At 45.2% G+C, this 96,195-nt stretch carries 80 protein-coding genes, 1 riboswitch and 1 other annotated feature; of the genes, 15 read left to right on the top strand and 65 right to left on the bottom strand.

All coding sequences use genetic code 11. The annotated features are described in order from the left end of the window. Both G5B06_RS09970 and G5B06_RS09965 read right to left on the bottom strand, forming a co-directional pair. Nucleotides 1-1,424, bottom strand: a 1,424-nt coding sequence (locus G5B06_RS09970; RefSeq protein WP_173771924.1) for a polysaccharide deacetylase family protein, incomplete at its 3' end; no start/stop codon positions are given. Nucleotides 1,425-1,474: 50 nt separating this feature from the next. After that, the gene (locus tag G5B06_RS09965) at nucleotides 1,475-2,995 is read right to left on the bottom strand and encodes a polysaccharide deacetylase family protein (RefSeq protein WP_330606711.1); all 1,521 of its coding nucleotides are present in this window, start codon (nucleotides 2,993-2,995) and stop codon (nucleotides 1,475-1,477) included. Between the two features lie 253 nt (nucleotides 2,996-3,248). On the opposite strand from G5B06_RS09965, the gene G5B06_RS09960 reads away from it, so the two are divergent. Next, complete coding sequence (locus G5B06_RS09960) at nucleotides 3,249-3,689, top strand: hypothetical protein (RefSeq protein ID WP_148446241.1); 441 nt, start codon at nucleotides 3,249-3,251, stop codon at nucleotides 3,687-3,689. Between the two features lie 75 nt (nucleotides 3,690-3,764). On the opposite strand, the gene G5B06_RS09955 is transcribed toward G5B06_RS09960, so the two are convergent. The 9 genes from G5B06_RS09955 to G5B06_RS09915 all read right to left on the bottom strand — a co-directional run bounded on the left by G5B06_RS09955 (nucleotide 3,765) and on the right by G5B06_RS09915 (nucleotide 12,370). Next, nucleotides 3,765-4,211, bottom strand: coding sequence for a DUF1934 domain-containing protein (locus G5B06_RS09955; protein ID WP_148446243.1), 447 nt, complete (start codon nucleotides 4,209-4,211; stop codon nucleotides 3,765-3,767). A gap of 9 nt (nucleotides 4,212-4,220) precedes the next feature. Further along, a complete protein-coding gene (murI, locus tag G5B06_RS09950) occupies nucleotides 4,221-5,042 on the bottom strand; it encodes a glutamate racemase (protein ID WP_147603129.1) in 822 nt (273 codons plus the stop codon). 59 nt (nucleotides 5,043-5,101) lie between these two features. Continuing rightward, nucleotides 5,102-5,341 carry a hypothetical protein gene (locus G5B06_RS09945; RefSeq protein ID WP_148446245.1) on the bottom strand — a complete coding sequence of 80 codons (240 nt, stop codon included), beginning with the start codon at nucleotides 5,339-5,341 and terminating at the stop codon, nucleotides 5,102-5,104. Between the two features lie 61 nt (nucleotides 5,342-5,402). Then, nucleotides 5,403-7,088, bottom strand: a complete 1,686-nt coding sequence (locus G5B06_RS09940) for a GerAB/ArcD/ProY family transporter (protein WP_173771920.1) — start codon at nucleotides 7,086-7,088, stop codon at nucleotides 5,403-5,405. Further along, the gene (locus G5B06_RS09935) at nucleotides 7,085-8,635 is read right to left on the bottom strand and encodes a spore germination protein (RefSeq protein WP_148446249.1); all 1,551 of its coding nucleotides are present in this window, start codon (nucleotides 8,633-8,635) and stop codon (nucleotides 7,085-7,087) included. Before G5B06_RS09935 ends, G5B06_RS09940 begins: the two co-directional genes overlap by 4 nt. Nucleotides 8,636-8,664: 29 nt before the next feature. Continuing rightward, nucleotides 8,665-9,366, bottom strand: a complete 702-nt coding sequence (locus tag G5B06_RS09930) for a GntR family transcriptional regulator (protein WP_021976976.1) — start codon at nucleotides 9,364-9,366, stop codon at nucleotides 8,665-8,667. Further along, nucleotides 9,356-10,237 (bottom strand): 4-(cytidine 5'-diphospho)-2-C-methyl-D-erythritol kinase, encoded by an 882-nt coding sequence (gene ispE, locus G5B06_RS09925; RefSeq protein WP_147603125.1) that lies wholly within the window; start codon nucleotides 10,235-10,237, stop codon nucleotides 9,356-9,358. The genes G5B06_RS09930 and ispE overlap by 11 nt, the downstream gene beginning before the upstream one ends. Nucleotides 10,238-10,351: 114 nt before the next feature. Beyond that, nucleotides 10,352-11,920: a DUF3794 and LysM peptidoglycan-binding domain-containing protein gene (locus G5B06_RS09920; RefSeq protein WP_295273158.1), complete on the bottom strand. Its 1,569-nt coding sequence runs from the start codon at nucleotides 11,918-11,920 to the stop codon at nucleotides 10,352-10,354. Nucleotides 11,921-11,923: 3 nt separating this feature from the next. Beyond that, on the bottom strand, nucleotides 11,924-12,370 hold the full coding sequence (locus G5B06_RS09915) for a protease complex subunit PrcB family protein (protein WP_173762218.1): 447 nt from the start codon (nucleotides 12,368-12,370) through the stop codon (nucleotides 11,924-11,926). A 142-nt stretch (nucleotides 12,371-12,512) separates the two neighbouring features. On the opposite strand from G5B06_RS09915, the gene G5B06_RS09910 reads away from it, so the two are divergent. Beyond that, nucleotides 12,513-13,253, top strand: coding sequence for a lysophospholipid acyltransferase family protein (locus tag G5B06_RS09910; RefSeq protein ID WP_173762217.1), 741 nt, complete (start codon nucleotides 12,513-12,515; stop codon nucleotides 13,251-13,253). Nucleotides 13,254-13,280: 27 nt separating this feature from the next. Here G5B06_RS09910 and G5B06_RS09905 read toward each other — a convergent pair whose 3' ends face one another. The 3 genes from G5B06_RS09905 to pflB form a co-directional block, all read right to left on the bottom strand. Then, the gene (locus G5B06_RS09905; RefSeq protein WP_173771919.1) at nucleotides 13,281-15,395 is read right to left on the bottom strand and encodes a diguanylate cyclase; all 2,115 of its coding nucleotides are present in this window, start codon (nucleotides 15,393-15,395) and stop codon (nucleotides 13,281-13,283) included. Nucleotides 15,396-15,549: 154 nt separating this feature from the next. Continuing rightward, on the bottom strand, nucleotides 15,550-16,299 hold the full coding sequence (pflA, locus tag G5B06_RS09900; RefSeq protein ID WP_147603121.1) for a pyruvate formate-lyase-activating protein: 750 nt from the start codon (nucleotides 16,297-16,299) through the stop codon (nucleotides 15,550-15,552). Between the two features lie 8 nt (nucleotides 16,300-16,307). Beyond that, nucleotides 16,308-18,569, bottom strand: a complete 2,262-nt coding sequence (pflB, locus tag G5B06_RS09895) for a formate C-acetyltransferase (RefSeq protein WP_244094548.1) — start codon at nucleotides 18,567-18,569, stop codon at nucleotides 16,308-16,310. A gap of 626 nt (nucleotides 18,570-19,195) precedes the next feature. Here pflB and G5B06_RS09890 point away from each other — a divergent pair. After that, nucleotides 19,196-19,384 carry a hypothetical protein gene (locus G5B06_RS09890; RefSeq protein WP_110103587.1) on the top strand — a complete coding sequence of 63 codons (189 nt, stop codon included), beginning with the start codon at nucleotides 19,196-19,198 and terminating at the stop codon, nucleotides 19,382-19,384. Between the two features lie 109 nt (nucleotides 19,385-19,493). Here G5B06_RS09890 and G5B06_RS09885 read toward each other — a convergent pair whose 3' ends face one another. From G5B06_RS09885 to G5B06_RS09860, 6 genes are all read right to left on the bottom strand, one after another. Then, on the bottom strand, nucleotides 19,494-19,898 hold the full coding sequence (locus G5B06_RS09885; protein WP_117849435.1) for a hypothetical protein: 405 nt from the start codon (nucleotides 19,896-19,898) through the stop codon (nucleotides 19,494-19,496). An 87-nt stretch (nucleotides 19,899-19,985) separates the two neighbouring features. Then, nucleotides 19,986-20,885 (bottom strand): hypothetical protein, encoded by a 900-nt coding sequence (locus tag G5B06_RS09880; protein WP_173771909.1) that lies wholly within the window; start codon nucleotides 20,883-20,885, stop codon nucleotides 19,986-19,988. 298 nt (nucleotides 20,886-21,183) lie between these two features. Further along, the gene (locus G5B06_RS09875) at nucleotides 21,184-21,906 is read right to left on the bottom strand and encodes an amino acid ABC transporter ATP-binding protein (RefSeq protein ID WP_173771907.1); all 723 of its coding nucleotides are present in this window, start codon (nucleotides 21,904-21,906) and stop codon (nucleotides 21,184-21,186) included. After that, nucleotides 21,899-23,401, bottom strand: coding sequence for an ABC transporter permease subunit (locus G5B06_RS09870; RefSeq protein WP_173771905.1), 1,503 nt, complete (start codon nucleotides 23,399-23,401; stop codon nucleotides 21,899-21,901). The genes G5B06_RS09875 and G5B06_RS09870 overlap by 8 nt, the downstream gene beginning before the upstream one ends. Before the next feature lie 15 nt (nucleotides 23,402-23,416). Further along, nucleotides 23,417-24,274 (bottom strand): PfkB family carbohydrate kinase, encoded by an 858-nt coding sequence (locus G5B06_RS09865; protein ID WP_173762212.1) that lies wholly within the window; start codon nucleotides 24,272-24,274, stop codon nucleotides 23,417-23,419. A 37-nt stretch (nucleotides 24,275-24,311) separates the two neighbouring features. After that, entirely contained in the window at nucleotides 24,312-25,280 is a 969-nt protein-coding gene (locus G5B06_RS09860) for an SIS domain-containing protein (RefSeq protein ID WP_173762211.1), read from the bottom strand. Between the two features lie 314 nt (nucleotides 25,281-25,594). Between G5B06_RS09860 and G5B06_RS09855 the strand changes: the two genes are divergently transcribed. Further along, nucleotides 25,595-26,317, top strand: a complete 723-nt coding sequence (locus G5B06_RS09855) for a GntR family transcriptional regulator (protein WP_173762210.1) — start codon at nucleotides 25,595-25,597, stop codon at nucleotides 26,315-26,317. 377 nt (nucleotides 26,318-26,694) lie between these two features. Here the strand turns inward: G5B06_RS09855 and G5B06_RS09850 are convergent, their stop codons facing one another. The 17 genes from G5B06_RS09850 to G5B06_RS09770 all read right to left on the bottom strand — a co-directional run bounded on the left by G5B06_RS09850 (nucleotide 26,695) and on the right by G5B06_RS09770 (nucleotide 45,170). After that, nucleotides 26,695-28,143, bottom strand: coding sequence for a uracil-xanthine permease family protein (locus tag G5B06_RS09850; protein WP_173771903.1), 1,449 nt, complete (start codon nucleotides 28,141-28,143; stop codon nucleotides 26,695-26,697). 206 nt (nucleotides 28,144-28,349) lie between these two features. Next, entirely contained in the window at nucleotides 28,350-29,726 is a 1,377-nt protein-coding gene (locus G5B06_RS09845; protein ID WP_173771901.1) for a radical SAM protein, read from the bottom strand. Between the two features lie 56 nt (nucleotides 29,727-29,782). Then, nucleotides 29,783-30,337 carry an HdeD family acid-resistance protein gene (locus G5B06_RS09840; protein WP_021977012.1) on the bottom strand — a complete coding sequence of 185 codons (555 nt, stop codon included), beginning with the start codon at nucleotides 30,335-30,337 and terminating at the stop codon, nucleotides 29,783-29,785. Nucleotides 30,338-30,538: 201 nt separating this feature from the next. Continuing rightward, entirely contained in the window at nucleotides 30,539-31,099 is a 561-nt protein-coding gene (locus G5B06_RS09835; protein WP_015526280.1) for a TetR/AcrR family transcriptional regulator C-terminal domain-containing protein, read from the bottom strand. 155 nt (nucleotides 31,100-31,254) lie between these two features. After that, on the bottom strand, nucleotides 31,255-32,583 hold the full coding sequence (locus G5B06_RS09830) for a hemolysin family protein (protein ID WP_244094547.1): 1,329 nt from the start codon (nucleotides 32,581-32,583) through the stop codon (nucleotides 31,255-31,257). Between the two features lie 185 nt (nucleotides 32,584-32,768). Continuing rightward, on the bottom strand, nucleotides 32,769-34,454 hold the full coding sequence (locus tag G5B06_RS09825) for a sensor histidine kinase (protein ID WP_330606710.1): 1,686 nt from the start codon (nucleotides 34,452-34,454) through the stop codon (nucleotides 32,769-32,771). A 5-nt stretch (nucleotides 34,455-34,459) separates the two neighbouring features. Next, entirely contained in the window at nucleotides 34,460-35,143 is a 684-nt protein-coding gene (phoU, locus tag G5B06_RS09820; protein ID WP_021977009.1) for a phosphate signaling complex protein PhoU, read from the bottom strand. A gap of 4 nt (nucleotides 35,144-35,147) precedes the next feature. After that, nucleotides 35,148-35,906, bottom strand: coding sequence for a phosphate ABC transporter ATP-binding protein PstB (gene pstB / locus G5B06_RS09815; protein ID WP_015526284.1), 759 nt, complete (start codon nucleotides 35,904-35,906; stop codon nucleotides 35,148-35,150). 9 nt (nucleotides 35,907-35,915) lie between these two features. Next, nucleotides 35,916-36,830, bottom strand: coding sequence for a phosphate ABC transporter permease PstA (pstA, locus tag G5B06_RS09810; RefSeq protein ID WP_173771899.1), 915 nt, complete (start codon nucleotides 36,828-36,830; stop codon nucleotides 35,916-35,918). Continuing rightward, nucleotides 36,820-37,677, bottom strand: coding sequence for a phosphate ABC transporter permease subunit PstC (gene pstC / locus G5B06_RS09805; RefSeq protein WP_021652474.1), 858 nt, complete (start codon nucleotides 37,675-37,677; stop codon nucleotides 36,820-36,822). The genes pstA and pstC overlap by 11 nt, the downstream gene beginning before the upstream one ends. Before the next feature lie 123 nt (nucleotides 37,678-37,800). After that, nucleotides 37,801-38,664, bottom strand: coding sequence for a substrate-binding domain-containing protein (locus G5B06_RS09800; RefSeq protein ID WP_021652475.1), 864 nt, complete (start codon nucleotides 38,662-38,664; stop codon nucleotides 37,801-37,803). 155 nt (nucleotides 38,665-38,819) lie between these two features. Continuing rightward, nucleotides 38,820-39,254 (bottom strand): RrF2 family transcriptional regulator, encoded by a 435-nt coding sequence (locus tag G5B06_RS09795; RefSeq protein ID WP_114001811.1) that lies wholly within the window; start codon nucleotides 39,252-39,254, stop codon nucleotides 38,820-38,822. Nucleotides 39,255-39,776: 522 nt separating this feature from the next. Beyond that, a complete protein-coding gene (cysK, locus tag G5B06_RS09790) occupies nucleotides 39,777-40,709 on the bottom strand; it encodes a cysteine synthase A (RefSeq protein ID WP_118070883.1) in 933 nt (310 codons plus the stop codon). A gap of 171 nt (nucleotides 40,710-40,880) precedes the next feature. Continuing rightward, on the bottom strand, nucleotides 40,881-42,944 hold the full coding sequence (locus G5B06_RS09785) for an ATP-binding protein (RefSeq protein WP_173771897.1): 2,064 nt from the start codon (nucleotides 42,942-42,944) through the stop codon (nucleotides 40,881-40,883). Nucleotides 42,945-43,157: 213 nt separating this feature from the next. After that, on the bottom strand, nucleotides 43,158-44,168 hold the full coding sequence (locus G5B06_RS09780; protein ID WP_118061755.1) for a DUF4097 family beta strand repeat-containing protein: 1,011 nt from the start codon (nucleotides 44,166-44,168) through the stop codon (nucleotides 43,158-43,160). Continuing rightward, nucleotides 44,161-44,853: a DUF1700 domain-containing protein gene (locus G5B06_RS09775; RefSeq protein ID WP_173771894.1), complete on the bottom strand. Its 693-nt coding sequence runs from the start codon at nucleotides 44,851-44,853 to the stop codon at nucleotides 44,161-44,163. The genes G5B06_RS09780 and G5B06_RS09775 overlap by 8 nt, the downstream gene beginning before the upstream one ends. Continuing rightward, the gene (locus tag G5B06_RS09770; protein WP_118061753.1) at nucleotides 44,850-45,170 is read right to left on the bottom strand and encodes a PadR family transcriptional regulator; all 321 of its coding nucleotides are present in this window, start codon (nucleotides 45,168-45,170) and stop codon (nucleotides 44,850-44,852) included. The genes G5B06_RS09775 and G5B06_RS09770 overlap by 4 nt, the downstream gene beginning before the upstream one ends. Before the next feature lie 177 nt (nucleotides 45,171-45,347). On the opposite strand from G5B06_RS09770, the gene G5B06_RS09765 reads away from it, so the two are divergent. Beyond that, nucleotides 45,348-46,373: an N-acetylmuramoyl-L-alanine amidase family protein gene (locus G5B06_RS09765; RefSeq protein WP_244094546.1), complete on the top strand. Its 1,026-nt coding sequence runs from the start codon at nucleotides 45,348-45,350 to the stop codon at nucleotides 46,371-46,373. Between the two features lie 15 nt (nucleotides 46,374-46,388). Further along, nucleotides 46,389-47,510: a serine hydrolase gene (locus G5B06_RS09760; RefSeq protein WP_173771892.1), complete on the top strand. Its 1,122-nt coding sequence runs from the start codon at nucleotides 46,389-46,391 to the stop codon at nucleotides 47,508-47,510. A 48-nt stretch (nucleotides 47,511-47,558) separates the two neighbouring features. Here the strand turns inward: G5B06_RS09760 and G5B06_RS09755 are convergent, their stop codons facing one another. The 10 genes from G5B06_RS09755 to G5B06_RS09710 all read right to left on the bottom strand — a co-directional run bounded on the left by G5B06_RS09755 (nucleotide 47,559) and on the right by G5B06_RS09710 (nucleotide 65,089). After that, nucleotides 47,559-48,785 carry a hypothetical protein gene (locus G5B06_RS09755; protein ID WP_173771891.1) on the bottom strand — a complete coding sequence of 409 codons (1,227 nt, stop codon included), beginning with the start codon at nucleotides 48,783-48,785 and terminating at the stop codon, nucleotides 47,559-47,561. Nucleotides 48,786-48,866: 81 nt separating this feature from the next. Beyond that, entirely contained in the window at nucleotides 48,867-49,682 is an 816-nt protein-coding gene (locus tag G5B06_RS09750; RefSeq protein WP_173771889.1) for a PP2C family protein-serine/threonine phosphatase, read from the bottom strand. Nucleotides 49,683-49,713: 31 nt separating this feature from the next. Continuing rightward, nucleotides 49,714-51,579, bottom strand: coding sequence for a serine/threonine protein kinase (locus tag G5B06_RS09745; protein ID WP_173771886.1), 1,866 nt, complete (start codon nucleotides 51,577-51,579; stop codon nucleotides 49,714-49,716). Between the two features lie 98 nt (nucleotides 51,580-51,677). Continuing rightward, on the bottom strand, nucleotides 51,678-55,376 hold the full coding sequence (gene rpoC, locus G5B06_RS09740; protein ID WP_173771884.1) for a DNA-directed RNA polymerase subunit beta': 3,699 nt from the start codon (nucleotides 55,374-55,376) through the stop codon (nucleotides 51,678-51,680). Nucleotides 55,377-55,393: 17 nt separating this feature from the next. Next, on the bottom strand, nucleotides 55,394-59,251 hold the full coding sequence (locus G5B06_RS09735; RefSeq protein WP_148446295.1) for a DNA-directed RNA polymerase subunit beta: 3,858 nt from the start codon (nucleotides 59,249-59,251) through the stop codon (nucleotides 55,394-55,396). Between the two features lie 206 nt (nucleotides 59,252-59,457). Then, nucleotides 59,458-62,049 carry a right-handed parallel beta-helix repeat-containing protein gene (locus G5B06_RS09730; RefSeq protein WP_173771881.1) on the bottom strand — a complete coding sequence of 864 codons (2,592 nt, stop codon included), beginning with the start codon at nucleotides 62,047-62,049 and terminating at the stop codon, nucleotides 59,458-59,460. Between the two features lie 175 nt (nucleotides 62,050-62,224). Then, nucleotides 62,225-62,599, bottom strand: a complete 375-nt coding sequence (rplL, locus tag G5B06_RS09725; RefSeq protein ID WP_015526302.1) for a 50S ribosomal protein L7/L12 — start codon at nucleotides 62,597-62,599, stop codon at nucleotides 62,225-62,227. A 75-nt stretch (nucleotides 62,600-62,674) separates the two neighbouring features. Next, entirely contained in the window at nucleotides 62,675-63,184 is a 510-nt protein-coding gene (gene rplJ / locus G5B06_RS09720) for a 50S ribosomal protein L10 (RefSeq protein ID WP_021652200.1), read from the bottom strand. A 52-nt stretch (nucleotides 63,185-63,236) separates the two neighbouring features. Next, nucleotides 63,237-63,373: a sequence feature (ribosomal protein L10 leader region), on the bottom strand. Between the two features lie 50 nt (nucleotides 63,374-63,423). Continuing rightward, on the bottom strand, nucleotides 63,424-64,053 hold the full coding sequence (gene upp, locus G5B06_RS09715; RefSeq protein ID WP_044961929.1) for a uracil phosphoribosyltransferase: 630 nt from the start codon (nucleotides 64,051-64,053) through the stop codon (nucleotides 63,424-63,426). Nucleotides 64,054-64,210: 157 nt separating this feature from the next. Continuing rightward, complete coding sequence (locus tag G5B06_RS09710; RefSeq protein ID WP_092069709.1) at nucleotides 64,211-65,089, bottom strand: Cof-type HAD-IIB family hydrolase; 879 nt, start codon at nucleotides 65,087-65,089, stop codon at nucleotides 64,211-64,213. A 322-nt stretch (nucleotides 65,090-65,411) separates the two neighbouring features. Between G5B06_RS09710 and G5B06_RS09705 the strand changes: the two genes are divergently transcribed. Beyond that, the gene (locus G5B06_RS09705; protein ID WP_173762957.1) at nucleotides 65,412-66,548 is read left to right on the top strand and encodes an FAD:protein FMN transferase; all 1,137 of its coding nucleotides are present in this window, start codon (nucleotides 65,412-65,414) and stop codon (nucleotides 66,546-66,548) included. A 124-nt stretch (nucleotides 66,549-66,672) separates the two neighbouring features. Here the strand turns inward: G5B06_RS09705 and G5B06_RS19800 are convergent, their stop codons facing one another. Then, nucleotides 66,673-66,852, bottom strand: a complete 180-nt coding sequence (locus G5B06_RS19800; RefSeq protein WP_370816593.1) for an MGH1-like glycoside hydrolase domain-containing protein — start codon at nucleotides 66,850-66,852, stop codon at nucleotides 66,673-66,675. Here G5B06_RS19800 and G5B06_RS19795 point away from each other — a divergent pair. The 3 genes from G5B06_RS19795 to G5B06_RS19615 are packed head-to-tail and all read left to right on the top strand — an operon-like array spanning nucleotide 66,843 to nucleotide 67,521. Further along, nucleotides 66,843-66,971, top strand: coding sequence for a response regulator (locus G5B06_RS19795; RefSeq protein ID WP_084449174.1), 129 nt, complete (start codon nucleotides 66,843-66,845; stop codon nucleotides 66,969-66,971). The genes G5B06_RS19800 and G5B06_RS19795 overlap by 10 nt on opposite strands. Nucleotides 66,972-67,010: 39 nt before the next feature. Further along, entirely contained in the window at nucleotides 67,011-67,298 is a 288-nt protein-coding gene (locus G5B06_RS09695) for a hypothetical protein (protein ID WP_173762956.1), read from the top strand. Between the two features lie 19 nt (nucleotides 67,299-67,317). Continuing rightward, a complete protein-coding gene (locus G5B06_RS19615) occupies nucleotides 67,318-67,521 on the top strand; it encodes a helix-turn-helix domain-containing protein (protein ID WP_227945655.1) in 204 nt (67 codons plus the stop codon). 87 nt (nucleotides 67,522-67,608) lie between these two features. Here the strand turns inward: G5B06_RS19615 and G5B06_RS09685 are convergent, their stop codons facing one another. The 5 genes from G5B06_RS09685 to G5B06_RS09665 form a co-directional block, all read right to left on the bottom strand. Beyond that, nucleotides 67,609-67,860 carry a hypothetical protein gene (locus G5B06_RS09685; protein WP_044961921.1) on the bottom strand — a complete coding sequence of 84 codons (252 nt, stop codon included), beginning with the start codon at nucleotides 67,858-67,860 and terminating at the stop codon, nucleotides 67,609-67,611. 108 nt (nucleotides 67,861-67,968) lie between these two features. Continuing rightward, nucleotides 67,969-70,137, bottom strand: coding sequence for a glycoside hydrolase family 2 protein (locus tag G5B06_RS09680; protein ID WP_173762955.1), 2,169 nt, complete (start codon nucleotides 70,135-70,137; stop codon nucleotides 67,969-67,971). A gap of 9 nt (nucleotides 70,138-70,146) precedes the next feature. Then, a complete protein-coding gene (locus G5B06_RS09675; protein WP_021976595.1) occupies nucleotides 70,147-70,989 on the bottom strand; it encodes a carbohydrate ABC transporter permease in 843 nt (280 codons plus the stop codon). Continuing rightward, nucleotides 70,986-71,858, bottom strand: a complete 873-nt coding sequence (locus tag G5B06_RS09670; RefSeq protein ID WP_015526310.1) for a carbohydrate ABC transporter permease — start codon at nucleotides 71,856-71,858, stop codon at nucleotides 70,986-70,988. The genes G5B06_RS09675 and G5B06_RS09670 overlap by 4 nt, the downstream gene beginning before the upstream one ends. Before the next feature lie 59 nt (nucleotides 71,859-71,917). Beyond that, on the bottom strand, nucleotides 71,918-73,225 hold the full coding sequence (locus G5B06_RS09665) for an ABC transporter substrate-binding protein (protein WP_138276969.1): 1,308 nt from the start codon (nucleotides 73,223-73,225) through the stop codon (nucleotides 71,918-71,920). A gap of 212 nt (nucleotides 73,226-73,437) precedes the next feature. On the opposite strand from G5B06_RS09665, the gene G5B06_RS09660 reads away from it, so the two are divergent. The 3 genes from G5B06_RS09660 (at nucleotide 73,438) to G5B06_RS09650 (ending at nucleotide 78,396) form a co-directional block, all read left to right on the top strand. Beyond that, entirely contained in the window at nucleotides 73,438-75,228 is a 1,791-nt protein-coding gene (locus G5B06_RS09660; protein ID WP_021976597.1) for a sensor histidine kinase, read from the top strand. 18 nt (nucleotides 75,229-75,246) lie between these two features. Next, nucleotides 75,247-76,794 (top strand): response regulator transcription factor, encoded by a 1,548-nt coding sequence (locus tag G5B06_RS09655; RefSeq protein WP_173771879.1) that lies wholly within the window; start codon nucleotides 75,247-75,249, stop codon nucleotides 76,792-76,794. 228 nt (nucleotides 76,795-77,022) lie between these two features. Further along, complete coding sequence (locus G5B06_RS09650) at nucleotides 77,023-78,396, top strand: sodium-dependent transporter (RefSeq protein WP_021652213.1); 1,374 nt, start codon at nucleotides 77,023-77,025, stop codon at nucleotides 78,394-78,396. Nucleotides 78,397-78,587: 191 nt separating this feature from the next. On the opposite strand, the gene G5B06_RS09645 is transcribed toward G5B06_RS09650, so the two are convergent. After that, nucleotides 78,588-81,980, bottom strand: a complete 3,393-nt coding sequence (locus tag G5B06_RS09645; protein ID WP_173762954.1) for a DEAD/DEAH box helicase — start codon at nucleotides 81,978-81,980, stop codon at nucleotides 78,588-78,590. 202 nt (nucleotides 81,981-82,182) lie between these two features. Then, entirely contained in the window at nucleotides 82,183-83,613 is a 1,431-nt protein-coding gene (locus G5B06_RS09640) for an aspartate ammonia-lyase (RefSeq protein WP_173762953.1), read from the bottom strand. A 399-nt stretch (nucleotides 83,614-84,012) separates the two neighbouring features. Between G5B06_RS09640 and G5B06_RS09635 the strand changes: the two genes are divergently transcribed. Then, nucleotides 84,013-84,459, top strand: a complete 447-nt coding sequence (locus tag G5B06_RS09635) for an Lrp/AsnC family transcriptional regulator (protein ID WP_021652217.1) — start codon at nucleotides 84,013-84,015, stop codon at nucleotides 84,457-84,459. Between the two features lie 314 nt (nucleotides 84,460-84,773). Here G5B06_RS09635 and thiE read toward each other — a convergent pair whose 3' ends face one another. From thiE to G5B06_RS09610, 5 genes are all read right to left on the bottom strand, one after another. Next, complete coding sequence (gene thiE / locus G5B06_RS09630; RefSeq protein WP_015526321.1) at nucleotides 84,774-85,415, bottom strand: thiamine phosphate synthase; 642 nt, start codon at nucleotides 85,413-85,415, stop codon at nucleotides 84,774-84,776. A 16-nt stretch (nucleotides 85,416-85,431) separates the two neighbouring features. After that, nucleotides 85,432-86,334 carry a hydroxyethylthiazole kinase gene (locus G5B06_RS09625; protein ID WP_118368592.1) on the bottom strand — a complete coding sequence of 301 codons (903 nt, stop codon included), beginning with the start codon at nucleotides 86,332-86,334 and terminating at the stop codon, nucleotides 85,432-85,434. After that, nucleotides 86,297-86,851 (bottom strand): energy coupling factor transporter S component ThiW, encoded by a 555-nt coding sequence (gene thiW, locus G5B06_RS09620; RefSeq protein WP_015526323.1) that lies wholly within the window; start codon nucleotides 86,849-86,851, stop codon nucleotides 86,297-86,299. Before thiW ends, G5B06_RS09625 begins: the two co-directional genes overlap by 38 nt. 337 nt (nucleotides 86,852-87,188) lie before the next feature. Further along, nucleotides 87,189-87,291, bottom strand: a riboswitch (TPP riboswitch). A gap of 322 nt (nucleotides 87,292-87,613) precedes the next feature. Beyond that, complete coding sequence (locus G5B06_RS09615; RefSeq protein ID WP_059086650.1) at nucleotides 87,614-88,603, bottom strand: aldo/keto reductase; 990 nt, start codon at nucleotides 88,601-88,603, stop codon at nucleotides 87,614-87,616. A gap of 67 nt (nucleotides 88,604-88,670) precedes the next feature. Then, nucleotides 88,671-90,176, bottom strand: a complete 1,506-nt coding sequence (locus G5B06_RS09610) for an alpha-N-arabinofuranosidase (protein ID WP_173771876.1) — start codon at nucleotides 90,174-90,176, stop codon at nucleotides 88,671-88,673. Nucleotides 90,177-90,517: 341 nt separating this feature from the next. Between G5B06_RS09610 and G5B06_RS09605 the strand changes: the two genes are divergently transcribed. Further along, nucleotides 90,518-91,294, top strand: coding sequence for a helix-turn-helix domain-containing protein (locus G5B06_RS09605; RefSeq protein WP_173771874.1), 777 nt, complete (start codon nucleotides 90,518-90,520; stop codon nucleotides 91,292-91,294). 54 nt (nucleotides 91,295-91,348) lie between these two features. On the opposite strand, the gene G5B06_RS09600 is transcribed toward G5B06_RS09605, so the two are convergent. From G5B06_RS09600 to G5B06_RS09580, 5 genes are all read right to left on the bottom strand, one after another. Continuing rightward, a complete protein-coding gene (locus G5B06_RS09600; RefSeq protein ID WP_173771872.1) occupies nucleotides 91,349-93,046 on the bottom strand; it encodes an acyl-CoA dehydratase activase in 1,698 nt (565 codons plus the stop codon). Further along, complete coding sequence (locus G5B06_RS09595; protein ID WP_110103610.1) at nucleotides 93,043-94,323, bottom strand: 2-hydroxyacyl-CoA dehydratase subunit D; 1,281 nt, start codon at nucleotides 94,321-94,323, stop codon at nucleotides 93,043-93,045. Before G5B06_RS09595 ends, G5B06_RS09600 begins: the two co-directional genes overlap by 4 nt. Before the next feature lie 316 nt (nucleotides 94,324-94,639). Continuing rightward, complete coding sequence (locus tag G5B06_RS09590; RefSeq protein ID WP_015526328.1) at nucleotides 94,640-94,819, bottom strand: DUF6472 family protein; 180 nt, start codon at nucleotides 94,817-94,819, stop codon at nucleotides 94,640-94,642. Nucleotides 94,820-94,927: 108 nt separating this feature from the next. Further along, on the bottom strand, nucleotides 94,928-95,386 hold the full coding sequence (locus G5B06_RS09585; protein ID WP_044961927.1) for a ferritin-like domain-containing protein: 459 nt from the start codon (nucleotides 95,384-95,386) through the stop codon (nucleotides 94,928-94,930). Nucleotides 95,387-95,450: 64 nt separating this feature from the next. After that, nucleotides 95,451-96,113 carry a DUF5110 domain-containing protein gene (locus G5B06_RS09580; RefSeq protein WP_118368595.1) on the bottom strand — a complete coding sequence of 221 codons (663 nt, stop codon included), beginning with the start codon at nucleotides 96,111-96,113 and terminating at the stop codon, nucleotides 95,451-95,453. Nucleotides 96,114-96,195 lie beyond the last annotated feature (82 nt).

The raw sequence follows: 96,195 nt of genomic DNA, 5'->3' as shown, positions 1-96,195 counted from the left end.
TCCGGATTATAATACATACGATATCCATCCAGATTTCTTCTTCCCTGTCGGAAATATTCACTTGTAATCTGTACAAAATACTGGCTGGAATCCACGTTACAGAAATAACGGTAGCCACGGCTCTTGTAATATTCATACTTGGCGTTATCCGAAGTATATCCTTCCCAGTCACCGATATCTGCACCAAAGGCAAAAATAATCATGTCCGTTTTTCCCAGAATCGGAGCCACATATTTTTCCCATTTCTTATTATCGGTTTTCAGTTCAGCCGCAGTGGAAGACGTTGCATTTCTGTGTCCCCAGGTATGGCTTGCAAATTCCCAGCCGTCTTTTTTCATGGCTTTTGCCACTTTCTTGGCCTGCTTTACCTCTTTATCATAATCAAAATCCGGATTGGCTTTAAGAAAAGCCTTCTGGTCATCCTGAAGATTTTTCTTGGTTTTATAGGCACCGTCGGTACGGTATCCCAGAACTCCGTTGTAACCTGTCATCGCCAGAATTCCTTTTCTTCCATGATAGGAAAAATCCGGATGCTGTTTTATGAAGGAGTCCAGAATAGGCACCACATCGTAATCGCCGGTTACAACTGTTCCGTCTGCCTTTTTATATTCACACTTGATGTCTCCGTTGTCATCAATTACCAGCTTTGTGGCAAAACCGTCATCATCCATGTAATGGTAATAGCTGACATCATCTTCGGAAAGCACAAACGGAATCTTGCCTTCCGGAAGCATGATCTTTCCTCTGCTCATAGTTCCGTCATCATTAACAACCGCCATGTCATGAGGACTTACCAGTACGTATCCCTTCTCATACATACTCTGAATCATCTTTTTAAACTCGCTGACTGTTGTCATCATCTGATTGTATCCCGCTTCATCGGAATCTCCGTCAAAAGCTCTGGATGTGTCTACAATCAGTGAATGAAAGAACACATGGGTAATATTTTCCAGCGGATATTCCACACAGGCATCTCTTTTCTTTCTGTACTCTGATACTGCCTTCTGCATCTTATCACTGGTTGCAAACTTCCAGTTATTCTGAAGAACAGAAATCGCCCCTGTGTAGTCATACTGCTGTGCCAGTTTCTGCGCCTTCTTGAGAAGTGTTTTTTCGTCTGAGGAAGTACTTGTGGAACTGTCTTCGGATTCTTCCCGTTTCTGGGTTTCCTTCTCTGCTTTTTTTTCTTCTTTTGGTGTCTCGGTAGCTGCCGGCTGATCCTCCGGATCTGCTGCTACTTTGGCCACTTCTTCTGCTTCTTCAGACTGTGTATCCTCCTCTTCTGCCTCATCTGACTGTGTTTCTTCACTGTCCTGTGACTGGGCAATCATATTGTCCTTCTCAACGGTAACGGAAGAATTTCCGCCCACAAGAAGTGACGCTGCAAGTACTGTTGTCAGTACACCTGCAATTTTTTTCTTCATAAATAATAAGCCCCTTTCTTTTAAGTCCCCTCGTATCTTTTATCTGCGGATCATCCCATCGGCGGTACCGGTGTCGGTCTTGCAGAATCAAAAACTTCTTTTGCGTTAAAAAGATCTTCCAGAAGCTCCGGATTATAATACATACGATATCCATCCAGATTTCTTCTTCCCTGTCGGAAATAGCGGTCACGGATCTGTACAAAATATTGACTGGAATCTACATTACAGTAATAATTATAGCCCTGTCCCTTCAGATATTCGAATTTATCACCGGAATAATCTGCTGCATTTGTAAGATCTGTTCCAAAAGCAAAAATAATGATATCCGTTCCCCCAATCAGCGGATCCACATTTTTTTTGAATTTTTCGGTATCGGACTGCAGTTTCTCCAGGGAAATCTGTCCTACATTCTGATGTCCCCAGGTATGGCTCGCAAATTCCCAGCCTTCTGCCTTCATAGCATCAGCAACTTTTTTTGCGGCTGCCCGTTCTTCCTCCAGACTGAAATCCGGATGTTCGTCCAGCCACTGTACTTTATTTGCATCCAGATCTGCAGGACGTGTTTCATAACTTTCGTCTGTACGGTATCCCAAAATTCCATTGTACCCGGTAAGTGCCACGATTCCCTTGGCTCCCCGGTAGGAAAAATCCGGATGCTGCTCCACAAAACGGTCAATCAATGGTACCATATCATAATCTCCTACTGATACGCTGCCATCATCTTCCACATATTCGTTGCGGATTTTCCCCTCTTCATCCACAATCAGTTTTGTGGCAAAACCATCTCCATCCATATAATGATAATAACATACATCATCCTGCGAAAGGACAAACGGTGTTTTCCCCGGTGGGAGAAGAATTTCTCCTTCTGTGATATTGCCGTTTTCATCCACCTTTGCCATGTCTTTAATGCTTACCATGACATAGCCCTTATCGTACATGGTCTGCGTAATCTTATTAAACTCATCAATGGTAGTCATAACCTGATTATAATCTGCTTCTTTATAATCTCCGTCAAAAGCTTTGGATGTATCTTTTATCAGAATATGATAAAAGACATGCGTCACTTCTTCAAGTGGCCATGCCGTACATGTTGCTTTTGTTTCTTCATATTTTTTTACCGCATTCTGCATCTTCTGGCTGGAGCCGTAACCCGGATCTTTTTTCAGAAGATCTATTGCCTTGTCATAATTATACTGCTGTGCAAGAATATCTGCCTTTGCAAGAGTATCACCGGATAGGGTTTCTTCTAATGCGGCAGCTTCTGTAGGAACGTTCTGCTTGGAACTTTCATCCTGCGAATTTTTCTGATTTTCTGTTTCGTTTGATTCCTTTGTAGCAGATGCGCTTTTTTTCTGCTGAGAGACTGCTGTATTTTTTTCTTTAAAAGCTGTCACACCGGCGGATATGCCTCCGGCGACAAGCAAAACTGCTGCTCCTATGGCGATCAGACGATTTCTGCGTTCCCGCTGCAGACGCTTCCTGCGGCGTTCCAGCATACATTTCCGCCATTCTTCATACTCCGGAGTTCCCATTTCTGGTCTGGATCTCCGGGGCCTGTTCTCTTCCATACCAATTTCCTCCATCTCTGGTCTTCTTTCGTTTCTTACGTATAAACAAAGATCACCCTGTTTCTGCAATCCATCTGGTATATATTGTGGACCACAGCACAATCATTATACCTTGTAAACGCTGAAATTTCCACCATTCCTCCTGTCTTTTTCACTTTTCTTTTATCTTGCCTTTTTGGGAAAACAATGCTAAAATGTTTTGTACGTAATGTAACCGATTGCGAAACAAATATACATACAGGGGGATTCTCAAATGAGTACAGTTACCATTGTTCTTCTGGTCATCCTCGTTATTCTGATCGCAGCATTAGTCGCACTCTACTTCTTCGGAAAGAAGGCTCAGAAAAAACAGGACGAACAGCAGGCTCAGATCCAGGCCAACAAGCAGACAGTTTCCATGCTGATCATCGATAAAAAGCGGATGCCACTGAAAGATTCCGGACTTCCACAGATGGTCATTGACCAGACACCGAAGCTTATGCGTCGTTCCAAACTTCCGATCGTAAAAGCTAAAGTTGGTCCGAAGATCAGCATCCTCATTGCAGATGAGAAAGTCTTTGATCTGATCCCGGTTAAGAAAGAGATCAAAGCTGAAGTCAGCGGTCTTTACATCGTTGGCGTAAAAGGAATCCGTGGTTCTCTTGAAACACCACAGAAGAAGAAAAAAGGCTTCCTCGCAAGATTCCGTAAATAATCCGAATACAAAACAACCGCCGTGATCTCAGGAATTTTCCTGATGTACGGCGGTTATTTTTTGTGATTCCGATATTTATAAAACAAAATCCTTACAGTCTCTTGGCTGTACCTGGATCGCCAGGTAACAGTCTGCCACATGTTCCTCATTCATATCCAGCGCATAATCTGCCTTCATCTGAAGATTCTCTTCGCTTTCTTTAAGCTCCAGGCTTGTAGCTGCAATTCCCATCTGAAGTGTTCCATACGGCGTAGTATAATAAGTCATATTTTTCTTTCCCTGTTCAAATACCATATGGACATTTACCAGGCCTTTTTTGCTTACTTCCAGGCCTTTTTCTGACATTTTTATGTAATTGATTGTAGGTTCGGCAGTTTCATCCAGAAGTTCCTCATATCTGAGATAATGGGAACCGTTGCGGAAATAATACTGTCCCGGTACAACGATCTCGATCGGCTCCTGGTCTCCCTGTGAGTCCATCATCTGAAGCCCTCTTACATGGATCAAAACTTCTTTTTGCATTTTTTTCTCCTAATATTTCTCAATATCGATCTTCTGCGTCTTTTCTACATTATATGGAAGAATGGAATTGGCAAAATCCTTGAATTTCTCGGCAAGGTCGCTTACATAAAAGCGGTATGGAAATTCCTCCTGTGCAGCTTCATCACTGGCAAGATCCATCCCGGCCAGAAGCTTCTTCAGTTCCAGCGCCGTTTCATATGCCGGGTTTACAAGGCGGACCTCCTCACCCATAATCTTCCGGATCGTAGATCGCAGAAGCGGATAATGGGTACAGCCAAGGATCAGCGTATCGATCTCCTGATCCTGCAGCTCCTTTAAGTATCTTCTGGCTACTTCCTCTGTAACCGGATCGTGATACCATCCTTCTTCCACCAGCGGTACAAATAAGGGGCACGCCTTTCCGATAACTGTAATCTCCGGATCCAGTTCTTTCAGATAAGAAGCATGGATGCCGCTTCCTACGGTACCTACCGTACCGATGATACCAACACGCTTGTTTCTGGTTTCCTGGGCTGCCACTCTGGCACCGGCCTCGATCACTCCCAGAATAGGAATATCCAGCTCATCTTTCACCTCATCCAGAGCAAAAGCACTGGCTGTATTACAGGCTACAACAATGGCCTTCACCTTCTGTTCCTGCAGAAAATGAATGATCTGACGGGAGTAACGGATAACCGTTTCTTTGGATTTGCTTCCGTATGGAACCCGGGCTGTGTCTCCGAAATATACGATTTTTTCCGAGGGAAGATTCCGCATGATTTCCCGGGCTACGGTCAGTCCTCCGATACCGGAATCAAACACACCAACCGGTGCGTTTCTGTCTATATTCATTGATCTTATTCTCCTGAAATAATTAATCGAGCGCTATAATTACTCGTTGGAATATTGTATCACCAATCCAGCGCTTTCGCAAGCCAGAAGGAGATCTTCACCGGCTTATTTTCCCCATTATCCTCCACTTTCTCAAAGCAGAATTCCGGGTAGATGGTTCCCCACCAGGCATAAACTCCAGGGTTCTCAAAACCCGTAATCCTTTTCTCCCAGGTACCGCCTGCAAGGATTATGGCAGCCAGAAGAAAAATCCCCCATGTTCTTTTTAATATATGCTTTCCTGTTGTTATCGCATTCATAATCAAACCCTCCTGATATCTTTTTGATGGATATCAGAATTATTAACAGCCGGAACTTTATTTATTCACCGTTCCCGTAATCCACCTCCAGAAGCTCCCCGTTTACCCATACAGACGGAATCCACGGCAGTGTTCCGTCCTGGTAAAACTGATGATACACCTCTCTTAAAGTCACTCCTTTTTTCTGCTGACCGGTAGTACGGTTCTCCTGGATCCCCTGAAGATACTCACCCACAGAACTTTCTTCTGCCCCTTTCCAGCGAAAAACCTCTCCCAGCATTCCTGTTCGGAACATATACACATCCTCTCCCACATGTTCTTCCTGCTTCAGATACTCAAGAAATACTTTTCTGTTTTCTTCTGTCAGCATGCTTTCATCCAGAATTACCACCTGAAGGTGTCCCAAATCCAGAAATTTTTCCTGAGACCGGTTATAAACTTCCTCGATCTCCTGAAAATTTTCACCTGCAAGAGTCAGTACGGAAACCGGATCTTCCTCCGGCTTTTCCTGCCCGGTGGTCACATTCATATCCGGCATGGCATATTTCAGCACAAAACCTTCTTCTGAAACACCGGCGCCCAGTGCCAGCGGATACATTCGTTTTTCCGGTTCCACAGCTGCGCATCCGGTTCCCATAAGACTTATAAAGAAAAACAGGCTCGCAGACACCACTTTTTTCTTCCACCGGCCTTTATTTTCCACGCTGAAAAAAATCTGGATCACAAGAAGCAGCGGCACAAAAATATATGCCAGATACCAGCCATAATACGTTTCTATCCCGGCACCGTTTTTTTCGTAAAACGAAAGGATCCACCCTGCTGCCGGAATCCAGTACCGTCCACTTCCAAGCTTTGTTTTTTCCGCAATCTGATTCCCGTAATGAAAAAGACTTCCCAGAGAAAAAAGAAGCCCGAACACCAGAAATCCCATCCAGATCACATCAAATCTTGCCAGCACATTTCCCGGAAGATCTGCCCCGTCCAGAAGAGGCAGCACCGGATATGTTTCCGCCAGAAGCCTGTTTTTTCCAAATACAGCAGGAAGCAGAACCTGCATACCAAGGACAATTCCACACACGGTAAGAAAGGCCAGGATCACCGGCTTTCTGGCACTTCCCTGTTTTTCTACTTTTTCAAGCCCAAAAGGCAGAAGCCCCACTCCGGAAAAAACACAGAGAAATGCATACACATCCCGGATCATCCATTTCCCGGAAAACCTGCTACCGGTACCCTCCACGGTTTCCAGAAAATATTCCGCTTTTCCCTGTCCTGCACTCAAAATCATAAGAAGGAGAATCCCTGCCAGAAAAATCCCTCCGGAAATTTCCGCAATCCTTCCTCTTCTCTGCATTCCCCGGTGCGTTCCCAGACTGCATGCTGCCACAGCAAGCAGAGACAGCCATTTCCCGGAAATCCCGCTGATCAGACTCTGTGGAATTACTTTTGCAAGAAGATCCGCCAGAAAAGCCGTACTTAAGATTACATATAAAAGAAAGAACAGTCCAATAAACCGTACAGTAATATTTCCTGTCATTCTGGAAAGTTCTCCATAAGCAGGAGCAAGACGGATCAGCCAGATCACATAAAATGAAAGAAGCACCGCCGCCAGGATCGTCCCTGCCATAGCATTCACTCCCAGCATTTCTCCGTTTTTAAAAAGGCACAGAAGAAAAGGCGCCGGAAACACAAGTATGATCTGCCGGAAAAGCTGTCTGTGGGAAATCCTGTTGTTTTCTGCAAATCTCATAATCCTTTTCCTTTCTGCCTCCACGGCTTTGTCCGCAGTCTGCGCTTCTGGTCATCTCTTGCATACAACGGCCGGAATTTCCGTTTCCGGAATGGCTGGCGCAAAATTCTTCCTCCTGTTTCCGCCTGGCCGTTTTTTTCTACAAAGGGTACCAGATATGGGACACCAAAACTTAAAAGTCCTGCCAGATGTGCCGCTGTCAGATACAGTCCCAGCACAATTCCGAAGATGCCAAGATATCCTCCCAGAAAAAGAAATCCATACTTCAGAAGCCGGAACGCAGACGCAAATTCCTCATTGGGGATCGCCAGAGATCCAAGCGCCGTTAATGCCACAATAATTACCACCACGGGGCTTACCAGATTAGCCTCCACAGCTGCCTGTCCAATAATCAGGCCTCCAACAATCCCGATGGCATTTCCAAGAGCTCCGGGAATCCGCACGCCCGCCTCCCGGATCAGCTCAAAAGACAGCTCCAGGAACACCAGCTCCACCACGCTGGAAAACGGTACGCCTTCCCTTGCCTGTGCAAAAGAAAGAATCAGATTGGCCGGAAGAATCTGAGTGTGGAACCGTATCACAGCCAGATAAAGTCCCGGAAGCAACGTTGCCACAGCCATAGCCAGATACCGCAGCACACGCAGGAATGAAGTCATTTCAAAACGGTTGTACCAGTCCTCACTGCTTTCCATAAAACTGTTAAATGCACCTGGAATCACCAGTGCCACCGGTGAGTTGTCGCAGAGCAGAACGGCTTTTCCATTGAGAAGTTCCTGTGCCGCCCGGTCCGGACGTTCGGTTGTCTGAAACTGAGGGAACGGCGAATACCATGCTTCTTCGGTCAGCTGTTCCAGCATTCCGCTATCCAGAATTCCGTCCACAGTAAAAGATTCCAGCCGTTCTTTCACTGCGGTCAGAAGTTCTTCGTGCACCAGATCTTCCACGTACAGAAGCTGCACCACTGTATTGGAACGCACCCCGATGCTTTGCTGCTCTACTTTAAGACGGGTATCCCGGATCCGCTTCCGCACAAGGGCCGCATTGGTTTTTACGCTGTCGCAGAAGCCTTCTTTGGAACCCCGCAGCACTTTTTCCGTTTCCGCTTCTGATACATCCAGCCCCGGATAGCCTTTGCTGGATATCTTCATGGCCCTATCATAACCATCCATAAAGAAAACCGCATTTCCGGAAAGAACAGCCCCGAAGACTTCTTCCATGGAAAAAAGTTCTTCCACATCCGCAATTCCGAGACTGTTTCTCCTGATAAATTCCCGAATCTTTTCTTCCGGGATTTCCCAGAAATGATTGATCATCTTTCCAATGGCAGAATCGTCCAGCATCATGTTGGAAACTGCCACTTCAATATAAACCATCAGACAGTCCACTTTATGACCCTCTCCCAGGCGCATGGGCCGTATCAGAATATCATCGCAGTTTTCGCAGCGCTTCCGGATATAAGATTCATTTTCATGGAGAGATACTGAAATCTTTTTTTCTTCCACAGTTTCACCGTCCTTTTCCAATAAAAAAAGAGATGCCAGTGGCATCTCTCTTAATATCCCCGGATATCCGGTTCTTATTCTTTTTTCTCGGATTCTCTGGCTGCATTCTCCGCGCGGATGGTACGGATAATTGCCATTCTCTGATTCTCCAGATGGTGAAAAGAAATATCCTGTGCTTTCTGCACATCACCCTCCCGAATCGCTTTTACCAGTTCTTCGTGTTCGCTGACAAGAAGATTTCTGGTCTGCTCTTCCTTCAGATATTCCACGCGGTAACGGTACATCTGTTCCCGGAGATTATTCAGTACCTGGTTCAGGCGCTTGTTATCGGAGGCCTGGTAAATGATCTCATGGAACGCCACATCCGCTTCCGCAAGACGAACAAGATTTCCCTCTGCTTTTGTTTTTTCGAATTCTTTGGCTGCCACCCAGAGCCGTCCAAGCTCCTCCTCTGTAATCAGCTTGCATGCCTTTTCTATAGCTACGTTCTCAAGTGCAATACGCACCTCAAGAACATCATTCAGATCTTTTTCAGTAATGCTTGCAACCTGGGCTCCCCGGCGCGGAATCATTACCACAAGACCTTCCTGCTCCAGCTTACGCATTGCCTCACGCACCGGTGTTCTGCTGACCCCCAGACGCTCTGCAAGAGCGATCTCCAGAAGTCTTTCCCCCGGTTTCAGTTCTCCTTTCAGAATTGCCTGCCTCAAGGTGTTAAAAACAACATCCCGAAGCGGCAGATATTCATTCATATCCACAGAAAAATCACTTGTCATTTGTAACTCCTCCATCCCTGTTGTAAATATCCGTGGCAAATACTGTTTTTGCCAGTCCGCTCTTTCTGAGACTTCTGGCTGCCGCCGCCATCTTATCTCTGTTATCAAAAATACCAAATACCGTTGGACCGCTTCCGCTCATCATCGCTTTCAGCGCTCCCTTTTCTTCCATGAGTTCTTTGATATTTCCAATTACAGGGTACTGGCGGATAATTCCAGGCTCAAATACATTCTCCATTTTTGATGCCATGGCATAAAGATCACCGCACTCAATATCCCTGATAAGGCCATCAATATCCGGATGTTTCCCGATTCCCGCCAGATTCAGATTTTCGTAGGCAGTTTTTGTGGAAACATTGATTCCCGGTTTTCCTACCAGCACATAGCATTCCGGAACTTTCGGAAGTCGCTTCAGCTTCTCACCGATTCCCTCCGCAAGGGCTGTTCCACGCATAATGCAGTACGGAACATCTGCTCCTACCTTCACTGCGCGCTCCATCAGCTGCTCTTCCGTCAGGCCCAGATGAAACATCCGGTTCACACCTACAAATGCGGCCGCAGCATCAGAGCTTCCGCCTGCCATACCTGCTGCTACCGGAATAAACTTGCGAAGTTTAATGGAAAGTCCCTCTTCAATTCCAAATTCGTCCATCAGCATCTGTGCTGCTTTATATACAAGATTCCGGCTGTCTGTGGGAATAAACGGAAGATTGGTGGTCAGCACGATTCCCGGCCGTTTCGTCTTTCTGATATCCAGGATATCATACATACGGATGGTCTGCATGATCATGCGTACCTCATGATAGCCGTCCTCTCTCTTCCCCAGAACATCAAGTCCGAGATTGATCTTTGCCATTGCTTTTAAACGCATAAGCCCCTCCATTTGTACTTTGTATACAGTATTTATATGTATATTTTATATGATTTTCACAGTCTTTTCAACAGCAAAATTTTCCAGCTTTTTTCATTTTCTGCTGTTTTTTTCTCATTTAATCTGTCCTTCTACTTTTTTCACCACAAGAAGCGGTGTTCCCGGAGATGGCTCCTGGTTTTCCTTAAGCCCGTTCAGAGTGCAGATTTCTTCAATGGATGTATGATATTTTCTTGCAATATCCCACAGCGCATCTCCCGGTTTCACCATATAAATCAGTATTCCCGGCATGGCCTGGATTTTTTTCATATCCAGAGGTTTTTCTTCCACTTTATCAATAATAAATACCGGTTCCCGGATCACCGCAAGAAGATTCAGGCCCACTGACGCCCGGATCTCGATTTCGTTGCCGTCTGCCATGGATGCAGAAAGCTGTTCCAGTTCCGCCTTTAACCGGTAGCTGCTGTCCGGTCGGATACCTCTTGCTTCCACCACATGAGAAAACGGGATCATAGCCTCCATGGAATAAAAAGGCATCCTGTCATTTCCGATAATATACAGAATCTTCAGCATGACCACTCCATCTGCCTGCACTCCGTTCTCCACAATCCTGGTCTTATCGATTTTTACTTTTCCCTGGCTGTGACAAAGCTGAAGAATTTTTCCCTGGGTTTCTTTTACCTGAATACGGTCACTGATCCGGCATCTGGAAAAATTCCGCACCAGCAGTCTTTCCAGGACTTCATTTTTTCCTTCCGGAATGCATTCCCGAAGAGGTGTATACACATCTGTAACCATTGAACATTCTTCCTCCCGGAAAAACTTCATATCCAGTTCCAGCACTACATCAGATACAAAAATTCTTTCTTCTCCATCTGCATCCGGCTTTACTTCCAGGCTCTGGTGCATTACAGACACTTCAATATCCGGAATCAGTTCCTCCGTACAGTCCGGGCATTCCACTTCCCCGGAAAAGGGCAGGGCGTATTCCAGCCATTGCACCGGTGCTTCTGTATCTTCCGATTCATACAGCACAAAAACTGACAGCTCACCTCTTGCTTTTACGATATTTTCTTCCGGTTTCAGCTCCAGCCCCCGTACATCCATGGTATACCAGATCAGTCCGGAAATATCCGGGCGGTTGGAAGCAATGGTATATTCATCTTTGATCCGGAAGGTGTCTTTTTTATGTACAGTAAGTCCCAGGAAACGTACCTGCTTCTTTCTCACAGAAATGTCCGTAACATCCAGCGCTACCGGAAGCCGGATCTGCTCCGTCTCATCCACAGCTGCATAAAAAGTTACCAGGGCTTTGATATTCAGCTTTCTGGAATGGATCAGCCGGAGCGTAAGATCCTCTATTTCCCACTTCAGGCACATTTTATCCCCATTTACAATATCTTTCAGGTTTAATGTTTCCTCAAAAGGCAATTTTGCTGTAAGACTGCTGATAATTCCGCTTTCTTCCCCCACATAAAGAACATCTACCTGCAGATCTCCACGCAGAATCCCTTTTCCATCTGCAAGGCGTACATCCTCCATAATGATCCGTCCCTTATGCTGGATCAGTCTTCCCACATCCGGTTTTGCATCCGGTACATTAAAATCCTCATCAAAAGTAACCTGGCTTTTCGCCCTGCTTTTTTCTCTGAGTATCTGCATACTTTCCTTTTTTAATTCCACAGTCTAATCCCCTTTCTCAGATACTTTTTCTGATTTCCTGCTGCCTTCCCGGAAAGTTACCGGCTTTTTCTGGCGCCGGGTTTTTATTACAATGGAAGGATATGAGGGAACTCCGGCTTCGCTCAGATCCTTTGGTCCCAGAAGTCTCGTAATAAAAAAAAGACCGTTTCCGGATTCTCCAAGTTCTTCTACCTGAATACTGTACCCGCCGCTCATCTGACGGCCATATCCCTTTACCAGGTACAGATCCTCCCCTGTTTCGTAGCTTAGCTGAAATTCTTTTTCCTTTTTTTCTTCCATGATCCTGGAAAGTTCTTCCGGGATATCCGAATGTTCCACTACCGTATAGGAAACCGGTTTTCGATCTTCTTCCTCAATCCGCACAAACCGGCAGCCGGAAAGCAGAAAAGCTGTTACTACAGCAATCAGCAGAAAAACTGATTTTTTCATAATTCCCTCTTTTATCAGCAGCCTGCATTACTCAGTATTTATTCTATGTAATCCGGTAAAGATTTATTGCAACTATCGGAAATTCTTCGTATAATGGTATCAGGATGCGAAGCTGCATCAAAATATAGAAAGGACAAAAGACATGATTCGATTTATACTTGTCTGTATCGTTGTCATCGCTTATCTGGTGCTGACGATCCCGGTTCTTCTGGTGGAATGGATCATCGGCAAGTTCTCTCCAATGACCAAGGATATCAGTTCCCTGCGCATGGTACAGGCCATATTTAAATTTATCCTGTGGATCACTGGTGCCAAAGTCACCGTCATCGGTGAAGAAAATGTTCCGAAAGATCAGGCCGTTCTCTATGTGGCAAACCACAGAAGTTATTTTGACATTCTGCTGACCTACAGCCGCTGCCCGATCCGTACCGGTTATGTTGCCAAAAAAGAAATGGAACGTTATCCGCTGCTTTCCAACTGGATGCGTAATCTCTACTGCCTCTTCCTTGACAGAGAAGACATCAAACAGGGGCTGAAAACCATCCTTCAGGCGGCAGACTATGTAAAATCCGGCATTTCCGTGTGCATCTTCCCGGAAGGAACCAGAAACAAAAATGCTGACGAAACCGATATGCTGCCATTTCATGACGGAAGCTTCAAGATTGCAACCAGAGCCAAAAGCCCGATTATTCCTATTGCAATCAGCAATTCCGCCAATATCTGGGAGGCCAATTTTCCAAAAATGTCTCCTACCCACGTGGTAATTGAATATGGCAAACCGATCATTCCATCTGAGCTTGACCGGGATACTCAGCGTCACCTGGGTGCGTATACTCAGAGCATTATTAAAGAAATGCTTATCAAAAACAAAGAGCTGGTGTGAGCAATGTTTCACACCAGCTTTTCTGATCTATACAGATTCTTTTTTATTTTTCAGGAACGTCTGTTCCCCCCCCATTGTCGGGACGTTATCCATGTATTCTTTTTTTATGTCTTCAGACACGGATTTAAAGAACTGTTCTTTTGTTTTTTCGTAGCCGTCAAATTCTGAGGTAGCACTTCCCTTATCTTCAGTCTCCGTACGCTCTTCTGCCATTGAGATCATTTCTTCTTTCAGACGGCTCTGAATATCTTTCAGGCATTCCAGAAGAAGCGGATTGAAGGTACCGCACTCTCCATTCAGGATCATCTCAACAGCTTTCTCATGAGAATAAGCTTTCTTATATACACGTTCGCTGATCAGCGCATCGTATACATCAGCCAGTGCAACTACCTGGGCAGAAATCGGGATTTCTTCTCCCTTCAGGCCATCCGGATAGCCTTTTCCATCATAACGTTCGTGATGCCATCTGCAGATATCATGGGCAATCCGGACCAGCGGTTCGTTTTTATAATATTCCAGGCTCTCCAGCATGGAAGCACCAATAGCACTGTGTGTCTTAATCACCTCAAATTCTTCTTTGGTCAGTCTGCCCGGCTTATTCAGAATCTTATCATCAATACCGATCTTTCCGATATCATGAAGCGCAGACGCTGTAACAATCATTCTTCTTACAGAGCTGGACAGATCATACTGATCCGTTTTCTGTATCAGTCTCTCCAGAATCAGTTCTGTAATAATATTGATATGCAGAACATGGGCACCACTTTCACCATTTCTGAATTCTACAATCTGGCTTAAGATGCTGATCATCATACGGTTGTTCTTTTCTTTTTCATAAATCTGATCTGTAACAAGAACCAGCAGTCTTCTCTGTTTTGCATATAATGTAATGGTGTTGTAAACACGTTTGTATACAATCTGGGCATCAAATGGCTTTTTGATATAATCCGCAACTCCCAGATCAAAGGCACGTCTCACGTAGGAAACGGAATCTTCACCGGAAATCATGATAACCGGAATATCCTCAAGCCAGTTTCTTTCATTCATATAGCTCAGTACTCCAAATCCGTCCAGCACCGGCATAACAAGATCAAGAAGTACCAGAGAAATTCCTGTTTCATACTGTCTCAGGAGTTTAATGGCTTCCTCTCCGTTAGTCGCTTCCAGAATGTCATAATCTGCTCCAAGCATTTCCGACAAAATGCAGCGGTTCATCTCGGAATCATCTACGATCAGGATCGTCAGCCTTGTTTTATCCTGCAGAAGGATCTCCTGTGCGCTGTTTCTTCCTGCAATCTCATTTTCACTGATCACGACCATATTTTTGCGCTGTTTCGCACGATACATAAACTTATCCGCACGAAGTACTGCTTCTCCCAGTTTTTCTCCGGTAGAAAGTACTCCGCCAATACTTACTGACAACTTCAGCTGAGAATATCCAGGAACTCTGGCTGCATGAACTTCTTCCTGGATTTCCTTCAGTTTCTTGGTAAAATTATCCACATTGATGTCCGGTATCAGCAGAAGAAATTCATCTCCTCCGAAACGAACAACCTTGTCTGTCTTACGTACATGTCGACGGATAACCTCCACAACTACCTTTAATGCTTTATCACCTGCATCATGTCCATAGGTATCGTTATAAAGTTTAAAATCATCCAGATCCACCATAGCCACGCCGGCAGAACTCTCCAGATTTCTGACCTTATCCTCATAATATCTTCGATTAAAAACACCTGTAAGAGCGTCTTTATACAATTTATCCGCATATCCACTGAGTTCTGCGAGAAGATTCTCTCTGTCTTCTGAATCAATGATATCGTCATCTTCCAGATTATTGATCATTTCCATGATATATGGTTTGCCATCAATATTCAGATATTTGGAAATTACCTGATAAACTTTAGAGTCTACTATTTCTATTTTTGTTTTCTGGCGTTTTTCTTTCAGTGCTTTTCTGGAAATACAGTTAGTACATCTTTCGTCCTTACCCCATATGGAATAGCACTGACATGGGGGCTCTATTCCCTCTCCTGTTTCCAGTGTTTCTCCATCCAGCAGACGTACAATAGAAAAAACCTGCTCCAGCTGCTGCTTCATCTCCTGTACTTCCTGCATTGTCATGATATCCTTTAGCTCCATTTTTTTTCCTTCACTTTATACGTTACCTTGATAATCTTTTTTCTTCTTCTTATTATTACATAATGATATCACTATTTATTTTCAAAGTATAGTAAGAAATGACAAAAAAAACCATATCCATGTCTATTTTTCGACATGTGATATGGTTTTTACATTAATGTGCTCCTGCACCCAAAATCTTCTCTGCATTTTCAATCCGCTCTTTTGTTGGCGGATTAATCCCTTTCAGTGGATAATCAAGATGAAGGTTTTCCCACTTGAAGATTCCAAGTGTATGATATGGAAGAACTTCCACTCTATCAACAGTTTTCAGGGTTGCGATGAAATCAGCCAGGCGATGGAGATAATCGTCACGATCATTACGCTCCGGTACCAGCACGTGACGAATCCACATGGATACACCCATATCCGAAAGTTTCTGCGCCATGGCAAGGATGTTTTTGTTGGTACATCCTGTGAGAATCTTATGCTGTTCCTCATCAATATGTTTGATATCCAGCATGACAAGATCTGTATATTTCATCAGCTCTTCCCATTTTTCATGCCATGGGCCCTCTTCTGTGTAAGGATTGCCGCTGGTATCAAGAGTTGTGTGGATTCCCTGTTTTTTGGCTTTCTTAAAAAGTTCAGTGAGGAAATCGATCTGTAACAGTGGCTCGCCTCCACTCACAGTAATACCGCCCTTACTTCCCCAGTAAGAGCGGTATCGACAGGCTTTTTCAAGCAGCTCATCTGCTGTGTACTCCGTTCCTGTTTTCATTTGCCAGGTGTCCGGATTGTGGCAGAACTGGCAGCGCATGGCACAGCCGCTCAAAAAAATCACATACCGGACTCCTGGTCCGTCAACAGAGCCGAAGCTCTCCAGTGAGTGGACGTAGCCAGTGATTTTTTTCTGGTCGTCCATATTTTTTATTACATCCTTTCGTGGCAGGTTCTTGCGATAACGTCAAGCTGCTGCTCTCTTGTAAGGTCGATGAACTTAACAGCATATCCGGAAACACGGATGGTGAAGTTTGCATACTCCTCTTTTTCCGGATGCTCCATAGCATCGATAAGTTTCTCTTTACCGAATACGTTTACATTGAGGTGATGTGCACCACGGTCAAAGTATCCGTCCAGTACGTTTACAAGGTTCTCTGTACGCTCTTCCTCAGAATGTCCAAGGGCATCCGGGTTGATTGTCTGAGTATTGGAGATTCCGTCAAGGGCATCCTCATAGTCAAGTTTTGCAACAGAGTTCAGGGAAGCAAGAAGTCCGTTCTGCTCTGCACCGTAAGACGGGTTAGCTCCCGGTGCCAGTGGCTCGCCGGCTTTTCTTCCGTCCGGAAGAGATCCTGTAGCTTTACCATAAACAACGTTGGATGTGATGGTAAGGATGGATGTGGTCGGCTTGGAATCACGATAGGTATGGATGTGTTTCAGTTTCTCAAGGAATGTTGAAAGCAGTGTTGTTGCGATCTCATCTGCTCTGTCATCATCATTACCATAACGTGGGAAGTCACCCTCAACCTGGAAGTCTGTTGTGATTCCGTCCTCATCACGGATTGCTTTAACTTTTGCATATTTGATAGCGGAAAGGGAGTCTACTACATGTGAGAATCCAGCGATACCAGTTGCGAAAGAACGGTCAACCTTTGTATCGATGAGTGCCATCTCAGCTGCCTCATAGTAGTATTTATCATGCATGTAGTGGATCATGTTCAATGTTCCAACATACAGATGTGCAAGCCAGTCCATCATCTGATCGTATTTTGCGATTACTTCATCATAGTCAAGGTACTCGGAAGTGATCGGCTGGTACTGCGGTCCTACCTGCTGTTTTGTCTTCTCATCAACACCGCCGTTGATCGCGTAAAGAAGGCATTTTGCAAGGTTTGCACGAGCGCCGAAGAACTGCATCTCTTTACCTGTCTCTGTAGCAGATACACAGCAGCAGATGCTGTAGTCATCGCCCCATACCGGACGCATAACATCATCGTTCTCATACTGGATGGAACTTGTTGTAACAGAGATGTCTGCTGCATATTTCTTGAAGTTCTCAGGCAGTCTTGAAGAGTAGAGAACTGTAAGGTTCGGCTCCGGAGCCGGTCCCATATCCTCAAGTGTATGAAGGAAACGATAGTCGTTCTTTGTTACCATGGAACGTCCGTCCTGTCCCATACCTGCTACTTCCAGAGTTGCCCATACCGGGTCACCGGAGAAGAGCTGGTTGTAAGACGGGATACGAGCGAATTTAACCATACGGAATTTCATTACGATATGGTCAACAAGCTCCTGTGCCTCTTTCTCTGTAAGAGTTCCGTTCTCAAGGTCTCTCTCAATATAGATATCAAGGAATGTGGAGATACGTCCAACACTCATTGCAGCTCCATTCTGAGTCTTGATCGCTGCAAGATATCCGAAGTACAGCCACTGGAATGCTTCCTTTGCATTCTTAGCCGGCTGGGAAATATCAAAGCCATAGATCTGAGCCATTTCTTTCATCTTCTTCAGAGCACGGATCTGATCTGCGATCTCCTCACGAAGCTGGAAGTCATAACGTCTCATACCCTGACGGTCGCATGCTGCGAAATCTTTCTCTTTACCGGCGATCAGGAAGTCGATTCCGTAAAGAGCTACTCGTCTGTAGTCACCTACGATACGTCCACGTCCGTAAGTATCCGGAAGTCCTGTAAGGATCTTGTTGTGACGTGCTCTCTTCATCTCTGGTGTGTAGATATCGAATACACCCTGATTATGTGTTTTGAACTCATAGTTGTTGAAAACATCTTTGATTTTGTCACTTACGTGGTATCCGTAAGTCTCGCATGCCTGCTCTGCCATCTTGATTCCGCCGTATGGCATGAAAGCACGTTTCAGAGGTTTGTCTGTCTGAAGACCTACAACCTGCTCAAGGTCTTTCAGCTCCTCATCGATGTATCCAGGACCGTATGCTGTGATTCCTGTTACTACCTCTGTCTCCATATCAAGAACGCCGCCCTTGGCACGCTCCTCTTTCTGAAGCTCCTGAAGTTTGCCCCAGAGTTTATCAGTTGCCTCTGTCGGCTCTTCCAGGAAAGAAGCGTCTCCGTCATATGGTGTGTAGTTCATGCTGATGAAGTTACGAACGTCGATTTTCTCTTTCCAACGATCGCCTTTGAATCCGTTCCACTGCTCGAAATTAACTTTTGCCAATTTGTTGCACATCCTTTCTCTGTTCTGTTTCGATGATTATTCGTTCACTGCCCGCACAGTTAGTAATATATAACATTTCTCATGACGACCATAAGATACCAGATTCAGATTTTAAAGTCAACAGATTGGAAGTATGTTTTTTATAATATACAAGGGATGGTATTATTGATAAAATTAATGATAAAATTGTACTAGATATTGTACATTGTCGGGCGTCTGACGTACGCACTTTCGCAGTGGGCGGAGTTCCCTTTCCGGGTGGGACGCTTTGGCTGCGGGCGTTTTTGCGAGGAGGGGAAGCATTCATAGTTGCGAAGGCCATTTCCCCTCCTCGCGCTCCTCCCCTCCGGCCACGCAGTTGTTCTGCGTTGTGGGAATGTGATTCTTTACTGACAAGAAGATGGATTCTGCTGTATTGGATATGAAACACTATGCCGATTTTAGCGAAGATGTGGACGGGAATGTGGCACTTACGTTCCTGTTCCCTGGGTGTGGAATGGGTGAATAGATGTGTAGGGTTTAATCTATGACTGACTTTTAAAGTATATCTTTTATATTTTCTGATTATTTATATTGAAACACTTTTTTGATGGAGCTATAATGTAGAAAAAAGGAGCGTGATTTTTATGAGTACGGAAACTACGAAGGATACTCTTCCTTTTACCTGCACACCGGCTTATAACCGGGATGCCTGTAAGGGGTGTGTCTGTTCTACCTGTTATGAACAGGAATTTTGTGACCGGTGCAGCTCCTGTGTGGAGCAGGGACATCGGAAGGAGCGATGTAATGCTTATGAGGGGGCTTATAACTACTGAGCGTCTGAAGTAATTCTAACATTTCAGTCATTTATACACAACAGGTACAAAAAGGGAGATGCGAAAAAACTCAATCGAGTTTTTTCACATCCCCTTTTTAATATCTGTTTTATTCCTTTGTTTTTCCCTCCATAGTCTGCTGTTCATGATTATAAATCCAGCTGGGCGTCATACTTTCGCTTCCATCTCCGTATACAGAAACAGCAATGTACTTTCCGTCTTTCACATAATATCCAATTTCCAGTTTCAGATTCGCTGCCAGTGGTCCGCCTTGTTTCCGGCTTTCTCCTATCTGAATATCGGCATTGCTGATATCAAAGGTAGTCTGTGTAAAATTGCCTTCCGAACCATATTCCATCGTTACGCTGTCCTCATCAGATTCTGTAAGGACTCCGTTTATATATATGATTTCCGATTCTGGTTCGTCGGCAGCACTGCTCTCAGAAGAGGAGGTCTCTTTATTATTCGGGGACTGTCCACATCCCGGAAGACCTGCCAGCAATATCCCAAGCATTATGAATCATGCTGTCATTCTTTTGTATCTCATTTTTCTCTTTCCCCTGTTGTAAATGATGATTTTCCTTTGATTCTGCCCTCCCTGTTAATAATCCTCAGAAGTTTCCTCTTCCTCGTCTATATAATCTGCATCCCCGGATTCTTCATACTCCTGCGTATCCTCTTCTGCCTGGGTATTTCTCTGTTCCATATTATACAGCTGACTGGGTGAAAAATATTCTGTCCCATCGCTGTATACATAAGTAGCAATGTTCACTCCATCTTTCACATAATAATTTACATCTACATTAAGGCTTGTTCTAAGACCACTGACTCCGATCACTTCATCTACCTGAATATCCAGCTCTGCACTGCTGATGTCAAAAGTCATTTCATAGAAATCTCCATCAGAGCCTGTCTCTATTGTCATGGTAGAGTCATCGTTATATCTTACATTTCCGCTGACGGACTTCATTTCATAATTATAAACCCAGCTTGGGGTCATACTTTCACTTCCGTCTCCATATACAGAAACAGCAATGTAATCTCCATTCTCCACATAATATCCAATTTTAAGATTCAGATTTGCCGCTAAAGGTCCCCCCTGTTTCTTGTTTTCGCCTATCTGAATATCCGCATTACTGATATCAAAAGTTGTCTGATTAAAATCCCCGTCAGATCCATACTCGATTGTTACACTGTCCTCATCGGAATCTGTTAAAACTCCGTTTATATATGTAATTTCTTTTTCCGCTTCTGAAGATGTGTTTCCTGTATTGCCGGACTGAGACCCTGAGCCTGTCTGCGCAGCTGCTTTCGTAGGTTTTGGTGCTGCTGTGGCTTTTGGAGTTGGCGTAGCTGTATCCTTCGGTGCTGCTGTGGCCGCCGCCTTGGTCGGTTCCGAAGCAGATGTTACTCCATTCCCCTCTGTCAGTCCGCATCCGGAAAAACACGTTGCTGCTATTCCCAATGCCATAAATACTGCTGTCAATTTCTTGTAGTTCATTTTCTCTTCCTCCTGACATAATATTTTTCTTTCATTATACGCCTTTAACTTATCCATTTTGCAGAAACTGTCAAAATCACGTCTCTTATTGGAATAATTTCCTTTTTTTCTTTTTTATTTATTTTTATTTTATACCTGCAAATTCATATTTTGTAAAACTTACCTTCCTGATATTCTGCTTTTATAAGCTTGTCCGATATGATAAAATATTGATAAGATAAAAAAAGTACCAGGATCGGTTTTCCCGAAACTGGTACTTTTTTCAGAGAAAGGATTCTCCGCATCATATTTTTTTAAATTACAATACTTTGGAAAGAAACTCCTTTGTACGTTCCTCCCCTGGATTGCCAAAGAGTTCTTTCGGCTTTCTGTCTTCAAGAATCACTCCGTCGTCCATAAAAAGCACTCTGTCGCTGACTTCTCTTGCAAATCCCATCTCATGGGTAACAACCAGCATGGTCATGCCTTCTTTTGCAAGCTCTTTCATAACCTCAAGAACCTCCCCGACCATTTCCGGGTCAAGGGCTGATGTTGGTTCATCGAACAGCAGCACCTGCGGATTCATTGCCAGGGCTCTCGCGATGGCAACCCTCTGCTTCTGTCCGCCGGAAAGCTTCCCGGGATAGACATCTGCTTTTTCTTCAAGGCCGACTCTTTTCAGAAGAGCCCTTGCTTTCTGGTCCGCCTCTGCCGCATTCCATTTGCCAAGGCGTACCGGTGCAAGAGTGATATTTTTCATTACTGTCATATTTGGAAACAGGTTAAAATGCTGAAAAACCATTCCCACATTTTCCCTGAATTTATCTACATCCAGCTTTGGATCCAGAATCTGCTGTCCGTTTACGGTGATCTCGCCTTCCTCCGGTTTTTCCAGAAGATTCAGGCAGCGCAGAAACGTAGATTTTCCGGAGCCGGACGGACCGATGATACAGATACACTCACCTTTATTTACATGAGTTGTGATTCCTTTTAATACATGTACATCCCCGAAGGACTTTTTCAGATTTTTAACATCAATCACTTTCTCTCAGTCTCCTTTCAAATCTCTTCAGAAGAATGCTCAGGCACTTCACGATCAGGTAATACATGATACCTGCAACGATCAGCGGAATGAACATCTGGTAGGTACGGGAAGAAACATAGCTTGCCGCTTTTGTCAGATCCATGATCCCCACATAACCAAGAATAGACGTCTCTTTGATCAGCTGGATAAACTCATTACCCATTGCCGGAAGGATTGTTTTTACTGCCTGCGGAATGATAATAAAACGCATAGTATCTTTATATCCCAGGCCAAGAGAACGGCCTGCTTCGCTCTGACCTTTATCTACAGATAAAATACCTCCGCGGATAACCTCGGAAACATATGCACCACTGTTGATACCGAAGCTGACCACTGCTGCCACATATCCCAGGCGGCTGTGGAATACTGCAAAATAAATGATCATCAGCTGAAGAACGGACGGTGTTCCCCGGATCACGTCAACATAAATATCCGCGATCGTAGAAAGAATGGTTCTTCTGCCTTTTTTCGCAGCTCCAAGACGTACCAGAGCCACCACAAGACCGATCAGAATACCTACGATCACAGACAGAAGGGAAACGATCAGTGTAATTCCAAGACCGTTGATATAAAATTTCCAGCGATTATCCTGAAGGAAAATAAAGCTTAAAAGTCCCAGGAAGCCATCGGTTGCAGCTACATCAGTCACATCCTCACTGCTTTCTACCGTATCTACGAAATACTGCTGGTAAAGATCATCATAAACACCGGACTTTTTAACCTTTGCAAGTCCGTCATTGATGATCTGAACAAGCTCTGTGTTTCCTTTTTCAATACAGAAAACAGTGTCCTCTGCTGTACTTGGCACAGATTCATACTGCAGATCCGAATTCTGTTTGCAGTAGATCTCAGCCATGATATTATCGATCAGGACTGCATCTGCACCGCCGTTTTTCAGCTCCATTACTGCACTGGAGGCGTTTTTAAATCGTTTCACTTTTGCATCTTTTACTTCGCCATAATCCGTTGTCTCACCGGATGCGATCATATCGCTATGGGCACCTTCCAGAACTGCAACAGTTTTTCCGGACATCTCCTCAAAATCTTTGATCGGATTATCCTTACGGCTGATGATGCACTGGGTACCGGTGTAATAAACATCGGAAAAATCCACACTCTTTTTTCGATCCTCTGTAGGTCCTATTCCGGCAGCGATCACCTGCACATCTCCGGCTTCCATGGAACCCATCAGTGAATCAAAAGGCATGTCTTTCCATACCAGCTTTACATTTTCTTCTTTGGCGATGGCCTCCAGAAGATCGTAGTCAAATCCTGTGATATTTCCATCATCATCCAGGTATTCAAACGGTGAATACTCTGCATTTGTTCCCACAATGATGGTCTGCTGCTCTGCTGCTTTTACTGCCACCGCACTGCTGAAATATACCGGCAGAGCCATGATCATGCACATTACAAAACAGATAAACGCTCTGCTTTTTCCATAGCGTCTCATTGTTTTCCCCTCCTGTTATTCATATTTTTTTCCGTATCCGAAAGCACCTTCCATACCGCAGATCCCTGCCGCAAAAGCAGCTGCTTCCGCAAGGCTTTCGCGGATTGCTGTTTCCCTGTCCACGCCGGCTTTGGTTTTTCCGATATATCCGGTAAGAAAAGAAGCAATAAGGGAATCTCCTGCACCGAGAGTGTCTTTTACTTCTGCAAGCGGAGCTGCCGCCTGGGCAAAAAACTTCTCACCATCATAAAGGATACATCCTTTTGCACCTCTGGAAGCCATGGCAAGTTCCGGACCCATGGAGATGATTTTTTTCAGATGGGCTTCTGCTTCCTCATCGGTTCCATCAAAAGAACAGAACGCATAGGTAACATCCGGTGCTGTTTTTTCATAATACTCTTCTGTGGAATCATCCGAAAAATCGAAGGAAACCGGGATTCCGGCCTCTTTGATCTTGTGGAGTTCATTCTCTGTAAAAGAATAATTTCCACTGTGTACCACGTCAAAGCCTTTCATGTATTCCAGGTCAAACCGATCCAGAACATATGGTGTTTTTCCGCGGATGCCGCCTTCATTAAAATCCAGGAACTGACGGTCTCCGTCTTTTAACGTGATCCTGGAATAGCCATTCTCGCCGTGCAGCTGTTTACACTTTACCGTTTCCACGCCGATTTTTCCCAGTGTATCCATGATCAGCTCTGCTCTGTCATCATCTCCGAAATATCCCATATATGCTGTTTTTTCACAACCGGCCATTTTTCCGTAGACACTGACATTTACACAGTTTCCACCTGGATACATGGTTTTCAGATGATCATAGATATCCACAACATTGTCTCCAAAACCAAGGAGTTTTGCACTGTATCTGCTCATTTTTCCCCTTTCTCTGTGCCGAGGCACAGCAACATTCTTAATATTCCACAACTCCCATATATCTTCTCATATCCAGCGGATGGCGGCGTTTATCCTGCAGCGCAGTACGGTAAACCGTTGTCATGGTGTAGAAGAGCATTGGTGTAAAATATTCCACGCAGCTGTCATCGATCGCTGCCATGCCAAGTTTATCTGCATCGATCACTTCATATTTTCTTCCATATTTCTCAAGAAAAGTCAGAACTCGCTCATCCATCATACGATTTCTTCCGCGACTCATCATCAGAATGTACAGATGATCCTCGTCTGTCACCTCAAAGGGTCCGTGGAAATATTCTGCGCTGTTCAGATATCCGCAGTCCATCCACTGCATTTCCTGAAGAGAGCAGATGGCAAAACCGTATGCCTGAGAATAGGATGCTCCGGATGCCATGATATAAAGATTCGGTTCCTCAGAGTATTTTTCTGCAAAAAGCCATGCTGCATTCTGCTGATCTTTAACTGCTTCTGCAATGATCTCATCGATCTTCCCAAAACCTTCCGCAATCTTGTCATAGAGCCCATAACCCGGCTCCTGTATCTTCATAAGTTCATTAAGAAGACGGAGAACGATTCCCTGTGGCTTCTCTGCCTCTTTTACTCCCGGTGCCCAGTCGTATACAATGGAAATCCACTCATCGGTATCGCAGGCAGATCCCGGTGCATGTGTCATGGTCACAACGGCTGCGCCTGCTTCCATTCCCGCTTTTGCGGCTTCCAGACATTCCTTTGTTTTTCCGCTGTGTGAGCAGATGACCAGAAGGCTGTCTTTTCCAAGCTTCCTGGGCGGTGTCAGGGCAAACTCCCTTGCCGGGATCCACTGTGCATCCATCACTGCTGATTCCGCACGCAGGAAATAATATCCCGGATATAAATCTACCAGAGAGCCTCCGCATGCAAGAAAATACACGTTTTTGATCGTTCCATGCTCTTTGCTGATCTTATTTGCAATTTTTACTGCGTCCATTTTTTATCCTCCTGTTTTGAGATGTTCCATCTGAAAATCCTAAAAATCCTTTGAAAATTCAGGATCTGAAAGATTTTCTAACTTTGTTTTTTCCTCTTTTGCTTTTACAGTTTACCTTTTCAAAGAATATAACATATTATAACGTTATAGTAAAGAGTATATTCATTATTTATGAGTAATTATTCATCTATATACATTGTTACTGTTCACTCTGTGACCGGCAGCATACCCCGCTATGCTCTTCATCCTGCTGGACAAACCCAGTTATACTATAGTAAAATACTGGTTATGAATACATCAGAAAGGACATTTTCATGTTAAATAAAAATTCAATCCAGCCGCTTTACAAGCAGCTTATGGATATTATTACCGGCCAGTTAAAAAATGGCACATATAAGCCTGGAGAGAAAATCCCCACAGAGCCGGAACTGGCTGAGCTTTACCAGGTCAGCAGAATCACAGTGCGGCGTACTGTAGAGGAACTTTGTACCCAGGGATATCTTGTCAAGCATCAGGGAAAAGGAACTTTCGTAAAATCCCCTATGATCTTCCGGAAATTTGAATCTCAGAAAAATATGAGTTTTTCTGAATCCTGCCGTCAAAGCGGTCGTGTTCCCGGTTCCCATGTACTGGCTTTCTGCAGGAAGTCTTCAGACAGTCTGACCTCTGATTTCCTCCAGCTCGCTCCTGATGAAGAAGTTTTCTTCCTGGAAAGGCTTCTCCTGGCTGACGGGATTCCCATTATCAATGTGCACACATGGCTGCCAGTCCGGCTCTTTCCGGATTTTGATCCCAAGGCTGTGGAAAACGGATCTTTTTTTGAATATCTGAAATCTGCTTACAGCTATTCCATCGCTGATTCCAGCAGAAGCACCGTTTCAGTCACTACCGCATCCGCAGACATGGCCCAGACTTTAAGCCTTGCACCGGGGGACCCTGTGATGATCCTGGATTCCTATATGCAAAGTCCGGACGGAGCTCCCCTATACATCAGCCGGGAATACATTGCCGGCTCACGCTATACAATATCTTTCTGACAAAATGAGCAGCACAACCTGGCCCCACCATCAACACATTTCGCCCACCACTCTCAGGGAACAGGCCCGCAAGTGGGCCTCCTTCCCGTCCACAACCACCAATAGACACAACCTCCCATCCCCAACACCCCCGAATCCCACATCCCGTCAGTGCATTTACGCCCACCACAACGCTGAACAACTGCGTGGCCAGGAGGGGAAGAGCGCGAGAAGGGGAGACGGCCTTCGCTAACTCCGAGTGCTTCCCCTTCTCGCAAATTACCGCCTTCCAAAAGGCAGAACCTTTATCAAAAAAATCATAAAAAACAAATTCCCACATAAAAAGAGACCATCGAACGTCAATACGTCCAACAGTCTCTAAAAAAGAAAAATCCCTTTTATTTATTTTTAACTTTTTCAAGCATCTCCTCAGCTCTCTCAACATCCGTCTTCTCATCCTTAGGAAGAACGATGTTCAAGATAATCGCAAACACCGCCGCCGGAACAATACCGGAACCGCCAAAGATCAGGCTGATAGCCTGTGGCAGATGCACAAGGATCGCCGTATTGGAACCAAGTCCATAACCAAGACCAAGTGCAACAGAAACGATCGTAACATTTCTCGGTCCAACCGGCCACTTGGTGATCAGCTGGATACCACTGACAACAATAGATGAGAACATCATAACAGCAGCACCGCCCAGAACACTCTGCGGCATGATAGAGATCAGCGCAGCAAGTTTCGGGAATAATCCGCAGGCGATCAGGAAGATTCCTCCTGTAGCGATACAGAAACGGTTTACAACCTTATTCATGGCAACCAGACCAACGTTCTGGCTGAATGAAGTATTCGGCAGTACACCGAACAGTGCCGCAAAGGAAGAACCAAGACCGTCACACATAACACCACCGGAAAGCTCTTTATCGGTAGCCTCTCTTCCAAGACCACCCTCTGTGATTCCGGAAATATCACCGACAGTTTCCACTGCAGTTACAATAAACATAATGAGGATCGGCACGATCGCACGTGCGTCAAATACCCATTTCACAGGCATAAGTGCCGGTACTGCAAACCATTTCGCCTGAGCAACTTTATCCCAGTTCAGGACCCAGGCCTTTGTAGCCTCCACAGTAGCACCTGTGTCATCTACATATGTAAATGTTGTGGGAAGTACCACAGCCATGATACTTACCAGAATATATCCCACAATAATACCGATGAGGATTGAAGAAAAGCTTGTAAATCCTTTTGTACCATGTTTCAGCGCAATGATCACGATCAGGACCACAAAACCTACGAAAAGGTTTTCCAGAGAACCGTAATCTTTTGCGGAACTTCCGCCTCCAAAAGAACTGATTCCCACGCCGATCAGTGAAAGACCGATAGAAAGTACAACCGTACCTGTTACAACAGACGGGAAAAATTTTCTCAAAGGTTTCAGAAAGCTTCCCAGTACAGTCTCAAAAAGACCGCCGATAAAACATGCTGCCATGATCGAGCCATAAGCAACGATACCATTTCCCATGACTCCGGCAACGCTCTGACATACGCCGATGAAGCCTGAACTTGTTCCCATAACGATAGGAAGCTTGCCACCGACCGGTCCGATCGTAAAGACCTGTACAAGTGTAACAATTCCTGCGATCAGCATTGCATTCTGAAGTAATGCAACCTGAAGATCCCCTCCTGCTTCAATTCCGCAGGCTGCCGTGATGATAAGAAGCGGGGTAAGGTTACCCACAAACATGGCAAGCACGTGCTGCAGTCCAAGGGGAATTGCCACCTTAAGAGGTGGGCGTCCGTCCAGCTCATAAGGGCTGGCTGTGTTTTTCTCCTGTTTTTCCATAATGAATCCATCCTTTCTTTCCCTATGTCCTGACGATAACATAAAAAAGAAGGCAGTTATACCCACTGCTGAATATAACCGCCCTGTTATCTGTCAGTACACGTATCGTGTCTCTTCTGTTTCGACACTCTTATCTGAACTGTTATTTCAGACTCCTGAAAAACGGGTTCATTATACAGTATCCCAACATCTATATCAAGTATTAATTAACAAGTTGTTGATTTTTTTGCAGCTTTTTTCGCCTGGCTCTCATCCCAGAGCTCATCTGCCTGTTTTTTCCATACTTCTGCATAGTGGTCACATTTTGCACAGAGATGCTCCGCTGTTTCCGGAGACTGAAGATCTGTAGATTTCGCTCCTGCACGTTCAACCATCTTGCGGAGAAGTTCAGGATTTTCAAGCATCGGACATGGACGAAGCATGTTTTTGTTGAACGGCTGACCCTTGTGATACTCCATAAAGATCGGGCTCTTCAGCGCCTCAAGGAGTGTACATTCTTTAATGTTCGCATTGGAGAAATGAATGAATACGCAAGGATCCACGTCTCCGTTTGCATTGATATGGAGGTAACGGCGGCCACCTGCGATACATCCGCCTACATACTCTGCATCGTTCTGGAAATCCATAGTGAAAAGAGATTTTGTGGCACGGAATCTGCGGACGCTGTCGTACATTTTGATTCTCTGCTCCGGTGTGGGAAGAAGATCTGCTGCCGCATCATTTCCAACCGGCATATAGTGGAAGAACCATGCAAAATAAGCTCCGCACTCGATCAGATGATCGAAGTACTCCTCGCTGCTTACTGCATCTACGTTTGCAGATGTGTAGCATGTAGAAACACCGAACGGAAGTCCATGACTCTTAAGAAGCTCCATGGCATGCATAACCTTCTGATAAACGCCATCTCCACGACGTCCGTCTGTAGTTGCTTCTGTTCCCTCAAGGCTGATGGCCGGAACGAAGTTTTTCACACGGAGCATTTCCTGGCAGAATTCCTCGTCGATCAGAGTTCCGTTTGTGAAGGAAAGGAACTCACAGTCCGGATGCATCTCACAGATCTTAATAAGGTCTTTTTTGCGGACAAGAGGCTCACCGCCTGTGTAGATGTACATATAAGTTCCCAGCTCTTTACCCTGTTTAACAATAGAATCGATGGTCTCAAGATCCAGGTTCAGCTTGTGGCCATACTCCGCTGCCCAGCATCCTGTGCAATGAAGGTTACATGCGCTGGTAGGATCAAGAAGAATTGCCCACGGTACATTGCAGTCATTCTCTTCTGATACCTTTTCCTGCGTTGCGCTTCCCTTAAGACTGGCATTTACAATAAAGTTGCGGAAAAATGTCTGGCGTACGCCGGCATCCAGCTGATACATACGAAGGATCAGCTGATACCAGTTGTCCTTTGCCTCGATGGAGTGACGGATCGCATTTCTCTGTCCTGCATACCAGCCATCCGGTGTTACTTTATCAACCATTTCCATGATCTTCGGTATGTTTGTCTCCGGATCCTTCTCAAGATAATCCAGTGCTTTTGTTACGGTAGCTGCGATCGCTGCCTGTTTTGCTTTGTCTACGATTCCCATACTCTATTTCCTCCTATGTTATTATCTAAAGTGATTGGTTATTTTTATGTTTATGTTTAAAGCCGACTCTTGATGATCTTGATCGTCAGGATCCCGACCCATAGATTGAGGATCCCTTCCAGTAAAATGGAAAATCCTACCAGTGCCATCATCGTAGCTGCTGCTTCACATGGTCTGATAAAAACCAGAACTCCGATCACTCCGGTGACCAGTGCGACCAGCAGAATCTGCCACCACAGCGCCAGACCGAATCTCTTCGCATCTACAGACATCTGGATCTTAAACAGGGCATCTGCCAGGATCAGGATTCCGAACACGGAAAAAATAAGATCCACTGCGAAATTTTTTCTGGCTATCAGGATCACTCCCACTGCCATCAGCAAGATCCCGAAAGCCAGATCAAACTGAAATGCCAGACAGAAAGCATCTCTCGTGAAATATCCGCTGATCTTAATAGCCCCGTACAGGATCAGCATGATTCCCATAAGCACGCACAGCATTTTTACAGAGCTTTTGGGCCTTGCCATCAGAAAAATACCCAGCACACAGAACAGTAATGACATGACGATGTAGATGTTTTTTACAAGCTTCAGCTGTTTCAGGTCATCCATACGTTCCCTCCTTGATAATTTTTTCTCATTTATTGTACTGAATTATACATCCCTGTGTCGTTTAAAAAAACAGACAAAAAAGAGCCAGTGCCTAAATTTTAGACACCAGCTCAAAATTAACCGTTTCTATACCTTAATAAAATTCGAGGACATTCCTGTTCTACAGCTAAATGGATATTTTTAATCTTCATTTAGTTGAAATCATAGCTTTTCTTTCAGATTTTTGTACTGACTCTCAAGGCTCTTCTCGTAAATATACTCCAGCTTATGCATATCTGACAGGATATCATAATCCATATCATGCCGCAGCCAGTCCAGGATCACTCCCACAAATACGCATTTATAATACCGGCTTATAAGATGCCTATCTTCCTGATCCATTTCAAAGTCTCCGACCGCCCTGTTGATCAGCTCCTCCACCACACGCTCTGCGGCATGATCCAGATAATCGGCAAATACATCCCTCTGGATCGAGCGGTACAGATGTATCATGGCTTTTTTGTTCTTCTGAACTGCGTTGACAAGGATTTCCATACAGTCGCTGACTGATTCCGGTACTTTCTGATCCTTCAGAATGTCATTCAGCTCTTCCTTTACCATTGCTTCCACTGCATCCGGAATATCCCTGAAATGGTAGTAAAATGTATTCCTGTTTACTCCACAGCGTTCCACGATGTCCTTTACCGTGATCTTGGACAATGGTTTTTCGTTCATAAGTTCCGTCAGTGTATGCAGTATGATCTGTCTTGTAAAACCTGGCATTTTTTCTCCCCCATCACAAGCTTTCCTCGGGTTATTTCCTTATTATGTCATAAAAATAACATACTTTCAAGCAACAACATGTTCGAAAATGTCCATAAATCCCCGGAGATCTTTCTCCCGATAACTGTCCCATGACCTGGCTGAACAAGGTTTTGTCAGATCTCTTCTTTCTGTTCCTGCACTTTTTTCTCTGGCTGAACATGAACGATTCCCTCCACAACGGTATGGTTTCTGACCTGATTTACCACAATATCCAGGTTTTTCCAGCTGCATCGGAACTGTTCTCCGTCCTCCGGTACACGTTCCAGAACTCCGCAGACAAAGCCGCTGAAAGTATCATATTTTTCTACAGGAAGCTCCACATTTATGACCTCTGCCACATCATCCAGGATCGCTCCTCCCTGTATTTTCCAGATATGTTCTCCTGTCTTCTCAATATCATCCGGCTTCGGCAGATCTGTCCTGTCGTCAATATCTCCTACCAGCGTCTCCACAAGATCATGCAGAGTGACAATTCCCACAAAGCAGCCGTATTCATCCAGCACTACTGCAAAATAATCCCGTTTTTCCCTCATTTCCCGGAAGATCAGGTTGGCACGCATGGATTCCGGTACAAAAAACGGTGAATAACAGGCATGCTGCAGAACAGCTTCTCTGGATCTGTCATCCAGGCGGAAATAATCTCTGGTGTCCAGAATATGGATAATATCATCCTGATCTTCCCCGCATACCGGATAAAAGGTGTGACGATTCTCTCTGATAATCTCTTCCCATTTTTCATCGGAATCTTCCATGTAGAGAACAACCACATCTCTTCTGTGAGTACAGATTTCATCTGCGGTAGTGTCATCCAGATCAAAAACATTGCGGATCATCTCGCTCTCTTCCTGCTGGATACTGCCCTGTTCATTTCCCTCACTGAGAAGCATACGGATCTCATCTTCCGTGGCCTGATCCTCTTTTTCTTCCGGCCTGATTCCCATAAGGTGCAGCACTCCGTTGGCGGTAACTGTCAGAAGTGCCGTAGCCGGCCACACCGCAAGAAGCGCAATCTTAAGAAGTCCTGCAAGTCTCAGAGAAAGCTCATCCGGATTTTTCATCCCCAGACGTCTTGGAACCAGCTCTCCAAACAGAAGACTTACATAAGAAAGCAGTATTGTTACAATGATCATACATACGATTTTCAGAATGTTCTGTGGTACATCTGCTCCTGCCTTTATCAGTGCCGCGGTCATAGGCTGTGCAAAATATTCTGCCGCAAAAGCGCTCTGCAGAAATCCTGCCGTAGTTACCGTTACACGGATCGCTGTCATAAAATGTGCCGGCTGTTCTGTAAGCTTTATCAAAATCTGCGCCCGGTGATCTCCCTCTTCTGCCAGCTCCTTCATCTTCGCTTCATTCATGGACAGAACCGCCATTTCCGCACCTGCGAAAACAGAGTTCAGAAAGATCAGGAACACCAGTAAAATAATTGCCTGTATCATCTTTTTATTCCCCTCAGTATAGTCGTCCGGAAGTATTCCGAACCGGTTATAATACAGAAAGCGGACTACTAATCCGCTTTCCCGTCTTGTATTTCGAATTATTACTACTTAAGATAGCATAAGCCATCCGGTCTGTCAAACTGGGAAGCCGGTTCTCCAGCCTGATACAAAAAGAAGCAGCATTTTTACTCTGCTGCCTCTTTATTTTCCATATGATGTTTCGGAAATTCCATAATGATCTCGGTTCCCTGTCCCGGCTCACTGTTCAGCCACAGCCTGCCGTTCAGAGTTTTTACCCCGTGCTTCACAATGGAAAGGCCAAGACCGGTTCCTCCGATTTCCTTGGAGTGACTTTTATCCACCCGGTAAAAACGCTCAAAGATGCGTTCCTGATCTTCTTTCGGAATACCGATTCCCGTATCCCGCACATTTACACGAACTACGTCTCCTTCATCCTTCAGCCGTACAAAAACTTCTCCACTCTGATGGTTATATTTGATAGCATTATCACAGACATTGTAGAGAACTTCTTCCATAATCGTCGGCACGGTTTCCAGCACGGTACTTCCACCTTCCATATACATATGCACTTCCTGCTTCCCGGCAGCTTCATGTAAGGTGGAAAAAATATCGTGAACCATACTGTAAAGATCCAGTTCTTCCCACTGATAGGGAAGGCCGCCTTCATCCAGACGGGAGATCCGGATCACATCTCCAACCAGACGGATCAGTCTCTGCGCCTCTTTATAGATACGCCCTGCAAAAACTTTCACATCTTCATCCTTCACAAATCCGTCCTGCATGATCTCTGCAAAGCCGGAAATAGAAGTCAGCGGTGTTTTCAGCTCGTGGGAAACATTGGCGGAAAATTCTCTGCGCAGCTGTTCCCGTTCTACTTTTTCAGTTACGTCCACCAGAAGAATTACCGCACCTTCTGTCTTGTTTTCTCTTGTGACAGGGTTGGCGATCACCTGGATATCACTGCCATCCAGACGAAGAATTTTGTCCTCATGATTTCCTTCAAGAACCTGCTCCACAACGCCCCGGAATTCTTCGGAACGGTTCAGCAGATACACACTTTCTCCTGTTCGGACTTCGTTTACCTTAAGAAGTTTTCCCACACTGGAGTTAACGGAAAGCACCATGGTGTAACGGTCGATCACAAGAAGACCTTCCTGCATGTTCTCCGTAATAATGGAAAACTCTTTCTGCTGCCTTCTGGCTGCCTCAAGCTGCAGACGGATCTGACGGTTCTGGCGGTAGATTTTGCTGATAAGAGGTTCCACCTCTTCATACACATTGATCTCCTCCGGATGTTCCAGATCCAGGTTGTTGAGAGGTTCCACCACCCTGCCGGAAAGTCTGGAGGCAAATACCGCAGAAAGAACAAGAATCAGAAACAATACGCCCAAAAGCGGCGGTACCAGCTGCCACACAAGCGCAAAAGCTGATTTCTGGGTGCTGGAGACACGAAGAACATTGCCATTGTCCAGGCGCAGCGCATAGTACATGGTCTTTTCGGAAAGCGTGGAAGACATTCTCTCATCTTCTCCTTCTCCGTTAAGCTCTGCCTCACGGATCTCTTTTCTGTGACCGTGATTCTCCATATTTTCCACATCTGCTTCATTATCATAGAGGACTTTTCCACTTTCATCCACATAGGTAATCCTGGAATCTGTGTTACTCAGCTGATCCAGATAATCTGTCCCTGCTGCTTCTACTCCTCTGGAAATGAAAACAGCTTCTTTTTTCAGCTCATTCATCAGCTGACGCTGGAATGAATGAGAAAGGATTCCAATGACAAATGCCAGTCCCAGCACAGTAACCATGGTTGAGACCAGCATAATATACTTAAATATTTTTTTACTCAAAATGATCATTCTCCGGTAAGATAATTGTCGGTGTGACTGGCACTGTTTCTGTGGACTCCCGTGATGGAGTATTCTACCCACTCCGCAATGTTTACAGCATGATCACCGATACGTTCAAAATACTTCGCAGCCATAAGAATGTCAAGCCCCAATCTTGCATCCGGGTTTCCGCTGCTTAAGATCTCAACCAGTTTTTCCTTGATCTCATTAAACGCATTATCTACCTTGTCATCATCATCGATCACCTGTCTGCAGAGTTCCAGGTCACCTTTTACAAAGGCATCGATGCTTTCTGTAACCATCCGGACAGTATCCTCTGCCATCTTCCGGATATTAATGATATCTCCGGTAACTGCTTTGTCCTCGATATGCTTGGAAAGATCCGCAATATCTGCTGCCTGATCACCGATACGCTCCATGTCGGAGATCATCTTCAGTGCAGCGGAGATGGCTCGCAGGTCACCGGCTACCGGATGCTCATGAAGAAGAAGTTTCATACAGAGATTTTCGATCTCTCTTTCCTGAGAATCGATCTCTTTTTCTGTCTCAAAGATCTTGCCAATGAGAGTCATCCCGCCTTCACCCTGAATAGCTTTGGCAGAAAGTGAAATTGCTTTTTCGCAGAGACTTCCCATGGTGATCAGTTCCACGTGAAGCTCTTCCAGCTGTCTTACAAAACGTTCTGACATAATATCAACCAAACCTTCCTGTAATATAATCCTCTGTACGCTTATCCGCCGGCATGGAGAACAGCTTGTCTGTATCCGCAAATTCCACAACCTCACCAAGAAGGAAAAATGCTGTCTTGTCGGAGATACGGGTTGCCTGCTGCATGTTATGTGTGACCATGACAATGGTGTAATCCTTTTTAAGCTCTACTGCCAGATCCTCGATCTTGGAAGTGGAGATAGGGTCCAGGGCAGATGTGGGCTCATCCATAAGAAGCACCTCCGGCTGTACTGCCAGGGCACGGGCAATGCAGAGACGCTGCTGCTGTCCGCCTGACATTCCAAGAGCACTTTTTTTCAAACGGTCCTTGACCTCATCCCAGATGGCCGCATCACGGAGAGATTTTTCCACGATCTCGTCCAGCTTCGCCTTGGAACGGATACCGTGTGTTCTCGGGCCGTATGCAATATTATCATAGATGCTCATTGGGAACGGATTGGGCTTCTGGAATACCATACCCACACGTTTACGCAGAAGATTCACGTCCATATCTCCGTAAATATCTTCCCCGTCAAGCTCTACCTTTCCTGTGATGGTACAGCCTTCCACAAGGTCATTCATACGGTTTAAAGATTTCAGAAGTGTGGATTTACCGCAGCCGCTTGGTCCGATAAATGCTGTGATCTCCTTTTCCGGGATCTCCATATTGATTCCCTTCAGGGCATGAAAGCTTCCGTAATGAAGATTCATATTGTCAATTGAAATTTTTGTATTTTCACTCATGATCGATCATTATCCTTTCGCAATTTTTCTGGCTACCAGACCGGACAGTCCGTTGATAACAAGTACAAATGCCAGAATGACTACTGCTGTTGCAGATGCCTGGTTTACATGAAGTCCCTCACTGGAAAGCACATACATGTGAAGTGCCAGGGTACGTCCGGAACCCATCAGGCTGTTTGGAACTGCCGCAACAGTACCGGAGGTATAAAGAAGTGCTGCAGTCTCACCTACCACACGTCCGATGGCCAGGATCACACCTGCCAGGATTCCAGGAACTGCGGAGGGAAGTACAATCGTAAAAATAGTACGGAGCTTGCCTGCTCCAAGTCCGAAGCTTGCCTCACGGTAAGAATCCGGAACAGATTTCAGTGCTTCCTCAGCGGTACGCATGATCAGGGGAAGTACCATGATCACCATGGTCAGGGCACCGGAAAGAAGAGACATGCCCCAGTGCAATGCAGTTACAAAGAACAGCATACCGAACAGACCATATACGATGGATGGAATACCGGAAAGTGTCTCTGCGGTAATACGGATCAGCTTTACAAAACGGCTGCCTTTTTTTGCATATTCCACAAGGAAGATCGCTGCAAAGATTCCTACCGGAGCGGCAATCGCCAGAGATACCAGTGTCATGATCAGGGTATTGATCAGTGACGGGAGAAGGGAAACGTTCTCTGAGGTATAGGTAAGGCTGAACAGACTTGCATTCAGATAGGGAATACCTTTTACAAGCACATAGCCGATCAGGAAGAACAGCAGTGCAAAAGTGATCACAGCTCCCAGCAGTGTGAGAAATGCCAGGACTCCTGCACCAGGATGTCTTGCATAAGACTTCAGCTGGTCTCCTATGGTAAGTGTATTTCTTTTTTTCATGATTGTTTCTGCCGCAGGATCTGCAGTTACTGATACGTTAGTTTGCATACTCCGCCCTCCTGTTCAGCAGTGAAAGACTTAAGTTGATGATCAGGATAAATACAAAGAGTACAACTCCTGTTGCGATCAGTGCTTCTCTGTGAAGTCCTGATGCATATCCCATCTCTGTTACGATGTTTGCAGTCATGGTACGGACACCCTGAAGAAGTCCCTTCGGCATACGTGGCTGGTTTCCAGCTACCATGATCACGGCCATGGTCTCACCGATGGCACGTCCGATCCCAAGGACAACGCCTGCCAGGATTCCGGATTTTGCTGCCGGAAGCATAACAAAGAAAATGCTTCTTTCTTTTGTTGCGCCAAGCGCAAGTGAGCCTTCATAGTAGCTTTCCGGAACGCTTCGTACTGCCGATTCCGTAACTCCGATGATCGTCGGAAGGATCATGATTCCCAGAAGGATACATGCTGCCAGCATACTGCTTCCGGTTCCTCCGAACAGCTGGCGGATCAGCGGTACCAGGAGAACCAGACCAAAATAGCCATATACGATGGATGGAACGCCTGCCATAAGCTCAATACCGGATTTCAGTGGTTTATAGATTTTTTTCGGGCAATATCTTGCCATAAATACGGATGTAAAAAGTGCGATCGGAACTCCGATAAGGATTGCTCCTGCAGTTACATAAATACTTGCCACGATCATTGGCAGGATTCCGAATTTATCGTTTGTTGGTCTCCATTCTGTTCCGAAGAGGAATTTTAAGGGACCGATCTTTCCCATTGCAGGAAGGCCGTTTGCAAAAAGGAACACACAAATAAGAAATACTGCAAGAACCGATGCACAGGCCGCAATGAGAAAAACGACCTTCATGGCCTTTTCTCCTAAATGATTCATAAGACACCTTTCTCTCTGTTCCAGTGGATATCCACTGTGCTGATATATAACGGAGCGGCTTTCCTGACCTTGTCATGATCGCCGCTCTTTGTAAGATACTTCAATCGTTTTTTATCCGGGAATTTATTTGGTCACGTCTTCCCAGTCTGTGATATCACCTGTGAAGATGGATTTTACCTGGTCACTTGAAAGCTCCTCAAGGTCATTGTCGTTGTTTACGATGACTGCGATACCATCTTTTGCGATCTCTGTAGCTTTAACACCTTTCTCTGTTTCCTCGTCCTTCAGCTCACGGGATGCCATTCCGATATCACATACACCCTCTGTTGCGCTATTGATTCCTGTTGTGGAGTCGCTGACCTGAACCTCTACTGTGATGTTTTTGTTTGTTTTCTGATATGCCTCTGCAAGCTTCTCCATTACAGGTCCTACGGAAGAAGATCCCATAACTACGACTTTGCCTTTTGCATCTCCGGCTTTGTATGCCTCTGCTTTTTCATCTACTTTGATGTAGCCTTCTTTTTCGATGATGTCCTGTCCGTCAGAGCTCATGATGTAGTTGATGAAATCCTGTGCTGCATCGCTGAGCTTGTCGCCTGTTACGATGTTGAACGGACGTGCTACCTTGTATGTATCATCTGCAACGTTCTCTGCTGTTGCCTCTGCTCCGTCGATCTTTACTGCTTTTACTGTATCGTTGAGGGAACCCAGAGATACGTATCCGATAGAGTTCTCATCGCCTGCTACTGTGGTAAGCATTACATCTGTGTTGTTTGTGATGCTTGCTTCCTGTGTTGTCATATCTACTTTCTCGCCGTCTTTTTCTTCTTCGATCCCAAACAGCTCTACGAATGCTCCACGTGTTCCGGATCCGTCCTCACGGGAAATTACGTCGATCGCTCCGGATGGTGCTGCCATTACAACGGTTCCCATTACTGTAGTTCCTATAAGTGCTGCTGTTAAAATACCTGCGATTCTTTTTTTCATGATTTTTTTCTCCTCATTTCTATGATCATTTTTACTTGCTTACTGCTTAAATACAGGTGTTATTATAGAAATGGAAGGTAAAATATAAAATCGCGGTTTTGTAAAATGTTAGTAAAAAAATGTGATATAAAAAAAAGCTGCTTGCGCAGCTTTTTTTATATGATGTACTCGTCCGCCTTCACGGATTGCCAGTTCATCAGGTCTTCCAGTGTTATATGATCTACCACACCTTTGATGGCATCGTCCAGCTTTTTCCAGAGGATCTGGGTGACGCAGTTCTCCTCACGGTCACAGATGGCTCCGTTGTCGTCCAGACATTCCACAGGGGAAAGGCTTCCTTCTGTGAGGCGGAGGATCATTCCGACGGTGTATTTATCCGGAGTCTGCTGCAGTGCATAGCCACCCTGAGGGCCACGGACACTGCGGACAAAGCCTGCTTTGTTCAGAATGGAGATGATCTGCTCCAGATATTTATCGGAGATCTCCTGGCGCTTCGCCACATCCTTCAGGCGGATCGGTTTTCCTGTATAATTTGTAGCAAGATCCAACATCAGTCTCAGCGCATATCTTCCTCTTGTAGAAATCCTCATGTAATATTTACCTCCAATATTTCAGTATTCTTCTGATTTATAGCCTTTTGCTCTTTCTGTTATTGTGCAGCTGTTCGGCCGGAAATATTCCTCTGTATTCCATGACCGGCACCCTTCTCTGTGATGCACAGGCAGCTTCCTGTATCTTCTTTCATAGGAAGCAGAATCTGCTTTGCAGACTTTATTCTTTATATTGTTAATAGGTTTTATTCGTTTTCTCTATTATACCCTAAAAAACTATCTGATACAAGTCAAGCGGATATTCGCAATCCGCTTTGCTACTTGCTCATAACCGAATAACTGCTTCGCAGTTTATCAGAAGGAGCCTGCACTCCTCCTGATACAAGCAAGTCCCCATCCAATGCTTATTGTTTTTCGCAACCCCGCAGGGGACTTACTTGATTCGGTAAAAATAAGAATAAAACCGGCGCTCCGGCAGCCTGCTTGGACAGGCATTCAGGAGCGCCGTAAATAATCCCGCAGGATCACGCTTCGGGGCAAAAGAAGCGGTCTTCGGATCGATTATTTTGTAAACAGTGGTGTGGAGTAGTAACGGTCTCCACTGTCCGGAAGAAGTGCTACGATCACTTTTCCCTTGTTCTCCGGGCGTTTTGCAAGCTGGATCGCAGCATAGAGAGCTGCACCGGAAGAAATTCCTGTAAGGATTCCCTCTTTCTTGGTGAGGAGTTTGGATGTCTCAAATGCATCCTCATTCTCTACCGGAATGATCTCGTCATAAACCTTGGTGTCAAGTGTGTCCGGAACAAAACCTGCGCCGATACCCTGGATCTTATGCGGGCCTGCTTTTCCCTCAGAAAGTACAGGAGAAGTTGCAGGCTCAACAGCTACAACCTTCACATTCGGGTTCTGGCTCTTCAGGTACTCACCTGTACCTGTGATCGTTCCGCCTGTGCCGACACCAGCTACAAAGATATCTACCTTTCCGTCTGTGTCATTCCAGATCTCAGGGCCTGTTGTTGCTGCATGTGCCTTCGGGTTAGCCGGGTTCTCAAACTGTCCGGGGATGAAGCTTCCCGGAATCTCTTTGGCAAGCTCTTCTGCCTTGGCAATGGCACCTTTCATTCCCTTGGCTCCGTCTGTCAGAACTACCTCTGCGCCGTATGCTTTCAGGATGTTTCTTCTCTCAACACTCATGGTCTCCGGCATGGTAAGGATTGTCTTATATCCCTTGGCAGCTGCGATGGCTGCAAGTCCGATTCCTGTATTACCGGATGTTGGTTCGATGATGGTTGCGCCCGGTTTCAGAACGCCTCTCTGCTCTGCATCCTCGATCATTGCCTTACCGATTCTGTCCTTAACACTTCCTGCCGGGTTAAAATACTCAAGCTTGGCAAGAATGGTAGCCTCAAGTCCCTCTGACTTCTCTACATTCTTGATCTCTACAAGTGGTGTGTTTCCGATCAGTTCCAGTGCGCTTCCGTAAATTTTACCCATGGTGATATCCTCCTTAATTCCTTATCTCTATTTCCTTATTTCCTAGTAACTATATATGTTTTCTGTGATTTGATTGAATTATATCATAGTACAGGGATTTGTCAATACATTTCCGCCAAAAAAACGCAGGAATTTTTCTCCAGAAAAATCCTGCGTTTTGTGCTGTTTCATTTATTCTGTTTTTATAATTTGGGCCAGCAGACGCATCATCTCATCCACGTCCAGTGGCTTCGCCAGAAAACCATCCATTCCCGCTTCCTGTGCCTTCCGTCTGTCCTCATCATAAGCATTGGCTGTCATGGCAATGATCGGAATCTCAGCTCTCGAATCGTCCAAATCCCGGATCCTCTGTGTTGCCGTGTAACCATCCATATTTGGCATCTGGACATCCATCAGGATCACATCATAATATTTCTCCGGCATCTTTTTCAGTTCCTCAATACACTGGATGCCATCTTCCACATGTTTCACTTTTATTCCGGTTTCTTCAAGAACTGTCTCCGCAATTTCCGCGTTCAGTTCATTATCTTCCGCAAGAAGAATCCGTTTTCCTTCAAGCTTCTCTGTAATATCCGGAATATTCTGTTTCTCTTTTTCCCGAACCTGGTTTTCTAAACTGACAGGAAAAGAAAATTTCATAATAAAGCGGGTGCCTTTTCCCTCTTCACTTTCTACTTCGATGGTTCCACCCATCCGGTCAACCAGAGATTTTACGATTGGAAGTCCAAGTCCTGTGCCTGCAACTCTGGTTTCCGTAGAAGTATGTTCCCTGGAAAATTCCTCAAAGATATGTGGAAGATAATCCTGGCTCATTCCAATCCCGTTATCTTCTACAACAACTTTATAGTTTGCGTTTTTCTCATCCTCAGAATCCAGCTCATCAATGGATACTGTGATCTTTCCATGAGGATTGGTATACTTGATGGAATTGCTGACAACATTCAGAATAATTTCCTCCATCTTTGTTTTATCACACAGGATCTGATCGTGGACCACATTCAGGCTGCACTGATATTCCAGAGATTTTTTTGTAAGGGATGATTCAAAAACGGTGTTCATGGCATCCACCATCTCACGGATATTTACACTTTCCGAACTTAGAGTGATCTTTCCACTTTCGATACGGGCCATTTCCAGAACCTGATTGATGATCGTCAGCAGAATATCGCTGGAAACCCTGATCTTTTTTATATAATCAAGAGATTTCTTTTCGTCATGAATGCTTTTTTCAAGGAGTCCGGAAAATCCTACGATAGCATTCATTGGTGTCCGGATGTCATGACTCATGTTAAAGAGAAATCTCGTCTTTGCCTCATTTGCTTTTCTGGCTTTTTCCGCGGACTTCCGGATTTCTTCTGTATACAGTTTTTCTCTCTGTTTTCTGTGAAGCATCAGATAACAGATCGCAGTGGCCAGAACCGCTATGCTTACAGCAACCAGAAAAACCAGTGCCTGCTGTTTCACGGTAACCCATCCGGTATGTGGAATAATCTCAAAATACCAGGTGTCATTTGGGACCTTACAGCTGATCTGTACAGCTCCTTTGTGAATCGCATCTCCCCCCTGGGCGATGATGGTTTTCTTTCCGGAATTTCCGTCTTTTTTCCACATCTGATAACAGTAGGAAGCATCGGTAAGCTTATCCAGTTCCAGTTCTTCCAGAAATCGGTTCCAGTCAAGTACCAGGATTGAGAATCCCCAGAAGGATTTTTCCCCGGATTTATCTGTAATATAAATCGGTTCAAACAACAGTGAGCCAAGGCCTCCCTGATTCAGCTCATAAGGACCGGCTATGGTATACTGGCCGCTTTTCATTGCCAGATTCGCTTCATATTTACGGGCCGGATTATTTAGCATATCAATTCCAAAAGCTGCCTCATTTCCTTTCAGAGGATAAATATCCTTAACTACTCCGTCCGGTGCCTGTTCAATAACTTTTATAATTTGAGAATCATCGGAGATCATCTGCGACAGAGCCTGAAATTCTTTGCTGTCCATCTGATGTCCGGATTCAATTATATTCTGAAAGAATTCTGAGACATCAAGATATCGGTTAAGCTGTGATCTTATCCGGTTCACGGTTGTTTCCGCTGTAAAAGCAGCTCGCATTTTCTCTTCATTTACAGTATTCCTGTTGAGCAGCTGTCCGCAGACGGATACTATAAAGAAGGAAATGATCCCTACGACCAGACAGTAGATCCTGATCTGTTTTGAAGTATTATCTTTTTTTATCATTTGATTTTTTTTACCTTCTCCTGCTCGGTATAACGTTACGTCAGATGTATATTTTACCATCCTCATATTTTGTTTACAACAAAAAGAATCTTCCAAACGGCAGTGTTTTTGTCTGCTGCTGTTCAGAAGATTTCTTTTATTGGATCATTCTTTATTATCTGGCGGATTCAGGGTCAGATGACTGTTCAGGCAGATATCTGCTATCCGCATTATCTACTTTGCAGATTCGGTTAACATAATATCTCCGTCGCTACATTTCACACTTAAAGTCGGTGCGGAAGTGCCTACTTGGTTCTCATAAACAGAGAAGTCTTCCTCATTGCTGGATTTTCCACGGGAAAGATCTCCTGTATCTACATCCCCGTCTGTGGTTTTCAGATAAATGTTGGTTTTATCCACGCTGCTCTTTTTCATTTGGATGGAAACATCTCCGTTGGAGCTGGTGATTTCCATATCTCCGTTGAAACTGCTGTTGCCCATCTGAAGCTCACCATCATCAAGAGAAATCTGGCCGTCTGTAAGATCTGCTCTTTTTATGCTCACATCTCCGCTTTCGGATTTCAGCTGCATGTTATCCGTACACTGAAGCTCTTTTACATCCAGATCTCCGTCGCCAAGCTTTGCCTCAAATTTTTCAAACACGCCTTTGTCCAGCATCAGATCTCCATCGGAAAGTTGCGCTGTCATTTTTTCACATAAAAGCTGATCGGCAGTAAAATCTCCGTCCGAAAGCTGAATCTCAGCTTCCAGAAGCTGCGCTTTCTCCGGCACATAGAGAATCACTGTATTTACCGCATCTTCTTTCTGGGTCTGCTCTATATGTGTCCGAAAGACTCCCAGATCATATGTTATAAAATAACCTCCCGTTCCTCCTTCGGACTCCTTAAGTGTAAGTTCTCCGTCTTTATCCTCCCAGGTCAGGGGATCTTTCTTTCCGTTTTTCTCAAGTTTATATTCCATATAATAATGGTCATCATCCGAAGTCCGGATATCCAGGTCAAGATCCTCAAAATCTACATTCAGTTTTGTAAAATCATCGATCTGTTCTTTTTTCATAACTGCAAGGTTTTTATGAGCAGAAGAATTTCCTCCGGATACATACACATGATCTGAAGCATATGTGAAATCTTTTCCCCCGGCAAAATATCCTGCTGTAGAAAGAACGACTCCCGCCACACAGAGCGCTGTGCCTGTCATCAATGCTGTTTTTGCGATCTTATTCATTTCTTTGCACCTTCTTTCTTACAAATCGGTTTACCAGACGTCCGATTCCTGTTGCACACCATTTACAGATATATATGGTAAGCACACCGACCAGGATTCCGGCTCCTGCCATAAGAAATCCGCCGCCAACCATCATGCAGGCTGCTGCCACAGATTTCAGGATCAGTGTGGCTCCAAAACCGGCTACCATGATTCCTCCGGCTATGGTTGCGATGCTGGTCACACCCAGGGAAAAAATCACGGCTGCGATCACAACTACTACGGCAAACAATACTGCCAGCGCACTGAACATAAGTGCCAGACTTACCGGTGACGCACAGAGGACAAGAATTGCAAGGAGGATGATCTTACCCGGAGAACGTTTCTTCTTTGTAGAATCACTGGTTGAAGCAGCTGCATTTTGTCCTGCTGCACTCCGTCGGTTGCCGGAACCTTCTGCCGGCAGTTCCGTCTCTTTTTCTCCGGTACTGTCTTTCCCGTCTCCCACACTCTCCTGCAGAAGATTCAGAAGCAGTTCCCTGGCTGCTTCCTTCGGCTCGCCAAGTTCCTCCATTACCTGCTGCTCATTCTCCGGACCTGCCTCATCGAAATATTCCGAAAAATATTCAATGGCATTCTCATAATCTTCTTTCGGAAGCCGCTTCAGATATTTCCTGAGCTGCTCCATATACTCTTTCCTCGTCATTTTCGAAGTCTCCCTTCCACAATATCATCTATGGTATCGCGGTATTCTCTCCACTCTTTCCTCAGATATTCCAGATGACTGCGTCCTTCCTCTGTGATGGAATAATACTTGCGCTTCCTTCCCTGGAACTCCTCGGAATAAGTTGTCAGATATCCGCCTGTCTCCAGCTTCCTCAAAATAGGATACAGAGTTGATTCCTTAATTGATGCTACCATCTTCACAGTCTGACTGATCTCATATCCGTAGGAATCCTGCTGTTCCACAACAGAGAGGATCAGGCATTCCGTCAGCACAGCTGACACCGGATAGTAATACATACGCTCACCCCTTTATGTAATTATTTTATATATAAGATTTTTATATATAATTATTTTACATATATAGTATCATACTTTTCTCTTTTGTCAAGGAGAATTTCGCAATTGCTTTTTCCGAAGTCCTTCTTTATAATGTTTTACAAATACAAACTATTTCCCCAGAAAGGACATGATCTTATGGAAAAAAAGCCTCATCTGATGGCGATCGTCCTGTTTCTGACGGGTCTTATCTGTATTGGACTGCTTTTTGGCTTAAGTTACAAAACCTACCAGAAAATTGATGCCGCAGACCAGAAAATGGCTTCCGTCATCGAACCGGTCAAAACGAAGCAGAAAGCCATGAAAGAAGATATTGACCTTTATACAGCCAAGATCGAAAAGAAACAGGCAGCCGACAAATATCTACAGCAACGCTCCCATACCGAACAGGCAGTAAAGAACAACACCGGAGAGCACGAACGTGCACCGGAGTCCGAGAACAGCCAGAAAAGTTCCAAACCTTCTGTTTTCAGTGAAGCCGGTGGTGAGGGATTCTCTGACGGAGGCAGCGATACCACTACTTCAGCCGCAAATGGCCACATCGTAGGAATTGATCCTGGACATCAGGGTGAAAACGTTGATATGAGTGCCACCGAACCAAATGGTCCCGGTTCCTCCACCATGAAGGCAAAAGCTTCTACCGGAACCAGAGGTTCCTACAGCGGCCTTCCGGAATATCAGCTAAACCTGGATGTATCCCTTCTTCTGAAAAATATTCTGGAACAGCGTGGATACCAGGTAGTAATGACAAGAACTGATAATGACACTGCCATCAGCAATAAGGAACGTGCAGAGCTGGTTGCTTCCCAGGGTGCGGAAATCTGCGTACGTATTCATGCAAACGGTGATGATTCTTCTTCTGTTTCCGGAGCTCTTACCATGTGCCCGTCCCAGCAGAATCCTTATGTTTCCAGTCTCTATGACAGTTCCAACCGACTTTCCCAGTGTATTGTTGATTCCTACTGTGCAGCTACCGGTTTTCAGAACCGTGGAATTATCTACACAGATACCATGACAGGTATCAACTGGAGTACTATACCGGTGACCATTGTGGAAATGGGATTTATGACCAATCAGAACGATGATCTGAAAATGGCAGATTCTTCCTTCCAGCAGACAATGGCAGAAGGAATCGCCAATGGAATTGATGCTTATTTTCAGTAAAAAGGAGTAACTTTTATGAAAAAAAATGTTTTCTTATATATTGTGATTGCAGTCCTTGCCGTTGCTCTGGCAGGACTTGGCGCACTGAATGTCCGCTCCCTGGACAAACTTGCATCCCTTCAGTCCAAGGTCAACGAACTGCAGAAAAGCGTACAGGAAGTTTCGGATTCTGCTGCAGAATTAAGCACCAAGGCAGACCAGCTGGATGCCCTCTATCCGGATGATCCTACCGTTGCCAGCGCCGCTGCTGCCGCAGGCGTACAGTCTGATTCTCAGAATTCCGGAGAAGTTGCAGGCCCGTCCGCGTCTTCTGACAGTCAGGACAGCTCTTCTCAGGAAGAAGGTACTCTTTCTCCTTCCAGTGGAAGCAGTACTTTTACGGATAATTCTGATTCCAGCATGGACAATCTTCTGAATCAGGTACAGTCCCTTCTTCCTTCCGGCAACGGTACCTGGTCTGTATACGTATGTAACCTTGCCAAAAATACCGAAGGTTCCATCAATGACCAGCAGATGCAGGCTGCCAGCCTGATCAAGCTCTATATCATGGGCGCTGTATACGAAGATTATGACAGTCTTTCCGCCACCTACGGAAAAGATAAACTGGATGACAATCTGAATTCCATGATTACAGTCAGCGACAATGATGCTGCCAATACCCTTGTCAATTATCTTGGCGGTGGTGATGACGCTGCCGGAATGGCCCGCGTCAACAAATTCTGCCAGGATCATGGATATACCAGTACTTCCATGGGACGTCTCCTTCTTGCAGACAACTCCAATGGAGATAATTACACCTCCGTAAAAGACTGTGGAAAATTCCTGAAAACCATTTATCAGATTGATAAAGGTACTTCCACCGATGACACGCTTGCAGGTGCGGAATATATGTATCATCTTCTGAAGATGCAGACAAGAACAAACAAAATCCCGGCACAGATGCCGGAGGGCGTAAAAGTTGCCAACAAAACCGGCGAACTTGACACCGTAGAAAATGATGCAGGTATCATCTACGATACAGCCAAAGGCATTGATCTGGTTGTCTGCTTTATGTCCCAGGATCTTAATGATACTGCCGCTGCCCAGAATAGCATTGCTCAGATCAGCCGTTCCATTTACGGTTATTACAACGAATAAAGCACAGACAAAAAAGGATGACGCGCCAGATACGCATCATCCTTTTTTTCAGCTTTTTTCTTCCCCTTCTTCGTAGGATTTCTCCCATATCTCGGAAAATACTGCCAACGGGCAGTCTGTCAGAAGACACATCAGAAGGAAACATTCATATGGATTTACTATGTAAATTTCACTCATTCCACAGCGGGCCAGAATCTCCTGGATTTCTTCCAGAAAATGACGGTACCTGGTATATGGATCATCATCTGCCATCTCCTGGGAAATCACAAAAAATTCCAGCGTAATCAAATCAAAACGTTCCACCGGAAACTTGTGATTCAGGATATTATTGATTCTCTGACGGCTGAAACGCTTCTGACTGAAATGTTTTGCCAGAATGGAAGCGGACATTTTTTTCAGATTTCCCATCTTGTTAATGGGAATTCCGCTACATATCACTTTCTCCAGATCGGAAGCACTGATATTTTCAGGTTTCCAGATTTTTTTACCGCCATTTTCCTCTTCATCTTCCTGATACATGGCTGCAATAATCTTTTTTGCACGCTCCACAAGAATCATAAACTCCTGAAAAGCCTGGCTCTTTTCAGATTTCGGATCATCGCATCTGCCTTTGAGAAATGCCAGATATTCCAGAAGTTTTTCCTCACTGTCCAGACAGAGCCCTGTACCATATACAACCTCACCGGTCTTTTTTTCCACAGGCGTCAGCTCTTTATAGGTTTCTCTGTATTCTTCCGCCTTATAGTAACCAAGATGGTTCCGGTAACAGTACCAGTAAATCACTTCTTCCGGATTATGAAAATCAAAATCCTGCTCCCGGAGCACCCTGGTCAGAAAGTCGGATACGTCCTCCGTACTCATTCGAAGCCCGAATCCCAGCAGAAAAACGGTTTCACGCTTCACAGACGCCTGTGTCAGCCAGTTGTTCACCAGCGAACTCAGTTTGGCCGAAGTCGGAGACATGGATTTTGGTGTATAAGTTTCCTTGAAAGATTCCACCACAATATCCCTGTAAACCTCCTGGGGTACCTGGGAAAAAGGCTCTTCCAGCTCTGCACGCTCGTAAACATATCGTTTCAGATAATCACCGAAAGAAACCAGTTCCATTTCTTTATAAAGATAATGAAAAATAACGTCCGCATCCTCATCCTCAAAAGAATCCAGACTGACAACCTGGCGGAACTTCTGTGCCGCCTTTCTTGTAAATTCAAAGTCCTTCACAGAATCGAAGGCAACTGTCTGTTCAAAATCAAGATCCTGCATTCGATTTCTCATCGTAAATTCTCCTTATCCCTTAAATTCCTCCCCGGCAGAGTTGTCCAAACAGCAGTATGAACATCCTTTGCTGCAGATTTTCTACCGCCCGGTACTGTACCGTTCTGCCCATCGTTTGAGAGGATTCCTTTCTTCGTAGCCACTGATCTGTGCAAGAACCATGGTTACATTATCTCTGCCGCCTTTGGCCAGTGCCATTTCCAGCAGTTCCTCTACTTTCTCCTCTGCTGTACTGTTTTTCCCAAGGATTTCCCGGATCTCCTCATCAGAAAGCATATCCGTAACTCCATCCGAGCAGATCAGATAACTGCTTCCGGTCTGATATCCGATTTCCACAATAGACGGCTCCAGAGCCATATTTTCTTCCTGAAAGCCCAGATACTGTGTCAGAGGGGCTTTTCCCAGCATTTTCCCGCCAATGACATGGTCTGTGGATATCTGGCGGAGTTTTCCCTGAAAATGCCGGTAAATACGGCTGTCTCCAAGATTACAGGCATAAATAGCTTTTTCACTGAAAGACAGCAATGCCATGGTGGTGCCCATGCTGTTGATACAGTTTTCTCTGCTGTAACGACATACTGCTTCATTCATATTTTCGCAGGCTCCTGTCAGAAAAGCCACCGGTTCCTTTTTCAGACTCCTGCGGTTTTCTTCGTAAAAACTGCCCAGTGCTTCCACCGCAGCGGAAGCCGCCATTTCTCCACAGCTTTCTCCACCCATGCCATCAAAAACAGCCAGAACGGGAAGCTGCCAATGCTGTGTATGACCTGCCAGGATTCCGTCAACTCCCTGGTTGTGCACCGGCAGGCGCACACCGCAGCACCAGAAATTATCCTCATTATTTACCCTCACCTTTCCGGTGTGGCATGTGTATGCATAATCAATCTGATAGGCCATTTTTTTTCCTTTCGTAAAAACCCTTTCGACATTACTGCTGAAGCTCCATTACCGAATTACTCCAGTATTTGTCTCCCAGTTCTACATATTCGTCGTTATCGCTCTCTTTATCATGAACCTTTCCATCCTTATCAATCCATCGGATCAAAAGGCCGTCCTGATAATAGAAATACTGTTTCTCGTCTCCGTCCCATACGTAAGTATAAAACATCTGCTCTCCCCAGTAAAAATATTCCTCATAAACACCATCTGCGGAGCTGTCCGGATATACAAGCACTTTGGCAATTTCTCCTGACCCATTATAAAAACGCAGGCGGTCCCCCTCTGTGCCTTCGCGTTTATAACTGTCCAGAGCATCCTCTATGGTTGTCGCATGTTCACGTATGGTTTCCATTGCCTGGGCAAAACTCTTATCCGAACTGTCTGCAGTCCCAAAATTTCCTTTATTCAGAGCATCCGAATCATCGGTATCTACATATGTATCTTTTCCACCATCTGCAGAATCCAGAACATTTCGTGCTACGAGGATTCCGCCGATCAGCACAATAAGTATAACAGCTGTAATGATAATCCTGGAAAAGCTCTTCCGCTTTTTTCTTTCAGAAACACTTCCGTCATACTCTGTTACAGGTTCTTCCCATTCCCGCAGATCCTGGTCACGGCTGTCTTCCAGATCGGTTATAGAAGTGACTTTTGGCTTTACCGCTCTGGATACTGGTTTTCCAGGTGCTGATTTCTGTGGACTCTGTATCACACTCTGCACTTTTGCCGTATTCTGCGCTGTATTTTTTGCCGTTTCTCCTGTGGAACGTTTCTCAGGCTGTACAGACATCTGCCCGGAATTTTTCCGTGCCTGACGGATCGCATCTGTATTCAGCTGACTTGTTCTGGCCAGCTGTTTGGCGGCACCTTCCTGAAGAAACTTCGGCATGGACTCCGGAACCGGCCTTTCCCCGGTGGTTTTCGGTTTTGAAGGAGTTGTACCCTCATACCGGATTCGCTCCAGCGCCTGCCTCAGTTCCTGCGGCGTCTGATATCGTTCCTTTTCCTCATAGGCACAGGCTTTTAAAATAACCGCGCCAAAAGCTTCTCCCGCATCTGCCGGCGCAGGCGGTGTTTCACCTGACATTCTTCTTGTCAGCGCATTTTCTTTATCTCTGTATGTGATCAGCTGTTTTTCCAGATTCAGAAACGGAAGTCTGTTATGATTCATCAGTTTATACAGCACCAGGCCAAGCGCATAGATATCCACTCTGCTGTCGTACTTTTCTCCCCTGTACATCTCCGGCGCCATATAGGAATAAGTCCCCTTTTTGGAAAGGGTACTCATGGTTTTTTCCAGTTCCCTGGCGATTCCAAAGTCTCCCAGCTTGAAATCTCCGAATCTGGATACAAAAATATTCTCAGGCTTGATATCCCTGTGAATAATGTGAAGCTGCCCACAGTATTCCAGTGATTTACAAAGGTCTATGCCAAGCTTCATCACTTCTTTTTCTGTGAGATTTTTTCCCGCATAATATTCCATGAAGCTTGTGAGATATTCCATGCGGATAAAAATATCCCATCCGATCTCATCCAGATATTCCATCACCTTGTAATCTTCTACCGACACAATGTGGGAATTTCCTCTGAAATACTCCATGGTGCTTACTTCCTGAATACACTCTTCCACCAGATTTTCGAAATATCCACGGACGGATTTTTCATCACCGGATTCTGAGCGTACACTGTCCAGTTCCCCTTTACTGGCGGGGATTGTGATTATCTTAATTGCCGAGTAAAAAGAACGTCCCTTCTCAGTTCTCTGAGCTTTATATACTCTTCCAAAAGAGCCTTCCCCGATCTTACTTATGATCTTCCATTCCGGCCACGGGGAAATTGGCAGTTCCTTGTCCATCGCAATCCCTCCTCTCTCAGAAAATCCCTGCTTATAAACAGAAATCTCCCTCCGGATTTCCGGGGGGAGATTTATTTATATTAGCAAGGTATATTGACTTATTCTTCTACCGGTGCAGTTTCCTCTGCTGTCTCTTCAACAGCAACGGTCTCTTCCTCCGGAGCAGTCTCAGTCTTCTCTTCCTCTACGGAAATTTCCTCTGTATCCTCAGGCTCCTCGGAAGCTGTTTTTACTTCCGGCATTCCTGTATCAAGACTGATCTCACTGTAACGCTTCATACCTGTACCTGCAGGAATCAGCTTACCAATGATAACGTTCTCTTTCAGACCGATCAGTGGATCGACCTTACCTTTGATTGCAGCCTCTGTCAGGACTTTTGTTGTCTCCTGGAAGGATGCTGCTGACAGGAAGGAGTTTGTAGCAAGGGATGCCTTGGTAATACCAAGCATAACCTGTTTGCCCTCTGCCGGCTGTTTGCCCTCTGCCTCAAGTTTCTCGTTAACTTCCTCAACATCAAGGACATCAACAAGTGTTCCTGGCAGGAACTCTGTATCTCCGTTATCCTCGATACGGATCTTCTTCAGCATCTGATGAACGATAACCTCGATATGCTTATCGTTGATCTCAACACCCTGCAGACGATATACACGCTGAACCTCGCGGATCATGTAATCCTGAACTGCACGAACACCCTTAATTCTCAGGATATCATGCGGATTTACACTACCTTCTGTCAGCTCATCGCCGGCCTCAAGAACCTGTCCGTCAAGGACTTTGATACGGGAACCGTATGGGATCAGGTAAGTCTTGGAATCACCTGTCTCCGGATCATTTACAATGATCTCACGTTTCTTCTTAGTGTCGTTGATTGTGGCAACACCTGGGATCTCTGTGATGATCGCAAGACCCTTCGGCTTTCTTGCCTCAAAAAGCTCCTCGACACGAGGAAGACCCTGTGTGATATCTCCACCGGCAACACCACCGGTATGGAACGTACGCATGGTCAGCTGTGTACCTGGCTCACCGATAGACTGTGCTGCGATGATACCAACGGACTCACCAACCTGTACCGGCTCACCGGTAGCCATGTTCGCACCATAACATTTCGCGCAGACACCAACCTTGCACTTACAGGAAAGGATGGTACGGATCTTCAGTCTGTCGATCGGTCCGCCTGTCACGTTGCTTACGCCCTCTTTCATGATACGGGCTGCACGCTTCGGTGTGATCATGTGGTTTGCTTTAACAAGGATTTCTCCGTCTTTATTCTTAACTGTCTCACAGGAGAAACGTCCTGTGATACGCTCCTGAAGGCTCTCGATCTCTTCTTTTCCGTCCATGAATCCACGAACTTCCATACCGGAGATCTCTGCTCTGTTCTCACAGCAGTCTGCCTCACGAACGATCAGATCCTGGGATACGTCAACAAGTCGTCTTGTCAGGTATCCGGAATCGGCTGTACGAAGAGCGGTATCGGAAAGACCTTTACGTGCTCCATGAGCGGACATGAAGTACTCCAGTACGTCAAGACCTTCACGGAAGTTTGACTTGATCGGGAGCTCGATTGTATGACCGGTTGTATCAGCCATCAGTCCTCGCATTCCGGCAAGCTGTTTGATCTGCTTATCGGAACCACGGGCTCCGGAGTCAGCCATCATGAAGATGTTGTTGTACTTATCAAGACCGGTAAGAAGTGCTTTTGTAAGCTCATCATCCGTCTTCTTCCAGGTATCAACAACCTCTTTGTAACGCTCTTCCTCTGTGATAAGACCACGTTTGTAGTTCTTTGTAATACGGTCAACAGTATCCTGAGCCTGTTTGATCATCTCCGGCTTCTGTGGCGGCACGGTCATATCGGAAATGGATACGGTCATGGCTGCACGTGTGGAGTATTTGTAACCCATAGCCTTAACGGAGTCAAGTACCTCAGCTGTTCTTGTTGCACCGTGAGTATTGATAACTTTTTCAAGGATCTGCTTCAGCTGTTTCTTACCTACAAGGAAGTCAACCTCAAGAAGCAGTTCGTTTCCAGGTACGCTTCTGTCTACAAATCCAAGGTCCTGTGGAATGATCTCGTTGAACAGGAAACGTCCAAGTGTGGAATGAACATTGCCGCTTAACACAGTGCCATCCGGCATTGTCTTATGGCAACGTACAATGATCTTGGTCTGAAGTGTGATGACTTTGTTCTCGTATGCAAGAATTGCCTCGTTGACACTCTTGAAGAACTTACCCTCACCCTTGTTTCCAGGTCTCTCCTGAGTCAGGTAGTAGATACCAAGGACCATATCCTGTGAAGGAACGGCTACAGGACCACCATCTGACGGTTTCAGAAGGTTGTTCGGTGATAACAGAAGGAAACGGCACTCTGCCTGTGCTTCCTGAGAAAGCGGAAGATGTACGGCCATCTGGTCACCATCGAAGTCAGCGTTGAACGCGGTACAAACAAGTGGATGAAGCTTGATTGCCTTACCTTCTACAAGGATCGGCTCGAACGCCTGGATACCCAGACGATGCAGTGTAGGTGCACGGTTCAGCATAACCGGATGCTCCTTAATGACGTCCTCGAGGACATCCCATACTGCTGGCTCAAGTTTCTCTACCATTTTCTTGGCATTTTTGATGTTGTGGGAAGTTCCGTTGGCAACAAGCTCTTTCATAACGAAAGGTTTGAACAGCTCGATAGCCATCTCTTTCGGAAGACCACACTGATAAATCTTCAGCTCCGGTCCTACGACGATTACAGAACGTCCGGAATAGTCAACTCGTTTACCAAGAAGGTTCTGACGGAAACGTCCGGATTTACCTTTCAGCATATCGGAAAGGGATTTCAGAGCTCTGTTTCCAGGGCCTGTTACAGGACGTCCACGGCGTCCGTTATCGATCAGGGCATCTACAGCCTCCTGCAGCATACGCTTCTCGTTGCGGACAATGATATCCGGAGCACCAAGCTCCAGAAGTCTTTTCAGACGGTTGTTTCTGTTGATGATTCTTCTGTAAAGATCATTCAGGTCAGATGTTGCAAAACGTCCTCCGTCCAGCTGTACCATAGGACGAAGATCTGGCGGGATAACCGGGATAACGGTCATGATCATCCACTCAGGACGGTTGCCGGACTCACGGAAGGACTCCACAACCTCAAGACGTTTGATGATTCTTGCACGTTTCTGGCCTGTTGCATCCTGAAGCTCTGCTTTCAGCTCTACAGAATCTTTCTCAAGATCGATCGCTTTCAGAAGCTCCATGATGGACTCGGCACCCATACCTACACGGAATCCCTCTCCATAAGACTCACGTGCTTCCTGGTACTCACGCTCGGTGAGTACCTGTTTGTACATAAGTCCGGAATCAGCAGGATCCAGAACGATATAGTTTGCAAAGTAAAGCACTTTCTCCAGTGTTCTCGGAGAAATGTCAAGGATCAGACCCATACGGGACGGAATTCCTTTGAAGTACCAGATATGAGACACCGGAGCTGCAAGCTCGATGTGTCCCATACGCTCTCTACGAACGGCAGATTTGGTTACTTCAACACCACATCTGTCGCAGACAACGCCTTTATAGCGAATTTTTTTGTACTTTCCACAGTGGCACTCCCAGTCCTTGCTCGGTCCAAAAATTCTTTCGCAGAAAAGACCGTCCTTTTCAGGTTTCAAGGTTCTGTAGTTGATTGTTTCAGGTTTTAAAACCTCACCGTGTGACCACTCTCTGATCTTCTCAGGGGACGCCAGTCCAATCTTGATGGCATCGAAAGTCATTGGCTGATATGTTTCATTGGCGTTCGTTGTTTCTGCCATGTATTCTTTCCCCTTTCTTATTCCTCATCATCAAAGGACTCTTCAAACTCGATCATGTCCTCGTCTTCTTCAATGTCTTCATCTTCTTCTACATTGACAAGTTCTTCTCCGCTGAACTCCTGCTTGGTATAGCCGTGTTTACCGAAGGACTCCTCATCTCTGCGTCCTCTGGAATCTCCCTCGATGACGTGACGAAGATCAGTATCTCCGTAATCAGAAGTCTCCATGATGTGAACTTCCTCTCCGTCCTCGCTGAGTACACGTACATCCAGACCAAGAGACTGAAGCTCTTTAAGAAGTACCTTAAAGGACTCAGGAATACCTGGCTCAGGAATGTTATCACCTTTGATGATTGCTTCATAGGTCTTAACACGTCCGATCACATCATCAGACTTCACTGTCAGGATCTCCTGCAGTGTGTAGGAAGCACCATATGCCTCCAGTGCCCAAACCTCCATCTCTCCGAAACGCTGTCCACCGAACTGAGCTTTACCACCCAGAGGCTGCTGTGTTACCAGGGAGTATGGACCTGTGGAACGTGCATGGATCTTATCATCTACCAGATGATGCAGTTTCAGGTAGTGCATGTGACCGATGGTTACAGGGCTGTCGAAATACTCACCTGTACGTCCGTCACGAAGTCTTACCTTACCATCTCTGGAAATAGGAACGCCCTTCCAGAGTGCTCTGTGAGCTTTGTTCTCATCAAGGTACTGCATAACATCCGGTGCAAGGATATCTTTATATTTCTCACGGAATTCCTCAAAGTCTTCCGTATTAACGTAATCGTTGGCAAGCTCCAGAGTATCCTGGATATCAACCTCGTTGGCGCCATCGAATACTGGTGTTGCAATGTTGAAGCCAAGTGCTTTGGCAGCAAGGCTTAAGTGGATCTCCAGGACCTGTCCGATATTCATTCGGGAAGGTACACCCAGAGGGTTCAGCACGATATCGAGCGGACGTCCGTTCGGAAGGAATGGCATATCCTCAACTGGAAGTACACGGGAAACGACACCCTTGTTACCATGACGACCAGCCATCTTATCACCAACGGAGATCTTTCTCTTCTGTGCAATATAAATACGTACTGCCTGATTTACTCCAGGGCTCAGCTCGTCGCCGTTCTCTCTTGTAAATACCTTGGCATCTACGATAATACCATATTCACCGTGCGGTACTTTAAGGGAAGTATCACGTACCTCTCTTGCCTTCTCACCGAAGATGGCACGAAGGAGACGCTCCTCAGCAGTAAGCTCTGTCTCTCCCTTAGGAGTAACCTTACCAACAAGGATATCACCGGCACGTACCTCAGCACCGATACGGATGATACCACGCTCATCCAGATCTTTCAGAGCATCATCGCCGACACCCGGAACATCACGTGTGATCTCTTCCGGTCCCAGCTTGGTATCACGGGATTCTGCCTCATATTCCTCGATATGGACAGATGTATAAACATCATTCTGTACCAGTCTCTCGCTAAGCAGAACGGCATCCTCGTAGTTATAACCTTCCCAGGTCATAAATCCGATCAGCGGGTTCTTACCAAGTGCAAGCTCACCATTAGATGTGGATGGGCCATCTGCGATAACCTGTCCTGCCTCAACATGCTCACCCTGGAACACGATCGGTCTCTGGTTGTAGCAGTTACTCTGGTTGCTTCGCATGAATTTGGTCAGATGGTAATCATCTTTTGTTCCGTCATCATTCTTGATGGTGATATCTGTAGATGTGGAACGAAGTACAGTACCTGCTTTTTTCGCAACAACACATACACCGGAGTCAACGGCTGTCTTGGTCTCCATACCTGTACCAACAACCGGAGCCTCTGTTGTAAGAAGCGGAACGGCCTGACGCTGCATGTTGGATCCCATCAGCGCACGGTTCGCATCATCGTTCTGCAGGAACGGAATCAGGGCTGTAGCAACGGAGAATACCATTCGCGGAGATACGTCCATGTAATCAAACATGTGCTGCTCGTACTCCTGAGTCTCCTCACGGTAACGACCGGAAACATTCTTATGAAGGAAGTGTCCCTCTTCGTCCAGAGGCTCATTCGCCTGTGCTACATGGTAATTATCTTCCTCGTCCGCTGTCATGTATACAACTTCATCTGTTACACGCGGGTTGGAAGGATCTGTTTTGTCGATCTTTCTGTACGGTGCCTCTACGAAACCGTACTGATTGATTCTTGCATAAGATGCAAGGGAGTTGATAAGACCGATGTTCGGTCCCTCAGGAGTCTCGATCGGGCACATTCTTCCGTAATGGGAATAATGTACGTCTCGAACCTCGAATCCGGCTCTGTCTCGTGACAGACCGCCAGGTCCCAGTGCGGAAAGTCTTCTCTTGTGAGTCAGCTCTCCAAGCGGGTTGTTCTGGTCCATGAACTGTGACAGCTGGGAAGATCCGAAGAACTCTTTCACTGCTGCAGTTACCGGTTTGATATTGATCAGGGACTGCGGAGAAATGCTCTCTGCATCCTGTGTTGTCATTCTCTCACGTACCACACGCTCAAGTCTGGAAAGACCGATGCGGTACTGGTTCTGAAGCAGCTCACCGACAGCACGGATACGACGGTTGCCCAAGTGGTCGATATCATCATCGTTTCCAAGGCCATACTCCAGATGCATATTGTAGTTGATGGACGCAAGGATATCTTCCTTGGTGATGTGCTTCGGAATCAGGTCGTGGATATCACGTTTGATTGCCTCACATCTGTCCTCAAATGTGTCATTTTCTTCCAGAATTTTTTCGAGTACCGGGTAGTATACTAACTCTGTAACACCCAGGGACTTCGGATCCTCAAGCTCCGGAAGATAATGACGGATATCAACCATAAGGCTGGAAAGGACTTTAATCTCTCTCTCCTCACCCTGAATCCATACATACGGAACTGCGGAATTCTGAAGAGTATCAGCAAGCTCTCTTGTAACAAGAGTCTCAGCCTCTGCAAGAATCTCACCTGTTGTTGTGTCTACAACATCCTGAGAAAGCTTGTGGCCTACGATACGCTTGTTGAAATGAAGTTTCTTATTAAATTTGTAACGTCCAACTTTGGCAAGGTCATATCTTCTCGGATCGAAGAACATTGCCATGATCAGGCTCTCTGCGCTCTCTACTGCAAGCGGCTCGCCCGGACGGATTTTCTTATACAGCTCAAGGAGACCTTCCTGGTAGTTTGTGGAGGTATCCTTTGTAAAGCTAGCAAGGATCTTCGGCTCTTCACCAAACAGATCAATGATCTCAGCATTGGTTCCAATGCCCAGTGCACGGATCAGAACAGTAATCGGAACCTTTCTTGTTCTGTCTACACGTACATAAAATACATCATTTGAATCTGTCTCGTACTCCAGCCATGCACCTCTGTTCGGAATTACGGTACTGGAAAACAGTCTCTTACCAAGTTTATCATGAGCGATTGCGTAGTAGATTCCAGGGGAACGTACTAACTGGCTGACAATAACACGCTCAGCACCATTAATAACAAAGGTACCTGTTGCAGTCATCAGCGGTAAATCTCCCATGAAAATCTCGTGTTCGTTGATCTCTTCTGTTTCCTTATTGATCAGCCTTACTCGAACCTTCAAAGGTGCGGCATAAGTCACGTCACGTTCTTTACACTGCTCGATGGAATATTTTGCATCTTTTTCATCATATGTGAAATCGATGAATTCCAGACTGAGCTTTCCGCCGTAATCTGCGATCGGAGAAATATCATCGAATACTTCTTTTAAACCTTCGTCAAGAAACCACTGGTAGGAATCTTTCTGAACTTCGATCAGGTTTGGCATTTCCAGGACTTCTTTTTGTCTCTGGTAGCTCATACGCATGCTTTTTCCAGTTTTTACAGAACGAATTCTGTTTTTTTCCATTGACGTTTCACCCCTGTTTTTTTATTATTTATTACAACATGATCCCGCCTGACCTTTAGGCAGGCATATCTAGCCATAATATAGCATCCTCCACTTTAACATAAGAAAAAAAGCGTGTCAAGCACTTTTTTCGAATTTTTTTACATTTTTTCAAAAAAAGCTTCTGTTCCTTTTATACATACGATGTGTGGAACAGAAGCTTTTATTTATTTCACAGTATAATTCACAGTTACTGTGTTTGCATATTTATCTTTTGATACAATTTTCAGCACAGTGTTCTTTTTCTGTTTTTTTATTTTTACTGTAAACTGTTTCTTCTTATTTACAGCTGCATAGCCCAGACGTATGCTTTTTCCGGATCTCTGTGCATAAACAATAACATTCTGGCCGCCGGCCGCGCTTCCTGTTACGGATGTGCTCTGTGCTGTGATTTTTTTGCAGGAAGGACGGTCAATATTGGTCCAGCCTTTACAGCCCTTCATATATACTGCCTGCGTTTTTCCGTTTCCGCTGAAAGCATTGGACTTCATAGCCGATATCACAGAACCATATCCGTAAATACCATTTCCTTTATTTTTTGCAACAGTATTTCCGGAAACTTCTGTTGCTTTTGATTTCCACAGCAGAATTCCGCTCTTTCCGTTGGAAACAAGGCGGTTACTTTTTACACGGATGCCACCTTGTGCATATTCAATTTTGACACCATGTTCTTTATTTGAAGAACAGGAATTATTAAGAACACTGATATTTTTTCCGGATTTCACACGAATTCCGGAGCCAGTCGTGGATTTTGATGTGTTTTTTTCTGCTGTGGAGGTTGCATTTACAGACTGCAGATAAATTCCATCTCCTCCCGGTGATGCAACCGTATTTCCGCTTATCAGATTTTTCTGTTTTGATCCTGCCGCATAGGAAGAATCTTTCATATAAATTCCTGTATTTGCAGTTCCGGAAACCTGATTCCTTTTGATAATGCTTCCTCTGGAATCTTCCGCATAAATACCAAGATTGGAATATGCGGAAGTTTTTTTCATTTTTACCTGATTATCCGTCACGGTATCCGTATCTGCAAGAGTAATACTGATACCGTTTCCATATCCGGAAATCTGATTATCTTTTACAGTTACTCCCTTTACCGGATATATTCCTTCCGGAATCACTTCTCCCGAATTCTTCATATTATAACCTATAACTTTAACGCCACTGCAGATCCACGCAATGCCTCCGATGCTGGAAGTCTTTGCAAGGCTGACATAGTTTCCTGCTACCCGGATATTTCTGTTCTTCTTCGCATCCGGTTCTCCACTGTATCCCTGTGTCAAATGTGTATTTTTCTTATTCACAGCTGAGACTTCCACCCCAAGCCCTACATTTACCATGGTATTGTTTTCTGCTGTGGAATCTTCATAATTCAGAAATTCTATGCATCGTTTTTTTACATTATGGAAGGTGTTGTTGGTAACGGTAATCCGTTTATATGTTTTTCCTGCCATCATGCTATGGGTTCCCACCCCTGCAAAAACGTCCTCAAACACATTTCCATCAATAACAAAATCCTCGCAGGTGCTTCCATCGTATGGCATATACTGTGGAAAAACATTATCTTCATCTGTACAACAGTCAATCTGAATGCATTCCTGTCCGCCTTTTACATAATTCTTATAATACCCGTGAAATGTACATCCGGTAATCTTGGCATTTTTTACTCCGCCGAACTCCAGAAAATGAGATTTCAGATTATTCAGGAATGTTGCGTTTTTGATGGTGACATTGGTGGCATGTCCGATACAGAATCCCACAAATCCACCTGGTTCATCTTTTTCTGCCACGCACTGATAATTAAAATCCCAGGTTCCACCATCAATGATAACATTTCGGTAGCCTTCATATTCCCCTTCTGATTCTTTTGTATTTCCAAGTCGAAGAATCAGATGTTTGGTCGGTGATGTTTTTGTAATTGTTGCGCCTTTTGCATACAGGTACATATTGCTGTACATACACAGTGTTCCTGTGAGTTTATAATTTCCCGGTGGAATTATAATTTTACAGGGAGTTTCGTCTGACACCTGTTCTTTCAGCTGCAGAAACAAGGTATTTAACGGAGCCGTGATATCCTGTCCGTCTTCAATTTCCAGTGTCACTGTCTGATAAGTTCCAAGTTCCCCTTCGGAGGCACTTCCATCTGAGAATCTGTCCGCTTCCTCAGAAGTAAATGTTTCCTCCTCTGCATTATCCGAAAGTTCACCTGTGGTGTTCTCCCCTTCTGTTACATTTTCTGCCCCATCTTCCAGCTGAATTTCATCCTGGGTATCCTCCATGGCGTTCTGCTCCGGAACCAGTTCTGTACCTTCATCATTCTCAGACAGTGTACCGGTGCCTTCCTCTTCTGTCTCCAGAGATTCCTCTTCTGTTTCCGGTTTGTCACCATCCGTCGGAGCATCGGAAATTTCCTCTGTATTTCCATCAGGATTTCCGTCAGAAAAATCATCCGGCAATGCCGCGTCTGCTGTTTTAGCATTTTCTGGTTCCTGTGTTTCTTCTGTCCAGGAAGCCGCAGACGCCGGAACCACTTTTCCGTCCTCATCCAACACCAACGGATCCGGTTCCTCTGCCGGCATATTTTCCTCTTCCTCAAGTTCTTCCTGTTTTTCCATTGCAATTTCCTGTGCTCGAATTGCGTCCAGCGGTTCTTCTGACACATTTTTTCCGGAAACCGCCTCTTGTGCTGCTGCCGGAACCGGAACCGCTGTTATACTCAGAATTCCTGCCAGAAAACAGGCAGCAATTTTTCTGTTCATATTTCTCCTCCTTGCATTCCTTCTTATTTTATTATCACCTCTTTAACCGTAAAAAGCAAGGTATATCACAGATTCTCCACCTGGAATGTCATCTGACTTTGGCGCAAAAAAAAGCTGCCGTGCCGCCGGTAAACCGGCAGACACAACAGCCTTTAAAACTTCTGATCTGATTGGATTATTTAAGTGTAACCTTAGCTCCCTCAGCCTCAAGTTTAGTTTTGATGTCCTCAGCCTCAGCTTTGGAAGCGCCCTCTTTAACAACCTTCGGAGCACCATCAACGATAGCTTTAGCCTCTTTAAGTCCAAGACCTGTAACCTCACGAACAACTTTGATAACTTTAACTTTGTTAGCGCCAACCTCTGTAAGCTCTACGTCAAACTCATCTTTCTCCTCAGCTGCCTCGCCTGCTGCACCTGCTGCTGCTACAACAACACCTGCTGCTGCGGAAACGCCGAACTCTTCCTCACAAGCTTTTACAAGGTCATTTAACTCTAATACAGATAATTCTTTGATTGCTGCAATAAATTCTTCTGTTGTTAATTTTGCCATTTTAATTTCCCTCCATTTATAAATTTTAATTAATAATCATGCGGTCGTTATGCCGCCAATTGCACGTTGCTGGGATTACTCAGCAGCTGCTGCGTCAGCTCCGCCATTCTGCTCTGCGATCTGATTAAGCACACGAGCGAAGTTTGCGATCGGAGACTGCATACTTCCAAGCAGTTTTCCAAGAAGTTCCTCTCTTGAAGGAATTGTGGACAGTGCCTGAATTCCGGCCTGATCATTGTAGTTACCTTCAACTACACCTGCGATCAGCTCCAGTGCCGGGAACTGTTTTGCATATTTAGCAAGGATTCTTGCCGGAGCAGTTGCGTCTGTCTCGGAGATAGCGATCGCATTTGTGCCATGTAAATGATCACTGAGGCTCTCAAATGCTGTACCCTCGAATGCACGACGCATCATGGTATTTTTATATACCTTGTACTGAACACCAGCTTCTCTTAACTCTTTACGAAGAATTGTATCCTGCTCAACTGTAAGACCGCTGTAGTTTACAAGTACAACAGACTGTGCGTCTTTAATGCTGTTAGAGATCTCTTCTACGATTGGTTGTTTCAGTTCTACTTTTGCCATGAAATGGTACACCTCCTTATAGATTTTGTATACCGCCGTCGCAATAAGTCAATCTGTTTAAAAAAAAGACCTTACTGCTTCGCAATAAGGCCTTGTGTAATCTTAACTCAGAATACTTGGACCTCGGTAGGCGTTTTAATCCTTATGCCTTACGGCACCTACTGTCTTCGGCAGCGTTCTTAGGTACAATACCATAACAGTGCCGGGTGTGTCAAGTATTTTTTAAGATTTTTTCAAAATTATTTAGTACCAAAAATACGGTCTCCGGCATCTCCAAGTCCCGGGCAGATGTAAGCGTTTTCATTGAGCTCTCTGTCAAGGGAACCACAGTAGATCTGTACATCCGGATGTGCCTCATGGAGACGTTTCAGTCCCTCAGGAGCTGCGATGATGCACATAAACTTGATATTCTTTCCGCCCTGTTTCTTGACAAAATCAATGGCAGCTTCGGCAGAACCGCCGGTTGCAAGCATCGGATCAACGATCACTGAAATACGCTCGTCAATAGATTCAGGAAGCTTACAGTAATACTCATGGGGCTCATGTGTTACCGGATCACGGTAAAGTCCCACATGTCCGACCTTTGCAGACGGTACCAGTGTGAGAATGCTGTTTACCATTCCAAGTCCTGCACGGAGGACCGGGATCACTGCCAGCTTCTTACCTGAGATCATCGGTGTCTTACAGGTTTCTATCGGTGTCTCGATTTCCACTTCCTCTGTAGGAAGATCACGAAGCGCCTCATATCCCATCAGGATTCCGATTTCCTCCACCAGTTTACGGAACTCGTTTGTTCCTGTATTTTTATCACGGAGCATTGAAATTTTGTGTTTGATCAGCGGGTGATCCATAATATAAACATTTTTCATTTTTTCCATCGTGATTTCCTCTCTTTGTCTGTGTTTTTTGTAAAGCGAAACTTCTCATTCCACTCTGCTTCATACACCGGAATGCAAGCCTTTCGCTTTTCTGTATTCATCTTTCTACATTATAATATATATGACACTTTTTCAAAAGGGGGAAAAACTATTTTCCCTGGCGTTCCAAAACCTGATCGATAGCATAGGCCACACCAAACTCATTGTTGCTCTTTGTGATGTATTTTGCTGCCTTTTTGATCTCCGGAACTGCATTTTCCATTGCAACGGTTGCGCCGAAATCCATGGAGATCATGGAATAATCATTAAGGCTGTCACCAAGGACCATCACCTCATCCATGGTATAACCCAGAGACTCGATATATTCTTTCAGCACCGGGCCTTTCTGCGCCTCTACTGCTGTAATCTCCTGATTATATATAAAGGAAGAAGCCACTGCAACGGCTGGATTTTCTTTCAGCTCATCGCTGAGTTTCTCCAGCTGCTCCACATCTGCCGCAAAAATGAAGATCTTATATATCGGCGCACCGCTGCTCTCCAGGGAACGGATATCGGAAATCCCTTTCGTGTTTCCGGCGATTCTGCGGTACTGCGGGGATTTCCGTACAATCTCCTCGCTGGTATCTATGTCCATATTGAAAAGACGGATCTGCTGAATGATTCCGTCTTCAATTTCCTTCTTTGTTCCAATACGGTAATCATAGCGATCCGTAAAAAATGCTACAGATACCGGGTATTTTTTTGCCGTATTGTAGACCTCCTCACACAGCTCAATAGAGATCGGTGTACTCTTTACAACCTCCTGCTGCGGATTCCGTACTTCAGCACCGCTGCTCACCACATAATCACAGGTCAGCTCTGTTCCCTTCAGTTCCTCCATGGCACCGGGGAAATTCCGACCGGTGGCAACCATAAAGCGGATTCCCGCATCGCAGGCACGCCTGACCGCCGCAAGGGTTTCCGGTGCGATTCTATGGTCATCACCAAGAAGTGTGCCATCCATATCACTTGCAATTACTTTTATCATGAAAAATTTCTCCTTTTATCTGTAAAAATTCCGGTCAATCATTCGGATCCATAGCAAATATGTCCTTTTTTCGGAGAAATTATATCTTATATTATTGCAAAATACAATGATTTTTGCGACAGGCATATGCCTTTCTGATTTCAGAAATACATGGTATAATGAGATTTCATAAATCTGTCCGATGTCGGTCAAGCGTATATCCGCAATCCGCGTCGCTGCTTGATCCGGTTAAGTGAATAACCCCATCCACATGTACTACATAGATTTGCATCAAATAAATGCTCTTCAGTTAAGTCAGTCAATCAGAAAACAGGAGAATATTATGTCAACTTATTTTTTTCATTCCAAAAGAAGCCGCTCACATTCCCGTTTCTTCTATTTAATATTGTGCACAGTTCTTGTCTGTCCAATGCTCCTTTTCACAGGCTGCCAGAATACCACTGGCACCAGCACTGCCACCGAGAAGGAGCCTATCAGCATCAGCAGCATCAAATTGAACACAGCCATACAGATCACCATTTACGATTCCCAGGATAAGTCCCTCCTGGATGACTGTCTGGCACTGTGCGATAGGTATGAGCTGATCTTCAGCCGGACAAATGAGAACAGCGAGCTTTATAAATTAAATCACCGGATATCAGATTCCGCTGTATCAAATCAAACCATTGAAACTCAGACCACTCCCTACCAGGTCAATGGCACCACAAACACATGGCATATATCCGAATACCTTGCTGCTCTGCTTTCCGAAGGACTCGATATCACCAGGGAATCCGACGGTGCCTTTGACATCGCCATTGCGCCTTTGACCTCTCTCTGGGATTTCACAGCAGAAGACCCGAAGGCTCCGGATGATGCAGATATTCAGAAAGTTCTCCCCCTGTGCAGCTCCGACGGCGTCACCATTGACGGGCAGGATATCACACTTCCCTCTGATGACATCCAGTTCGATGTAGGCGCCATTGCCAAAGGCTATATTGCAGACCGCCTGAAAGATTTTCTGGTAAAAAAAGGCGTAAACAGTGCTATCATCAACCTTGGCGGCAACGTCCTCTGCATCGGCTCAAAGCCCAACGGCACTCCCTTCAAGATCGGCATCCAGAAGCCTTTTGCAGACCGCAATGAAACAGAGGCTGTTATGGATATCGCCGGAAAATCCGTTGTATCCTCTGGGATTTATGAGAGGTGCTTTAAGCAGGGCGGTAAATTATATCATCATATCCTGAATCCCCAAACCGGCTATCCTTATGATAACGGCCTGATTTCTGTGACGATCATCTCCGACCAGTCTGTGAACGGCGATGCCTTAAGCACCACCTGTTTCGCCCTTGGCCTGAAAGACGGGCTGAAATTTGCAGAGAAAAAAGGCGTGCAGGCTGTATTTATCACAGAGGATTATGAGCTGCATTATACGGACGGATTCCAGGATGAGATCAATGTCACTGATGTGGAATCCTGAACCATGAAATCTTTTTCAGTAACAACCAAAAACCTTACGGATAGACCATATTTGTCACATAAGTCTGCGGATAATCTTTCAGAAGATTTGCCATTGCTGTCTGTGTCTGTGTCGTTGAAAATGGCTAGGATGGGCCGTTCCACAGACATTCATAATCTGCCTCCGTACCGTGGATGTCTCTGTTCCGCAGTTGTAGGGCCACAGGGGGGGGGGAGGCAAAACCTTCCGGATTCACAATCTGCTCCCAAGCTTCTTCATATCCCTTATCCGGAAGTTCAAAACACCATGGGATAAATCCGAGCAAACAGTGATCTTCTGGAAGCAGATAATGCCGAAGATGGCCTGAAGATCATTCTCAAAGAGCATCCTGACATTATTATCACAGATATGAAAATGCCCGTCATGGACGGAATACAGCTCTAAAAAAAGCCGGAAGAACTTCACATCGACAGCAAAATCAGTGTGATCAGCGGATTCAGCGATTTCAAATATACAAGACTTGCGATCCAGGCTGGTGTTATTGATTACATACTGAAGCCTGTTGATCCCCAGAATTTGAACAATGCGCTTTCAGCCACAATTTCTCAGTTGGAAAGTGAAGCAGGCAAAACTGGGACTTCCGATTCTGCTTCATCACCCGAACCCTGCTCTACATTCACCAGTAGGGTAATCAGTGATGTTTTTGATTATATCAATGCACATTATCTGGAAAATATCTCCCTGGCCGATATTGCAGAATCTTTTTTCTAAGTAAGGAGCATCTGTCCAGATTGTTTTAAAAAAACGTCAGAATCTTTTTTCCTATGCTATGCAGTTAAAGCTCACCGAGGTGAAACGGCTTCTGCAGTCTACGGATATAACTCTCGACGACATTGCCTGGCATCTTGGTTTCAGCAATGGAAATTACTTCAGCAAGGTTTTTAAAAAGAACTGTCAGATGTTTCCCAGTGAATACCTGAACGTACAGCTATAGTTCTTCAGAAAACTTTTCTCCGATAAAAAGTAGCTGTAACTGAGCGTATTCGTTCAGTTACAGCCACTTTATTCAATATTATTATATTCAGTTATTGATCATATCCGGCCAGGAAAGAATCTCTGCAGAAATCTTCTCTTCATAATCTCCGTCAATGTCCTCACTTCTTCCAGCCGCATAAATATTGGTCTCGGCACCCCAACCGTTGTCCTCGTATTCCCATACATGGAATTTCAGTCCACGGAACATGAAATCCAGACTTCCACAACCATCTTCCTCTGTGTATTCGAATTTGATATTTTTTTTGTTCAGAGCATCCTGTACTTTCTGTAAACGCATATAATATCGCTCCTTCCACGCCGAAAATCTTCCTTTATACACAAAGTATAACATGTTGTGATTTTTGATACAAGTCAAGGATGAAAGTGCCTGTGAGCTGCAGATAGCTCAGGCCCAGTAGAGTCTCATTCCAAACTCATGGCTCATACGGTCCGGATGCCCATCAACTCTTGAAAGCAAAGTACAGATATCCTGATAGGTATTCTTTGCCATACATTTACCGCTATTATCAGAAAGAATTAGTGTAAGGTTCCACTTCTTGCCTTTTCCGTATTCTTTCTCAAAGGTTTTTACCATGACACGGCTGTCTGCCGGAACTTCTGCTTTAACACTTCCCTTTTCCACCAGTTCTCCGTTCAATGTTTCTGTAATGATCCATGTAAGTTCACACTCTCCCAAAGCTCCATCTGTATCATTTACAATATACAGACTGTCCAGATGGTCTTTGTGCTTTGCAAAAACACCCACTGGTGCGTTGCTTTCCAGTATAGCCTGAAGACCCTTTTTGGGAATTCCCCACCAGTCATATAAACCGTAGAAGCTCTGAGGACACAGGTCGATAAACATAAACTGTACATATCCTGAGCAAGGTTCATATTTCTGGATCCTGTAATGCTCTGTATAATATTTCAGAAGCTTATACTGATATTCCTGGATCTTCGGGATATCATCCACCAGTTTTTCCAGACGATGATATACCGCCGGAACAGTTTTCAGATTTTCACTGCTGCCCGGTGCATCAAATCCGTACTCTGTATTCAGCTTTTCTGTCTGCTCATAAATATCTGCATATTCTCCACCGCTTAAAGAACCCAGATAATTGTGGCTGTCCCCGCTAAGCGGATCATCTTCGCAGAAAGAACCCTTGATGATCGGTCTGCCCGGATCCATCTTCTGTACCTCCCTATACAGAGCAGGTCCCGGATTTTCCTCCATAAATCTCCTTCTCACATTTCCATCCGGATCAACACATCCCGGTTCATTCATAATGATCCAGCAGATCAGAGACGGATGATGCTTCAGAAGTTTCACATTTTCTCTGTAAACATCTGCAAATCTCTGCGCCCATTCATCTGTTGAAGGATGCGTCCAATTGTACTCCGAATCCTGAAGAACTGCAATTCCCAGCTCGTCACACAGATCATAAAAAACTTCCTGCTCTGTGTGGACATGTACTCGTACCAGGTTAAAACCTGCCGCCTTTACATTAAGAAGATCTCTCAGGTACCGTTCCCTTGTCATTGCGGAAATATAACAATCCGGAAAATAAGAGGTTCCTCTTATATACAGCTTCCTGTTATTAAGCCAGAATCTTGTTATTTTTTCATTACGCTCAATCTGAATGTCCCGGAAAGCAAAATTCGTTGTTCTGCTGCTCAGTATGTCTTTTCCCCTGCTTAACGTAAGTTCTGCCTGATACATCCAGGGATAACCATGATCCCATGTGGACCACAGTCTGACATCTTCCACTTTAAGCTCACATTTAAAGCCTGTCTCTGCTTTCTCTGCCATTATCTGAACAGTTTTTTCTGCCTTTATAAGACCGGACTCTTTTTCCCGGATCCTTACATTAAAATCATATGTCTCCCCGGATTTCAGACCTCGCGCTTCAGTTTCCACATATACGTCTGCTTTCTTTCCATCTGGATCCAGTTCATACTTCAGATCTGTCTGATCTTCCAGAACACCTTCTTCTGTCAGGATCAGTTCCACTTTTCCGTAGATTCCTACAGGATTTACATCTCTCTGGATAAATGTATCAGAATGTTCGTAGGTACCTTTTACCATATTTCTTTTTACCAGGGTGGTTCTGGAATCCTGTGCATCCAGCTCCACCTCATCATCCCATGGAGAACTTACCTTTACAATGAGATAATTTTTCTTTCCAAAAACAAGCTTATCTTTTACATTAAAGGAAAATGGAGCGGAATATCCTTCATGCTCTCCAAGAAATTCTCCGTTAAGCCATACTTTTCCATAATAATCCACATTGGTAAATTTAAGGACAGCATCCGTAACTTTCTGATCCGGAACTTCAAACTCTGTTTTGTACCACCAGGGTGCCTGATTGAAATATCTCAGTTCACGCCCGAAATATGGCTGTCTGGCATAGATAAGCTGCAGATGTTTCAGTTCCTCCAGTTCCTCCCATTCAGACACCTGGGAACCTACGGAAGTATCTGCTTCCCTGGCAGCATAAAGCCCGATCTTTTCCCCTGTATCATGAACATCCTGCAAAATTTTCCATCCTTGTTTCAATTCAATCCTTGTTTCCATTTCAGCCTCCTAACTCTTGACCGCACCTGCAGCCATACCTTCGATTATGTTCCTGTTAAGAATAAAATACACGATCAGTGTAGGCAGGATCGATATTACGATCGCCGCAAATGTACTTCCCCAGTCCACTCTTCCGAACTGCCCCACAAAGTCATTCAGGCCAATTGGCAGAGTTTTCATATCAGAAGATGAGATAAACGTATTGGCATAGGTAAATTCATTCCATACAAAAACAAAATTGTATGTAAGAACTGTCATTGTAGTATTTTTAGCCATAGGTACCACGATCTTGCGGAATGTGGTTCCCATTGTGGCACCGTCAATAACTGCCGCTTCCAGAAGAGAATCCGGCATAAATTTAAAAAATCCGGTGTAAAGATAGATACACATTGGAAGTCCGAACCCGATCTGCGGAAGCACCAGTGCCCAGTATGTATTTCTCAGTCCGATCCTGTTATAAATCTGGAACATGGGTACAAGGCAGGAAAAAATAGGCACCATCATTCCAAACAGGAAAAATGCCATCAGTGCATTGGCATATTTTACCTTTACCTTACTGATCACAAATGCAACCGGGCATCCCAGGACTACGATGCCAAGAAGTGTGAGAACTGCCACAACCGTACTGTTAAGAAAATATCTTGGAATGGATGAGATCGTCAGTGCGCTGATATAGTTTCCAAGATAAAATCCTGATGGCAGGGCATACTGTGCAGTATATGTCATTTCATCCGGTGTTTTCAGACTGGAGCAGATAACCCAGAAAATAGGGTAGACCTGTATCATGACAAAAATAAGGATCACTACATAGAACACAGCACGAATAGGTATATTTTTTCTTGATTTTATCATTCTGACCCATCTCCTTTCGCCGATCCCAGGCATTTCTGTATAATCCCTACTGCTACCAGACATTCAATGACCAGAAAAACGGACAATGTACTTCCATAGCCAAAGTCAGCCGAATTAAAAGCGGTTTTATACATATAAGTTGCCACCATCTCTGTTGATCTGGATTTATTGTCAAGAATATAGAATACATCAAAGGTTTTCAGACAACCATTTACAAGCATTACAATGACAATGCTGAATATATTTTTCACCAGTGGAAGCTTTATGTAACGATACTGTTGAAAAACATTGCAGCCATCCATTGTAGATGCCTCGATCACATCCTTTGATATGGATACAAATGCGGAATAAAAAATGATCATGTACAGACCACAGTATTTATATCCATCGATCAGGGTTATGGTAATCAGCGCTGTATGGGAATTTGCCAGCAAAGCGATAGGTTCCATTCCCAGTTTTTCCATCACATAGCAAACCAGGCCCTGGGGCTGGACAGAAAGCATTTTGGAAAAAATCTGGCAGATCGCCATAGATGAAATGATACATGGAATAAAATAAATAACCCGCAGAATATTTCCACCTTTGGAAATATGTGTAAGCAAAATTGCCAGGATCAGTCCTGCACATAACTGGAACAAACTTCCCAATACAACAAATTTAAGATTATTTACAACAGCCTCACGAAATGTCTCATCCTGAAACATCCTCACATAATTTTCCAGTCCGATAAACTTCATATCACCGATTCCATTCCAGGAAAAAAGGCTGTAACCCATTGACCACAGAATTGGGATGATAACAGTAAGAATATATACGAACAGTGCAGGAAGAACAAACGGTAAAGGCTGGATTTTATTTCTGGGCTTCATATCCTCTCCCCTTTCATACGCAGATGCAGATAAAATTCCGCATCTGCGTATTCTCTCAGTTATTCTTCAGTGTCAAAATAATCAGATGCATACTGTTCTACAGCTTTGTCCATGTTTTCACAGAACTCTTCAGGTGTTGATTCTCCCATTCCAAGGCTTGCCAACTCTTTTCTGTAAACCTCGTTTGTAGAAGGATCCAGACGAACATCCCAGCACTGGGCAAAAGTGCCGCAGTTCTCAAGATCGCTTAAAATCTGCTGTGTAAGCTCCGGCAGCTTCTCCGGGTCACTTGGCATCATGGATGGAAGCATATTGAACTCATACATTGCCGTATCAGCAAAATTATCCCATACATAACTGATGAAATCTTTCATCTCATCACTCATGGAATCCTTGAGAATGGCAGTTCCGATTCCACAATTCGCATAGTAATCATTTTCTCCCGTAGCGGTTCCCTCGCTGTCTACAGGAAGCTTGAACATGGAAATGTCATCTTTAAGATTTCCCTCATCATCTACAAGATCCGGTGTATCCCATGTTCCGGTGTATAACATTGCCGCACCATTGTTCAGAAACAGATCCATCTGTGCGGTAGTATCTGAACTTGTCCATCCTTCACTGAAATACTGGGCTATATCCTGTGTATACTGGGCTGTTGCGATACCTGTCTCAGAATTAAATTTTTCTTTTCCCATTCTTGCATTGTCAATGAAGTCATTTCCTTCCAGTCTGAAAGCCTTAAATGCAGGATAACGCATGATCATGTCGTAATTTCCTGCGGATATCGGGGTCATTCCCGCATCTTTCAGCTTCTTGCACACATCCAGGAGGTCTTCCAGTGTCTGAGGTGTTTCAGTAATTCCGGCTTTTTCAAACATGTCTTTGTGATACCAGAAATACTCTACATTTCCCTGCCAGGTCATAAGGTAATTGCTTCCGTCACTGAGTTTCGGATAATTCAGTGCAATATCAAAGAACTTGTCTTTGATACCCAGTTCATCATAAAGGTCATCCACACTGTAGATCAGATCCTTTTTGCAAAGTCCTTCAAAAAATGCCTCCGGATCTGCGTCAAACCAGTCCGGCAGCTCATTGCTGGATGCAAGGATCTTGATCTTCTGAAGATATGTTTCTCTGTCTGCAATAGACTCTACATTGAATTCAAAATCCGGGTGATCTTTTTTATAATCTTCTGCAAGCTTCTTCAATGTTTTCAGTGCCGCATCTGTTTCGCCCCTGGCACTGATATAATTGATCACAAGTGGTTCGGAATCCTCTTTTTTATCTGCCCACACATTCATCATGCTGAATGAAGAGAGACACATCATTGTGGCAAGTGTAGCAGCCATCACTTTTTTTAATTTCATTTTCGTCCTCCTTTTGGTACATTTCTATTCATCCGGATTGAATATTTTGTTCCGCTTTCCTTATCGATGAGACCATTATATTAAATCCGTCCGGAAAAATACATGGAAAATCTTCGCTGTACCTGGAATATTTTCTCCAATCTTTCCCCCACACTTGTGAGAATTTTTCCCTTATTATATAATGTAGCCAATAAAACCAGAGGGGGGATTCCATGATAGAAAATCTGAAAAAAAAGGTGTTTCACTTATTTTTAGGAATCAGTCTGAAACGCAGGCTTTTTATTACATATCTGCTGCTCAGTTCTCTGATACTCATGCTTACTTCCGTGTTTTTTTATACTGCATCCAAAAAAGTACTGATCAAGCGTGCCGCACTTTCCAGTCAGCAGCAGCTATCCCTGATCACCAGCAACCTTGGAGAAAAGATCGATAATATATCAAACTATGCCATCACCCTTTCCATCAACAGCAATATCGCCGATGTTTTAAAAGAAAATCCCACAGTTCCCGAAAACACACTGGAACATTTTCTGGTAAATTCCGAGCTTACAGACCAGGCCCAGCGTATCATCGGACTTCACAAAAACATCTATGCCTGGGATATCCTGGATACAGAAAACCACTGGTTTCACAGCAGTACCACAGAAACAGATCAGCTTGATTCCATTTTAGGTCCCGAAGTCCTTGACAGCCTTCAGACTAATCTGGCCTTTCAGTTTCTCGGACCCTTCCAGATAAGTGGGGAGCCAACCTTTGTAGCCTTAAAAAGTATTACAAACATTGATAACACCAAATATCTGGGCGCCCTGGTCCTTCTGATCAGAGAAACAAATATTTCCTCTGCATTCCGCGACCTTCCGGACAGCTCTTCCAGGGATTTCTATATTACTGATGAAAATGGACAGATACTTTCCTCTTCTTCATCCGGAGGTATTTATAAAGACTTCTCATCCTATACAAAAATCAGTTCAGAGAATTATAAAACCCTGACAGAAACCGACAGGCAGTTTTTTTCCGTAGACGGCACTGACACTCTTTTTATCTGCAAATCCTATCCTGACCTGAACTGGAATGTGATCAACCTGATTCCTCTGGAAAGCCTGACTCTGGATCATATGGTGATCCTGCACAACATTCTTCTGATCAGCATTGTAGTGTTTATTTTATCTGTATTTTTTTCCATATTATGTACAGGTACTGTCACCGCACCTATACAGAAACTTGTAGAAAAAATGAAATCTGCGTCTGCCGGAAAGCTGAATATTTCTGCCAGTTACTCTTCAAATGATGAACTTGCAGTTCTCTATAACCAGTTTAACCTTATGATGCAGAAGATCCAGACATTACTTAACGATATCTATGAGGAACAAAATGCCAAACAGAAAATGGAAGTACGTCTTTTACAGTCCCAGATCAATCCCCATTTTCTTTATAATACTTTAAACACCATCAAGTCTCTCATAGAACTTGACATGAATGATACTGCAGTAAAAGCAGTGTCTTCCATGTCATCTTTCTACAGAAACTCTCTTTCAAAGGGACAGTTTATCATTCCTCTGCGCCAGGAGCTGCTTCTTACAGAACAGTATCTTTATATCCAGAATCTGCGGTATATGGATTTTGTTGATTACGAGATCACCTATGAGCCGTCCTGGGAGGATCATGGGGCAGAGATACCCAAGCTGACCATACAGCCTGTTGTGGAAAATATTTTTGTCCACGGACTTACCAGCCAGATATGCCATATTCACTTAAATGTTTCTATCAGAAATGGTACCATCTGTATTTCTGTTTCTGATAATGGTTCCGGTATCCCGCCGGAAAAACTTGCCGAACTTAACCGTTCTATCAGAGACTTCAAAACTGCCCGACATTCTTTCGGGCTTCCAAGTATCAACCACAGGATTGCTCTTCTCTACGGTGAGAATTACGGACTCACCATCGAAAGTTCACCTGAAAAGGGAACCACTGTAACCATAGTAATACCTGACAAAAAAATCTGATTGAGGGGGAAATATAAATTGAAAACACTCGTAATTATTGACGATGAAATTTTTTTCAGAAAATCTCTGATCAATTTTCTTGAAAAACAAAACATTTATAACATTGCAGGGGAAGCTAATAACGGACAGGCCGGAATCCAGCTTATTGAAAATGTCAAACCCGATATTGCCCTTGTGGATATATCCATGCCGGTTATGAGCGGTCTGGATATGATTGCAGCTCTTGGAACAGACTGTCATACCAGATTCATCCTTTCCACAGGATACGAAGATTTTGACTATGCCAAAAAAGCCATCTCTCTTCAGGTCCGCGGATACCTCCTGAAGCCACTGGATCACCGGGAGCTTATGGAGACACTCCAGAAAGTAAGTGACGAGATCGATCAGGAAAATTCCAGAAACAGTTATGTGAATAATTATTTTCAGTTCCGCGATCTGTATACACGACAAATGCAGCTTAATTTCTTCCAGAAAGTGATCAGTGGAACAACCATTTCCCCGGATGATCTGGAAAAAATTCCGGTTCATAAAACTTCCGATTATCTTACCATTCTTATGGAGATCCACAATGCCAATCCGGAAATATGGGATGAAAAAGGTGATTTTTCTCTGCTCCACACCATCCTGGAAAATATATGCAGGGAAATCTTACAGCCTGTGTGCAAAGAGCTTATTTACATTGACTATTCTCAGATGAGACAGTATATCATCATGGAAAAAAGCTCTGATTTTTCTTTTACCGATCTGGAACAATCCTGTCTCAGACTTGCCGGGATATATGATAATATCGCACAGATTTCCACTTTTTTCTGCTGTGGAACACCTCATGAAGGCGTGGAAGGAATCCGCTATTCCTATGAAGAGGCTCTTTCTGTTTTTCATAACAGAACTGCGTCTTCTTCCGGATTTCTTTATTTCACGCCCCAGTCCCATTCCGGTGATTTTACATTAAAGCCTCTGGTTTATAATGATATCCTGATCTTTCTGCGCCAGCAAAATTCACCGGCTCTCTGTAAATATATTGATGAATATTTCAACGATATCATCACCAAAAAAATCCATATCCGGCAGACCTGGAGTGTAGCTGCTGCTTTTCTTACTGTACTTGACGGTTTTATCACGGAGTGCAGTCAGCGTGAAACGCTTTTTCCTCTTCTGGAAAACGCCCTGAATACTTACCAGAACTGCCAGAGTGCCCTGCAGTTAAAACAACTGCTCCAGTCTACCTGCAAGGCAGTTCTGGATTCTCTTGCTGATGAAAAAAATCCGCGGAAGTCAGCTCTTGTATCCCAGGTTCAGGAATATATCTGTCTGAATTTTAATCAGCCGGATCTTCGTCTTGAAACCATTGCTTCCCATTTTTTTGTCAATCCCCAGCATCTCTCTACTGTATTCAGTCAGGAATCCGGAGTTACACTTACCTCATATATCAATGTCTGCCGCATGAAAAAAGCCAGACAGTTTCTTCTGGAAGACAGCCCTTCCATTCAAAATGTAGCTTCTTTATGCGGATTTTCTGTTTCCGGAAATATTACGGGATCTCTCCGAAAAATTTCGTATCCCTGACTGAAGAGAATAGTTATTAAAGCGGACATTCAGATTCTGTTGATGTTTTTATTTCTTTAAAGTGTAACGATCCACCACTTTATCTTGTTAAAATAATGTTTTATTTTAACATATGTTTTATGCAAAATGCAAGTTCTTTTTATTGTGCAATATCGAGGAATGTGTTAAGATAAAACTTGCGACTTTATACAAATAGCAGTTTACCAAACTGCAACAATGAGGTGAGTTATGAAAGAAAGAGAAAAACTTGGATCCCGTCTGGGATTCATTCTGATTTCTGCTGGCTGTGCCATCGGAATCGGAAACGTCTGGAAATTCCCTTACATGGCCGGACAGGGCGGTGGCGGCACATTCGTACTGTTTTACCTGATCTTCCTGGCCCTTCTTGGACTTCCTGTTATGACTATGGAGTTTTCTGTTGGACGTGCCAGCCAGAAGAGTCCTGTCAAAGCATATTACGCACTGGAAAAACCAGGACAGAAATGGCACATCCATGGATATATCACTCTGATCGGATGTTATCTCCTGATGATGTTTTACACCACTGTTACAGGCTGGATGCTGAATTACTTCTATATGACAGCCACCGGTAAATTCCAGGGACTTGATTCCGACGGTGTTGCAGGACAGTTTACCAACATGCTTGGCCAGCCCGTTACTATGGGATTCTGGATGATCGTTGTTGTTATTGCAGGTGTTTTTGTCTGCTCCCGCGGTCTTCAGAACGGCCTTGAAAAAGTTACCAAGGTTATGATGATCTCTCTTCTGGTGATCATGGTTGTTCTTGCCATCAACAGTTTTACCATGGATGGTGCCAAAGAGGGACTGAAATTCTACCTGATCCCGGATTTCGAGCGTATGAAAGAAATCGGTATTATTTCTACCATTACCGGTGCTATGAACCAGGCATTCTTTACTCTCAGCCTTGGTATCGGTGCTATGGCTATCTTCGGAAGCTACATCGGAAAAGATCATGCACTGCTTGGTGAATCCATGAATATTGCGCTTCTGGATACTTTTGTTGCGATCACCTCCGGACTTATTATTTTCCCGGCATGTTTCACATTCAATGTTGACCAGACTTCCGGACCGAGCCTGATCTTCATCACACTGCCGAATATTTTCAACCACATTCCGCTTGGAAGACTGTGGGGAAGCCTGTTCTTCATCTTTATGTCATTTGCAGCTTTCTCTACCATCCTGGCTGTATTTGAAAATATTATTTCCTGCGGTATGGAGCTTACCGGCTGGAGCCGAAAAAAATCCAGTCTTGTAAATGCCATCGCCATCATCCTTCTGTCTCTGCCATGCGTACTTGGATACAATGTATGGTCCTGGGACTGGCTCAAGGTATTCGGCGGCGCAATTCTCGACCTTGAAGATTTTCTGGTAAGCAACATTCTGCTCCCGCTTGGTTCTCTTGTATACCTGCTTTTCTGTGTTTCCAAACGGGGCTGGGGCTGGGAAAACTTCACAAAAGAAGCCAACACCGGAAAAGGCATGAAGATCCGGAAATGGATGCGCGGATACATCACTTATATCCTGCCGCTGATCATTCTGTTTATCTTCTTCTTTGGTCTGTACGATAAGTTTTTTGCATAAAATAAAACTTTAAATAAAACACCCCTGACGGATATCGTATGTGATTTACACACGCGATTTCCATCGGGGGTGTTTTTGTTGAGTCAGGCGGATATTCACAGCCTACATTCTTCCCGATACAAGCAAGTCCCCTCACCGCGTATTGCTTTTCGTAATTGAAGCAGGGAACTTACTTGATTCAGTTAAGAATTTTACCTGCCTAGCAGCTCCAGTACTTCCTCTCTGCTGATCAAAGCCTGGCCGATTCCCTCGCCGCTTAAGATCTCATCAGCCAGTTCCCGTTTTCTTTCCTGAAGAGCCCGGATTCGTTCTTCTATGGTGTCTTTCATAAAGAGGCGGTAGACACTGACAACGTTCTGCTGACCGATGCGGTGGGCACGGTCTGTTGCCTGATTCTGCACAGCAAGATTCCACCATGGATCGTAGTGGATCACAATATCAGCTGCCGTAAGATTCAGGCCTGTTCCTCCTGCTTTCAGAGAAATGCAGAAAACAGAAGTATCGTCCTCATTAAATGCCTGTACCATCTGCGCACGTTTTTCCTTGGAAGTAGCCCCCGTCAGCATATAAAAAGAAATCTTTGCTTTTTTCAGACGGACAGCCAGCACATCCAGCATGGTAGTAAACTGGGAAAACAACAGGAGCTTATGTCCGCCATTCACCGCATTCTGAACCAACTCCATGCACATCTCCAGCTTGGAAGAATTCCCTTTGTATCCTTCATATACCAGTCCCGGATAACAGCAGATCTGCCGCAGCCTCGTGATCTCTGCAAGGATCTGCAGTTTAGAAGTGCGAAACTCCGCATCCGACTGCATCCCAAGCATCAGGCGAAGCCGTTCCGTATGGGCCTCATACAGCTCCTTCTGCTCGCTTTCCAACGGGGAAAACATATCTTTTTCCAGCTTATCCGGAAGATCCTTCAGCACATCCCTCTTCAATCTCCGCAGCACAAAAGGACGGATTATTTTCTGCAGACGCTCCATCGCATCGGAATTGCTGTACTGCACAGCTGGAAGCTCTATTTCCTTGCGGAATTTCTCATAAGAATACAAAAATCCCGGCATCAGAAAATCAAAAATACTCCACAGCTCACTGAGCCTGTTCTCCACCGGTGTACCGGTCAGCGCAAGCCTGAATTCCGACCGGATCTCCTTCACAGCCTTTGCCACCTGAGTTCCGTGATTCTTGATATACTGCGCCTCATCAATGATCTGCACAGCAAAATCCAGGTTCTGATAAGCCTTCAGATCCCGTTTCAGAAGGTCATAGGAAGTGATCAGAACCTCCCGTTCTCCCGCATTTTTGATCAGTGCTTTCCTCTCCTTCACATCACCAGTCACAACGGTAGCCGGAAGTCCCGGCGCAAAACGTTCGATCTCGTTCATCCAGTTAAACACCAGCGAAGCAGGCGTTATCACAAGGGCACGTCTGTTTTCTCCCGGCGCAGATTTCTGAAATTCTGACCAGAGAAATGTGATCACTTGGAGGGTTTTTCCAAGTCCCATATCATCTGCCAGGATCCCTCCAAACTGATTATGCTTCAAAGTTTTGATCCAGTAAAAGCCCTCTTTCTGATAGCCCCGGAGGATTTTTTCCTGCTCCCTGGGAATCTGAAATTTATGTTCTTCCATTGTCTGCATGTTCCGGATCAACGCACGAAAGGCATTGTCCTTCTCTACCTTGATCAGATCGCCGCCCTTCAGCTGACTGTCCAGATACATAGCACGATAGGCCGGAACCTGAGTCTTTCCTTTTTTCAGTTCACGATCACTGATCTGCAGTCCATTTTTCAGAGCAGAAAGCTCCCTGAGCTGACCATCGGAAACATCCAGAAAGCTGCCATCCTTCAGGCGGAAATATTTTTTCCTGCGATCGTACCTGGAAAGAATATCAAAAAGCTGCGCCTGATCCATCCCCTCCACATCCAGATCCAGGTTCAGAAGTCCGGCTGACAGAGAAACGCCAAGACGGATGTTTGGCAGCTTTGTCACCCGCATCTGTTTGATGGACTGGGAAATATAGACAGCTGCAACTTTCTGCATGGCGGGGATCCCTTCAGTAAGAAGCTGGTAGAGCTTTTCTTCGGAAGCTTTCACACTGTCGGGCTTCCCTGAACCTTCCCTGCACAAAGATTCCAGTTCCTCGGCACGACAATCCAATGCCAGCTCCATCCGCTGGTCATCATATCCGTTAAAATATTTTGACAGCAGCGCAAACACACCAAGCTCTCCCGGAATATCCCTGGTGCGGGCAGACACATCTCGGTCAAAAACCGAAAATTTATCCTTCCCGTAAACAGAAAATGCCTTACAGGTGATCCAGTCACGCTCTGGTGCATCCAGATAGATCTCATATGCAGCCTTGTAGCATTCAAGACCTGTTTCTTCCGGGAAATCCCTGAGATCACAGTGAAAAAATTTTTTCAGGGAAGGAAGCAGCTCACGCACAAACGCAGGCACATCCGGTTCATCAATAAAGCCTCGGCCTGCAGGAAGCCGCTCCAGACAGGCAACAAATTCCTCCACTGCTCCAAGCTCCTGCCTGGAAACCAGATATACCTTCGCATTATCAAAATACATATGATACCGTATGCCTATCACACTGTATACCGGCGCGATCTCAAGAGATAACCCCTGATCCTTCTTCCGGATCATCAGCGTCCTGTCCGGAATTTCTCTGACAGAATGCCATGTTGTCTCCGGATCATTGTTCATTTTGAACTTGAAACTTTTTTCGCCAAGTATAAGAAGCAAATCCTCAAGTTCTTTTCTGTCAACGGTAAGATCCCTCACCTTTTCCACAGCTATATTCTTCAGCTGTTCATATCTGGACATGTAAGTGCCGTGATGATTCTCGACCCATTCCCGGATAAAGGCCAGCACGCTTCTGGCTCCTTCTGAAAAGGCTTCATCGGAATGGATAAATTCCAGATTTTTTCCATAAGAAACCTTCTCATTATGATCCAGATTCCACACAAAGGCCAACACATCCTTGAGGATATATTTTTTCTCACAGCCAACGCGGAATTCCACGGTAAAACAATTTCTCACAGAATTAAATTTCAGGCAGGTTTCCAGCTCCACCCTACCAAAATACGGATCCCCGGAAAACGGAAGCATACGGCTGTATAGCTGGCGATTAAGGAGGCTTTTCAGCTCAACGGTGGTTTTCGTTGCAGGCTGCCCTGGTCCGGATAAAGCAGCCGGAAATGCTGTTCCGCTGAATAACTCTGCCTGCTTCTGTTCCTCATCCTGCTGTCTGCGGATTTCCACACGCTCATAGGCCTTACGGTCTCCATATTCCAGAAGCACTGCCACGCAATGCTTACAGATCCCGGAATAGCTGCGAAAAGCCGGGCAGTCACAGTATGCTTCTTTTATGCGGTCCGCTTCTGTATCATACTGAAAGCCTGTATTGTATACATTACGCCCACTTTCCTTCACTGCTGCAGATATTTTATCCACAGCTCCTTCCGACTTAATATCCAGCGACTGGATCCTCTTTCCGGTACGGTAAATATCAAGACCTCTCTGATATGCCGTTGTATTACAGAGTGCCCGTATGGCTGTTCGTTTAAGCATGTATCTTTCCCTTCTTTTCTTATCGCATTTCTTCCATTATAAAAGGAGACCTGCACTGTGACAAGTCTCCTTATAGTACTCATTGATATCTCATTCCTGATCTGCCTATAGCATTTCCATAAAATCCCGCATCAGGTTCAGCTGCTCTGAAATGAATTGCTGCATCAGACGTTCCCGTCATACGTTGGTACAGATAACTTTCTCAGCAGGCTTTCCTTCTTACTTCATCCTCTTTCCTCTCTTCTCCGACTTCTGTCATCAGATACGGATCAAGAACCTCTTCCAGCTCTTTCTCCTTCATGAGTCCCTGTTCCAGAACAAGCTCACGGACGGATTTTCCTGTTTTTACAGCTGTTTTTGCAATGGCTGCAGATGCCTTGTATCCGATATGCGGGCAAAGAGCTGTTGCAATTCCTGCACTGCTTTCCATCAGGTCTTTGCAGTGTTTGCGGTTTGCGGTGATTCCTGTGATGCAGTTTACGATCAATGTATCCACTGCTTTTCCCAGAGTCGTAATGGATTCAAAAAGATTACAAAATACAACCGGCTCAAAAGCATTCAGCTCCAGCTGTCCGGCTTCTGCCGCCATGGTAATGGTGGTATCATGTCCTACGATGTGGAAAGCAACCTGGCTTACTACCTCCGGAATGACCGGATTTACCTTACCTGGCATGATGGAAGACCCATTCTGCTTTGCTGGAAGATTGATCTCCCCAAATCCGGTTTTCGGGCCGGAAGACATCAGTCGAAGATCGTTGCACATCTTGGAAAGATCCACCGCACAGGTTTTTACTACACCGGATACGGCAACAAAGCCGTCCAGATTTTCTGTTGCGTCAAAAAGGTCCTCGGCCTGTTTCAACGGATAACCTGTAAGCTTTTCCAGATTTGGCACAATCTTATAAAAATAAGAATCGGAAACATTGATAGCAGTTCCCACTGCAGTTCCTCCAAGGTTTACGGTGTACATTTCCCTGTGAGCCTTTTCGATACGTTTCCTGTCTCTGGAAACCATGGACGCATAACCGTGGAACACCTGACCAAGACGGATCGGAACTGCATCCTGAAGCTGTGTACGTCCCATAGTGATCACGTCATCGAACTCCTCTGCCTTTTTTGCAAGCTCCTTCTCAAGTCTTACCAGTGCTTTTTCCAGAGGTGCAAGAAGATCCAGAACGGTAAGCTTACCGGCCGTCGGAATCACATCATTGGTGGACTGCGCCATGTTTACGTGATCATTTGGATGGACCATTTTATAGCTACCCTTCGGACATCCGAGGATCTCACCGGCTCTGTTTGCGATCACCTCATTCATATTCATATTTGCGCTGGTTCCGGCACCACCCTGAATGGCATCTACGATAAATTCCTCAGCCAATTTTCCTGCGATCACTTCATCACAGGCTCTAACAATGGCGTCTGCCTTATCCTCCGGAAGAAGCCCTGCATTACTATTAGTGATAGCTGCTGCTTTTTTAATCTGTGCCAGGTTCCTGATAAATACCGGATGAAGCTTTGTACCTGTAATAGGAAAATTCTGTTTTGCCCTTAAAGCCTGAACTCCGTAATAAGCCTCTGCAGGCACTTCCATAGTTCCGATCGAATCTGCTTCCAGTCTTGTTTCTGTTGTCATTTTATCATCCCTCTTCTTTCTTCTGATCCTGTGCACATCTGATTTGCTCCGCCCTCTGATCTCATTTTTTCAGTCCGACGGATATTCGCTGTTTACAAATCATTCTGTTATTTTCATTTTTATCAGCAGCTGTTTTTCTGATGCCTAAGAAGCTAACACTTTCTTTGTAGCTTGTAAATACTTTTAATGGAAAACCACGATTATCCGTGTTTTTCAATAGTTTACATTAATCTTTTTAAGAATTTCTTTTATTTTTCTTATTTTTATTAAGTCGTTTCTTGTGTTGTGATAACACACGCAGTATAATCAATACAGAAATACCTATTTTCAATCCACTTCCCTACGCAGCTCTGTACCAGTTACAAATAACATTTTTTTCATTGAAAGGAGACATTCTACATGGAACACAAACTCGACAACATCGACCGAAAAATCATCGAAATGCTTCAGAAAAACGCCCGCACTCCGGTAAAGGAAATCGCAAAGGAAGTCTTCCTTTCCTCCCCCGCTGTCTCCGCCAGGATCGAACACCTCGAAAAAAACGGGCTGATCACAGGCTACCATGCCCAGATCAACCCGGTATTTCTCGGTTATCATATAAAAGCATTCATCAACCTGGAAGTAGAACCCAACCAAAAAAAAGACTTCTATCCCTTCATCCAGTCCATCCCAAACGTCATCGAATGCAACTGCGTCACCGGCGATTACTCCATGCTCATCGAAGTAGCCTTCCGCTCCACCATGGAACTGGACCACTTCATCAACGAACTCCAGCAGTTCGGCCGCACCAAAACACAGATCGTATTCTCCACCAGCGTAGAACACAGAGATCTGCCGGTGGAGTAACCACCCTCCCCTGCCGCCTTGAAAAACCAGCCCGTGAGGCGTGTGCTGCCTGTCGCCGGACTCTGCAGGAGGGGAGCTGATTCTTGGCTGGCGGAAATCTGCGTTGTTTTTCAAAAGTCCGCTGTCTGAGCGGCTGCAAGACGCGAGTTCGGACTTTTGGAAAACGGTTTTAGCAGAATTCCGGCAGCCTAGAAGCCAGCCCCCGACGAAGCCCCGGCGACAGGCAGCACACGCCTCACGGGCGTCCGTATTTCAACAAAAAAAGAACAGCAATGAACCTCAAATCCACCACTGCTCTCCATTCATTTCCTAAATCACTTTCCCATCAAAGCAACAATCTTCTCCTTCAGCTCCCGCGCATTCTTCTTCGGATCCTCCGCCTTCATGATCGCAGAAACAACCGCCATACCACTCATGCCTGCGCCCTCAAGCACATCCATATTCCCGGCATTCAATCCCCCGATCGCAACCGCCGGAATCGGAACCGCCTCACAGATATCCTTCAACGTAGAAACCTTGGTAAGGATCGTCACAACCTTAGTAGTAGTAGGATAAATCGCCCCCACACCAAGATAATCCGCACCATCCTCATAAGCCTTCACAGCAGCCTCCACCGTCTTGGCAGTAGCCCCCACGATCTTATCCGGTCCCATCAGCTTCCTTGCCACAGCAACCGGAATATCAGAAGCTCCAACATGCACACCAGCCGCATCACAGGCCAGCGCCACATCCACACGATCATCAATGATCAGCGGCACATTGTAACGATCTGTGATCTCCTTCACCTTAAAAGCCTTATCCAGATACTCCCGTCCACCCTTATTCTTCTCGCGAAGCTGGACCAGAGTCACACCACCCTTACAAGCCTCCTCAACCGTACGGAGCAAAGACTCCTCCGTATGATAAGAACTATCCGTCACCAGATACAACGTTACATCCAAATCTTTTCTATCCATCCTAATCCCCTCTTTTTCAGTACATTTCAATCTTCAACAGATCCAGCAGCTGTCGATCCGAAAGCCCATAGATCTCATCCAGCAGATTTACCTGAAAGCTTCCCGGACCGCGGGAAATCTTCTCCGCTTCCTCGCCGGCGATACCCATAAGTGCAGTACCAAGCACTGCCGCAGCCAGATAATTCCCGGATCTCCCATTTAATTCCGTCTCAACGCCAGACCAGACACCTGCCTCTATACTATCCGTCATTTCTTTCGCAATATTATCTTCGCACCCCGGCAAAAACGCCGCAGTCAGTGCACCGACCATACAGCCGGTTCCTGTGATCCCGGACAGCGCCGCACTGCCATTTTGTACCAAAACAACCCGTTCACCATCCGTAACAAAATCCTGTTTCCCGGTAGCCAGCACGATTGCCTGATTATTTCTGGAAAAAGCCTTAAGCACTTCACTGACTCCATCAATATTTTCCTCAGTCAGAGCATCCTCGACACCCGCATCGATTCCGATCGCATGAGACGGCAGCCCGGAAACAGCCAGAAGCTCTGACATATTTCCCTTCAGCACTGCCGGATGACCGATCCTTAAAAGCTCCCGTGCCAGATCCAGCCTGAGATCACTGCATGCAACCCCTACCAGGTCCAGAAGAACCGGAATCTTATTTTCCATCGCTGTTCTCATAGAACGCTTCATTGACTCGATCCTGGCATCGGTAATATTCCCGAGATTCAGCATCAGCGCACCAGCCGATGCCGTAATACCTGTCACCTCTGCCGGATGCTCCGCCATGATCGGCCTTGCACCTACTGCAAGGACCACGTTGGCACAGTCATGGATCGAGATCGGATTGGTGATGCAATGGATCAGCGGCTTTTCTTCTTTAATTCGCTTTCGCAGTTGTAAAATTCTTTGTCTCATATGTTTTTGAACCCAAAGCTGCCTGGAATTTCACCAGAAGACCTGCTTTACTCAGAGCCTTCAGGAAAATATAGGCAACACATCCTCCCATTGTGGTTGCTGCAAGGAACATCGGCGTATAATAAAATGCTGTCAGTCCGCCTCTTCCCATCAGGAATGCCATCACCGGATAAGAAACCATGGATCCGATGATACCCGTTCCAAAGATCTCACCGATCACCGCGCAGATGATCTTGCCTTTGGAAAGTCTGTAGAACACACCTGAAAGGAATGCGCCAAATACTGCACCGGTCAGTGCAAGTGGCGGGATTCCCATGAACATCATACGGATCACGCCGATCATGGTCGCACAGAGAAGGGAATACCACGGTCCCATCAGAACCGAGCATACGATATTGACAAGATGCGCCGTGGGGCACATTCCCTCAATCCTCAGGATCGGTGAAATAACGACACCGATCGCAACCATCATTGCCAGCATTACCATACGAAGCGTGTGCATCCTTTGTTTTTCCATAGTGTTTTTCCTCCCTGAAATATCAGGCAGAGCCCTGTCAGATCCGGGCAAAAGCTTCCCGTCTGCTGCAGTCTGCCCTTAGATTTTGGCGGTCGAAGTTCCCTTACTTCCTCTCACTCCGAAAACACGGATTCCCATCGCTTACATGATCCTTCCGGAAAAATCCTCCGGAATATCACTCTCCTGCCAGACATTAAGGCGCTCCCCTTCCTGCCCGCTCTTTCGCAGAAGCTCCACATGCAGTCTCTGTCACTTTCACATCCCCACATTGTCAGACCATTCCAGTTCCATTCCTGCATCCGAAAAGAGCGCATCCCATGGCAAACTCCACGGAGACACGCTCTCAGATCACAATCCCTCCGTTGGCATTACCCAAATCAGGTACGGTCGAAGATCTATCTTCCTCTCAGCCTGTCACACAAGCTCCCGCTGGCTCTTTTCTTTTCTGTTTTTCAATATAGCACACACCTATCCCGTTGTCAAACCTCCACTGCTTATTGCTCTTTGCACTCCCGCCGGAGACTTTACTGTTCACTCCGTTCTCAGCAACACGCTTCGCGATGCACAGAATTTATGCTAATCGCATAAATTCGCGCGGTATGTCTCGGGTTTTCTGTGACCTTCGCTCACAAAAAACACCTCGCGGAATATTACCAGTGAACAGTAACCCGGAAACTTTCCTAATTCAGTTAAACAATTATTTTGGCATAAAAAACTCCCTGCTTCACTACTTTTCATAGTAAAACAGGAAGTATATAAATCTTATTTTGAGATCTCGTCGATCAGACGCAGCTCCTCAGCTGTAAACGGTGCACAGTGGATCGCTTTCACATTATCAAGGATCTGCTGCGGCTTGGAAGCTCCGATCAGAACACTGGTAACTTCCTTATGCTGAAGCAGCCAGCCAAGCGCCATATCAGCCAGCTTCTCTCCACGCTGGGCTGCCAAATCGTTCAGTCTCCGGATCTGATCCAGACGCTCCGGCGTCAGCACACTTTCCTTAAGGAATCTTCCATCTTTGCGGATACGGCTGTCCTCCGGGATCCCGTTCAGGTAACGGTCTGTCAGCTGTCCCTGAGCAAGAGGGCTAAAGGTGATCAGCCCTTTTTTCAAAATGCCGGTGGTTCTCTTGAGACCGTTTTCTTCCACAGTTCTGTCAAAAATGGAATACCGGTTCTGGTTGATCACAAAGGGACATTTCAGATCCTTCAGGATCGCTGCCGCCTGGCTTAAGGTTTTTCCATCATAATTGGAAAGTCCAACATAAAGGGCCTTGCCCTGCTGAACCGCTGTTGCCAGCGCCCCCATAGTCTCCTCAAGCGGAGTCTCCGGGTCCATTCTGTGATGGTAAAAAATATCCACATATTCCAGACCCATGCGCTTCAGGCTCTGGTCAAGGCTCGCCAGAAGATACTTGCGGCTGCCCCAGTTTCCATAAGGGCCCTCCCACATATCATAGCCTGCCTTTGTTGTGATGATCAGCTCATCACGGTATGGCATCAGTTCTTCTTTCAGGATCTTGCCGAAATTCCGTTCCGCACTTCCATAGGCAGGTCCGTAATTATTGGCAAGGTCAAACTGTGTGATACCATTGTCAAAAGCTGTAAAGCACAGCTGCTTCATGTTTTCATAATCAGAAGTATCTCCGAAATTATGCCATAATCCAAGAGACACCTTCGGAAGCATCAGACCGCTTTCACCGCAGCGGTTGTACTCCATAGTTTCGTATCGTTCCTTTGCAGGTGTGTACATAAAAACCTCCCATAATGTAGCATGATTTACATTTTCTGTAACTGCTTTTACTATACTTCACCCACGTTTATCTTGCAAGACGGATCATATTCCAGCTGTGTTTTGCAAAAACTGCTTCCAGTTTTCCGCCGTCCAGCTTTGAGCATTCTGCACTGGCTTTTACAGGAACTACATTCTCGGGCTGCGTCTCTGTATTGACTGCCTGAAGATTATCGTTATTCAGCACGATATGCTCTACGATCTTATATCCCTCAAACTGTCTCAAGTCACAGGAAACTTCCATATCCTCATCCAGACTCTTATTCACTGCAAAGATCGTCAGCGTATCCTTTTCCTCATCCCAGACACACACAGAATCCAGATATGGCGCTTCGCCATAAGTTTTGCTCTCGTATACCGGTGTGAGAACCTGTGTATTAAGGACGGTTCCTCTTCCAAACACACTTGTCAACATATACGGATAAAAGATCGTCTGACGCCATGCGCCTGTATCGGATGTCATGATCGGCGCAATAACATTTACCAGCTGTGCCATGCAGGCGATCTTTACGCGATCTGCATGACGGAGAAGTGTGATCAACATACTTCCCACAAGAAGTGCATCCTCAAAGTTATAAACATCCTCCAGCTGATGGGGCGCCTGTACCCATTTTTCCAGCTTTTTATCCTGTTCATTGCTGTGGTACCATACGTTCCATTCGTCGAAGGAAAGATTGATCTGTTTTTTTCCATGCTTCTTTGCTTTTACAGCATCGCAGATGGAAACCACTCCTGAGATAAAATCATCCATACCCTTGGAGCTTGCCAGAAAATCGGCAGTGTCTCCCGATGCATTTCCATAGTACTGATGCAGGGAAAGATAATCCACCTGATCGTAAGCCTCGTCAAGAACCGTATACTCCCAGGAGCCAAAGGTAGGCATTTCCAGACTGGAGCTTCCGCATGCAACAGTCTCAACCTCCGGATCCATAAATTTCATCAGGCGGGCAGTCTCTGCTGCAACTCTTCCGTACTCTGCCGCAGTTTTATGTCCCATCTGCCATGGACCGTCCATCTCGTTTCCGAGACACCATAATTTGATATCATGCGGCTGTTCATAGCCGTGAGCCTTACGGAGATCACTGTAATAGGTACCACCCTTAAAGTTACAGTATTCCAAAAGATTTTTCGCATCCTCCGGTCCTCTTGTTCCCAGGTTTACTGCCATCATCACATCGCTGCCGGCTTTTCTGGACCAGTCCACAAACTCATTGAGTCCAAACTGGTTTGTCTCGATGACACCCCAGGCCAGCTCCGGTCTGGACGGACGCTGAGTTTTCGGCCCGACACTATCCTCCCAACGGAATCCGGATACAAAATTTCCGCCCGGATAACGAACGATCGGTACCTGAAGCTCCCTTACCAGTTCCAGAGTATCCTTCCGAAATCCCTGCTCATCAGAAAGGGGGCTGCCTTCCTGATAAATCCCCTCATAAACCGCACGTCCGAGATGTTCTATAAAGGAACCATAGATCCTTTTGTCTGTTTTTCCGGTGAGGAAATATTTGTCCACGATGATCTGCGCTTTTTTCATTGTAAAAATCCTCCTGTAAATTATTATTTTCTGCTGCTACTTCATTTAGCTCTGTTTCCGATTCCGCCGTATACCGGCTCTTACGCCTCTGTTTACTCACACACCCTCAGACAGACCGGAAATCAACCGTTTCTATGTTTCATTTTACCATCCTGTTCTATCCATACCAGTGATTATCTTCCGAAACAGTTGACTTTTTTTCCGGTAAGATTTATCGTAAAGACAGTCTTACCAGACGGACGTCCCTCTGTCACTTTACTTTATACTTCCAGACAGAAAGTTCTTTAGAATGCCACAGTCGGATTGTCTGATCTACGTAATGAAAGGAGCGCAGCATTTCCATGGATTTCACCTTAAATTTCTGCGAATACAACCGTTCCAACTCCGATTACGACAGGATTTTCCGGCCGGAGGGAAGCGGAGATTTTCTTTTTCTTTTATTTAAAACACCAATGAAGGTTTATCTGGGCGGTCAGCTTACTGTCACCCGGGATAATGCCTGCATCTTTTATATTCCGGGAAATCCCCAGCATTATCAGGCTGTGCGAAAATTCCGGAACAGTTATGTCCATTTTTCCTGCGGAGAAAACCTGGCAAAACGGTTCGGACTTCCCTGCAACGAAATTTTTTACCCCAGTGACTGCCAGGAGATCGATCACTGTATCCAGAAGCTGCAGCATGAATATCTGAACAGAGAAGTTTTTTCCCGGGACTACGAGTATGCCCTGCTCTGCCAGCTGATGATCACAGCCTCGCGGGAACTCCGCAGTACAGATACAAACAAGTCTTCAGACTCGGAGCTCTGCAGCCTGTTCCAAAAAATCCGTCTGGAAATGCTTACAAATTACGAAAAGCCATGGACAACAGAAAAGCTCTGCGCCATGGCTAATCTCGAAAAAAGTCAGTTTTATTCCTGTTACCGGAATTTTTTTGACAGCACCCCTCATGCTGACCTGAATCTGCTCCGTCTGGAAAAAGCCAAAAATCTGCTCACCAACGAAGCTCTGCCTGTTCAACAGGTGGCTCTGCTGTGCGGATTTTCAAATCTCTCCCACTTCAGCCGGTACTTCCGAAAGAACTGTGGCTGTTCGCCCAGTGAGTGGGCACGCCGCCCCTGACCAAAAGGATATTCACACTCTGCATTCACTGCGCAGGCAACTTGTCTGATCTGATCACCGTGCCGCATTACACTTCTCATAAGCAAACAGTGCCGCACCAAGCGCACCACAAAGCTGTGCCTCATCACAGATATAAAGCTTCGCACCCAGCTTCTCCTCCAGTGCCTGGATGATACCTTTATTTCTGGCAACACCACCGGTCATCATGTATTCCCCCGGATTCTTTTTGCCAAGGCGGGCTGCAAGAGCTCCTACCTTGGAAGCAACAGATACATTCAGACCATGGATGATATCTGCCACGTCCTTATTCTGGGCAACCAGGGAAACTACCTCGGACTCTGCAAATACAGTACACATGCTTGAGATCACTACGTTCTCTTTCCAATCCAGACCACGGGTACTCATCTCCTCCAGGGAAAGTCCAAGAGTACGGGCCATCATTTCCAGGAATCGTCCGGTTCCTGCTGCACATTTATCGTTCATCAGGAAATTTTTTACCGCACCGTTCTCGTCAATGCTGATCGCCTTGATATCCTGACCGCCGATGTCGATAACTGTACGCACATTCGGATTCAGATAATGGGCTCCCTTTGCGTGACAGGTAATCTCTGTGATACTGTCATCACCACTGTCAATATAGGCACGTCCATATCCGGTAGTAACGATACGCACGATATCTTCTTTCCTGATCCCTGCTTTTTCCACGGCCATCTCCAGGCTCTTCTCTGCACTCATCATAGCGCCGCCGCCTGTGGGAATGATCATGGTCGATTTAATTTTTCCGTCTTTATCCAGGATCACAACATCCGTACTTGTGGAACCGCTGTCGATCCCTGCCACATAATAAACTCCTGATTCCATTTTTTTCCTTATCTCCTCACTGATTCCTTTTGATGGGTCCATATCCTCAGAGCCTTCCAGGGTCTCCGCAAAAGCCTGCACTCTGGTAAGGAGCTGTCCTGCACTCTGGCTTGTAAAATCTGTCTCGATCTTCAGAAGCGGAACCTTGATATCACGCTTGATGCTTGCATACTCAAATCCGTAATAGTCGCAGAATTTAATAGTATGATAAATGATCCCCTTCAGGTTCGGATCCAAATACAGCCGGTTTCTTCGGGTGCTGTTGTTCATACGGAAGCAGGGCATCTGGGAAAGAAGTGCATCCGCATAAGCCAGAAACATGGCATCGTCTTCCATTTTTTCCAGTTCCTCACGGATCACTGCAAGACGTCTTCCGCCTGTACAGGTCAGGTTTTCCACATCCATGCGGATATTATCCCGGATCATTTTTTCCAGGACACCGCTGACACGGACACCCAGAACACCGATATACGGCTGGTTATCCACAGTCTCATGGGAAAAAGCATTCAGAAATCCACTTCTGTCGAAGGTTTTCCCCGAAAATTTCTCATAAGCTTTCTTCAGACGGTGGATGCCCTGGGCAAGCTTCACCTTTTCACAGTCGTTATCCTCATGAGGCATGTCCAGCATGTACAGAAATTTACATTTACCGGTACTTTCCACAATGTCGTACACACGGCGCATGGAATCACAGCAGTTAACAAGAACAAGCTGCTCTACCTTTCCCTCCAGCACTGCCTGGATCACAGATTTTCCGAAGCCGCAGAGATTGGCATGGGCGATCTGGTCCGAAAGCTCAAAATTCTCCGGCATTTCCTCAAGAACCGCACATTCCTCGCCAAAGCCCTTAAACAACTCCAGCGGTGTATATTTACAGACGTAATGTATCATGACCGTTTTTCCTCCTTACCTTCTGACAGCATTTCCAGATATGCCTGAAGCCGTGTGGATACCTGGCCGTCACTGGAATTGGCCGGGTTGCAGCCGTCACCGTCCAGGACCATGGTTGGAAGTCCTGCATTTTCCAGAGAATTTTTGATCAGGCTGGAAGCTCCGATGGTTCCCTTGCAGCCCCAATGCGCAAAAAGGATCCCGCCGTCTGCCTCTGTAAGGTTCGCCAGCTCCTGGGCACGCCGGATCCTCTGCTTCACACTTCCGTTGTAAATGCAGTTGACCATTTTTTCCGCAAGGGCCTCATAAGGATCCGAGGCCTGCATCCGCTGAAAACCGTCTGCAACAAAATCACAGGCACGGATATGCACGTTCTGGCTGTAATTAAATACATCCTTTACCGGCTCCTGCAAAAACGGCATCATATGCATCCACAAAATATGAAGACCTTCCCCCTTTGGTGCCTTCTTCACATCCTCAAGAAGCATTTTTGTGTATTTCAGGGATTCCTCTGAACCTGCCAGAAGATGGCACATAAAGATCGCATACAGCTCGTTTGTCAGGGAAGTCACCGGATCGTGATCTTTTCTGAGGGCAAGCTGGCTGCTGTAATAGGAGGCCGCTTCATTGCTGTTGGCAACTGCACGCTGTACCGACTGCTCGGAGATTTTTTTCCCGCCTACATCCTCCAGGAATTTCTTCAGCTCACGGAGCTGATCTGCAACATAGCTGATGGAATCCTGATTTTTTTCATAGGGTACGTCAATATAAAAGCCCGGGATCTGATATTTCTGTTTCAGATAAGGAAACGTCATCATGTTTCCATCGCAGGCAAGGTTTGTGTAGATGGTACATTTGGGCTTCGGTACCAATCCTGTCATGGACGCTCCCAGAAAAACTCTGTGATAGGAGCACATGGTTTCCGGAAAGCCCTCTGATTCCGTCTGTGCCAGAAATGCCTGCTCACATCTGGTTCCGGCGATGAAGCAGGACATTGCCTCCACGGAATACGGAGTGATCCCTGCTGCTGTCAGAAGCTCTCCCGGTACAAAAATGCTCACAAGCGCGGTATCGTCCGGTTTTGCAAGGGCTTTGATAATATTCTGCATGACTACACGGGCTACATACTGTCCCGAAGCCGGAAGCTTCCTGTCAGGAAAAAGCTGCAGACGTTTTTCCTGAAGCCGGTATCCAGTGAGAAGAAGTTTTCGTGCTTTTTCCGGATCCCTGATGGATCTCTCTCCCACCATATCCCCGAATTTCTTTATAATATCCAATCTGTCACATCCTCCGTCAAATCAAAAAATCTATTATAAGTCTGTCAGACGCTTACCCGAAATTTTGTCTCAGACAAAATCCTGTAGCATTATCATCGTCTGGATGGTATAAAGGCTCCACCTGTCAGACCAATATTTTTATTATAAAGATATTTTTTTCAAATGTAAACACGCTAATTTTTACAAATTTGAAGCCTTTTGCACATATCAAAACATCAAAATGCAGATTTTCCACAAAACTCGCATTCCTTTTCGTGGAAAACCTGCATTTGTCTTATCACATTATCTTCTGCTCTATTTTTTCCGTTACTCTGTATCACATCTGATGACGTACCACCTTATATTCATCTCCGGAACGATAATACGGACATTCCTTGTAATCACTGCTCACAAAACGATAATATTCATCCTCATCCAGATTGACATCACAGTAATATTCGTCGCACTCTTCATCATATGTATAGTTTGCACAGTATTCGCAGCTGGTTCCCTTCATATTTATTCTCCTCTCTTTGCAGGAAAGTATTTCTCCCTGCTGTTCTCCTGATTATATAACAAAAAAAGGAAGAATTCCATTACTGAAATCCTCCCTCTTTTTTATATATCAGAACATTCCGTTCACAGTCTTATATTTGTAAAGCATCTCCGCATGGTTCTGCTCTTCCACCTGGATATCTGCCAGAAGCTTCCGCACACCACTGTCTTCAAAAGCAAAAACATCCGAGTTGTATTCTCCGGAAATCAGCTTTTCTGTTCCGATACAGTCTGTTGCAAGAAAAGCATCGTGTTCCTTATCCTCTGAGGACATCACCGATGTGTAAGCAGCCTTGGGCTGGTAATCACGGCCGTCACTGTCATTACAGTTTACCTGTGGAACTGTACCGGAAAGCACCTGGCTCAGGGAATCGTAATGCTCCTGCTCTTTTTTCTGAAGAGTCTGAAATAAGCTTTTAAGCTCCGGATCCCTGGCCTGCTGTGCATATTTTCCATATTTTTCAATGCAGCTTTTTTCCTGTGTCTGAAGATCCTGGATCACTGTGCGCTCTTTTTCCTTTAATATCATTATGATCATCCTTTCTTTTGATAATAATGATAGTATGGTTTGGAAACGCGATTTTATTCATATTTTACGCAGTCAGTATCTCCATCAGTGCTCCATAAAGATCCTTGTCCAGCTCCATGGACTGAAGCTCAGATAAAAGAACCGGCAGCTTCTTTCCTGCTGTGATCAGCTGATATAATCTGTCCTTCAGTACAAAACCGATCTCTGCCTGGTTCAGGAAATCAAAGACACGCTCTTTTGTCTGATTATCTGCCACTTCGCCAGCGAGAATGATCTGCACCTCTGCCGCTGTGTCTGCTTCCACTTCCACACAGATCTTCTGAAGCTTCTCTTCATATTTTACAGCAGCCTCAGTCTCTGCTCCGTTAACCAGAACCTTCACAGTATCTGTTCCTGTTTTTGCAAAATTACAGAACTCCACGGTATAAGCTCTCTTTGCCGGGATCAGCTCTGTTTTTCCCTGTGCGGGATGAATGGTAAACACTCCCTGATCCTTTTCCTTATAATCCATTTCCGTAAATACACAGGCACCATTTTCGTAAGCACAGGTTTCGTTGTCATCCTCATACAATCTGAAGCTTCCGTCAGCACCCGGGAATACCCGGATATTCAGGCTTTCCGGATTCTTTTCCGCCTCTGTTCCACGGATCTCATCGGTCATCACCAGAATACCGCCTGCTTTTGCAAGAACCGGGATACTGTCCAGAGTACGGTACATATCCACCATTCTTCCGCCCTCATAGCGCAGACCTGTTTGACACTCCCCACAGCTAAAGCAGGGGGATTCTTGCTTCTCCCACTACTGCATT

The sequence above is a fragment of the Blautia luti genome (assembly GCF_013304735.1).
GTDB lineage: Bacteria > Bacillota > Clostridia > Lachnospirales > Lachnospiraceae > Blautia_A.
The sequence above is the reverse complement of the archived record's forward strand: the minus strand, read 5'-3'. Positions and strand labels throughout refer to the sequence as shown.

Bases quoted from the DNA above. Each gene is read 5' to 3' on its own strand.
- G5B06_RS09665 (WP_138276969.1), bottom strand. From the start codon at position 73,225: ATGAAATTAAAAAAAGTGATGGCTGCTACACTTGCCACAATGATGTGT.
- G5B06_RS09965 (WP_330606711.1), bottom strand. From the start codon at position 2,995: ATGGAAGAGAACAGGCCCCGGAGATCCAGACCAGAAATGGGAACTCCG.
- G5B06_RS09605 (WP_173771874.1), top strand. From the start codon at position 90,518: ATGGATTTCACCTTAAATTTCTGCGAATACAACCGTTCCAACTCCGAT.
- G5B06_RS09785 (WP_173771897.1), bottom strand. From the start codon at position 42,944: ATGATAAAAAAAGATAATACTTCAAAACAGATCAGGATCTACTGTCTG.
- G5B06_RS09765 (WP_244094546.1), top strand. From the start codon at position 45,348: ATGGAAAAAAAGCCTCATCTGATGGCGATCGTCCTGTTTCTGACGGGT.
- G5B06_RS09745 (WP_173771886.1), bottom strand. From the start codon at position 51,579: ATGGACAAGGAACTGCCAATTTCCCCGTGGCCGGAATGGAAGATCATA.
- pflA (WP_147603121.1), bottom strand. From the start codon at position 16,299: ATGGACGACCAGAAAAAAATCACTGGCTACGTCCACTCACTGGAGAGC.
- G5B06_RS09670 (WP_015526310.1), bottom strand. From the start codon at position 71,858: ATGAAGCCCAGAAATAAAATCCAGCCTTTACCGTTTGTTCTTCCTGCA.
- G5B06_RS09910 (WP_173762217.1), top strand. From the start codon at position 12,513: ATGATTCGATTTATACTTGTCTGTATCGTTGTCATCGCTTATCTGGTG.
- G5B06_RS09635 (WP_021652217.1), top strand. From the start codon at position 84,013: ATGGAACACAAACTCGACAACATCGACCGAAAAATCATCGAAATGCTT.
- G5B06_RS09710 (WP_092069709.1), bottom strand. From the start codon at position 65,089: ATGATAAAAGTAATTGCAAGTGATATGGATGGCACACTTCTTGGTGAT.
- phoU (WP_021977009.1), bottom strand. From the start codon at position 35,143: ATGTCAGAACGTTTTGTAAGACAGCTGGAAGAGCTTCACGTGGAACTG.
- G5B06_RS09770 (WP_118061753.1), bottom strand. From the start codon at position 45,170: ATGTATTACTATCCGGTGTCAGCTGTGCTGACGGAATGCCTGATCCTC.
- rplL (WP_015526302.1), bottom strand. From the start codon at position 62,599: ATGGCAAAATTAACAACAGAAGAATTTATTGCAGCAATCAAAGAATTA.
- G5B06_RS09870 (WP_173771905.1), bottom strand. From the start codon at position 23,401: ATGAGACGCTATGGAAAAAGCAGAGCGTTTATCTGTTTTGTAATGTGC.
- G5B06_RS09940 (WP_173771920.1), bottom strand. From the start codon at position 7,088: ATGAGATTTGCAGAAAACAACAGGATTTCCCACAGACAGCTTTTCCGG.
- G5B06_RS09675 (WP_021976595.1), bottom strand. From the start codon at position 70,989: ATGATAAAATCAAGAAAAAATATACCTATTCGTGCTGTGTTCTATGTA.
- G5B06_RS09885 (WP_117849435.1), bottom strand. From the start codon at position 19,898: ATGCTTGGGATATTGCTGGCAGGTCTTCCGGGATGTGGACAGTCCCCG.
- G5B06_RS09935 (WP_148446249.1), bottom strand. From the start codon at position 8,635: ATGCCACTGGCATCTCTTTTTTTATTGGAAAAGGACGGTGAAACTGTG.
- G5B06_RS09705 (WP_173762957.1), top strand. From the start codon at position 65,412: ATGTCAACTTATTTTTTTCATTCCAAAAGAAGCCGCTCACATTCCCGT.
- G5B06_RS09580 (WP_118368595.1), bottom strand. From the start codon at position 96,113: ATGGTGGATATGTACCGTACTCTGGACAGTATCCCGGTTCTTGCAAAA.
- G5B06_RS09835 (WP_015526280.1), bottom strand. From the start codon at position 31,099: ATGCCAGGTTTTACAAGACAGATCATACTGCATACACTGACGGAACTT.
- G5B06_RS09610 (WP_173771876.1), bottom strand. From the start codon at position 90,176: ATGAAAAAAGCGCAGATCATCGTGGACAAATATTTCCTCACCGGAAAA.
- G5B06_RS09750 (WP_173771889.1), bottom strand. From the start codon at position 49,682: ATGGCCTATCAGATTGATTATGCATACACATGCCACACCGGAAAGGTG.
- G5B06_RS09840 (WP_021977012.1), bottom strand. From the start codon at position 30,337: ATGGATGACCTGAAACAGCTGAAGCTTGTAAAAAACATCTACATCGTC.
- G5B06_RS09800 (WP_021652475.1), bottom strand. From the start codon at position 38,664: ATGAAAAAAAGAATCGCAGGTATTTTAACAGCAGCACTTATAGGAACT.
- G5B06_RS09780 (WP_118061755.1), bottom strand. From the start codon at position 44,168: ATGAATAAGATCGCAAAAACAGCATTGATGACAGGCACAGCGCTCTGT.
- G5B06_RS09850 (WP_173771903.1), bottom strand. From the start codon at position 28,143: ATGGAAAAACAGGAGAAAAACACAGCCAGCCCTTATGAGCTGGACGGA.
- G5B06_RS09735 (WP_148446295.1), bottom strand. From the start codon at position 59,251: ATGGAAAAAAACAGAATTCGTTCTGTAAAAACTGGAAAAAGCATGCGT.
- G5B06_RS09760 (WP_173771892.1), top strand. From the start codon at position 46,389: ATGAAAAAAAATGTTTTCTTATATATTGTGATTGCAGTCCTTGCCGTT.
- G5B06_RS09960 (WP_148446241.1), top strand. From the start codon at position 3,249: ATGAGTACAGTTACCATTGTTCTTCTGGTCATCCTCGTTATTCTGATC.
- G5B06_RS09685 (WP_044961921.1), bottom strand. From the start codon at position 67,860: ATGCGTTTACAGAAAGTACAGGATGCTCTGAACAAAAAAAATATCAAA.
- G5B06_RS09905 (WP_173771919.1), bottom strand. From the start codon at position 15,395: ATGGAGCTAAAGGATATCATGACAATGCAGGAAGTACAGGAGATGAAG.
- G5B06_RS09860 (WP_173762211.1), bottom strand. From the start codon at position 25,280: ATGGACGCAGTAAAAATTGCAAATAAGATCAGCAAAGAGCATGGAACG.
- G5B06_RS09845 (WP_173771901.1), bottom strand. From the start codon at position 29,726: ATGGGAATCGTAGACAAAGCAAAACAGGCAGCGATCGCAGCTACCGTA.
- G5B06_RS09865 (WP_173762212.1), bottom strand. From the start codon at position 24,274: ATGAGCAGATACAGTGCAAAACTCCTTGGTTTTGGAGACAATGTTGTG.
- G5B06_RS09775 (WP_173771894.1), bottom strand. From the start codon at position 44,853: ATGACGAGGAAAGAGTATATGGAGCAGCTCAGGAAATATCTGAAGCGG.
- thiW (WP_015526323.1), bottom strand. From the start codon at position 86,851: ATGGAAAAACAAAGGATGCACACGCTTCGTATGGTAATGCTGGCAATG.
- cysK (WP_118070883.1), bottom strand. From the start codon at position 40,709: ATGGGTAAAATTTACGGAAGCGCACTGGAACTGATCGGAAACACACCA.
- G5B06_RS09830 (WP_244094547.1), bottom strand. From the start codon at position 32,583: ATGATACAGGCAATTATTTTACTGGTGTTCCTGATCTTTCTGAACTCT.
- G5B06_RS09915 (WP_173762218.1), bottom strand. From the start codon at position 12,370: ATGAAAAAATCAGTTTTTCTGCTGATTGCTGTAGTAACAGCTTTTCTG.
- pstC (WP_021652474.1), bottom strand. From the start codon at position 37,677: ATGAATCATTTAGGAGAAAAGGCCATGAAGGTCGTTTTTCTCATTGCG.
- rplJ (WP_021652200.1), bottom strand. From the start codon at position 63,184: ATGGCAAAAGTAGAACTGAAACAACCAATCGTAGAAGAGATCTCTAAC.
- thiE (WP_015526321.1), bottom strand. From the start codon at position 85,415: ATGGATAGAAAAGATTTGGATGTAACGTTGTATCTGGTGACGGATAGT.
- rpoC (WP_173771884.1), bottom strand. From the start codon at position 55,376: ATGGCAGAAACAACGAACGCCAATGAAACATATCAGCCAATGACTTTC.
- G5B06_RS09855 (WP_173762210.1), top strand. From the start codon at position 25,595: ATGTTAAATAAAAATTCAATCCAGCCGCTTTACAAGCAGCTTATGGAT.
- ispE (WP_147603125.1), bottom strand. From the start codon at position 10,237: ATGCGTTTAAAAGCAATGGCAAAGATCAATCTCGGACTTGATGTTCTG.
- G5B06_RS09615 (WP_059086650.1), bottom strand. From the start codon at position 88,603: ATGTACACACCTGCAAAGGAACGATACGAAACTATGGAGTACAACCGC.
- G5B06_RS09890 (WP_110103587.1), top strand. From the start codon at position 19,196: ATGAGTACGGAAACTACGAAGGATACTCTTCCTTTTACCTGCACACCG.
- G5B06_RS09645 (WP_173762954.1), bottom strand. From the start codon at position 81,980: ATGCTTAAACGAACAGCCATACGGGCACTCTGTAATACAACGGCATAT.
- G5B06_RS09795 (WP_114001811.1), bottom strand. From the start codon at position 39,254: ATGAGGATTTCTACAAGAGGAAGATATGCGCTGAGACTGATGTTGGAT.
- G5B06_RS09730 (WP_173771881.1), bottom strand. From the start codon at position 62,049: ATGAACAGAAAAATTGCTGCCTGTTTTCTGGCAGGAATTCTGAGTATA.
- murI (WP_147603129.1), bottom strand. From the start codon at position 5,042: ATGAATATAGACAGAAACGCACCGGTTGGTGTGTTTGATTCCGGTATC.
- G5B06_RS09650 (WP_021652213.1), top strand. From the start codon at position 77,023: ATGAAAGAAAGAGAAAAACTTGGATCCCGTCTGGGATTCATTCTGATT.
- upp (WP_044961929.1), bottom strand. From the start codon at position 64,053: ATGAAAAATGTTTATATTATGGATCACCCGCTGATCAAACACAAAATT.
- pstA (WP_173771899.1), bottom strand. From the start codon at position 36,830: ATGCAAACTAACGTATCAGTAACTGCAGATCCTGCGGCAGAAACAATC.
- pstB (WP_015526284.1), bottom strand. From the start codon at position 35,906: ATGAGTGAAAATACAAAAATTTCAATTGACAATATGAATCTTCATTAC.
- G5B06_RS09930 (WP_021976976.1), bottom strand. From the start codon at position 9,366: ATGACAAGTGATTTTTCTGTGGATATGAATGAATATCTGCCGCTTCGG.
- G5B06_RS09945 (WP_148446245.1), bottom strand. From the start codon at position 5,341: ATGAATGCGATAACAACAGGAAAGCATATATTAAAAAGAACATGGGGG.
- G5B06_RS09590 (WP_015526328.1), bottom strand. From the start codon at position 94,819: ATGAAGGGAACCAGCTGCGAATACTGTGCAAACTATACATATGATGAA.
- G5B06_RS09680 (WP_173762955.1), bottom strand. From the start codon at position 70,137: ATGGAAACAAGGATTGAATTGAAACAAGGATGGAAAATTTTGCAGGAT.
- G5B06_RS09640 (WP_173762953.1), bottom strand. From the start codon at position 83,613: ATGACAACAGAAACAAGACTGGAAGCAGATTCGATCGGAACTATGGAA.
- G5B06_RS09660 (WP_021976597.1), top strand. From the start codon at position 73,438: ATGATAGAAAATCTGAAAAAAAAGGTGTTTCACTTATTTTTAGGAATC.
- G5B06_RS09625 (WP_118368592.1), bottom strand. From the start codon at position 86,334: ATGAGACAAAGAATTTTACAACTGCGAAAGCGAATTAAAGAAGAAAAG.
- G5B06_RS09755 (WP_173771891.1), bottom strand. From the start codon at position 48,785: ATGAGAAATCGAATGCAGGATCTTGATTTTGAACAGACAGTTGCCTTC.
- G5B06_RS09585 (WP_044961927.1), bottom strand. From the start codon at position 95,386: ATGATATTAAAGGAAAAAGAGCGCACAGTGATCCAGGATCTTCAGACA.
- G5B06_RS09880 (WP_173771909.1), bottom strand. From the start codon at position 20,885: ATGAACTACAAGAAATTGACAGCAGTATTTATGGCATTGGGAATAGCA.
- G5B06_RS09955 (WP_148446243.1), bottom strand. From the start codon at position 4,211: ATGCAAAAAGAAGTTTTGATCCATGTAAGAGGGCTTCAGATGATGGAC.
- G5B06_RS09600 (WP_173771872.1), bottom strand. From the start codon at position 93,046: ATGATACATTACGTCTGTAAATATACACCGCTGGAGTTGTTTAAGGGC.